Below are 115,343 nucleotides of genomic sequence, written 5' to 3' on the forward strand. Positions count from 1 at the left end.
CCATGGTCGTCCTTGGTGGCATGGGCTCCACCTTCGGTGTGATTCTGGGCGCCGTGGTGCTGAAGCTGTTGCCCCAGGTTCTGGCGGATTTCCAGGAACTCGAAACGGTTATGTTCGGCCTGATCCTGATGTTGACCATGATTTTCATGCCCAAGGGCCTGTTGCCAACCCTGACCGCTGCAGTTTCCAAACGACTACGCAAGAAAACGGGAGGTAAGGCATGACAGCACTGGTTGAAGTAAAAGGGCTGGATAAGGCCTTTGGTGGTGTTCATGCGGTGGAAGGTGTCAGTTTCGCCGTGGAGGCCGGGCAGGTCTATTCTGTCATTGGCCCGAACGGTGCTGGCAAAACCACGTTGTTCAACCTGATTACCGGCCTCTACATCCCCACGAAGGGCGAGATTCTGCTGAATGGCGAGAGTACTGCCAAGCTGGAACCGAACCAGCTTGCGGAACGGGGCATGTGCCGGACCTTTCAGCAGATGCAGATCTGTATGAACATGACCGCCATCGAGAATGTGATGCTCGGTCGACACCTGCAGCTTAAAAGCAGCCTGTTTACCACGTTGTTCCGCTTGCCGGCTTTGCGGCGGGGCGAGGAGGCAGCCTACAAACGTGCCGCTGACCTTATGGAGTATGTGGGTTGTGGTGAGTACGTGGGTGCCGAGGCCTCTGCGATGTCTTACGGTGCACTGAAGCGGCTCGAAGTTGCCCGGGCCCTGGCGGCGGAACCCAAGGTCATTCTGCTGGATGAACCGGCGGCAGGTCTTAACGCAACGGAGACTGCAGCGTTGGAAGACCTGATCCGGAAAATTGCGGATCAGGGTATAACCGTGATGTTGGTTGAGCACGATATGAAACTGGTTATGGGAATTTCCGACCGGTTGCTGGTGCTTAACTATGGGCGCGTTCTGGCCGAGGGTACGCCCGCGGAAATCCGTCAGAACCCGGACGTTATCGCCGCCTATCTCGGTGGCTGAGCAAAGAGACATTTCACATGAGCGAGCAACACACTGAAATGGCGCCTGCCCAGTCACGCAGTGAGCAGGCCGTCCGAATTATTGTTCAGGAACATCAGGCGCTGTGGCGGATCCTGGATCTGCTGGATCAGCTTCTGAGTGATATGAACCTCAACGACCAGCGGCCGGATGAGCGGCTGTTCAAGACGATCTTTGATTACATTCAGCACTTCTCCCAGCGGGTACACAGTACGCCAACGGACATTGAGCTCTACAAACGGCTCAGTGAGAAGTCCCCCGAGACAGCGCCTCTGCTGGAGAAACTGGCCAGGGGCTACGTGATCGGGCATGAAAAGCTGCTGGAGCTGCGCCAGCTGCTGGCGGAGTGTGAGGAAGGCTGGCCGGAAGGTCGTGAGGACTTCAGCCACGCCCTGGCACGTTTCACTGAAGCCTTGCGTAAGCACATCCGCAAGGAAGAGGGTGTGGTTATTCCCCGGGCCCGGAAACTGCTGACCGAGGAAGACTGGCAGCAGATCATCGAAGCGCGGGATGTGGAAAACGACCCTTTGTTTGGTGAGCGGGTGCGGGAAGAATTCCGGGAGTTGCGTCACCAGATTGTCAGTTATACCCCGGAAAAGTTCGGGGGCCTGGGTCTCAAACATTCAGAACGGGTTACCGCGCCTCACGCAAAACAGGAAATGTTGTCCATCAAGGGACTGGTGACGTCCTATGGCCAGATTGAGGTCCTGCATGACGTGGATATCCATATCAACAGTGGTGAGATCGTATCGCTTGTGGGGGCCAATGGTGCCGGTAAATCGACCCTGCTGATGACCATTTCCGGATTACAGCCCACCGATCGCGGCGTCATAACATTCGAGGGCAAGGATCTGGCAAAGGTCAGTGCCGATAAGCGAGTCGCCGATGGCATTGTGCAGGTGCCTGAGGGCCGTCAGGTGTTCAAGGACCTCAGTGTTCATGACAACCTGCTGCTGGGTGCTTACACCCGTGGCAAGACCCCCGAGGTAAAGAACGACCTGGAGCGTATGTACACCAAGTTCCCCATCCTTCGCCAGAAACGCCACAATCTGGCAGGTGAGCTGTCCGGTGGCCAGCAGCAGATGCTTGCCATGGGGCGGGCATTAATGGCCAAGCCAAGACTGCTGCTCATGGATGAACCCAGCATGGGCCTTGCGCCGTTGATTATCGAAGAGATTTTCAACATCGTAAAAGAGCTGAAGGAAGAGGGCATTACCATCTTCCTGGTTGAGCAGAATGCCTCCCAGGCCCTGGCATTGGCTGACCGTGGCTATGTGCTTGAAACCGGGAACGTGGTGATTGAAGGCACCGGCCGTGAACTGCTCAGCAATGAGAAAGTTCGTGAGGCGTACCTGGGCATGTAATGCCCGGAATCGGGTCCTGTGGCAGCGGCTTCAGGGCTTCAAACATGGCTCGCCTCGTTATCGGCCGGTTGGGTGCGGATGAGGGTAGGGCGGCCAGTGTCCAGGGCCTTGATCAGCTGGCTCTGTTTTTCCCGGATGCCTTCTGCCGCCTGTTCGCGAACCGGCCCGTAGCCTCGAACGTCAGCGGGCAGTTCGGCCAGTTGCAGGAAGGTTTCGTAGTTGCTGGCGTCCAGTTCCCGACCCATGCGGGCCACCAGGCTCTGATAGTCCTTCAGCATGGCGCGATCCAGCTTCCGGTCTGCGGAGTAACGGAATGGGTCCACCGGGGTTCCCCGCAGGTTGCGGAACTTCGCCAGCAGCCTGAAGGCCCGGAACATCCAGGGGCCGAACCGGCGTTTTTTCGGGCGCCCCAGGGCATCGGTTGCTTTGCTCAGAAGGGGCGGCGCCAGGTGGAAATGGACCTTGAAGTCACCTTCAAAGGTTGCCTTCACCTCTTTCATGAAGTCGGTTTCCGCGAACAGCCGGGCCACTTCGTACTCGTCCTTGTAGGCCATGACGCGATACAGCTGCTGCGCCACCGCACGGGTCAGGAACAGGTTGGTCTGGCCCAGGGCTGCTTCGGCCTTGCGGACTCCGGCAACACTGTCACGGTACTGGTTGGCCCAGCGCTGGTTCTGATAGTTGACCAGGTGCCCATGACGGGTCGCGATCAGCTCATCCAGAGTCGGCTCGGCCTTAATCTCCGCAACCTTGCCATTGCCAGTGTCCAGCAAGTCCGTGACCGCGTTCAGATCAACCGCCGCCAGACGGCCCCAGCCGAATGCTTCCTTGTTTCGGTCGATCGCCACGCCATTGAGCTCGATGGCTTTCATCAGCGCCGCTTCAGACAGGGGCAGCAGCCCTTTCTGCCAGGCAAAGCCGAGCATCATCACGTTGGAGAACACGGTATCGCCCATCAGCTTCTCGGCGATGCCGTTGGCGTCGAGCTGGTCGAAATGATCCTGGCCGACCGCGTCCCGGAGCAGGCCCAGTCGCTTGTCGGCCTTCATGTCGGCATCGCGGTAGAGCACGTAGTCGGCAGTGGGCAGTTCCGCTTCGTTGGCAACAATCCGGGTGTGGTTCGGTCTGAGCGTACTCAGGGCTTTCTGGGAGGACGCCACTACCAGATCACAGGCGATAACCGCATCCGCCTGACCATTGCTGATTCTTACCTGATGCAGTTTGTCAGGAGACGGCGCCAGGCGCACGTAGCTCAGCACGGTACCGCCCTTCTGGGCGAAGCCCATGAAATCCAGCACCGAGGCTCCCCGGGATTCCAGGTGCGCGGCCATGGTGATCAGCTGGCCCACGGTGACTACACCGGTGCCACCGACGCCGCCAACGAGCAGGTCATAGGAGCCTGTCAGCCCCGGCAGTTCCGGAGCTGCTGTGTTGGCCAGTTTGCCGGTCAGTACCGACCCGGTGTCCATACCCCGGGATTTGCGCAGCTGCCCGCCTTCGATGGTGACAAAGCTGGGGCAGAAGCCGTTGAGGCAGGAATAGTCCTTGTTGCACGAAAATTGGTCGATCTTGCGCTTGCGGCCCAGCTCGGTTTTGCGGGGCACAACCGAAAGACAGTTGGACTGCACCGAGCAATCGCCGCAACCCTCGCAGACATGATGGTTGATAAACGCCCGCTTGGCCGGATCCGGGAACTGATTGCGCTTGCGCCGCCGGCGCTTTTCAGCAGCACAGGTCTGGTCGTAAATCAGCACGGTGCAGCCCGGAATCTCCCGCAATTCCCGTTGAACCGTATCCAGCTCGGAACGGTCGTGGAAGGTCACATCCTTCGGGAACAGGTGCTTTGGGTCGTCGTATTTATCCGGCTCATCGCTGAGCACAACCACCCGGCGAACGCCCTCGGCAGCCATCTGCTGGGCAATCATGGAGACGGTGATCTGGCCATCCACCGGTTGGCCGCCGGTCATGGCGACAGCGTCGTTGAACAGAATCTTGTAGGTAATGTTGATGCCTGCCGCCACCGCCTGGCGGATGGCCATGGAACCGGAGTGGAAATAGGTGCCTTCGCCCAGATTCTGGAAGATATGAGGGTTGCCGATATAACGGCTCTTGCCAATCCAGTTGACCCCTTCACCCCCCATCTGGATCAGAGATTCCGTGTTCCGGCCCATCCAGGAGGCCATGAAGTGGCAGCCAATGCCCGCCAGAGCCTTGCTGCCTTCAGGCACCTTGGTGGAGGTGTTGTGGGGGCAGCCGGAGCAGAAATAGGGCAGGCGCTTGACGCCACCCGGATCCTGAGCCTTGGACATGATGCTGATCTCGGCCATGCGTTCGCTGAAGTCCAGGGAGAAGAACCGGCCAAGCCGGGCCGCCAGGTAGCCGGCAACCAGTTTCGGGCTCAGCTCACCCACGTAGGGGATCAAGGGGCGTCCCAGTTCATCCTGTTTGCCGGTAATCAGCACCTCGCCGGGGCGGTCCGGCTCGGACATGGCTTCCTTGATCTGGCTTTCGATGATGCCCCGCTTCTCTTCAATGACCAGGACTTCTTCCTTGCCATGAACGAAGTTCAGGATGCCGCGGCGCTCCAGAGGCCAGACCATACCGACCTTGTAGATATCCAGCCCCATGGCCCGGGCCTTGTTTTCATCAATGCCCAGCAGGCCCAACCCCTCGAGCAGGTCCAGGTGGCCCTTGCCGGTAGTCACAATGCCGAAGCGGGCTTGTGTGTTGTTGAACAGGCAACGATCAAGGGGATTGGCCCTGGCGAAGGCCTGTACGGCAGCCAGTTTGTGTTCGATACGGGTTTCGAGTTGGGGGCCGGGCAGGTCCGGCCAGCGGTAGTGAAGACCGCTTTCGGGTGCGGTGAAGTCATCGGGCGTTACGAATTCGGGCTGGGGTGGCAGCTCCACCGACGCCGCGCTTTCAACCGTCTCGGAGATGGCCTTGAAACCGACCCAGCAGCCACTGTAACGGGACAGGGCGTAGCCCCAGAGGCCGAACTCCAGATACTCGGCGATGTTGGCCGGGTTGATGGTGGGCATGAAGAAACTCATGAACGCCACATCGGACTGGTGGGGCATGGAGGAGGACACGCAGCCATGATCATCACCGGCGACTACCAGAACACCGCCGTGGGGGGATGAACCGTAAGTGGTGCCGTGTTTGAGGGCATCGCCGGCGCGGTCAACCCCGGGGCCTTTGCCGTACCAGAGGCCGAAAACACCATCGACCTGACGGTCATCGTCGGTTTCCACCTGCTGGGTGCCCAGCATGATGGTGGCAGCAAGGTCCTCGTTAATCGCCGGGACGAAGTCGATGCGGTTGTCATCGAGCAGGGTCTGGGCCTGCCAGAGTGCCTGGTCGTAGGCACCGAGGGGGGAACCCCGGTAGCCACTGACCATGCCGGCGGTGTTCAGTCCCTGTTTGCGATCCAGGGCGGCCTGCATCAAGGGTATGCGGACCAGAGCCTGTGTTCCGGTCAGGAAAACCCGGCCCGATTCCCGCAGGTAGCGGTCTTCCAGTTTGTAATTGTCGAGCTGTGGGGTATCGGCGGGCATGGGGTCTTCCCTTTTGTCTAGTTTATGACCAAAAGTATAGAGGGAAGTTCGCAAAAGGTGCTTGCGTATTAGGTGAGGGCTTTCGGGGTTTGCGAAAGGATATTTGATAAAAGACAATGTTAAGCAAGAACCTTTGATAAAAATCAGGTGTTACCAAATGAAACAGGTTGATCTCGATAAACTGGACCGGCGGATCCTGTCCGTGCTTCAGCAGGACGGGCGTATCAGTAACCAGTTACTGGCGGAACAGGTGGGATTATCGCCGGCGGCTTGCTGGCGGCGGGTACGGACTCTCGAAGAAACCGGCGTGATCCAGGGCTACAGCGCCCGTGTGGATCCGGAACGGGTCGGTCAGGGGCTTTGCGTGTTGGTCAACCTGTCGCTGCAGAGGCACAACATTGACAGCACGGCAGAGATCGAGCAGCAGCTCAGCAGCTACCCGGAGGTACTTCAGTGCTTTGCCGTTACCGGGAGTGCCGATTTCGTGATGCGGGTAGTCGTGCCAGATATGGCCAGTTACGATCGATTCCTGAACAAAAAGATCTTTACCTTGCAGGGCATTGCTCAAGTGAATTCAAACTTTGCATTGCGGGAGATCAAGAATACCGAGACCATCCCGGTGGATGGTCTGGAATGAGGCCTCAGGGGGGTAAACCTGAGCGCCTGTCCGCAGGACCGGGAGAAAGTCCGGCCGCCCGGTGTTACTCGGGCTTTTTGGCAACCAGGGTCAGGATGTCATAGCTCGCAACCAGCTCGTCGTTCTGGTTGTGAACCTGAACATCCCAGACCACCACCCCCTGGGGGTGCCCGTCTGGAGATGTCCGACCCTGATCAATTTTGCGCTTGCAGGTCAGCCGCGCCCGGATGGTGTCTCCCGGGGCAACCGGCTCGATAAAGCGCAGGGTGTCCAGACCGTAGTTCGCCAGCACCGGGCCTTCACCCGGATACACGAACAGGCCGGCTGCTGCGGAAAGCACAAAGTAGCCGTGGGCAATGCGCTTGCCGAACTGGGAGTCCCGCGCAGCAATTTCATCAAAGTGCATATAGAAGTGATCGCCGGACAGGCAGCCGAAGTTGACGATGTCCGCCTCGGTAACCGTGCGCCGGTGCGTCAACAGGGATTCGTTGATCTGCAGCTCTTCAAAATGGCGTCGGAACGGATGCACCTCGGTTTCGATCAGATCGGCACCACGCACGTACTCACGGGTGACCGCAGCCAGCATGGTCGGAGAGCCCTGGATTGCGGTTCTTTGCAGGTAGTGATGAACCGCACGGATACCGCCGAGTTCTTCACCACCACCGGCACGGCCGGGTCCGCCATGCTTGAGCATGGGCAGCGGCGAACCGTGGCCGGTGGATTCCTGTGCGGCTTCGGCATCCAGCAGGTGCAGACGCCCGTGGAAGGCCGCCAGCAGGGGGACAATCTTGCCGGCAATGGCCGGATCTCGGGTGGTCAGGGTGGTGACCAGCGAGCCCCGGCCTTGGGCACACAGAGCGACCGCGTCCTCGATGGTGTCGTAGGGAATCACCGTTGCAACCGGTCCGAAGGCCTCGATGTCGTGGGCGCCACAGCCGTTTTCAGGATTCCGGCACAGCAGCAGATGTGGCTCGATGAACGCGCCTTTCCCGGTGCCTTCGCCGGTCGGCTTGAAATCACCGTTGCCACCGGTGACCAGTTCGCTGGTTTTCAGCAGTTCCTGAATGTTGGCTTTGACATCTTCAAGCTGCTCAATCGAGGCCAGGGCCCCCATGCGAACCCCCTCAACGGAAGGATCGCCGACAGTGATTTTCGACAACCGCTCCTTGAGCTTGTCGCAGATGGCGTTCACCTGGCTTTTTGGTACCAGGACCCGGCGGATCGCGGTACATTTCTGGCCTGCCTTCGCGGTCATCTCGCGGCCCACCTCCCTCACAAAGAGTTCGAATTCTTCGTGTTCGGGGGTTACGTCCGGCGCCAGAATGGCACTGTTCAGGGAATCGGCCTCGGCGTTGAACGGAATCGACCGATTGATGATGTTCGGATGATTCTTGAGTTTGCGAGCGGTTGCAGCCGAGCCGGTGAAGGTAACTACGTCCTGCTCTTCAAGGTGGTCAAACAGATCGCCGGTGCTGCCGATGATCAGCTGCAGGCTGCCTTCGGGCAGGGCGCCGGATTCCTGCATCAGGCGAACGGCCAGTTCGGTGACGTAGCAGGTGGAGGTGGCCGGCTTCACAATGCAGGGCATGCCCGCCAGGAAGGTGGGCGCAAACTTCTCCAGCATGCCCCACACCGGGAAGTTGTAGGCGTCAATGTGTACCGCCACGCCGCCGCGAGGCACCAGGATATGGGTGCCGGCAAAGTGGTTATTCTTGCCCAGCGGCGTTACCGGGCCTTCGTGCACCACGTTGCCGGACGGCAGTTCGCGGCGGCCCATGCTGGCGTAGGCGAACAAGGTGCCGAAGCCGCCGTCGATATCGATGCCGTTGTCGCCTTTGCTGGACCCTGTGTGCATCGACAGTGCGTAGAGTTCTTGCTTGTGTTCTTGCAGGTAAAGGGCCATCGCCTTCAGGGCGAGGGCGCGCTCCTGAAAATCCAGTGCAAGCAGATTCTTGCCGCCAACCGTGCGGCCATATTCCACGGCTTTCTTGAAATCAAGGGTGTCATCGTGGGTACGTGCTACGATTTCGCCATTAATGGCGCTGGGCAGAGCCTTGGCGGCTTTTTCACCGACCCACTGGCCGGCAATGAGACTTTTCAGGACTGACATGGGGAAACTCCATTCGTTTCTGAACTGGCAAGGCAAGTCCCACTTACGCGAGGCTTGCCTTGCTGGTGTCTTGGTTGTTGGCTGGCTGGCAACTACATCTCGTCGTAGTTCAGAACAACCTTGTCGCTGATCGGATAACACTGGCAGGAGAGCACGTAGCCGGCTTCCACTTCGTAATCTTCCAGGGCGAAGTTCTGGTCCATTTCCACTTCGCCTTCCACAACTTTGGCGCGGCAGGTGGAGCAGACACCGGCTTTGCAGGAGAAGGGCAGATCCGCGCCTTCCTCGTTGCCGGCCTCAAGAATACTCTTGGTGTCGCGAATCAATGGGAACGTCAGAGAGCGGCCATCGGCGATGACGGTCACTTCGCTCACCGACTTCGGGTCAACCTTGGACGGAGCCCTGTCCTTACGGGCCTGGGGCGCACCACCGAGCGGCGTAAACAACTCGAAATGGATCTTGTTCTTCTCCATGCCATGGCGAAGCAGCGAGTCCTGCACGTCCTCCGTCATTAACTGGGGGCCGCAGATGAAGGCGGCGGTGAGATCCTTGGCGTTGATCCAGTGATCAAATAGGGCGTCGCACTTGTCGTGGTCAATCCGCCCGTTGTACAGGTCAATGTCCTGCTCTTCACGGGTGAAGATGTAAACTAGGTTCAGGCGGGCCATGTACTCGTTCTTGAGATCCTGGAGCTCGTCCCGGAACATGGTGCTGCTGGTGGCCTTATTGCCATAGAACAGCGTTACTTCGCTCTTGGGTTCGGTTTCCAGCGTGGTTTTGACAATTGACAGGATCGGGGTAATACCACTGCCAGCGGCAACCGCCAGGTAATTGCCTTTCCGCTCGGGATCAAGATCGATGGAGAAATGCCCCTGGGGCGGCATGACTTCCAGCGTTGCACCGGGTCTCAGCTGCTCATTGGCATAGGTCGAGAACCGGCCACCGGACACTTTTTTGACCGCGATGCGCAGTTCCTGGTCTTTGACGCTGCGGCAGATCGAGTAGGAGCGTCGCACTTCCTTGCCATCCAGCCTGGTTCTGACAATCAGGTGCTGGCCCTGCTTGTAGCTGAACTTGTCTGCCAGGTCTTCTGGCAGATCGAATGCTAGTGATACGGCGTTTTTTGTTTCAGGTCTGACCTCTTTGAGGGTCAGTGGATAGAATTTGTTCATGATCGTATCGGCTCTAGATGCATTTGAAGTAGTCGAAGGGCTCGAGGCATTCCTTGCAACGATAAAGGGCTTTGCAGGCGGTGGATCCGAATTCGCTGACCCGCTCGGTGTCCTTGCTGCCGCAATGGGGGCAGGCAATGACTTCCGGTGCGCCGAGCAGGCTCATCTTGCTGGAGCTGCCCTCCGGCGGTGCGATTCCGAAGGCCCGAAGCTTCGCTTTGCCTTCGCCTGTGATCCAGTCGGTGGTCCAGGCAGGGATCAGCACCTGGTTGATTTTCGGATCCCGGAAGCCCGCTGCTCGGAGGGCCTCGGTAATCAGCTCCTCAATCAACTCGGTGGCCGGGCAGCCGGAGTAGGTCGGGGTTACGTCAACGGACAATTCAATTCCGTCCCAGCGTACGGCACGGATAATGCCAAGCTCCACGACACTGACTGCCGGCACTTCAGGATCTTTCACCTCATCGAGCAGTGCCCAGATGTCGACCTCTGTCAGCAGATCGGGGCGGGCGTTGGCCGGCACCCGATCGCTGGCGATCAGGATATCGACGGCTGACCGGCTGTCTGAATCACCAAGTTGTGGCATCGGGATAGGCCCTTTGCAGAAACTGCATTTCCGCCAGAATGAAACCGAGATGTTCGGTGTGCTCGCCGTGCTTGCCGCCCATGTACATCCAGGCGTCGTCTGGACCCGGTGTCAGCGTGGCCTGGGTGAGCACCTCATTGACCATGCCGCGCCAGTCGTTGGCGAGCTGGTCGGGATCCGGGCCAATGCCGGCCTCGGCCAGGACACGATCGGTGTCGTCCGGGGTGATCAGTTCGCCGGTGAAGCGCCAGAGAATATCCACCGCCTCCTGCATGCGTTGGTGGCTCTCTTCCGTGCCATCCCCCAGGCGCTTGACCCACTCGGAGGACCGGCGCAGGTGATAGGTGGCCTCTTTGACCGCCTTGGCGGCGATCCCGGCAATGCGCTCATCGCTGGATTCGGTCAGGCTCTTGAGTGTGAAGTAGTGCCACACGTCAAAGAAGAACTGCCGACCCATGGTGACCGCGTAATCCTCATTGGGCTGCTCGGTGAGCAGCAGGTTGCGGTAATTATGGGCATCCCGGCGGAACGCCAGCTTGTCCGCATCCCGGCCATCATCAATCTGCTCGGCTGCATACTGGTACCAGTTGCGGGCCTGGCCGACCAGGTCGAGGGCAACGTTCATCAGTGCCATTTCTTCCTCAACTGCCGGAGCCTTGCCGCACAATTCGCACAGCCGCTGGCTCAGGATCAGGTCGGAATCTGCCAGGCGCAGCAGGTATTCCTTTAATGCTTCTGTTTGTGTCATGGAGCCGCTCCTTACATGTGTCCGACTTCATCGGGCAGCTCGTAAAAAGAAGCGTGCCGATAAACCTTGTCTTCCGACGGGTCGAAAAGTACTTCTTTCTCGTCGGATGCGGAGGCCGTGATGGTGTCAGAGGGCACAACCCAGATGCTCACGCCCTCGTTACGGCGGGTGTACAGGTCGCGGGCGTTTTCCATGGCCATCTCGGCATCGGCGGCGTGCACGCTGCCCACGTGCTTGTGGTTCAGACCGTGCTTGGACCGCACAAAGACTTCGTAAAGGCGCCATTCAGACATAGTGTATTGCTCCGGTATCAGGCGGCTTGTGCGCGCTGTTTTTGTTTTTTGGCATAGGCGACGGCTGCTTCGCGGACCCATGCACCCTCATCGATTGCTTTCTTGCGAGTGTTGATGCGCTCGCGGTTGCAAGGGCCATTACCCTTGAGTACATCGTAGAATTCCTGCCAGTTGATCTCACCGAAATCGTAATGGCCGGTTTCTTCATTCCATTTCAGGTCCGGATCCGGCACCGTGCATCCGAGGAATTCAAGCTGCGGAATCGTCTGGTCAATGAACATCTGGCGCAGTTCATCGTTGCTCTTGCGCTTGATCTTCCAGGCCATGGACTGCTGTGAGTTCGGGGACTCGTCATCGTGCGGGCCGAACATCATCAGAGCCGGCCACCAGATACGGTTGATGGCGTCCTGCACCATGGCTTTCTGCTCGTCGGTGCCTTCACGCATCATGTCCAGCAGGATCTGGTAACCCTGGCGCTGGTGGAAGCTCTCCTCCTTACAGATGCGGACCATGGCGCGGGAATAGGGACCATAGGAGGTGCGCTGCAGCACAACCTGGTTGACGATGGCGGCGCCATCTACCAGCCAGCCAACGGCACCCATATCGGCCCAGTTCAAGGTCGGGTAGTTAAAGATGCTGGAATATTTGGCTTTGCCCTGATGCAGCTTCTCAATTTCTTCATCGCGGTCTGCGCCAAGGGTTTCCATGGCACTGTAGAGATACAGGCCATGGCCTGCCTCGTCCTGAATCTTGGCCATCAGCTGAAGCTTGCGCTTGAGCGTAGGTGCCCGGGTCACCCAGTTACCTTCCGGCAGCATACCGACCACTTCCGAGTGGGCATGCTGGGAAATCTGGCGAACCAGAGTCTTGCGGTAGCCTTCAGGCATCCAGTTCTTGGGTTCAATTTTGATTTCGGCGTCGACCTTTTCCTGAAACTCGCGCTCTTCAGGCGACATCTCATCTCTGGTCTTCAGGCGCTTGGCGCCGGTTTCAACGAGCTGGGCGTACATAAAATACCTCCGGGTCGGGCTTGTTGTTCTGCTGTCCGTGAACTGTGATGCCCTTGTGAATAACTGAAGGGCCATTAACTTTATATTATATGATACTGAATAAATATCAAGAAATGCCTTTATGTGTCATGTTTATATTTAAAAGGTATTAGAGAGCATTTATAGCTATGATTTATATGGAAAAACATGTGATACGTAATGAAATTCTATTGAGGTTAGCGCCGAGAAAGTAAATTTAAATCGGTGTTCCCGGGAAAAACGTGGTCTGGCAGTCGGGGAGGAAGGCAGGCAGCGGCGAGCCTCCGACCGCGAAGGTGAGCCGGCTCCCCGCCCAACCTGTCAGGAAGCGTCAGGTGTTGCGGCGGTCAAACACGCGCTTGGCCTTGCCTTCGGAGCGGGCAAGGCGGTTGGTTTCCACCACCTCGACACGGGTGCTGATGCCGATGTAGGACTTGACGTGGTGAGCCAGTTCCTTGGCGGTCCTGGCCCGCACGTCATCGCCGGAAATGCCGGGTTTGAATTCAACCCGTATATCCACACAGTCCAGGTTGCCTTCCTTATAAACCTCGATCTCGTAATGCGGAGCCAGCGCCTCACATTTCAGCACCTGTTCTTCGATCTGGCTCGGGAACACGTTCACGCCACGGATAATCAGCATGTCATCACTGCGGCCGGTAATCTTGTCGATCCGGCGCATAGGCCTGGCAGTACCCGGCAGCAGGCGGGTGAGATCCCGGGTGCGATAACGCAGGATCGGCAGGGCAACCTTGGTCAGTGAGGTGAAGACCAGCTCGCCGTATTCCCCGTCAGGCAGCACTTCACCGGTTTCCGGGTTGATGATTTCCGGATAGAAATGGTCTTCCCAGATGGTGGGGCCATCCTTGGTTTCAATGCATTCCATGCCAACGCCTGGGCCCATGACCTCGGACAGGCCGTAGATGTCCAGAGCCTGGATGCCGAGCCGTTCCTCAATTTCAGCGCGCATGGCATTGGTCCAGGGCTCTGCCCCGAAAATACCCAGCCGCAGGGGCAGCTTGTGCGGATCAATGCCCTGGCGATCCATCTCGTCGGCAATGTTCAGCATGTAGGACGGTGTCACCATGATGATGTCGGGCTCGAAATCCTTGATCAGCTGAACCTGTTTCTCGGTCTGGCCGCCGGACATGGGGATGACGGTACAGCCCAGACGCTCGGCGCCGTAGTGCGCGCCCAGGCCACCGGTGAACAGGCCGTAGCCATAGGCAACATGCACCTTGTCACCGGCATGGCCGCCCCCGGCACGAATGGAGCGGGCGACCACGTCTGCCCAGGTGTTGATGTCTCCCTGGGTGTAGCCGACTACCGTCGGTTTGCCAGTTGTTCCACTGGAGGCGTGCACCCGGACAACGTCTGACATCGGCGTGGCAAACATGCCGAACGGGTAGTTATCGCGCAGGTCCGCCTTGGTGGTAAACGGTACCCTGGACAGGTCCTCCAGGGCGTTGATGTCCATCGGTTTGAGACCGACATCATCAAAAGCCTTCCGGTAGAACGGCACATTGGTGTAGGCATGAATCAGGCTCCAGCGCAGGCGCTGAAGCTGCTCATGCCGGAGTTCGTCGATGCTGGCGGACTCCATCCGGTCGAGTTTGCCAATTTTCTGCAGTGGTTGGCTCATATTTCTGTCCTGCGTTGTTCTTGTAAGGTAATGGTCTGAGTTCTGGTTCGGGCGGTGGTGGCGTCAGGCCACCGACTCCGTCCGTTCAATGATGATGGCAATGCCCTGGCCAACGCCGATGCACATGGTGCAGAGGGCGTAACGGGCTTGCTGGCCCGCCGAGTGACGGCGCTCAAGTTCGTAAAGCGCTGTTGTCACCAACCGGGCACCGCTCATGCCGAGCGGGTGTCCAAGGGCTATACCGCCACCGTTCGGGTTCACATGCTCCGCATCGTCCGGCAGGCCGAGATCCCGGGTGACGGCGAGGGCCTGCGCGGCGAAGGCTTCGTTCAGTTCAATCACGTCCATATCGGCCAGCTCAAGGCCCGCTGTTGCCAGCACCTTGCGGGTTGCCGGGGCGGGCCCGAAGCCCATGATCCGCGGCGCAACGCCGGCGGTTGCCATGGCAACTACCCGGGCGCGGGGCTTGAGGTTGTATTGTTTGAGTGCCTCGGCTCCGGCCAACAGCAGGGCGCAGGCGCCGTCGTTGACACCGGAAGCGTTGCCCGCAGTCACGGTGCCGTTTTCGCGGAATGGCGTCGGCAGCTTGGCCAACTGTTCGATGCTGGTTTCCCGGGGATGTTCATCGGTGTCCACCACCAGAGGATCCTGCTTGCGGCGGGGGATGGTTACCGGGGTGATTTCAGCCGCCAGTCGTCCAGCCTTCTGGGCTGCAGCAGTTCGCTGCTGACTGCGCAGGGCAAAAGCGTCCTGGTCTTCCCGGGAAATGCCAAAATCGGCCGCAACGTTCTCTGCGGTCTCGGGCATCGAATCAATCCCGTATTGCTTCTTCAGCACCGGGTTTACAAAACGCCAACCGATGGTGGTGTCGAAGATTTCCGCCTTCCGGCTGAACGCAGAATCCGCCTTGCCCATCACAAACGGGGCCCTGGACATGGATTCCACGCCGCCGGCGATCATCAGTTTGGCCTCACCGGTACGGATGGCTCTTGCGGCGCTGCCGACAGCATCCATACCGGAACCGCACAGGCGGTTGATGGTGCTGCCCGGCACGTCAACCGGCAGGCCTGCCAGCAGCAAGGACATGCGGGCAACATCACGGTTGTCTTCACCGGCCTGGTTGGCGCAGCCATAGAGCACGTCGTCGATCTTTGACCAGTCCAGGTCCGGGTGGCGCTCGGTCAGGGCCTTGATGGGGATGGCACCGAGGTCGTCCGCACGCACTGCCGAAAGGGCACCGCCGTAACGACCGATGGGGGTACGAATGGCATCGACGATGTAGGCGTCTTTGAGAAGATTGTCCGCGCTCATGAATATTCCTCCGAATTGCGTACGGTGCCGCGAACCTCAAAGGAGCGGCCCCGGAACAGGGCAACCGTGCGGTCGTCCTGATTGGTTAATGTGATGTCGTAAACGCCGGTACGACTACCCCGGGACTGCTCCTCAGCGGTGGCGGTCAGCCGGTCACCCTCTTTGGCACCGGACATGAAATCAATGCTGCAGCCGGAGGCGACGGTGGCCCGGTCATAGCTGTTGCAGGCGAAAGCAAAGGCGGAATCGGCCAGAGTGAACAGATAGCCTCCATGGCAGGAGCCGTGGCCCTGAATCATCTCGCCGGTAACGGTCATGGTGAGAACGGCTTTGCCGGGGGCGACGGATTCAATGTTCATGCCCAGGTTCTGGCTGGCCCGGTCCCGGGCAAACATGGCTTTCGCACATTCCTCGGCGAGTGTTTGCGGATCTATCTCGCTCATGAATAAAGTCCCTTTGGTGCGTATGCATTTTCCGTATCCGCGATGGAAGTCTGGGAGTCTGGTACGGGCATGGTTTATTTCCCCTTGAACGCTGGCGTGCGTTTTTCCATGAAGGCGGCGACGCCTTCGCGGTAGTCTTCAGTCTGCCCGGCGGCACGCTGAAGGTCCCTTTCAAGGTCGATCTGTTCTTCAAATGTGTTGTTGGCGCTGGCATGCAGTGCGCGCTTGATCAGGGCCAGACCCTTGGTGGGCTGGGTGGCGAAATGCCGGGCCAGCTTCATGGTTTCTTCCATGAGCTGCTCGTTATCCACGCAGCGCCAGATCATGCCCCAGCTTTCCGCCTGTTCGGCACTGATCTTGTCGCCCAGCAGGGCCATCCCTTTGGCCCGGGCCATGCCGGCCACACGGGGCAAGGTCCAGGTGCCGCCGGAATCGGGCACCAGGCCCAGTTTGCAGAATGCCTGAACGAAGCTGGCGGAACGTGCTGCGAGCGTGATGTCGCAGGCCAGGGCAATGTTGGCGCCGGCGCCGGCTGCCACCCCGTTAACGGCGCAGACAACCGGCATGGGCAGATCCCGCAGGCTCCGCATCAGCGGGTTGTAATAGTTCTCCAGGGAGGCACCCAGGTCTGGCGCTGCCTGATCCGGGGATACGCTGCGGTCAGAAAGATCCTGCCCTGCGCAAAAACCCCGGCCAGAGCCGGTAATGACCAGTACACGGACAGAGTCATCCTTGCGCACAGTGCTGATGGCATCACGGGTGCGTTCGTGCATTTCGACATTGAAACTGTTCAGGCTGTCCGGACGATTCAGGGTTAGCAGAGCCACACCCTGATCGATTTCAAGAAGAATGCTCGGCTGAGTCATGACGGTATTGTCCTGTTGTTTGTATTTGAATATAGCTGAAAGGCGTCTTGGACCCGGTACGGCGTTATCGATTGCGAAAAATGAGTATATCTAACAATTGATACCCGTCAAGGACTGTGGGCGTCATTTTTTGTATCACTTCCATCCCGGGTGCTGGGCTCCGGTTTCTATCTGTCTGAAAATTATTGATAATCTTGTTTGTGTGTTGTCAGAATTCCGAATCTGGCCAGAATTTGGATAGCTTTAACGGCTTTTCGGGCATGATTAATCTTCCTGAATACGATAATGTGATACAGAAAATGGATCACAATAACTTTTCGGATCCCGTGTGTTTAGCCTTGCCAAGGTCCGACCCCGTTCCGGTGCCCGTTTGCTCAGGAGAGCGTTATGCCCAGTTACAGTATAGAAGGCGTTGTCCCCGTTGTTCACCCGTCCGCTTATGTTCATCCGACAGCTGTGCTGATCGGTGATGTCTGGATTGGTGCGGATTGCTATGTGGGGCCAGCAGCTTCCCTGCGTGGTGATTTCGGTCGAATTGTACTTAAGGAGGGCTCCAATATTCAGGATACCTGTGTTATGCATGCCTTCCCGGGCATGGATACGGTGATTGAGAAGAATGGCCATGTAGGGCATGGCGCAATCCTTCACGGTTGTATTATCGGAGAGGACGCTCTGGTGGGCATGAACGCAGTGGTCATGGATGAGGCCGTTATTGCACCCCGTTCCATTGTCGGCGCCGGGGCCTTGGTGAAAGCCGGTTTTAAGTGCGAGCCTGCGTCATTGATTGTGGGTACGCCGGCAAAGGTGCTACGTCCGCTGAACGATACCGAGATAGCATGGAAAGCGAAGGGGACGGAAGAGTACCAGAGACTGACCCGTCGCTCCCTTGCCAGCCTGGAGGAGTGCCAACCGTTGGAGGCGGCGGAGTCTGATCGCCCCAGGGTTGATGCCGGCAGTTACCAGCCCAAGCATCAGAGTGAATAGAGGCAAGAGCCCGGGCCGAGCGTAGTCAAAGACTCTGTCAGGCCGCCGCCTCCGATTTCAGTGCATCGTTGATAATGCGGGCAAAGTCTTCCGGCGAATCCTCTTGCAGGAAGTGCCCGCCCCGCAGAGTGATGTGGGGCTGGCCATGGGCTCCGGGGATGCGTCTTTGCATATAGCGGTCACCCCCGCGGGTAATGGGGTCGCCGCTGCTAAAACAGGTGATGAAGGGTTTTTTCCAGTTTTCCAGTACTTGCCAGGCAGCCCGATTGGCAAGGCTGGCAGGATCATCTGGCGACACCGGTACCAGCTTGGGGAATGCCCGGGCACCCGCTTTGAAATCCGCTGAGGGAAACGGCGCTTCATAGGCGGCCCTTTCAGGCCTGGTCAGGGTTCTGCCGGTACCCAGTTGCACGATCCGGCTGATAGGAAACCAGGGGCTATAGGTAGCGAAGGCTTTCCACAGAGTGAACGCTGCCGGTACCGGGGTTTCGCCCGTAGGCAACATGCCATTAGCGACGATGATGCATTGAAATCGTTCCGGATGTTCGGCGGCCAGCCGCAGGCCAAGTAACGACCCCCAGTTCTGACAAACCAGCGTGATGTTGGTGAGATTGAGCCGTGTCAGCCACTCCGTCAGCCATGTCATGTGGCGTTCATAGCTGTAGTCGCTGACGTCTGCCGGTTTATCGGATTTGCCAAAGCCGACCAGGTCTGGTGCCAGCACCCGATGGCCGGCCTCTGCTACGCGGGGAATCATATGGCGGTAAAGATAAGACCACGATGGCTCCCCGTGAAGCATCATTACGGGATCGCTTTGGGGCGGACCTTCGTCAACATAGTGCATCCGGAGTTCCTGTTGAACTTCCAGGTAATTGGGTTTAAAAGGGTAGTCTGCCAAACCCGCGAAACGGGTGTCTTCGGTTCTCAGAATACGCATGCCATCGACTGTCCTGACTGATCGGTGCGCAGCCACTCGTGGGCTAGATCAGACAGCATAAAGCAGATGGAGAAAAGGTGTGTTTGGTTTCGGTAACAGTGCGTAGGCCTATTGCTTCCAGCAGATTCAGGATGCGTTCCGAGTAGTCGGTCCCGGCCATGGCAGCGTCGTCGACTCATAAAACCTCCGTTATTTTCACTGTACCGGCAGCTTGTGACGGTGGAGGGCCATTGAAACCGCGACGATACGGTACCCGGTGCTTCAGACTCCAGGCGCAGTCAGTCTTCCAGGCCGGGCCGGGGTCGGCGGTTTGAGCGTTTGTCCTCCCAGTCAAGATCCTGCGGGTCGTACCAGCCCAATGCCCGGAAAACATTGGCCCGGGTGGTGCTCGAGAGCGTTTGCCAAAGCGCAGTGAAATCTTCCAGCCCCTGGTCTCGCTGGCGTTGGTGACGACTTTGCAGGCGCGCAATGATCCTGGGCAGCTGAAGTGCTTCCCCGAGCTGCCCCGGAACAATGACTTCCTGGCCCAGAATCTTTTTGCGGTGGGTCCGGCTTGCCAGTATTTTCTTCAATGACAGCGCTGTCTCCAATGCTGTCTCGATCGTAAACGTCTGGATGTCCAATGAGGTTGACCTGTGCTGCTGTTTCAGCGGTCCTGAGCTTTTTCAGGGTACCGTTTCCCACTATACAATGACCGTGGTCAGAGTGGCCACGGGTGTCATGGTAGGGTATAACATGCGCCTTTGGTCATGCGTTGAATGGACGGATCCTGACTATGTACGAAGATCTTGAAAGGCGGTCTTTTCTCGCCATGCTGGTGCTGGTGTCACTGGCCTTTATTTTTCTGATGATGCCTTTTTTCGGTCCCATTTTCTGGGCGGTCGCCATCGCCCTGATTTTCCATCCGGTTCAGCACTGGCTGAAGCGGAAAATCGGGGATCGGCCCAACAGTATTGCGTTATTGACACTGATGATTTGCATGATCATCGTGGTAATTCCCGTGATCGTGCTGGTGTCCTCGCTGATTGCGGAAGGTATGGGGCTTTACCAACAAATCCAGGACGGCGAAATCCGGCCGGGCGAATACATTGACCAGGTTAATAATTCATTCCCTGCGATTGAGGCTTTTCTCGCCCAGTTCAATATAGAGTTTGAAGGCTTGCGGGATCGGGCAGCCAGTGCGTTTGTTGGTGGCAGCCAATTCATGGCAAGGCAGGCGCTGGGTGTGGGCCAGAATGCCTTTCAGTTCTTTCTCGGCTTGGGGCTGATGATTTACCTGGCCTTTTTTCTGCTTCGGGACGGCAACAAACTGGTGGATTTGTTGATTCGTGCGCTGCCGCTGGGGGATGAGCGGGAGCGTCTTCTGTTTGCAAAGTTCGCAGAGGTCACCCGTGCAACTGTTAAAGGCAACCTGCTGATCGCCATAATCCAGGGTGCTTTAGGCGGTTTTATCTTCTGGGTTCTTGGTATCAATGCTGCGCTGCTATGGGGTGTGGTAATGGCTATTGTCTCTCTGCTGCCGGCAATTGGCGCAGCGATTGTCTGGGTCCCGGCTGCGATCTACCTGGCCGCCGTCGGAGATGTGGCTTCTGCTCTGGTACTGACCGCGTTCGGGGTGATTGTGATTGGCCTGGCAGACAACGTCTTGCGGCCGATATTTGTGGGCCGCGACACCAAATTGCCGGATTACATCGTATTGCTGTCAACCCTGGGTGGCATCGTCATGTTCGGGATCAACGGCTTTGTGATGGGGCCGCTGGTGGCTGCCCTGTTCATGGCTTTCTGGGGTATTTTTATTCGAGAGTTCAGTCAAACCGACGTACCGTCTGTTACACCCGACGCTGTTGAGCAACATAAAGACAACAAAGAGGCCTGAGCCCCTTACGCTTCCCTGTAGTATGCTGATGTGTAGCGTGAATGTTCTGGTTTGAATGGCCGCTTCACGACGATAAAAATAACGCTATACAGGAGAGCATTATGATTTCCGGAATCTGGAGAAGCCACAAGCTGGCGATGGTCATGACCGGTATTGTGTTGAGCGCAGGCGCTGCTCATGTCTCAGCCAACGAAACGGTTGCCCTTAAAAACGCGCTTTACGGTGCCGGATATCAGATTAAGAACGTCAATGCGCCCATGGATGCGGCCACGAGATCTGCGCTGGAAGCGTTCCAAAATGATCATCCGGATCTTCAGGCTACTGGTGAGTTGAATGCAGACACCAAGAAAGCCCTGGGTTTGGTGACGGTTAAGTTTGCGGCCTCTCAGGCGCCGGCTACCCGAACCGCCAGTGCGGATGCCGCTCAGGCGCCCCGGGCAAAGTTGGCTGAAACCCAGACAGAAGATGAGATTGAGGAAGACGATGACGGTGGTTGGTCATTTTTTAATTAATTTTCGGTTTTACCGCAGTTTCTCGAGATCCCGAACTGCACCTTCATCGGCGCTGGTCGCCAGCAAAGCATAAGCCTTAAGTGCTGCTGACACCTTGCGCGGACGTGCCTCAAGGGGCTGCCACCACGCCGGCGTCGGGCTGCGCATGATATTCCAGGTCTCCAGGGCCTCTGCCAAGGTGTTGCTATGGACCGTTGGCAGGCTGGTATCGATCAGCCCCGCACGGTCAAGCTCCCCGAGAATGCCCATGATACCGCCGGCCCGGTGAACATCTTCCATGTGATATTTGGGTGAGCGGCTGCCAGCAAATGCAGAATGGTATTGATGGAGCCGCCCATGGCGACATCCAGCGCCATCGCGTTCTCAAAAGAAGTCATGGATGCGATGCTCAGTGGCAATACACTGGCGTCATCCTGTTCGTAATACCGCTTTGCATTCTCCACAATCTGACGGCCGGCCTTCAGGAGCAGTGGTTCGCGATCTGCATGGGTTTGCCAAAAATCTTCTTCCTTCATGCCGGTGGCGCGCCATAGAGAATGGGCTCCGGCCATATTGCGGCCAGCGGTGGAAGTCCGCGAGCGGTATTGAGGCATGGTGGTTACCCCTGTTGTTATCTGGCCAATAAAGCCGTGAGGGTGCCAGATTAATTTATTCGCGAATGGTTGTTTTGACGCACCGCAGTTACACTTGGTTGCATTATACGAAGAACCTGCGCAGCACTGACTCCGGAGTCCTGATTAAGGTGACTGAATCCTTTATGCATGTACCTTTGTTTCCATTGAACTCGATCGTTTTGCCACGGGGACGAATTCCTCTCCAGCTCTTTGAGCCGCGCTATATAGACATGTTGACCCGCTGCCTGAAGGAAGATCGGGGCTTTGTCGTGGTGTTGCTCCGTGAAGGGCTGGAAACCGGCACCATGGCAGCGTTTTACGATATCGGTACCTATGTACGGATTATTGATTTTCAGCAGTTGGATAATGGCTTACTGGGTATTACAGTTGAAGGTCAGTCCAAGGTGTCGGTGATCAAAGCCTGGAAGGCTCCCGATGGTCTCAACCTGGGGGATGTCGAATGTCTGATAGACGAAGCCGAGGTTGATGTTCCCGACGAGTACTCGGAATTACCGGTTGTTCTGCGGGCGTTGTTGAAGCATCCCGTGGTCAATGATCTGGACATGGACGTTATCTTTGATGACGCCCGGGACGTAGGCTGGCGCCTGACCGAGTTGTTGCCTCTGGACAAGCAGGAAAAGCAGCGATTAGTGGAACTCCAGGATCCTATTGAACGCCTGGAACGGCTGCACGCCTTGCTGGAAGCCCTGGAATAATCAGCCTGACCGGTGTGATCAAAGCGATCAGAATGCCGCGGTGTTCAGAGGAGCATATCGCGTGACAGCCTCCGACCACGTGAAGCTGAGGTAGCTGGCAACCCCGATCAGCCAGAGCAAGAAAGCAAAAGCCGCCGATGGGTCCAGCTTCAGGGGAGTGTTGTCGTACCGGCTGTAGCTGGCACGGAGGAATCCGCATAGCGACAACCCCAACAGAATCCCGCCAACCACGTCACTGAACCAGTGTACCCCAAGGTAAAGCCGGCTACCTGCCACCAAGAGCATAGGCAGACTAAAACCAAGATAGATTTGCCAGCGTTTCCTGTTGCTGAATTCCCGAGCGACAAAACTGGCCGCCAGCCCCGAAAACATGGCCATGCTGGTCGCATGGCCGCTGGGAAAAGCCCAGGAATCCGGCGGCGTGGCCACCAGCTCCGGCCGTCCAACAGCAAAGCTCACTTTCAGGCCGGTTACCATCGCGCTGGTAATCAGCAAGCCAACTCCCACGTGCAAAGCCGCCGCATAGTAGCCTCGGAAGGCAAATGCCGCGATTGCAAGCAGCGCCCCCAGAGTCAGGGGAAAAATATCGCCGAGCAACGTCAGGAATAGCGCTGGGGTGTCAAACAAGGGGTTGCGCATGCTGCTGAAAAAGTTGGCAACCTGCTGATCGAAACCGCCAAGCACACCGGTAGAAAGATTGATGGTGGCCCAGATTGCAAACAGCGACCCGGCAGCCAATCCCAGGCTCAGGGACCCCAGCGGAAACTCGCCGCCCTGGGCTGGTCGTGCACTGGAAAACGAACGCCAGAACTGATGGGTGGCGTCATAGCGCATTGTCCATCGCCGCAAACGGTTATAGATGCGACTTTCGTTGTCCAGCCCCCAGCGCAGGCGAAAAAATACCAGATAAATAGCGGCAAGGATTGCGGCGCTCAAGCCAAGGACCGGATAAAGGTGAGGTGGTAGTTTGATGTCCGAGGCCAGCGCGCTGCCAACCAAAAAACCGGGTAAAATATAAACGGGTGCCCAGCCTATAGCCGACAGGATATTGAAGGTGAAGAAGCGTTGCCAGGGCATCCGGAAAGCGCCAGCGACAAGGGGAAGGACTGGCCGGATTGGCCCCACAAACCGCCCGATAACCACACTCTTGCCGCCGTGAAGCAGAAAAAAATGCTCTCCACGCTGCAGCATCTTCGGATAGCGACTGAACGGCCAGACAGTATGCAGGCGACCTTTCAACTGGCGTCCCAGCAGGTAGCTGAGGCCATCGCCGAGTATTGCTCCGGCCCAGGCCCAGGCCAGTGCTTCTCCTAGAGGCATGCCTGTTTTTCCAGCCAGGGCGGCGACGGCAAAAAGGATGGCGACCCCGGGTATCACCAGGCCTGCGATAGCAAGGGATTCCAGAAGCGCAGTTAGAAACAGGCCTGCGGCAAGCCACTGGGGGTTTGTTAAAAACCAGTCAGTCATTGATTCAAACACGCCAGATGTCATGGTTAGTGACGGTCTCCGTGGCTGTACCAGATGTTGTCATGGCCCCGTTGTCGGGCTTGTTGGAGCGCTTTTGCCGCCCGCCCGCGCAAGTTATCGCTATGCGTGTCGCCGTTTATTCGGGTGGTGCAACCAAGACTGACGGTAAGCCGGCCGATAACCGGCCAGCGATATTCCGCCAGGGTCCGGCGAATACGTTCGGCAATTACCCGGACGCCCTCTTCGGGAGTAAAGGGAAGAATCAGGAAAAATTCACCACTACCCAGGGTATAAAGAGTGTCGCCAGCCCGAATCACACCAAACAACTGCTGGGTGACCTCTTTCGACAGGTTTTGCATGGCGGTTTCACCGTGCAGGTCCTTGGCCTCTCCCACGTAGTCAATGCCAATCAAAATGACCGACAATGAGTGACCCGTGACGTTGGATCGGCTGATTTCCTTCTGCAACGTCTCATCCAGGAAGCGAGCATTGTGGGCGCCGGTGATGGGGTCCGTGATGGCAAGATCCTCGGCTGACTGGGCCATGTGATTATAATGCCAGATGTATAAAGAGGCTGCGCCCAGGACCATCAGCATGGCCATGGTGATCAGCAGGGCTTCTGATGTGGGCAAGGAGGCAAACAAATAACCGCTGAGCAGAATGATGGACGCAAGTGACAGGATAAGCCCCTGGCGCAAGGGCAGTATCAGCATGTTCAGCAATAGGGTCGGCAGGCACCAGTAACTGATATCGGTTCGGTCGAGGGTGAAAAGCGCCGCAATAATGGCGGCATTGAGCAATGCCAGGATGACCAGGTGCCCGGGCGCCTTGAGTTGCTGGCGTCGCGAAATCAGGGTGTATATGGCGCCTATGCCGGTCAGTATGGCCAGCGCCGTTGCCAGATAGAAGAGTTCGTAGAACCCGTATCGCAGGTTTTGGGAGGCGAGGGCAATGATAAATAAGGTGGCAAGACCATAACCTGCAAGATGAGTGTAGGTACGAAGTCGGGTCTCAGTCATGCTGGAGACCTCCGATGGCTTTAATCGCGGGACCGGGCCAGGGACTGTAGGACTGTACACGGTTGCCTCCCTGTTGCTGGGCGCGTCGCAGGGCGTTGGCGGCGGAATGCTGCAAGCTGTCTGCATCATCGCCGATGTTGAGCCCGGCTACTCCCGCGCTGATGGTCAGGTCCATCTCCTGTGAAACCAGCAGTGCTCTGAGCCCTTTGCGGATTTGCTCGGCTTTGGCGGCGGATTCTGCGGTAGTGTTGCCTGGCAGTATGATCAGGAACTGGAGGTCGGCGACCCGGTAATAGCTGTCGAAGTCCCGCAGTTGGGAGTGCAAAAATCGCCCGATTCGAGGCAGTATGGCGCGAATGTCAGCATCGAGGTCGGAGTCGTTAAGATGCGTGTCGAGGCCAATCATTGCGATAGCCATGTCGGTACCCTCGCGTTCGCTGCGCTGAATTTCCTTGTGAAGGTCCGCTGACAGGTAGTCCCGGCTGGCGGCCCGGGTTAATTCATCGGTGCGGCGCAGGGGAGCAAGCTGCCGGGTCTTATACTCGCGAAGAAACACCAGCAACCCGGCGATGGCTGTGGTCAGCAACAGGGAACTCACAAGCTGGTGCCTGGCTGGACCGGCCTCTGGCATCAGCGTTGTTATCATGATTGTCGCCATGGCGAGCACTACCAGCAGTACTCCCCAGGCCAGGGGAAATAACCCAAAGGCGATGAGCGGAACCGCGTAAAGCCAATGCGTCAGGCTCGCGGGCCCAAGCCAAAGGCTTGCCAATAACAAGGCGGTCAGGATCAGCGCGATAGTGCGGTTGATGCAGACCCATATAATGCGCTCGTTGCCAGGGTTCATCGCGGGCGTGGTCCAGATCAGTAGGCCACAGAGGAGCGCCGCAGCGGCCGCGAGCCAGATCGAAAGGATGGCCCCGTAAGCCGCCAGTCCGATTAATAGCAGACAGCTTAGCCGGGCTAAACGACTGAGCAGGAATTTGTCGGCCATCTGGGCCATGCTGTTCGTCCTTATGTGTCATCGGTGGTGCCACAGGGTATCTTAAAACCCGCTACGCTGTGATCTGTGCTGCAGCGGTATAATAAACACTTGAGGTGCGTACTTGAATCGGTGAAGGTAAAGTGTGCACTTTATTTTGACGTTGAACGCTTCGGCAAGGGTAACGGAATGGACGTTAAAGCTTATATGGTGGAAGTCGGCCAGCAAGCACGCGCTGCGGCGGCCCAGGTGGCGCGCTCTGCGACGAGCACACGGAATCTGGCGCTGTTGGCAATGGCAGAGGCGCTGGATGTCGCCCGGCAGGAGTTGGCACTGGCGAATTCCAGGGATCTCGAAAAAGCGCGTGAAAACGGTCTCGAACCAGCCATGATGGACCGGCTGGAGCTTACCGCTGCGCGAATTGACGACATGATCGCAGGTTTGCACCAGGTCGCCTCGCTGGCGGACCCGATAGGCGAGATCACCAATATGACCTATCGGCCTTCCGGCATTCAGGTGGGCAAGATGCGGGTTCCGCTCGGCGTAATCGGGATAATTTACGAGTCCCGACCCAATGTGACCATGGAGGCAGCCAGCCTGTGCATAAAATCCGGCAATGCAGCCATTCTCCGGGGGGGCTCTGAGGCGATTCACTCCAATCAGGCGATTGCCCGGTGCATTGCCCGGGGCTTAGCCGAGGCGGGCCTGCCCGACTCGGCGGTCCAGGTTATCAAGACCACGGATCGGTCAGCCGTGGGCGAGTTGATTACCATGCCGGATTATGTCGATGTCATTGTGCCACGGGGTGGTAAAGGCCTGATTGAACGCATCAGTCGTGATGCCCGGGTACCCGTCATCAAACACCTCGATGGCATCTGTCACGTCTATATCGACAGCCATGCTGATCCCGAAAAGGCGATCAGTATTGCGTTGAATGCCAAAACCCATCGTTACGGCACCTGCAACACCATGGAAACGCTGCTGGTGGATGAGGAGATTGCCGAGGATATCCTGCCCCTGCTGGGCCAGGCTTTTGAGGCAAAAGAGGTGGAACTGCGAGGCTGCGAAAAAACCCGGGCGGTGTTACCCCGTGTGATCGCCGCGACCGAAGAAGACTGGCACACCGAGTACCTGGCGCCGATTCTGGCCGTACGGGTGGTGAGCGGACTTGACGGTGCCATTGCCCATATTAACCACTACAGCTCCCGGCATACGGACAGCATTGTCACGGAAAACTACACCCGCGCACGACGGTTTATCACGGAAGTCGATTCCGCGTCGGTCATGGTCAATGCGTCAACCCGATTTGCCGATGGGTTCGAATATGGCCTGGGCGCCGAGATCGGTATTTCGACGGACAAGATCCATGCCCGGGGGCCCGTTGGTCTGGAGGGGCTTACCTCTCAAAAATACGTCGTCTTTGGTGACGGCCATGTGCGGACGTAATTGGCGATGCATCTGATTTTCGGGGGCACGTTTGATCCGGTACACCATGGTCACCTCCGGCTGGCTATCGAGCTCAAAGAACGGCTGGGAGTTGCCCGGGTAGCCCTGGTTCCGTGCCACATTCCCCCTCACCGGGAACAGCCCGGTGCCGACAGTGCAAGGCGTCTTGAGTTACTGAAGCTGGCCATTACCGGAGAGCCGGGGTTGGTCGTTGATGATCGGGAACTGTTCCGAGCGGGTGCGTCATTCACGGCAGACACCCTGCGACAGCTACGCAGGGAACTGGGTGAGCATGAACCTCTGGCAATGGCGGTCGGCACGGATGCGTTTGCGACGTTTGACCACTGGCGGGACTGGCAGTGTATTCCGGAGCTGGCCCATATCATTGTGGTGAACCGCCCGGGTTCTGCTCTGGCACCGGAAGGCGAGCCCGCCAAACTGTTGTCGTCCCGTCGTGCCGACACTGCTGATCAGCTCCACTGCCAACCTGCGGGCCTGGTATTTGGTGTTGAGGTGCCACTTTTGTCAATCTCCGCGACCGGCATCCGGAGCTGCATCGAGCAGGGACAGTCGCCGCGGTATCTTTTGCCAGACAGCGTCTGGGACGCAATTCGTTCAAATGGCCTTTACGGTGCAGGCTCCAGGAAGCGTTGAAAGGAGGTCCCAGCCGTAATTTCTGCGTGCCCTGTTTCGATGTTTTAGTGCTACAATCGGCGCTGAATCTCATTTGTCGGGTGGTGGCCAGAGCTGCCAGCCGCGCTACAGGGTAATTATGCAGGCAGAGCAATTGAAAGAAGTGGTCGTTAACGCACTGGAAAATGTGAAAGCGAAAGATGTGAGTATCATCGACGTGCGTGACCGGACCAGCGTGACCGATTATATGATCGTTGCCTCCGGTACCTCCAACCGACATGTAAAATCCTTGGCAGACTCAGTCGTTTCAGATGCGCAGGAAAATGGCGTTCGCGCGTCCAGCGTCGAGGGCGCAAGCGTCAGCGACTGGATTCTGGTAGATCTGGGTGATGTGGTTGTCCACGTCATGATGCCTGCTACCCGTGAGTTCTATGATCTTGAGCGGCTTTGGCGGGATGCTCCAAGTGTGGGCGCTGCAGGCAGCGAATAGCTGTGCGGTTGCGGCTGATTTGCGTGGGTCAGAAAATGCCCGACTGGGTAACTCAGGGGTTTAATGACTACGCAAAGCGCATGCCTCCCGAGCTTGCTGTCGAACTCTCGGAAATTGCCCTTGCTCACCGCGGAAAAAACGCCGATATAGCTCGCATGGTTCAGCGCGAAGGTGAATTGGTGCTTGCGGCCACGGGCAAGGGTGACCGGCTGATTGCGCTGGAAGTGGGCGGTAAACCCTGGTCCACGGAGCAGCTGGCGAAACAGTTGGAAAGTTGGCAGCAAAACGGTCGGGATGTCAGTTTCATGATCGGCGGGCCGGATGGCCTGTCGGACCAATGTCGGGCGCAGGCTGACCAGATGTGGTCACTGTCACCGCTGACGCTACCGCATCCATTGGTCAGGATCGTGCTGGCCGAGCAGCTCTACCGGGCGTGGTCCATCACCCGAAATCACCCATACCACCGCGCTTAGGACGACAACATGCCTTGGGGTGAGTTCAAAGACACGGTCGCCGAACGACGTATTTTTCAGCACCGGACCCTGGTCGCATTGATGCTGCTGTTTGTAATGATGGGTGTGTTGATGGCCCGCATGTATTACTTGCAGGTTATCCAGCACGATACTTACACCACGCTGTCTGATAAGAATCGTGTCCAGGTTCAATCTGTCGCGCCTACCCGCGGCCTTGTGTATGATCGCAACAACGTATTACTGGCAGAAAACCGGCCTGTATTCAACGTCACCATCGTGCCGGAACGGGTTGCTGATATCTCCCAAACCCTCAGTGAACTCCAGGCCATTCTGAATATTTCCGAAGATGATCTGGACCGTTTTCGTGGCCGGCTTCTGGAACCCCGTCGTCCGTTCCAGGAAATACCCTTGCGCTACGATCTTACCGAACAGGAAATCGCCAGTATGGCGGTCCATCGGCATACCCTTCCGGGCGTGGAAGTGAATGCCGAACTGGTTCGGTACTATCCGTACAGCGAATTGACCTCCCATGCCCTGGGCTATGTTGGCAGGATCAACAGGGATGAACTTCAGCGCATTGACCCGGTCAACTATGCCGGTACCAACTACATCGGCAAGTCAGGTATAGAGCGCTTCTACGAACAGGCTCTGCACGGCAAGGTGGGCTATCAGCATGTCGAGACCAATGCCCGGGGGCGAACATTGAGGGTGCTTGAGCGCGAAAATCCGGTGCCCGGTGAAGATATCCGCTTGCACCTGGATATTCGCCTTCAGAAACTTGCCCACGATCTGCTTGATGGCCGACGTGGGGCTATCGTCGCCATTGAGCCCAAGACCGGAGGCGTGTTGGCGCTGGCGAGTGTGCCGGGTTTCGATGCCAACCTGTTCGTCACCGGCATTGGTGTTGAGGCTTACCGTGAACTCAACGAGTCACTGGACAAACCGCTGTTTAATCGTGCACTGCGAGGGCAATATCCGCCCGGATCAACGATCAAACCCATGCTGGCCATTGCCGCACTGGACAGCGGCTCCACCAACCGAGAACGGACGGTCTGGGACCCGGGCTACTTTCAGTTAAAACCGACTGGCCGTCGCTTTCGTGACTGGAAGCGCGGTGGCCATGGCTGGGTCAATCTGAAGGACGCGGTGGAACAATCCTGCGACATCTATTTTTACGATGTTGGGGTGCGCATGGGTGTTGATGTCATGCATGATTACCTGACCAGATTCGGTTTCGGGGAGGAAACCTCACTGGATATCAGTGGTGCATTGCCCGGGATAGTGCCTTCGCGGGAGTGGAAACGTGCCCACCGGAATGAACCCTGGTATCCCGGTGATTCCGTCAACATGAGCATCGGACAGGGTTTTAATCTGGCGACCCCCCTGCAGCTGGCAACCGGAACGGCGGTGCTGGCGAACCGGGGTGTATGGAACCAGCCGAGGCTGTTGAGCGATGTCCTGGGAGACCACGATTTCGAGGAAGGTCTGTTTGGCGCGGCCCGGGACGATATTATCCTGACTGACCCTGATACCTGGACGTTTGGCATCAAGGCCATGGAGGCGGTCATGCACGGAACCAAAGGTACGGCACGCGCTGCTGCTCGCAAAGCGCCCTACCGGATGGCCGGTAAAACCGGTACTGCCCAGGTTTTCAGTCTCGCCGAAGGCGAGGAGTACGATGAGGAGGAGGTGCGCATTCGGCTACGGGATCACGCGTTGTTTATCGGGTTTGCTCCGGTGGAAGATCCGGTCATCGCGGTCGCAGTGATTGTAGAGAATGGTGGCAGCGGCAGCGGCACGGCGGCGCCGGTGGCTCGGGCGATGTTTGATGCCTGGTTACTGGGTTTTCCGGCTCCGGACGAGCCAGTTCTGGTCAAGTCGGATCCGGGGGCGGGAGAGTAATGGGTTTACGCGATTTTGCCCGCCCGATGTCTCACCATCCGCTGTCCGGGGCCAGAAGTATCTGGACAACTCTGCATGTTGATCCGTTTTTGCTGGTGCTCTTGCTGGCACTGCTCAGTTTCGGTTTGATCATACTGTTCAGTGGTGGTGACGGCCGCATTGCACTGGTCAAGGCGCAAAGCATCCGGATAGGCCTGGCGCTGGTGGTCATGTTTGTATTTGCCCAGCTTGACCCGTCGGTATACCGGCGCTGGGCGCCCTGGCTCTATGGTGTCGGTCTGCTCGCGCTGGTTGCTGTAATACTGTTTGGCGTGGGGGCCAAAGGCGCCCAGCGTTGGTTGGCATTACCGGGCTTGCCGCGGTTCCAGCCCTCGGAATTAATGAAAATTGTGGTGCCGATGACGGTAGCCTGGTATCTCTCGCGGCACTTCCTGCCTCCGAGGCTTTCCCGGGTGGCTATTGCATTGGCGATGGTGTTGGTTCCCATGGCGTTGATTGCCAGGCAGCCAGACCTGGGAACCTCGGTGCTGGTGGCTGCTGCCGGTCTGTTTGTGGTGTTTTTTGCCGGTATTCGCTGGCGCATAATCAGCGCTTTTTTCGTGTTGGTATCGATTGCAGCGCCGTTAATGTGGTTTTTTGGCATGCGTGACTACCAGAAACAACGGGTGCTGACGCTGCTGGACCCGGAAAGTGATCCGCTTGGCGCTGGCTGGAATATCATGCAGTCGAAAACGGCCATTGGCTCTGGCGGCTGGAGTGGCAAGGGTTGGATGCAGGGAACCCAGTCGCACCTGGAGTTCCTGCCGGAAAGTCACACGGACTTCATTGTTGCGGTACTGGCGGAAGAGTTTGGCTTTGTCGGTATTTTTGCTTTGATGTCACTGTACCTGCTTGTCTTGTTGCGCTGCCTCTATATTGCCGTGAATGCACAGGATTCGTTCAGTCGTTTGCTGGCGGGCGCCCTGAGCATGACGTTCTTCATTTATGTGTTCGTGAATGTGGGTATGGTCAGCGGCTTGCTGCCGGTGGTGGGGGTTCCGTTGCCTCTGATCAGTTATGGCGGCACGTCTATTGTCACTCTGATGGCGGCATTCGGTATTCTGATGTCCATACATACCCATAGGCGTATGATCGCCGCCTGATGTTCCGTCTGGCTCATTCGGGTTACCTTTTGGTTAGGTTGGCCCGGTGCCATGGTGAATGCCAAACGGAGCGTGATAATCTCCGGAGCGTTCCCGCGAGCCCTGTGTAAACAGGAAGTTGTCAGCGATGCCCAGAAATGTTTGGTTGGTAAAAAGGGTTTTCATGAATATGCAATCAGTCAGTCGCTCCTTGCTGTGTTCTGCGGGCATTTTTCTGTTCGTCGCGGCAGTACCGGTGTCGGCTGAGGGTGCTTCAGAGGGTACCTATTCGGAAACCCGGGATGGTGTGGCGTTCATTCAGGCGTTATCCGATGAGCACGGATTTGACCGCGCCGAACTGACCGGGTGGCTTGGCGAGGCGGAGCGGCAGGACAGCATTCTGAAGTCCATCAGCACCCCAGCCGAAAAAACCCTTGAATGGTATGAATATCGTCGGATATTCATACGGGACGAGCAGATTGACGGCGGGCTCGCGTTCCTGCGCGAACACCGGGAAGCTTTCGAACGAGCAGAGACGGAATTGGGCGTTTCGAAATATATTATTGCGGCAATCATCGGGGTAGAAACCCGGTACGGTCGCTATTTGGGAAATCACCGGGTGCTGGATGCCCTGGCCACTCTGGCGTTTGATTATCCGCCCCGAAGCGCGTTTTTCCGGCGTGAGTTGGCTGAGTTTTTTTTGATGACCCGTGAACAGGGCTTTGATCCACTCCTGGTCAAAGGCTCCTATGCCGGCGCAATGGGCTACGGCCAGTTTATATCGAGTAGCTATCGTCATTACGCCATTGATTTTGATGGTGATAAGGTTGCCGACATTCTGACCAATCCGGTGGATGCCATCGGCAGTGTGGCGAATTATTTTGCCCGGCATGGCTGGGTCAGTGGTGGCCCGGTGGCGGAGCAGATTGCCGACGCCGACTCGCTGGCCGCGGATTCTGCGCTCCTGACATCGGGGCTGAAGCCATCCAGAACGATTGCAGACTATCGGGCGGCGGGGCTTGAACCGGTTTCTGAACTACCTGACGATGGGCCGGCGCGAGCCATCAGGCTGGAAGGTGAAGAGCAGCCGCAATTATGGCTGACCTACCATAACTTCTATGTCATCACTCGCTACAACCACAGTCATCTCTATGGAATGGCGGTGTTCGAACTGTCCCGGGCATTGCGGAGCCAGCATGACGAATCCTAAGTTACTCTACGCCGTGTTAATCCTGCTGGTGCTCGCCGGTTGCGCTTCTTCTCCCGGCGGGACAGACCCTTCTTCCCGTTACACCATAAGTCAGGACCGGGCTCCGTCTGGCAGTTTTGATGCCAGTGCTCTCGAGGACGCCCGCCCGCGTTATGAAGCCCCGCGCAGGGCCGGTAATAAGTCGCCCTACACGGTTTGGGGCAAGCAATATCAGGTGATGTCTTCGGCTGACGGTTACGTCGATCGGGGTATTGCCAGTTGGTACGGTGAAAAGTTCCATGGCCACAAAACGTCTAACGGCGAAACCTTTGACATGTACACCATGTCGGCGGCTCATAAATCATTGCCGATTCCGGGTTACGCTCGGGTGACCAATCTGGATAATGGTCGATCGGTGGTGGTAAGGGTAAATGATCGCGGTCCCTTCCATGGGGATCGGTTGATTGACCTTTCTTATGCTGCAGCGAAAAAGCTTGGTTACCAGTCAAGGGGAACCGCTCGGGTTGAAGTGGCCTCGATTACGGTTCGCCCGGATGGCAGCATGACCCTGGCTGGCAAACGTTATCCGGAGGCAGCCGCACCCGTAGCGGTGGCAGAACAGACCAGGGAAACCGGTGAAGCACTCTACGTACAGTTAGGCTCGTTCAGTCAGCGCAGTCCTGCGGATGGTTTGCGGGACAAGGTGCGTCAACAGACCGAGCGATCGGTTCGAGTGCGTAAAGTGGAAACCGCCTCCGGTTTGTTTCACCGTGTTCAGGTCGGCCCGTTCGGAAGCGCGGACGAAGCCCGGCGAGCGCAACAAGCACTGGCGAGTCGTGGGTTCGATCAGGCGATTGTCCTGACAGATTCTCGTTAATACCCGGTATCGGGCCGCTCATCCGGTATGATGGGCCGATACTGAAATACATCTAATGATACTGAAAGCACTCATGGCAACTTCTATGTTCAGACACATCATCGCAATTCTACTTCTTTCCTTCATGGCCAGCAGCGTGCTCGGTCAATCGGTCCTGATTCCTTCGCCTCCGTCTATCGGTGCGGGCTCTTTTGTTCTGATGGATCCGTCGAGCGGCAAAATTCTGATTGAAGGCAACAGCCACGAGCGGCTGCCACCTGCAAGCCTGACCAAGATGATGACCGCGTACATCGTCGAGAGAGAGCTGGATGAAGGGCGTATTGCCATGTCGGACATGGTTCCGATCAGCGTCAATGCCTGGCGCACCGGTGGGTCACGCACCTTTGTCAAAGAGGGCACCCAGGTATCGGTGGAAGACCTGCTCAAGGGCGTGATCATCCAGTCGGGAAATGACGCCAGTGTTGCGCTGGCGGAGTTCGTTGCGGGCAGCGAGAGTGCGTTTGCCGACGTGATGAACCAGCAGGCCCAACTGCTGGGCATGCAGGACACCCATTACGTCAATGCCACCGGGCTGCCCTCTCCCGAGCAGTACTCTTCAGCGTATGATCTGGCGCTGCTGGCGAAAGCCATCATCAACGATTACCCGGATAATTATCCGCTTTATGCGGAAAAGAACTTCACTTTCAATAATATTCGCCAGCCGAACCGAAACGCGCTGTTGTGGCGTGATCCGACGGTAGATGGACTCAAAACGGGCCATACCGAAGAGGCAGGCTATTGCCTGGTGGCCTCTGCCAAGCGCGAAGAGACTCGCTTTATAGCAGTAGTGATGAAGACAGACAGTCCTACTGCCCGCGCCCAGGAAGTTCAGAAAATGCTGAATTACGGGTTTCGTTACTACACCAACGAACGCCTTTTCAGTGCAGGTCAGAAATTGCTCGACAGCCAGATTTGGGGTGGCCAGTCAGATCAGATTAAACTAGGTGTTAAAAATAATATTTTTGTTACGATTCCAAGGGGCTCGAAAGCATCACTGGAATCCGTTGTGGATGTGGACAGTGTCATCAAGGCGCCAATCGAGACGGGCCAGGAGCTGGGTCGGGTGACGGTTTCGCTGGATGGCAAAGTTCTCATCGATGAGCCAATTCTTGCCCTTGAAGGTGTACAGGAAGGCGGCTTTTTCAAGCGCATCTGGGATGCGATCAAGCTTTTCTTCATCCAGTTGTTCTGATAGCAGAGCAGGAGTCAGCGGTTGTGAGTGAACCAACACCACCAAAAATCGAGTTTCCCTGTGATTACGTGATCAAGGTAATCGGGGACGCTGCACCGGACTTTACGGAGTTTGTCGTGGCTGTGGTGGAGTGCCATGCTCCGGGTGTCGCAGATGGGGACATCACGGTCAATGACAGTAGCAAGGGTCGTTTTTGCTCCGTAAGTCTGAAAATTGTCGCCACTGGCGAACCCCAGCTTAAAGCTCTGTTTGAAGAGCTCAAAGCCAGTGGGCGTGTTCATATGGTGCTGTGACCACGATGCCCAAGCTGGTTATCCGATCGCTGGGTATTCAGCCTTACCTCGAAACCTGGCAGGCCATGAAAGACCTGACTGCAACCCGGGGCCCGGAAACGCCAGACGAAATCTGGTGCCTGGAGCACCCGCCGGTTTACACCCAGGGCCAGGCTGGCAAACCCGAACATATTCTTGCCCCGGACGACATTCCAGTTGTGCAGGTAGATCGCGGTGGGCAGGTAACCTATCACGGCCCGGGCCAACTGGTGGTTTACCTGATGATCGACCTCAGCCGCTCGAAAATCGGCATCAGGGCGCTGGTGGATCTGATCGAGCAATCACTGGTGAGCGTTCTGGCTAGCCGGGGTATTGAAGCCGCCCCGCGTCTGGAGGCCCCTGGCGTTTACGTCGGTGACTCAAAAATAGCCTCGCTCGGGTTGCGAGTTCGCCGGGGCTGTTCCTTTCACGGGCTGGCCTTGAATGTCGCCATGGATATGGAGCCCTTTGCCCGCATCAACCCTTGCGGCTATGCCGGTATGGTCATGAGCCAGGTTCAGGATTACGCCCCTGGTGCAACGGTGGCCGATTTGGCAACCGTGCTGACCGATGAGCTGGCATCACGCCTCGGCTACGCTGCCACCGACCGCATTGCGTCCTGAGGTAGTTGCGGTTCACCTTATGTGGTTGCAGTACACCTTGCGTGGTTGCGGTGCAACAGTGACACATGCAACGCTGTGGCTTCGTATAATAACGAAAGAGACGAAATTCCCGAACCGGAAAGGTATTGATGGCTTCCAAACGTCCAGGAAATTCCGTAGCCCGTATTAAGACCGGCAGCTTCGAGCGCAGACTGACCCTGACCCGCGCAGGGCTGTTTGCCGGCACCCGTATGGCATCCCATATGGCGACCAACTGGTTTGGCAGCAAGGACCACCGCGACAAGCGTCACCGGAAGATGCTATCGAGCCAGGCCGAATTCCTGGTAGACGAGTTGGGTAAACTCAAAGGCAGTGTGGTCAAGATCGGTCAGGTCATGGCGCTCTATGGCGAACATTTTCTACCGGAAGAAGTGACCGAGGCGCTGCATACCCTGGAAGATCAGACCACGTCACTGGAATGGTCTGCCATTGAACGAGTGCTGAAAGAGGAGCTGGGAGAGCAGCGCTTCGGTGAGCTGGAGGTTGATCCCGAACCCATCGGCGCTGCATCTCTGGGTCAGGTCCACCGCGCCCGGCGACGCAGTGATGATCTCGAGTTGGTGCTCAAAGTGCAGTACCCGGGCGTCGCCGATGCGGTGGACAGCGACCTGGACTCAGTCACTCAACTGTTGCGAATCGCCAGGCTGGTGTCCTTTGGTCCGGAATTCAACGACTGGCTTGAAGAGGTGAGGCAGATGATGCACCGGGAGGTGGATTATCATCTCGAGGCCAAAACCACTGAAAAATTCCGCCAGATGCTGGATGGGGATACCCGTTTTGTGGTGCCAAGGGTGCTGCCAGAATACTCGACGGACCATATCATCGCCTCCACCTATGAACCCGGTCATTCCGTGAGTTCGGTGGCGGTAAAGGAGCTGTCACTCGATCGTCGCAGCGAACTGGGGCGGGCAGCGCTGGAGCTGTTCTTCAAGGAGTTGTTCCAGTGGGGAGAGATGCAGACTGACCCCAACTTTGGTAATTATCGCATTCGTATTGCCGGTGAGCCCGGCAATACGAATGCAAGCGATCAGATCGTTCTGCTCGATTTCGGCGCGGTACAGAGCTACCCCGAGAGCTTTCTTGAGCCGGTGATCCGGATGATCCAGGCCTCCTATGAAGGTGATCTGGACGCCGTCATAGCAGGCGGAGTAGAGCTGCGTTTCATGAGCGCTGAATGGCCGGAGGATGTACTCAAAAGGTTTGGCGAGGTCTGTATGTCCGTGCTTGAACCGCTTGCAGAAGACGTCGATCATTGGCCTCCGAACGCTGTCAATGAACACGGCCAGTATCGCTGGAAGCAGAGTGACTTGCCATCCCGGGTTGCCCGGCAGGCCGCACGCTCCGCAATCAGCCGCTACTTCCGGGTGCCGCCCAAGGAATTTGTGTTCCTGAATCGCAAACTGATCGGGGTTTACACATTTATTGCGGTGTTGAATGCCGAGTTTAATGGTGAGGACCTGCTTCGGCGCTACCTGTACGGTGAACCTGACGCCTGAACCGCCAGAGGTCAAGGCGTCAGTTCATTGAGGCTGATGCCTCGAGTACCAGCCAGAGTACCACGGCGTAACGGGCGCCTTTGCCGATGGCCACCAACACCACAAAGTTGAGCCAGGGCACCTTCATGATCCCGCCGATCAGCGTTAACGCATCGCCGCCGATCGGCAACCAGCCCATCAGCAGAGACCACTGCCCATAGCGATTGAAACGAGCCTGAGCGCTCTCCAGTTGCTTGTCTGTGATCGGAAACCAGCGCTTTTCCTTAAAGCGCTCCACCTGCCTGCCGATAACCCCATTAATAACCGAGCCGAGCGTATTGCCCAGGGTCGCCCAGAACCAGAGCCATGCGATGGTATAGCCCTGGGCAGCCAGCCCTCCGAGTAGTACTTCCGAGTACGCCGGTAATATCGTCGCCGCCGCAAAGGCTGTCAGGAAAAGGCTCAAATACTCCAAATGCAGCTCCGGAAGGTTGTATTCTTTTCAAATCAACAGGTCGCCCCGCTGATGAAAACATTGTCTCTGAAAATAAAACTGTACGCCTTGGTCATTTCCTTACTGCTGCTGATGGGGCTCAGCATGATCATCACTGCCCAGTTGTCGCTCGCAGATCTGGAAAATCGAATGACAACGGATACCCGGGAAATGGTACAGACTATTGTGCTTGAGCGCCTGAAAGCAACGGCGGGACAGTACGGTGAGCTGGTGAGCGGTGTTTTTAATGCAGCCTACAAGGTGCCGGAAATTGTGCGTGGCGTCATTCTCAGGAACATTGAGTCGGGCAGCTCCGGGCGTATCAGTCGCCGGGACTTGCAGCAAACCATCGGCGCTGTGCTGGAAGAGCAGGGGGAGCTGAGTTCAATCTATGCCCAGTTTGAGGCTGACGCCTATGATGGCCAGGATCGCTATTTTACTGGCGGTGTGGAAGACCACAGCAGCGATCAGGGTACGCTGGAAATCTATTACTACCGCTCCCCTGAAGGCGAGGCGTTGTTCAATCGCACGGCAGACCCGGCGGTCAAGTACCTCGATAACCGGAATGAGTTCGGCATCCGCGAGGCAGAGTGGTATCTGTGCTCAATGGATACCCGGTTGCCCTGTATTATGGAACCTTACGAGTACGAGATTGAAGAAGGCTACAGTGAATTGATGACCAGCCTGGTGATGCCGATTCTGGCTGAACAGAACTTCGCCGGCGTTGTGGGGGTCGACATCAACCTGTCGACATTCCAGTCCATCCTGTCGGACGTCAGTGGCGCGCTTTTCAATGGCCAGTCGCGCATTACGCTTCTCAGTGAAAAAGGTTTGATCGCCGGCGCCAGTCACTATCAGGACTATCTGGGGCGACCTCTGGCAGAAGCCATTCCTGACAACGCCGGGGTATTTACCAAGCTTCATCGCGAGCAGGGAACCTATGACACAGGTGAAACCCTGGCGGTTTCCTTCCCGATCGACATCAATCAGCCAGGCGCCCAATGGTCACTGCTGATTGAGCTGCCGAGGTCGGCAGCACTGGCCGAGCTGATCGACCTTACCCAACTGCTGTCTGATCAGGTGTCGGCAACAGCGGCACGGCAGTTGGTGGTCGGCATTGCAGTGCTGGTCATTGCATTGCTCGGGTTGGTGGTGCTCGTACGTTCCGTAACCCGCCCGCTGGATGAGATACGTGACCGGATGCAGAATCTTGCCAGTGCCGAGGGCGACCTTACCAACGAGCTCAATATCGATACCCATGCCGAGCTGATCGCGCTGGCCGGTGGTTTCAATCAATTTCTGGCCCGCCTGCGGGCTATGGTCAACGACCTTAAGGCCGTCAACGGAAAGGTCAGGGGGCAGGCCAGGGGCGTTCGCGCCATTGCCGAAGAAACCGAGCAGAATACCGAACGTCAGAGACAGGAAATTGACAGCGTAGCGACCGCCATGAACGAGATGTCCGCGGCGGCCAGTGAAGTGGCGACATTTGCCGGCGATGCGGCGGGTAACGCCCGGGAAGCCAGTGGTGGTGTTCAGTCTACCCAGGCGATGCTGGCGACGGCCGTTGAGGGTGTGAGTGCATTGGCCAACGATATGGAACAGGCCAGCAAAGCGATTGGCCAGGTGGCGACCCGCAGTGAAGACATCAGTCGGATTCTGGAGGTTATCCGCGGCATCGCCGAACAGACCAATCTGTTGGCGTTGAACGCTGCCATTGAGGCGGCAAGAGCGGGTGAGCAGGGCCGTGGTTTTGCGGTGGTAGCTGATGAGGTCCGATCACTGGCGTCGAAAACACGGGAATCGACCGATGAGATCAGTCAGATGATTAGCGGCCTGCAGCAGGAGGTTGGTCAAACCGTGGGGGTGATCAACACCGGCGTAGACCGTGCGTCCCGGGCCGTAGAGGGCACGAAGGAGGCGGACGACTCATTGGCGGCGGTAGTTGAGCGTATTGCCACTATTGTTGAGCATGTAACGCAGGTAGCAACGGCTGCCGAAGAACAAAGCTCCGTCAGCGAAGAAATCAATCGAAACCTGACCCGTATCGGGGATGCCGCCAGCGATCTTCGAGCATTGGCGGAACGTGTCCGTGATAGCGGTCAGGCCCTGGACGGGCAGGTTGAAGCGCTGGATGGCGAACTCGGCCGCCTGAAAACCTGAACAGGCCCATGTAAATTGCCAGCAGTTCTGATCACTTTTGCCTATAGGAATCATTTGCACAGTGGTGTTTGATTTCTGTAGCAGCTCTGTCACCATTATTGCGCTTTTGGTAGTAATGACGAGAATATCGGATCGCCGTTGCTCACATCGATTGAATCCCGAGGAGTTTTAGTATGGATAATGTAACGATTTTCGGTCGCTCAAGCTGTGGCTTCTGCGTCCGTGCCAAGGAGCTGTGTGAGATCAAAGGCATTTCTTTCCGTTATGTCGATATTATCGCAGAGAACATCAGTAAAGCGGATCTGGAAAAAACCATTGGCAAGCCGGTGGAAACCGTTCCCCAGATCTTCGTAGGAAAGGAACACATTGGCGGGTTCGATCAGTTCTCGAGATACGTCGAGCAGCGTGACGCCACTACGGTGCAGTAACCGTTGTTGAAGGATCAAAAAAGGCGCCTATTCTCTGGAATGGCGCCTTGTTTGTGGACCGGTTAGTGCTTTGTTCAGCCGGTCTCAGACTTCAAAGTCTGTTTTCAGTTTTTTCTCCGCCAGGATGCCTTTTATGTGTGCTACCCGGGGCAGACCGTTGTCAAATGGCGGAAAACTCTCGCCGGCAATCAGTGGCTCGAGATAATCCCGGCAGTCCTGGGTGATGGCAAAACCGTCATCGCTGATGAAGTGGATAGGCATCTTCTTCTCCTGGTTCGCCACCTCACTCAGGGGAGCTTCACCAATTCGCCAGCGGTAGGGCCGGGCCTGTTCACGCACGATGATGGGCATGACCGCCTGCTTGCCGGCCAGGGCCATTTCGACCGCAGCTTTGCCTACAGCATAGGCCTGCTCGACATCCGTCGCAGAGGCAATGTGCCGTGCGGAACGCTGCAGGTAGTCTGCAACCGCCCAATGGTACTTGTAACCCAGGGCCTGCTTGACCATGTTCGCCAGCGCCGGTGCAACACCGCCAAGTTGGGTATGGCCGAAGGCATCCTTGTTGCCGGCATCGGCCAGGAACCGGCCATCTTCGTACTGGGCGCCTTCCGAGGCCACGACCACGCAATAGCCATACTCTGTGACGCAGTGTTCAACGCGCTTGAGGAATGCATCCCGGTCAAACGGAACTTCCGGGAACAGGATGATATGCGGAGGCTCACCTTCGCCCTGTCCGGCCAGGCCGCCAGATGCCGCAATCCAGCCAGCATGACGACCCATGACCTCCATTATGAAAACCTTGGTGGATGACTCGCACATCGAGCGGATGTCCAGGCTGGCTTCGAGAATAGACGTGGCCACGTATTTGGCGACCGAGCCGAATCCGGGGCAGCAGTCAGTGAAGGGCAGGTCGTTATCGACGGTTTTCGGCACCCCGATACAGGTAATCGGGTAGCCCATACGATCAGCGAGTTGGGATACCTTGTAGGCGGTATCCTGGGAGTCGCCGCCGCCGTTGTAAAAGAAATAGCCGATATTGTGGGCCTGGAACACTTCAATAAGGCGCTCGTATTCGCGGCGGTTCTCAGTGAAGTTCTTGAGTTTGTAACGGCAGGAGCCGAACGCGCCACCGGGCGTGTGAATCAACGCGTCGATGGTCTCGTTGGTTTCTTCACTGGTGTCGATCAGTTCTTCCCGGAGCGCGCCAATAATGCCGTTGCGACCCGCGTACACAGTGCCAATTTTATCCGGATGCTTGCGTGCAGTCTGGATAACGCCTGCGGCGCTTGCGTTAATGACGGCGGTTACGCCACCGGATTGGGCATAAAACGCGTTCTTGATGGCCATCTTGGGATGGTGCCTCCTGCTGGTTGAACTGGTGCTGGGCATAATACGCCAATTCCCGGCGTTTTTCATGGCCTCCGGGCAACCAAAATACCCTTGACGCCATGGTCTGTATAGCCGACGCTTGGCACCAATTAACAGGGGACAGAGCAAGAATGCGCATTCACATACTGGGAATCTGTGGCACCTTCATGGGCAGTCTGGCTGTCCTTGCGCGCCAGCTCGGCCATGAAGTGACCGGCTCAGACCAGGGCGTCTATCCACCCATGAGCACCCAGCTGGAATCTCAGGGTATCGAGCTGATGCAGGGGTATGATCCGGCCCATCTCGAACCGGTTCCCGATCTGGTGTTGATCGGCAACGCCATGTCCCGGGGCAATCCCGAAGTCGAGGCGGTGCTCAACCGGAATATCGATTACATGTCCGGCCCGGAATGGCTCGCCCGGGAAGTCCTGCGCAAACGGTGGGTGCTGGCGGTTGCGGGTACCCACGGTAAAACGACCACCACGTCCATGCTGCTCTGGATTCTGGATCAGGCCGGGTTCGACCCCGGTTACCTGGTGGGTGGGGTGCCTTGTGACTTCCCGGTCTCCGCCCGGTTGGGATCCAGTGATTTTTTTGTTATCGAGGCGGACGAATACGACAGTGCTTTTTTCGACAAACGGTCAAAGTTTGTGCATTACCGCCCCCACACGGTCATTCTCAACAACCTCGAATTCGATCATGCCGACATCTTCGACAACGTCGAGGCCATCGAGCGCCAGTTTCACCATCTCGTCAGAACCGTTCCGTCCAATGGTCTGATTGTGCGTCCGGCGCGGGATGTGCATCTGGACCGGGCCCTTGAGCTCGGTTGCTGGAGCCAGGTGCAATCCACATCGATTGGCGGTGAGGTAGAGGCCGCCGATTGGCGCGCCGAGCTGCTCGCAGATGATGGCAGCCAGTTTGTGGTTGTTCATCATGAGCAACCGGTGGCGACCCTGAAATGGACGCAAACCGGGCTTCATAATGTGCGCAATGCACTCGCGGCGATTGCGGCGGCACGTCACGTGGGCGTGACGCCTGACCACGCGGTGGCGGCGCTGTGTCATTTTTCCGGGGTCAAGCGCCGCATGGAGCTGGTGGCGGATATTGGTGGCGTGAAGGTATACGACGATTTCGCCCACCATCCCACCGCGATCGCAACCACACTCGACGGCTTGCGGAACAAGGTCGGCGGTGAAACCATCATTGCGTTGATCGAGCCCCGGTCCAACACCATGCAGCAAGGGGTGCACCAGGACACGTTGCTGCCCAGTACCGATCAGGCAGATCGCGTGATCTGGGCTAACCTGAACAGGATGCCGTGGCTACCCGCCCTGATCGGCCGCCAGACCGGACTGGATAAAGAGCGCCATATTCTTGAATCCAGCGTAGAACGTCTGGTGGCCAGAGTGGTCGACGAGCTGACACAGCCGTGCCATGTGGTCATCATGAGCAACGGCGGGTTCGGCGGTATTCACCAAAAACTGATTTCAGAACTGGAGCGCACCCTTGGCTGAGCATAACGCGGACGATTTCAAGCAGACCGTGAACCTTGCCATCACCGGTGCCTCCGGTGCGCAATACGGCCTTCGCCTGCTTGAGTGTCTGGTGGCGGCTGACTGCCGCGTGCATGTGATGATCAGTCGTGCGGCCCAGGTGGTCATTGCAACAGAAACCGATCTGAAGCTGCCCGGCTCAGCGAAGGCGATGCAGGCTGCTTTCACCGAGCTGTATGGTGCCCGCCCGGGCCAGGTGCTGGTTTTCGGGCGGGAAGACTGGTTCGCTCCCCCGGCCTCTGGCTCCGGGATCAAGGCGCCGATGGTGGTGTGCCCCTGCAGCACAGGCACACTGTCAGCCTTGGCTACCGGTGCCAGTAATAACCTGATCGAACGGGCTGGAGATGTAGCCTTGAAGGAGCGGCGCCCGCTGATCCTGGTACCCCGGGAAGCCCCATACTCCGAGGTACATCTCGATAACATGCTGCGCCTGACCCGTATGGGCGCCACGATCCTTCCGGCCAGTCCCGGGTTTTATCATAAACCGGAGAGTATCGAAGACCTGGTGGACTTTATTGTGGCCCGCCTGCTGGATCATCTGGGCTTCTCCCAGGACCTCATTCCACGCTGGGGGGAGGACCGAGTGGCCCGGAAAATCGCTGACGACCAGCCTCACGCACCAGACTGACCAGGGTGGGTTGGTTTTGGTCACTGCAGATGATGCTTTTCACCATTGAGCAAACCCGGCTACCCGCCGAGACTCTGGGGACGACAACGAAAAAACAGTCACCCGCAGAGGTATATCATGATTCCACGCACACTCTTTGACGCCGACCTGGATGGTTTCCGGGATTCTGTTCGCCGTTTCCTCGAACAGGAAGCGACTCCTCACCACGCCCAATGGGAAAAAGACGGTCAGGTCAGCCGCGAACTCTGGGAAAAGGCAGGCGCGTTGGGGTTCCTCTGTCCCATGTTGCCGGAAGAGTATGGTGGCGTCGGCGCGGATTTTCGTTACAGCGCCGTGATCATGGAAGAAGTCTCCCGAGCGGGCCTGTCTGGTATTGGCTGGACCCTGCACTCCGATATTGTGGCGCCCTATATTCTCAATTACGGCTCGGAAGCGCAGAAAAAGCACTATCTGCCGAGGCTCGCGACCGGCGAAATGATCGGCGCCATTGCCATGACCGAACCCGGTGCCGGGTCAGACCTGCAGGGCGTTAAAAGCAACGCCATCAAGCAGGGTGACCACTACGTTCTGAACGGCTCCAAAACGTTTATTACCAATGGCCAGATGGCTGATCTGGTGATTGTGGTGGCGAAGACCGATCCCAAGGAAGGCGCCAAGGGCACCAGTCTGTTTCTGGTTGAAGCCGCCTGGGAGGGCTTCGAAAAGGGCCAGAACCTGAACAAGGTGGGCATGAAAGCCCAGGATACCTCCGAGCTTTTCTTTCAGGATGTAAGAATTCCTGTAACCCATTTGCTTGGCGGCCGCGAAGGCCAGGGTTTTTTCCAGCTTATGCAGGAATTGCCTGCCGAGCGTTTGCAGGTTGCCTTGACCGCGGTTGCCGCGGCGGAAGCTGCCTGGGGCTGGACCCTGGATTACGTCAAAGACCGCAAGGCCTTCGGCAAGCCGGTCATTGCCTTTCAGAATACCCGGTTCAAGATGGCAGAAATGAAAGCGGAGATAACCGCTGCGCGGGTGTTCACCGACCGCTGTCTGGAGTTGCACCTGGAGCGCAAACTGGACATCCCCACCGCGGCCATGCTGAAGCAGCTGACGACCGACCTGCAGTGCAAGGTGATGGACGAATGTGTCCAGTTACACGGTGGTTACGGCTATATGTGGGAGTATCCCATCGCCCGGGCGTGGGCTGATTCACGGGTGCAGCGCATCTATGCCGGTACCAATGAAATCATGAAGGAGATTGTGGCGCGCTCGTTTTAACGAGTAGCGGCACTTGCGGCCATTGCCCCGCTGCTCAGGGGTGATGGCCTATTACTCAAGTATACAAACTGCCAGGCCTGTCAAGGTTCCTGCCGGCTACATCTCTTTGGGTGTAGCACTTCGGGATGCCTCCACAATTCATCGTGGCAGGTGGCGGAATATTTCGCCATGGTCCGTCATTTTGGGCTAAATTACTTGAAAGGGGGACGCGTTTCAGAGGCGGTATTGCGATCTGAGCGCTTTCATGCGTTTTCCCTGCACCTAGTCATAGATATCACCGTTTTGCTGTCAGTACATAAACGGCGGAGGTGATGCCCATGAGCAATAAATCAGGCACCTCAGAACAGGTCATTTCTCTACCCAACGGGGGTGGCGCTCAAAGTGGCATTGGCGAAACCTTCTCGCCCGACCTGCACACCGGCACCGGCAACTTTACCGTGCCCATCGCTCTCCCACCCGGACGTAATGGTTTTCAACCGGAGCTAAAACTGGTCTACAGCACCGGCAATGGCAACGGGCCCTTCGGGCTGGGCTGGAGTTTGAGCATTCCCGGAGTGAGCCGGGAGACCTCCAAAGGAATTCCCCGATACCAGGATGGAGCTCCGGAGCTGATGGACCGGGATGTCTTTATCCTGTCCGGTGCCGAAGGCCTGGTGCGTGTTTCAGAGCCGGCACCAGGGACGACTCGCTACCAACCCCGTACCGAGGGCCTGTTTGCCCGCATCGAACACCATCAGGATGTGAACAACGACTACTGGCGCGTGCGGAGCAAGGATGGCTTGATCTCGTGGTATGGGACCGAAGCGGCCCGGGAGCACGATCCGGCAACCGTGGCCGATCCCGACACTCCACGCCATGTCTTTAACTGGCGTTTGACCCGTACAGAAGACGCCTTTGGCAATCGTATCGTCTACGACTACGAGCGCGATCGGGATACCGCCGGCCCCCACCATTGGGATCAGCTGTATCTGCATACCCTGCGCTATGCCGATTTTGGCCCGAATGATGCGCAACAGTTCCTTGTCTCCGTTACCTTTATCCATGAAGAGCGGCCCGATCCTTTTTCTGCTTACCGAGCCGGATTCGAGATACGCACCCGCCGCCGCTGCACCAGAATCGAAGTCCGGACTCACGCCCATGAGGATTTGTTGGCGCGCACCTATGACCTGGTCTACCTGGATCAACGGCCGGAATTGGCTCATCTCCTGCCGTTGAACCGTGGCTCTTTGCTTAGCCAGGTGGTGGTGACCGGCCACACGGGGGACGCCGCCGAGCAACTACCATCACTTGAGTTCGGCTACACCCGTTTTGAGCCGGAGAATCGCAATTTCTTCCCGATTCAGGGGCCTGATTTGCCGGCTCGCTCTCTCGCCAGCCCCGACCTGGAAACCGCCGACCTCTTCGGCAACGGCCTGCCCGATGTCTTGCAGATGAACGGCACGGTCCGCTACTGGCGCAACCTGGGCGACGGCCGTTTCGACCTCCCTCGCCAGATGCGCGACGCTCCGGCGGGTCTCTCGCTGGCCGATCCCGGCGTGCAACTCATCGACGCCGACGGAGACGGCCGGATCGACCTGCTCGCTACCGACAACGGGCTGGCCGGATACTTTCCGCTGAACTTCGACGGCACCTGGAACCGACGCTCCTTCCGGCGTTACGATCTCGCTCCCAGCTTCAATCTGCAAGATCCGGAGGTCGCGCTCGTCGACCTTGACGGCGATGGGGTTACCGACGCCGTCCGGTCCGGCAGCCGCCTGGAGTATTATTTCAACGACCCCCAGGAAGGCTGGAACGACACCCGCCGCGTCGCCCGCAGGTCCCTGGAGGCGTTCCCCGACGTCCACTTCGCCGACCCCCGCGTAAAGTGGGCAGACATGACGGGTGACGGCCTGCAAGACCTGCTCCTCGTCCACGACGGCAACGTCGAGTATTGGCCGAACCTGGGCTACGGTGATTGGGGCCGGCGTGTCCACATGCACAACAGCCCCCGCTTGCCCTATGGCTATGACCCGAGGCGCATCCTGATCGGTGATGTGGACGGCGACGGCCTGGCGGATCTGGTTTACGTCGACCACGGCAAGATTCTGCTCTGGATCAACCAGAGCGGCAACGGCTGGAGCGATCCCATCGAGATCGACGGTACGCCAGCCGTTACGGATATGGATGCCGTGCGTCTGGTGGACCTGCTGGGCGCGGGCATCAGCGGGGTGTTGTGGAGCGCGGACGCGCGGGCTCCGGGCCGAGACCACCTGCACTTCCTTGACTTTACGGGCGGCCTCAAGCCTTACCTGCTGGCGGATATGGACAACCACATGGGCGCCGTGACCCGCGTCGAATATGCGCCGTCTACCCGTTTCTACCTGGCCGATCAGCAGAATCCCGACACGCGCTGGCAGACGCCGCTGCCGTTTCCGGTACAGGTCGTCGCCTGCGTGGAAATCATCGATCAGATTTCGAGGGGCAAGCTGACCACAGAATACCTCTATCACCACGGCTATTGGGACGGAGCCGAGCGCGAGTTCCGCGGCTTCGGCATGGTGGAGCAGTTCGACACGGAAACTTTCGAGCACTATAACGCGCCGGGCCTCCACGGTGAGGCCTTTGATTTCTTCGGCGTCGATGAAGTCCATTACGCCCCGCCCATGCTTACGAAGACCTGGTTTCATCAGGGGCCCATCGGTGAGGAGTTCGGAGAATGGAACGAGGCGGATTACCACCACGAGTACTGGGCCGAAGACCCGCCCGTTCTGCAGCGCCCGCAATCGCTGACCGACCTCCTCAGCGGCCTGGAGCAACGACGTGACCGGCGCGATGCCCTGCGTACGCTGCGCGGATCGGTGTTGCGTACCGAGCTGTACGCCCTGGACGGCAGTGAGGATCGCGAAAACCGCCCCTACACGGTGACTGAGGCGCAGTACAGCGTGCGGGAAGAATCCCCGCCCGGGGACGACCAGCTGGACCGCAAGCACATCTTCTTTTCCCATCCGGCGGCCCAGCGCACCACCCAATGGGAGCGAGGCGCTGATCCCATGACGCAACTCAGCTTTACCGACCAGTACGATGGCTACGGCCAGCCGCGCCGCCAGGTCGCCCTGGCCGTCCCGCGAGGGCGAGATTATCGCATGGCGGCCCCGGCCGGCGAGCCCTATCTGGGCGTCGTGACCAACACCAACTATGCCCAGCGCGATGACAATGCCCACTATATGGTCAACCGCGTGGCCCGCACCACGGCCTTCGAGCTGCGTAACGATGGCAGCCCGAGCGCCTTTGCGCTATGGGATGCTGTGAGGGCGGGAACGGCCGACCTGAGCCTGATCGCACAAAGCTTCAGCTTCTATGATGGTGCGGCCTTTGAAGGGCTGCCCTTGGGTCAACTGGGCGATTTTGGCGCCTTGAGCCGCAGCGAAAGCCTGGTGCTGACCGAGGCCATTTTAGAGGATGTTTACCGGGATGATCATGGTGTACTGGCCATCCCGCCCTATCTCGACCCGAACGGGCCACCGCTCTGGACAGCCGAGTATCCCCCGCCTTTTCGGGCCGGCAACCCCACCCTGGCGGGCTACGTCTTCCATGATGGGAGTGACGGCCTGCACCCGCGCGGTTTCTACGCGGGCGCTGGGCAACAGTATGATTTCCAGCTGAACCCGGCCACCGCTCGCGGGTTGCTGGTCGCCGATCGTGACCCGCTGGGGCGAGAGACAGTCATTAGCTATGATCCTTTCGACCTGCTGCCAGTAGCGGTGACCGACCCGGTCGGGCTGACTACCAGCGCCGGGTACGATTACCGGGCGATACAGCCGGAACGGGTGACCGATGCCAACGGCAACCGCATCGCCTTCGCCTATACTCCGCTAGGTCTATTGGCCAGCACGGCCGTTATGGGGAAAGAGGGCGAGACCGTGGGCGATACGCCGGCGGCGCCGGGCAAGCGACTCGAATACGACTTCCTCGCCTTCGAGGCGCGCGGCCAACCCGTCGCGGTGCGCACGATTGCCCGCGAACACCACGCCACCGAAACCAATGTGCCCCTGCCCGAACGGGATGCCACCATTGAGACGGTTGAATATTCCGACGGCTTTGGCCGCCTGCTGCAAAGCCGCACCCAGGCTGAGGAGGTTCTCTTCGGCGACGTTCCCTTTGCCAACACCAACCTGCCGCTCGATCAGACCGCGTCAGGTGGCCCGGTCATGGGCCAGCCGGCCGATCCCGTCAACCCTCGGGTGGTGGTCAGTGGCTGGCAGATTTACAATAACAAAGGGCAGGTGGTGGAGAAGTACGAGCCGTTCTTCGACCAGGGCTGGGCGTTCGAACCGCCGCAGGACGCCAGGTTGGGGCAATCCGTTCGCATGTTCTACGATCCACGGGGCCAGGTTATTCGCACCCTCAACCCGGGCGGCTCGGAGCATCGGGTCATCTACGGGGCGCCACCGGAGCTGACTGATCCCGACCGGTTCGCGCCAACGCCGTGGGAAGCCTACACCTACGACGCCAACGATCTGGCTCCGCTGAGCGAGGGGCCGGGTCCGGACGGCGCCCTCGGCCCGCTCACCGACCGCGCCCCGGTTAGCCACCATTTTACCCCCGGCAGCATCCGCATTGATGCCCTGGGGCGGACGGTGGAAAGCATCCAGCGCAACCGAAGCGAGCCGGCCAACCCGGGCGACCCGCTGCCGCCAATCGAAGCGATTCGCACCCAGTTCCGCTACGACATTCGTGGCAACCTGCTGGTGGTGACCGATGCCCTGGATCGAGAAGCCTTTGTTTACGCCTACGATCTGGCCAATAACGCGCTGCGGGTAAACAGCATCGACGCCGGGCTGACCCGCACTGTGCTGGATGCGGCGGGTCGCCCGCTCGAGCAGCGCGACAGCAAAGGGACGCTGGCATTGAACGGCTCTGATGAATTCAACCGGCCCAACCGCATGTGGGTGCGTGACGGCCCGTCCCAGGCCGTCACGTTGCGCCAACGTCTGGTCTACGGCGACAGCGCCAGCTCCGGGCTGACCGAGGCTGAAGCCCGGGCGCGCAACTTGCTGGGCCAACTCGTTGAGCATTACGACGAAGCCGGGCAAATACAGGTGGCCAGATACGATTTCAAAGGTAATCTATTGGAAAGGACGCGCCGGGTCGTCAGCGACGCCGTTATTATCGCGGTGTTCGACGGCGCCGCTGCCAACCAGTGGCAGGTGCCGGCTTTTCGAATGGACTGGCAGCCGCCCGAAGGTCTCAGCCTCAAGGTCCACGCGGCAACAGTGCTCGATCCCCGCCCTTATACCACGACCATGCGTTACGACGCCCTCAACCGGGCGACCGAGGTCATTTACCCGGAGGATGTGATCGGCCAGCGGTCAGTGTTGGTGCCCGGCTATAACCGGTCCGGGGGGCTGGAGCAAGTGACGCTGAACAGCGAGACCTTTGTCGAGCAGATTGCCTACAACGCCAGAGGCCAGCGTACTTTGATCGCCTACGGTAACGGTGTGATGACCCGCTACGCCTACGACCCGCTGACCTTCCACCTGGGCCGCCTGCGCAGCGAGCACTATACGCAACCTGCAGACCACACGTACCTGCCTGCCGGCGCTCCGCTGCAGGATTTCGGATACGAGCACGATCTGGTGGGTAACATCACCGATATTCATGACCGCACGCCGGCGAGCGGTATCCCCGACACCCTGGTGGGCACGAACGCGCTGGATCGGGCCTTTACCTATGACGCCATCTACCAACTGCGGTCGGCCACGGGGCGGGAACAAGCCCTACCGCCGCCTGTGGCGCCATGGGGTGACTTTCCCAAGAGCCAGGACATGACCCTGGCCCGCGCCTACACCGAGCGCTATCGCTACGATGCGATGGGCAGTATGGAAGAGTTGCGGCACATCACCGACAGCGGCGGTTTTACACGGGATTTTATCCAGGACGCAGGGAGCAACCGGCTGGTACAGATGACCCTCGGTCAGGTGGACTTCGCCTACACTTTCGACCCCAGCGGCAATATGACCGGCGAAACCACCTCGCGCCACTTCGAGTGGAATCACAGCAATCAGATGCGGGTCTACCGCACCCAGACCGCGGGCGCAGAGCCGTCGATTTACGCTCACTACCTTTACGATTCGGCCGGGATACGGGTCAAGAAGCTGGTGCGTCGGCAAGGTGGTGCGGTGAATACGACCGTTTATATCGATGGGATACTTGAACACCACGCCGAAGGCGGCACCGAGAACAACAGCTTGCACGTCATGGACGACCAGCAGCGCATCGCCCTGGTGCGGGTCGGCCCGGCTTTCCCCGACGATGCCACGCCTGCTGTCACATTCCACCTCGGCGATCATCTCGGCAGCAGCAACGTGGTGGTGGATGGAGCCGGCATCTTCGTCAATCGCGAGGAGTACACGCCCTACGGTGAGACCAGCTTCGGCAGCTTCGCGAGGAAGCGGTATCGAATTACCGGCAAGGAGCGGGATGAGGAAAGTGGGTTGAGTTATCACGGGGCGAGATACTACGCGCCGTGGATAGTTATTTGGTTTTCTGCGGATCCTGTGGGTGCTGCCGGAGGGTTCAACCTCTACCGATACGCTGCGAATCGACCGACCCGTTTTATTGATGCCAATGGCCATGCCCCCGGCGATCCGGATGATCTGAGCTCTGAAAATATTCGTGATCCAACCGAAGACGCATACAGCAACGAAGGTTTTTCCGACGAGGAGCAGGAAGAACTCGACCAGGAACAGGGGGAGCAAATCCCGACAACCAATACCGAGATTTGGGAGCGCAAGCATCCTAAGGCCATCGGGATTATCGAAGCAGGAAGCCTCGTAGGATACAAAGAACCCGACCCCGAGACTGGCGGAGACCTGGTCAACATATATACGAACAGAGGGGTCCTGGTGGCACAGGTGGCTCAAGGACTCGAGGATTCCATCTCGCCGCTGGACTTCATTGGACCAGGAACAGTGAGTGTGGCGGGGCGAGGCGTTTACAATGCCGGGCGAGGCGTTGTCGGATTCCTGGCCAGGTTCTTCGGACGCGTAAAGCCAGCACCCAGCAGACCGACTGTTCATGTGGGCGCCGCGCTTGCCACGGCAACCGCTCGACAAGTCGGTGTTAGCACTACGCAAAATGCGCTGTCTCCGACGCAGTTGCTATTACGCTTCCGGAATGAGGCAGTGGCCCATGCCGAACGCACGATTCCCGTGAACCCTCCTCCGGGCGTTCGACAGGCTTACCATTTCAGATTTGGTAACGCTGCCGACGACCATTTTAAGGGTTTGGTCGATGACGCTATCGAGAGCGGACAGCTGCCGAATACCTTCAGAACCACTCCTCGAGGCAGGTACGGAGTAGACGTATACGACACGGCTACGGGCACGGGGTTTGATCTGACGACCGCCACAGTAGAGCAAGTCGCAGGGCATGACCTGCGTTACATTCCTCAAATTCTTGGGGGCGCTGGGTACCGAGGAAGGCCACTCGCCGACGGCACTGTGATTCAGGATGTGATTCCACTGGTGTACCGAAGACCAACACTTTGAGGCCGGGTGGGGGTAGACGGGAGGTAGAGCGACGACACGTCTTTCGGCTGGAACAAGTTGGGACAGGTGAAAATCTGGCTGAATTAAACAAAGGTGGGAATCATGGCAAAAATATTTGGGATCATGAGGACCGAAGACGGCACCCCGGCGCTGGGCACTACCGTCCGCGCCTATGACATCGACCTGCGCAGCGAGCAACTGCTCGGCGAGGCCATTATCGAGGAAACCAGCGGACGCTATGAGATCTCCTACACGGCGGAGCAGTTTCTCCGGGCAGAGAAGCAGAGCGCCGACCTCCTTGTGCGGGCCTTTGTCGACGGCACCCTGAGGGCTGAGTCCGGGATTATCTTCAACGCGGGGGATGAGGAGCGGGTCGATCTCACGCTTGGCCCACTGCCTGAGCAGCCTCGCCGCGATCTCTCCGAACTCGAAGCACTGCAGGAAGCCATCGAGCCGGTACTCGAGGAAGTCGAATACCGGGATTTCACAGACAGGGATCTGGAATTCCTGTCCCACGAAGCCACACGACAGCGGCTACTTCCAATTCTTGAGCGGCTGGAGCGGCGCACGGTGCACCAGCGGCTTCAATTACTGCGCCTGGCCGACCAGTTTGCCAATCAGACCGGCATCCCCGTGGCGGCCTTTTACGGCTGGTTTCGCGTATTTGATAACCGCCTGCTCGAATTGGACGAACTCCTCGAGCTGCCTGTCGCCCGGCAGCGCGCAGCGCTGGAAGCGGCTGTTGCCGAGCACATCATCCCGGATATCACCGCTGACATTGACAATATTCTTGAGCAGATCCGCGACCTGCAGGTTGCTCAAGGCCGTATCACTGTGCGGAGGTTCGTTGGACAACTGATTGACAGCAACTCGGGTGGTCCGCTCGCCGGGTTCAAGGTTACCGCCTCTTTGGTGACTGCTGACGGAGATATTACCCATCTCGGTCACCGGCTGACGGACGGCGGCGGCTTGTTCACCATGAGCTACCGGATATCCACCGCAAATGAAGACGGGGAAAGAGACCCGACAATCCTGCTGCGGGTGCTCGATTCAGACGGGCGGGAAATTCATCAAGAGCGTGTTAAAGCACCTGGAGACCAGACCGTTGCGCATCGGATTCAAGTGCCGGCCCCCGTCCCCGTCGATGAATCGTCGACGCTCGATGAGCTGCGAGTCGCGATAGGAGACGATGTGCCAGTCGAGATAATCGAAACACTGGCTGTACGGGGCATACACACGCTGGACGATGTGCGGCGAAGGGGCGGCGTGACCCGGCTGGAAGACATGCCAGAAACGGTCAGTCGGGAATCCCTGCAGCTGCTGGATGCTTACGCGCGGCTCAGCGCCATCTCACCAGATATGGATGTGAACCGTGAACTCCTCGAGAGAGGCTTCGATCGTCCGCTGACAATTGCCTCAACGTCTAGATTCGCGTTCGTGCGGGCGACTGGCGAGCACATCGGTGATCTACGGGCGGCTCAGTTACATGCAGCCGCGGTGGCGCAAAAACGGTATCTGGACCACGCCCTTACCGCGTACCGTGTCGCTGTTGCTAACTCGGGAGTGGGTTTCCCGGGACAATTCGGCGAACTCGCCGAAGGGATCATCGAGGAAGATACCTGCCAGTGTCGAGACTGCGAAGCCGCAGTCAGTCCCCTGGCTTACCTGGCCGACTTACTCGACTTCGCTACGACGAACGTCAAAGTCGAAGTGACCCCGCCGCCTGGCGCGAGTTACGAAACGATCGATTTGCAATGGCTGGAGGAACAACTGCACCAGCGCTTGCGTGACCTTCCGGCAACCTGTGAAGCCGTCGACCAACGGGTGCGGCAAGTGCGCATTTGCTGTGAGGTTCTCCGCCATCTGCTTGCTCCGGAAGACGCTTCCGACCCAATCGAAGGCGCTGCGCCCACGGGTCCATCAACCGGTGATTATCGTCGCGCCGCCTACAAGCAATTACTGGAGGAAGTCGGCGCATCCTATGCCGAACTGCGTGATGTCATCGCCTTTGGCACGGCAGACCAGCAGGAAAAGGTTGCTGAACGAATCGGTATTTTGGTGCAGCATCTCGAGACTCTGTTCATCGCGGTCGACGACGGCGCAACGCCTCCCAGTGAAACGTGGCTGGAAATGCACTTCGGGCTGCAAAGCACGTCCCGGGATCCTCTTGCCGAAGCATCAACGCCCTTGCTGGCAATCTGGCGTCAGGAGCGGCTGGAAACAATTTGGCGCGCACTGGATTACCCGTCCGATGAGTACACCGACGGCACCCTTCCTATCATTGATCCAGATGTCGTCGGGCCGGACGATTTTCGCTTCCCCGGCGTGGTTGATGAAGCATTCAACTTGTGGCAAGACCGCCGCGCACACGTGGATGGAAGGATAGCCGCCTTAACCGACATCGTCGAAACGCAAGGGCTGAATGCAGCGCTGGTAGAAGTTTATGGCGAACCCGTTCCCGATCTTCTGGCCCTGGCGGACGAGTTGCAGCATGCTTTCGAGGACGAGACCTTTCAAACCACATTGGCCGCGTTGCGGCTGACGTCCGATCGACTGACACGCTTTGCCGAGATCACTGCCAAGCTGAACTCAGGGCAGCAGTTGAGCGAGGACGATACAGGCGATGTGGTGAACATCCTGATTCAGACAGAGAAAGAGGATCTGTTTGAAGCATGGGTCGAGCAGGAGCAGGAGGCTGCGTTGCGGCTTGATCCAAGGATTTTCTGGCAATCGCAACGCGAACCGGCAGAAGGGCTGTGGCCGCCGCAACTGCCGGAAGATCGTCCGCTGATTGATCCCCAGAGCATCGATCTTGACGAACTGGTCGAGCCTGCTGCCGGGGCGGCCGCGCACGCTGCATGGCATACGCGGCTTCAGCAGTTGCAGGAGGATCTCGCAGCGATCCAGCAGGAACGTGAGACGAACGGCTTTGATAGCATGATGGGGCTTGCCCTCGGAGACCCCGACCCGGGGGATCCGCTGCCGCATAACCCTGAACAGCTCTTGGCGGACCTGTCGAGCAACGACGAAACGATTCGCCTGCAGACCGAAACGGCTGTTACCCAGGATTTACACCTGTCCATTGAGGATTTCCAGTTCCTCATGGCAACTCGAGCCAAGAATCAAGATGCCGATCCCGAAGGCCAGCCGGGCGCCAGTGAATGGGAGAAGACTTACGCACTATTGACACGGGCCCACAAAGCAAAGCGGCGTTATCCGGAGTGGATCGACGACGAAGACGAACCGGAATTCGATCGCTACTGGAGGATCCTGAAAGCCCGATTGCCGAAGTGGAGGTCGGCCCCCGAGCAGCGGCAGGCGTGGCAGTCTGCGCTGGACCTGCGCAGTCGCGATGGGCAAATTGACCCGGATCGACTTGGTTTCCTGGACTTCGTGGACCGCTCTGACGAGTCCGCCCCCTTTTCACTCTTCAAGGAGCGAAGGACGTGGGTCCAGGACCGACGGTCTGCGCTGCAAATGCTGCTGGATAGCGCACCGGATGCCTTGAGCGGTCTGGATCTCATGTTCCTCACCGATACCTCGGATGCCCCGTCGTTGGGCACCGGCGTGGACGATCTTCAGTCCCTTGGGGATTCGAAGGAGGCAGGTACTAGCATCTCGCCGCGGCTGAACCAGATGAATTTATCGCAATCTGCTTTCGACTACTTGCTGCAAGTAGTCGAGCGGATTCAGGCTGGAGCAGAGCTTGACGATGCAGAATGGGAAGCCGTTTTCTCCGTCCTGATTCGCGTGGGCAAAAGCCGGCTGGCGGCTGCCTGGAGAGGCGGCGAGCAGGCGGTGCCTGGACTGCATCTGGGGCCGAGCCATTTCGCTCGGAGCGAGGGCCCCAATCTGCGGCGCTGGAGAACAACGCCGCAACAGCGTCGCGACTGGAACGATCGGCTGGAAGCGCGCATCACGCAGGTCGAGACGGTGGTCGCCTCGTTGCGGGAATCGGTTGGCTCGGTTGAAGAAGAAACGCTGCCGATGTTGCGCAGCGCGCTCATCGACGCGACTGACGCGGAAGGGAGCACGCCCCAGGAAAAGGCGAAATGGATCACCGGGCAGTTGCTGATCGATGCCGAAGCGGACGGGTGCCAGATTACGACGCGCGTCAGCCAGGCGATTGAGACGCTCCAGAATCTCATCTGGGGGGTACGCACCGGGCAGGTCCGGGATGCACACCCCGAATGGGTCCTGCCGGAATTGACGAACTTCGACGAGCAGTGGGGTTGGATTGGTTCGTATGCGGCCTGGCGTTCGGCGATGTTCGTATTTCTCTATCCGGAAAACATCGCCATTCCCAGCCTTCGACGCTGGCAAACCCCCGCCTTTACGCAGCTCGTGGAGGCTACCCGTACTCGGCGGCTGTCTCCCCAGGATGCCTGCCGGGCCGCAAGTCAGTACGCCGAGTACTTCCGTGACGTCAATAAGTTATCGCTGGAAGCCTCTTGCCGGGCGCTGACGCAACTTCGCAGCGACGGCGCATGTGGTAAGGCAAGACCGGAAAAACGTCGCCTGTTCTATCTGTTTGCCCGCAGCAAGAGCTCAAAAAAAGTCTATTGGTCACGATACGACTTCCGCATCCATAATGGCTACGCCCAGAGTTTCTGGGATCGGGTGCCTGGGCTGGAGGGCGCCACCAAACTCCTGGGGGCGATTCCGTTCGAAGATTTCATTTTCCTGTTTGCGATTGTACGACCGAAAGCGGGTACCCGGAAAATCGTGTTTACGCGCTATGACTTGCTGGCCAATCGCTGGGACGACTCCCCGCAAGAGCTGGAGTTGCCGGGAGGCCTGACGGGCTTTCGCGCCGTGGTGGTGGTCCAACGCAACGCCAGCGATGAAGCTCCGGAGCTGTTACTGCAAGCCGACCAACGGATTTATCGTCGCCGTGTGACCCTGGCAGACCTGGGCTCGAGTCAGACGAATGACGAAGAGGACGAGGACGAAGGTTCCGATCCATGGGAGGATGTGGGGGAGCGCTTTCGGCAATTCGTTCCTAATCCGCAAGTGGAAAGCTCCAAATTTCACCGCGGGAAAATCGTCGCGGCGATACGTCATAGTCAGGGATATTGTGTCTTTGCCGCCTATTCTGGATTTGTGTTGGCCCACAATTGGGACTTCCAACTGGAGGATCGTAGACATCCACAGAGCAGAGACCGGATCCATCTGGAATTAGGTAAAGGCTGGCGTGGATGCGTTTTGTGGGATGACAGCGATGACACCCGTCGCATCTTTGCCTATACCGATCCGAATTTCGCCGATCCGACGTTGCACGCCCTACGTGTATCTCGAGACGAGGCTTGGAATGGCCACGCCTTTGAAAGCTTTTTCAACCTTGAGCAAGATCGTACGCCCGCGTTCGCGGATGGTCTTCGGTTTGCGATTCACTGTGACGATGAAAAGGTCACAACAGCAGCAATCAAGCCGCTGGCCTATCAGAGCGGAATTCAAGGCTTGGTGCTTGCCATCGCGGAGATTGCCAGCGATGGATCCGGTAACACCACACTAATCGAGGAGCGGCAATTCAAAGTCGCCCCACGAGTCGCGGAAGTCCACGATATTCCGGATCAACTTTCCACGGCAGATCGCCAACTGCGAGTGTTCAGTCTTTGGCTGATCGACTTCATGCACTCCAAAGTCCCGGAATCCGTCCGCACCTATTTGAATGAGGCGTACTATTTCGTGCCGATTCACCTGGCGTTGCAGTTGTGTCGTGCCGGGCACTATTTTGAGGCGTTAGACTGGTTCCAGACCGTGTACGACTACAGCGCGCCAAACAATCCTATAGTGTCGCCGCTGTTGGCCAACAATGCCAAGCAGGCGGATGATGATTTCGAACGGCTCCAGAACTGGCTGCTTGATCCGCTGAATCCCCACGCCACTGCCGTGACGCGAACGGGCGCATACGTCCGCTTCACATTGATTTCAGTCATCCGGTGTCTGCTGGAATACGCGGATGCGGAGTTCACCCGCGACACCGCCGAATCGGTGCCACGCGCGCGAATGCTTTACACAACCGCGCAGGAGCTGCTGAACTCGAAAGAGCTGAAGCAGGCCAGGAACGGGTGCAAGGAGATCATCGGCGAGTTGGACATCGAGGTCGGCCCGGGTGTTCAGCCGGCACTGTTTGCGGTGCTCGGCCAATTGAACGAAATCCGCAGTCTCCGTCGACTCGAGTCGTTGATCCCGCAAATCACAGCGATCGGGGCATCCGAAGCGTTGGATGACGAACAGAAAGTCGTGCAAATAGAAGCGGTCATTCAATCAGAACGCGAGACTCCTCAATCTGTAGACACGATCGGGAATACACTTGCCAAACGGGCCGAGCTTCGCGCCACCGCTTATACGGCACTCCTGACCGATGACCGTGTATCCCGCACCGCCAGACGCGTTGCACGGGATACGGGAACGGCGCTTCGGGCCGTACTGACAGATGGCGATAATGGCCAGAACGATGGCGATTTCTCGTGGCTGAGACAGCCACTTAACACGGCCCTTGTCGCTGAAGGACCGCCGTTGGTGCCGGTCGATGGCGAGCTGACAGCAGCGCTTACCCGGACGGTCGCGATGGCCGACTTTGTGGATCAACCTTATGTCTCGGCGCCTTCTTTCCAGTTCTGCATCCCGCCGAATCCACTTCTGACGTTCTTCCTGCTGCGGGTCGAATCCAACCTTTTCAAGATTCGCCACTGTCGCAATATCGCCGGCCTGGAACGGGAAATCGATCCGTACGCGGCCGCCACAGATACCAGCACAGGCTTGCCTGTCATCGGCGAAGGGGGGCAACTGGTATTGCCAGGGATGGCCACGTTCAAGCCTACCCCGTACCGCTACAAGGTGCTTGTCGAACGAGCCAGAGATTTTGCACAGATGGCCGCACAACTCGAGGCGGCCATGCTGTCGGCCATCGAGAAACGTGATGCCCAGCTCTACGAAGTTTTGCGTGCCCGCCAGGATCTGAAGCTTGCGGGAGCTGGAATTCGGCTACAGAACCTCAGGGTCCGCGAGGCCAAAGGCGGTGTCACGCTTGCCGAGTTGCAAAAAAAACGCGCTGAGATTCAGGTGGACCATTATGAAGGCTTGCTCGCAGAGCCTGTAAGCGAAAAGGAAAGACAGGCGTTGGAACACATGGAGACGTCCATGCACCTTCAACTTGCCGCCTCCATCACCGACTTTGCGGCGGCCGCGTTACAAGTAGTAGCGGCGGGCGTCTACTTCGGTAAGGCAGAGGTCGGTCAAGGTCTTTCTGCGACCGCTTCCGCTATCTCGGCAAGTAGCGGTGGGTTGAGCCACCTTGCCGGCCGTTTCTCCACGCTCGCGTCGATCCTGTCGACTGCGGCCAGTTTCGAGCGCCGAGAACAGGAGTGGGAGTTCCAGAAAACCCTGGCGACGCATGATGTCCGGATCGGACAGCAACAGATTACGATGGCCAACCACCAGGTCGACGTGGTCGAGCAGGAGCGCCAGATAGCGGAACTTCACTCGCAGCACGCCCGGGAAGTTGTTGATTTTCTGGTCAACAAGTTCACCAATGTTGAACTGTATGATTGGATGAGCGACGTGCTGGAGGACGTCTACGGCTTCTTCCTGCACGAAGCCACATCCATGGCGAAGGTTGCAGAGAATCAACTGGCGTTCGAGCGTCAGCAGGCGCCTCCCGCATTCATCAAATCGGATTATTGGGAGGTCCCGGACACGGCTGGAGGTTTCGGTTCCGCTGACAGCAGTACCACTGACCGGCGGGGCCTGACAGGCGCTGAGCGGCTGCAAAAGGATATCTATCAACTGGACCAGTACGCCTTCGAAACGAATCGCCGAAAGCTTCAGCTAAGCAAGACCTTCTCGCTGGCGCGGCTGGCTCCGATCGAATTCCAGCAGTTCCGGCAAAGCGGCGTACTCACGTTCTCCACACCTATGGGACTGTTTGATCGCGACTTTCCAGGCCACTATCTGCGCCTGATCCAACGCGTCCGTACGGCAATCATCGCGCTTATTCCCCCGATCCACGGTGTTAACGCCACATTGACAACCACCGGCACGTCTCGGGTTGTGATCGGCGGTGACATCTTTCAAACCATGATCCTGCATCACGATCCGAAATCAATCGCCTTGAGCGTACCTCAACAAGAGAGTCAGCTATTTGAACTGGACAGCCAGTCGGAAATGTTGCTTCCGTTCGAGGGTATGGGGGTTGATACAACGTGGGAGTTGCGAATGCCCAAAGCGGCCAATGCCTTCGACTTCCGCACACTCGCCGACGTTCTGATTACGATCGAGTATACCGCCCTGGATAGCTTTGATTATCGGCAGCAGGTGTTGCAGGAGCTCGATCCCGCAGTCAGCGCCGACCGTCATTTCAGTTTCCGCCAAGAACTGTCCGACCAGTGGTACGACCTTCACAATCCTGATCAGACGGCTGCCCCGATGACGGTGCGCTTCGAAACCCGGCGCCAGGATTTTTCAGCGAACATCGACCATCTGAAAATTCAGCATGTGGTGCTCTACTTTGTTCGTAAGGATGCTGAGTCCAACGAAATAGAAGTTGCCCACCTCCATTTCACCGAACAAGGCAACGCGGGTACCGTGGGTGGCGCTGCGGCTTCGATTGACGGTATCGTCAGTACGCGTCGGGGCAACGGTTCGAGTTGGTTACCTACCATCGGCAGGGCACCTTTCGGTGAATGGGAGCTGGCACTGCCGAACACCGAGAAGGTAAGAAGCCGCTTCAAAAATGAGGAGATCGACGACATTTTATTCGTTGTCACCTACACGGGTGAAACTCCGCCATGGCCGAGCTAGTGTCCCGTCTGGACATAAAATCGAGTCACGATTGATGATCGGCGTCAGAAAAGCATGGACCGTTGATTTGGGGTGAGCGGGCAGGGCAGAACAGTGCGAATGCTTGAGGCTTGGTGTGGGTGAAACAACAATGCGTGTAACAGCTGGGTCAGGGCTTTCTAACCCTGTCATCTGTGTTTTCGAGCTTTTAACTGCTTGTTTCGACATCACTTGGGGAAAGTGATGGTGCCGAGGAGAGGACTTGAACCTCCACAGGGTTGCCCCTACTAGCACCTGAAGCTAGCGCGTCTACCAATTTCGCCACCTCGGCAGGTGACTAACAGTCTTCATGTGTTTCGATGACCTGTATCAGATCACTGATATTCTGAAGTTTCTGCAGTCGGTTAAGGCAAGCGCCTCAACCAGTGGCGCGTACTTTAATCATTCGGAAAATCGCTGTCAAACGTTTTTTTAGTAGGTGATTGTGCCACCTTGTTAGGTACCTTCGTACTCGGGACGTTATACTCCGACTACATCCATAACGCCGCCCGCACACTCACGTGCCTTGCGGCATAAAGGCATAAGACGGAATGTTTTTCAGAAAAAAGAAGCAAACAAAGGCAGATCAAGATCCCCACGCCAAGCGCGAGGCCCAGAATTACGATAACCCGATTCAAAGCCGCGAGTTCATTCTTGAGCACCTGCGAGAGCGCGGAGCTCCCGCCACTCATGAAACCTTGTGTGAAGAATTGGGGCAGAATACCCCTGAGAGTATAGAAGCTCTGCGCCGGCGCCTGATCGCCATGTGCCGGGATGGCCAGGCGATCTGTAATCGCCGCGGCGCCTACCTTCCCATTGATGAAGCGGATCTGGTGACTGGCCGTGTCGTCGGGCATCGGGACGGCTTCGGGTTTCTGATTCCCGATGGCGAAGGCTCGGACCTGTTTCTGAGCGCCCGCCAGATGAAGCTGGTATTCCACGGTGACAGGGTAGCCGCCCGGGTCGACAGCACCGACGATCGTGGTCGTCGGGAAGGGGTCATTGTAGAAGTCCTCGAACACCGTACCCAGCAAACCGTCGGGCGCCTGTTCAGGGAGAGTGGTATCTCGTTTGTGGTGCCGGAAAATGCCCGCATCAACCATGAAGTCCTGATACCGGAAGATCAGTGTGGCGAGGCCTATCATGGCCAGTACGTGGTGGTGGATATTGTGCGCCAACCAACTGCGCGTACGAAGCCAACCGGAAAGATCGTCGAAGTACTGGGTGACCATATGGCGCCAGGCATGGAAATCGACGTGGCGATACGTTCCTACGATATTCCCCACAGCTGGCCACCAGCGGCCGGTGAGCAGGCAGCTGCCATTCCGGAAGAGGTGACCGAGGCCGACAAGGCCAATCGGGTGGATCTGCGTTCCATGCCGTTGGTGACGATAGATGGCGAGACCGCCAGAGATTTTGATGACGCCATTTTCTGCGAGCGTCGCCCCCGGGGGGGATTCCGGCTGGTAGTCGCCATTGCCGATGTGTCTCATTATGTCCGGCCGGGCACTCCGCTGGATGAAGAAGCCATCAATCGCGCTACCTCGGTGTATTTCCCGGATCACGTGGTACCCATGCTGCCGGAAAAACTGTCCAATGGCCTGTGCTCGCTGAACCCCGGCACTGACCGCCTGTGCGTGGTGGCGGACATGACCATCAGTTCCGCTGGTCGTATCAGCAGCTACACCTTTTATCAGGCTGTCATGCTCAGTCATGCCCGGCTGACCTACAACAAGGTCAGTGACATGCTGGAGCGTCCGGAATCCGAGCCAGGGCAGAAGCTTCGGGAACAATACGCTAACGTAGTGCCGCATCTGGAAGTGCTTTACGACGCCTATAAAGTGTTCCGTAAGGCCCGTACCGAGCGTGGTGCCATTGATTTTGAAACCACGGAAACCCAGATCATCTTCGATGCCACCCGCAAGATTGAAGAAATCGTTCCGGTGTATCGCAACGATGCCCACAAGATTGTCGAAGAATGCATGCTGTGCGCCAACGTCGCGACCGCGCGGTTCCTGAAAAAGCACAAGATTCCCTCGTTGTACCGGGTTCACGATGGCCCCGCAGCGGAACGGCTCAGTGCGCTTCGATTATTCCTCAGTGAGCTTGGCCTGCAGTTGAGCGGCGGGGAAAAACCGACGTCTGCCGATTACCAGAAGCTGCTGTCGAGCATCAAGGAGCGGCCGGATGCCAATGTGATCCAGACCGTGATGCTGCGGTCTCTCAGTCAGGCGGTTTACAGTCCGGAAGAGAGTGGCCACTTTGGCCTCGGCTTCGGCAGTTACGCACATTTTACCTCCCCCATACGTCGTTACCCGGACCTGATTGTGCATCGCGGTATCAAGTCGATCATTCACGGTCGGAAGAAGACCGATACCGTTGTTCGGCCTGACAAGACTGATCCGGAACTGGGTAAATATCCTTACGATCTCGCCGGCATGGTGAAGTTTGGTGAGCACTGCTCTATGGCAGAGCGCCGTGCCGATGATGCCACCCGTGATGTCGAAGCCTGGCTCAAGTGTGAGTACCTCAAAGAGCAAGTGGGTGAGGAATACGACGGTGTTATTGCTGCCGTGGTGCCTTTCGGTTTCTTTGTCGAACTCAGTGGCGTCTATATAGAAGGCCTGGTCCATGTTTCCACCCTCAGCGGGGATTACTTCCATCACGATTCAGGCAAGCACCGCCTGATTGGTGAGCGGACGGCGGTGAGCTTCCGGTTGGGCGATAAGGTTCGCGTGAAGGTTGTTCGGGTTGCCCTGGAGGATCGCAAGATTGATCTGGAACTGGTGAGCGAGCCCCAACGCCGACAGGCGGATCGGGATGCGCTGAAGGTAAAGGACCGTGGTCCCAAAAAGGACAACAGCCGAGGTGGTGATAGCCGCGGTAAGTCCGGCGCTCGCGGAGAGCGGTCCGGAGCCAAAAAAACCGGTGGCCGAGGCGGCAAGCCTGCATCTGCGAAGGAGCGTCTTACCCAGGAAGCCGCGAAAGGAGCTTCAGACGGTGGCGGCAAGTCAGCGCCCGGCGCGAAGCCCAAATCCGGCGGGCGGTCCAGAAGATCCGGTGCTGGCTCAAAAGCACCGAAAGCCGGGAAGTAACCTGTGGCTGATGAATTTGTCTTTGGCTGGCATGCAGTAGAAGCGGTTCTGAAGCGGGAATCCAACCGCCTCCAGCAAGTCTGGATTCAAACCGGGCGCCAGGATCGCAGGGTTCAGCAAATCACCGAAGCCCTGGATGAGCTCGGGGTGCCGTGGCAGGTTGTTCACCGACGGGAACTTGATGCCAGAGTTGCCGGTGTCCACCAGGGTGTTGTGGCCCAGGTTGGTGAAAGCAGGGAGTGGACCGAGGCTGACCTGATGGCGCAATTATCGACGGGCGATAAGCCGCCGTTTTTGCTGGTGCTGGATGGTGTTACGGATCCCCATAATCTGGGGGCTTGCTTGCGCACCGCCGATGCCGTTGGTGTGCAGGCGGTGATTGTGCCGAAGGACAAGTCTGCTGCCCTCACGCCTACCGCCCGTAAGGTCGCCAGCGGTGCCGCTGAAACGGTGCCGCTGGTGCGGGTGACGAACCTCGCCCGCTTCCTGCGTTCACTCCAGGAGGAGGGTGTCTGGCTGATCGGCACGGCAGGGGAGACGACGGCAACGCTGTACCAGGCTGACTTCACCGGCCCGGTGGCGCTTGTCATGGGGGCCGAGGGCAAGGGTCTGCGTCGGCTCACCCGCGAGCACTGTGATCTGTTGATCAATATTCCCATGCAGGGTCACGTCGACAGTCTCAATGTCTCGGTTGCGACAGGAGTGTGTCTCTACGAAGCCCTGCGCCAAAGGCTTGCATAGTCCCTCAGCGACGCTTAGAATGCGGGTCCCCCTTTTTGGGGGTGGCGACTTATTGTCTGGAATTCGTTTCTTGCATCCGACGCCCCTGTTGATAAAAACAGAACAAGCGGTAGTTGCCAGCGAGCACTTACCACCTCCTTGCTTTGTTCGGGCACCACCCGGGGAAGCTGCATAATCCGTAGGGAGAACTCATGCGTCACTACGAAATCGTATTTATGGTACACCCTGATCAGAGCGAGCAAGTGCCCGCGATGATCGAGCGTTATACCGGTGTCATCGGTGAAGATGGCGGCCAGGTACATCGCCTTGAAGATTGGGGCCGTCGTCATCTGGCTTACCCGATCAACAAGATCCACAAGGCTCATTACGTCCTGATGAACGTTGAATGTTCACAGGCGGCGATGGACGAGCTGACTCACAACTTCCGTTTCAACGACGCGATCATCCGTGATCTGATCATTCGTCGTGAAGGTGCGGATACCGGGATGTCTCCCATGAAGGCCTCCGAGTCTCGGGAAGATCGTCGTTCTGGCCCTGAAGAACGCCCACGTCGTCCGGCGGAAGCTGACGATCGTAGCCAGGCGGAAGATGACACCCAGGCGGAAGATGACACCCAGGACGAAGAAGAGTAATCCACCACCGGAGTTGAGGAGTTAATTCATGGCTCGTTTTTTTAGACGTCGCAAGTTTTGCCGCTTCACTGCGGAAGGCGTAAAAGAGATCGATTACAAAGATCTCGAAACGCTGAAAGGCTATGTTACTGAAACTGGCAAAATCGTGCCCAGCCGTATCACCGGCACCAAGGCACGGTACCAGCGCCAATTGTCGTCCGCGATCAAACGCGCTCGCTTCCTGGCACTGCTGCCTTACTCGGATGGCCACGATAACTAAGTAATCAAGTAACAACAGGATTCGGGACCATGCGTGCATTGGCACAGTTTGTAATGCGCGGTCCCATGCAGGCGGCCGGGGTTGCAGCCTTAACAACGGCAGTACCCTTGCTGTTCTGGATTGGCGCCGCAGTCATCGGTCTCGTCATTTTGAGACTGGGGCTCCGTCAGGGTTTGAGTATTGGCCTTTGGGCATTGCTTCCGGCGCTTGGCTGGAGCTGGTTCGGGCACGACCCTACCGCTCTGGCGATACTGCTTGAAGTGGCGCTGATGGCCGCTGTTCTGAGGACCTCCCAGTCCTGGCAAAAAGCGCTGCTGGCGGGAAGCGCCCTGGCGCTGATTATCGGTTTGCTCCTGCCAGTCCTGTATCCGGGGTTGTTGGAGCAGCTGGTTCAAACCGGGGTTTCGTTCTACCAGCAGTACAACGCAGAGGTCGCCCGGGAAATGGGGGACCAGCTGGAGCCGGTGATCCGGCAGACCATGAACGCGAGTATGGCCGGCACCTTTCTGGTCGCCGGGGTTGTGCTCACCATGGTCGCTCGAAGCTGGCAGGCAGGGTTATATAACCCTGGGGGGTTCCGTAAGGAATTCCATGGGCTGCGGTTGTCGGGGCCAGTGGCGACGATGTGTGTCGTCGCTATGTTTGCAGGGCCTGTGCTGGGGTTGAACTCGGTGCTCGTGGCCTGGGTTGCCGGTTTACCGCTGATCATTGCGGCGGTGGCGCTGGTGCACGGAATTGTCGGACGCAAGGGGTTGAGCAAGCAGTGGCTGGGTATGTTCTACGTAGCGATGCTGTTGCTCGGGCCGAGTCTGTTGTTGCTGTTGCTTGTTGTGGCATTTGTGGATAGCTGGCTGGATATCCGGGGGCGAATGAAGCCCTCGAAACCGGCCGAATAAAGCATGAAGAGGTTAACGAGATGGAAGTTATTCTGCTCGAAAAAGTAGCAAACCTGGGTACTCTGGGTGACAAGGTCAAGGTCAAGGCCGGTTACGGTCGTAATTATCTGGTGCCTTACGGTATCGCCGTACCGGCAACAGAGACCAACCTGAAGGCGTTTGAAGAGCGTCGTGTGGAGCTTGAAAAAGCAGCAGCAGACAAGATGGTCTCTGCCAAGGCACGCGCTGAAGCACTTGAAGGCACATCCTATACCATCAGCTCCAAAGCTGGTGATGAAGGCAAGCTGTTCGGTTCTATCGGTGTTCGTGACATTGCTGATGCAGTCAGCACCAGTGGCACGGTAGTCGAGAAGAGCGAAGTGCGTCTGCCGGAAGGCCCGCTACGTGTCGTGGGTGAATACGACATTGAGCTTCAGCTGCATTCCGACGTTATTGTCGAGATCAAGCTGTCGGTCGTTGCCGAGTAAACTGAAAAACGTGCGGTGATGCTCGTGGCTCTGGAATCCACGGTTTCATCGGCTTGAGTTATCACCCGCACTGAGTGAACAACGGTTTGCGAACTGGCGACAGTCCGTATTCCGATGTCACTGACAAGCCCGGACCGCGAGAGCGGCTTCCGGGCTTGTTGCTTTCTGATATGCTTACATCCTCACGCGATCGTCCCGGCCAAAACCGGCTGCACGATCAGGCACGGCAGACATCACTGAAGAAGTATTTCATGGCAACGACCAACCTGAAGCCGTCATCGATGGACAATGAAACCAGCAGAATCAAAGTGCCGCCGCATTCGCTTGAGGCGGAGCAGGCGGTTCTGGGTGGCCTGATGCTGGATAATCGCCGCTTCGATGAAGTCTCTGAAATCATCACCTCGTCGGATTTTTATCGACAGGATCACCGGCTTATTTTCGGCGCTGCCGAGCGGCTGGCCGGTGCGGGTGAGCCACTGGATGTGGTTACCCTGGCGGAATTCCTGGAGCGCGCGGGGGATATCGAGGATTCAGGTGGTTTGTCTTATCTGGCGGAACTGGCGGAAAAGACGCCGGGTGCCACCAACATCAAAGCTTACTCACAGATTGTCCGGGAGCGCTCGGTACTGCGTCAGCTGATCGAGGTATCGGGGGGCATTTCCGATTCCGCTTTCAATCCGTTGGGGCGTACCAGCGATGAAATTCTGGATGAAGCCGAGCGCAATGTCTTCCGGATTGCGGAATCGCGCACGCAAACGGGCTCGGGCCCCCAGGCCATTAACCCGATCCTGACCAAGGCATTGACCCGGATTGAGGAGTTGTTCGAGTCGGGGGAGACGATCACCGGTCTCACCAGTGGTTTCAAGGATCTCGATGACTGGACTTCCGGTATGCAGCCGTCAGATCTGATCATCGTTGCCGGGCGGCCCTCCATGGGTAAAACGACCTTTGCGATGAACATGGTCGAGAACGCACTGATCAGTACCAGCCAGCCAATCCTCGTGTTCAGTATGGAAATGCCTGCGGATGCCCTGGTTATGCGTATGCTGTCGTCCCTGGGCCGCATAGACCAGTCCCGGATGCGCAGCGGCCGGCTGGAAGAGGAAGACTGGCCCCGGCTGACCTCGGCGGTCAGCCTGCTCAAAGACAAGCCGCTGTATATTGATGACACTCCGGCCCTGAGTCCGACCGAAATGCGTTCCCGGGCGCGACGGGTGGCCCGGGACAACAACGGCAAGTTGGCCATGATCATGGTGGATTACCTCCAGCTTATGCGGGTGCCGGGAAGCAATGAAGGCCGGACGGCTGAGATATCCGAGATATCGCGCTCCCTGAAAGGCCTCGCCAAGGAGCTGAACTGCCCGGTAGTGGCGCTGTCCCAGCTTAACCGAAGCCTTGAGCAACGACCCAACAAGCGGCCCGTCAACTCGGACTTGCGAGAGTCCGGTGCCATTGAGCAGGATGCTGACATCATCATGTTTGTCTATCGGGACGAAGTGTATAACGAAGATACCCAGGACAAAGGCATTGCAGAAATTATCATCGGTAAACAGCGTAATGGACCTATCGGCACCGTGCGTCTTGCCTTTATTGGCAAATTTACCAAATTTGAGGATCTTGCCCACGGCGATTACGGTGGAGATTACTGATGCCCCGGAACACCATAGCCCATATTGACCTGGATGCCCTGCGATTCAATTTTAGCCTGGCCGCTGCCAATGCCGGCAGTGCCCGGCCAATGGCAGTGGTCAAGGCCGATGGCTATGGTCACGGCATCCGGGCGGTGGCCCGCGCCCTGGCAACGGACACGGAATGCTATGCGGTTGCCTGCCTTGAAGAAGCACTGGCCATTCGGGCTGAGGGCTTGACCCATCCGGTGGTGCTGCTGGAAGGTGTTCACGCGCAGGCAGACCTGAAGATCTGCCTGAAAGAAGGCTTTGAGCCGGTATTGCACAACAAGGTGCAGATAGACTGGCTAACCTCAGAACCGGTTCGACCGGTTATCTGGCTGAAGCTGAATACCGGTATGAATCGTCTCGGATTTGGTCCACAAGAGCTGGCGGAGGTGGTGGATCGGCTCGCACCCGATGAGGGGCTGATTCGCGGTCTGATGACGCATTTTGCCTGTGCTGACGATCTCGCCAGCCCCGAAACCGCCGCGCAAACGGAAGTGTTTGCCAATTTTGCCGAGGCCCATCCGGACCTTCAGCGTAGCGTGGGCAATTCCGCGGCTCATTTTCGTCCTGGCCAGGCGCTTTATGAATGGACTCGTCCGGGTATCATGCTTTATGGGGCCACGCCATTGATAGGCCAGACCGGGCCTGAACTGGGGCTGCGCCCGGTTATGTCGCTGGAATCCGAACTGATCAGTGTACGAACGCTCGCGGCGGGCGATCAGGTCGGTTATGGCGGCACCTGGACCGCTGAAAAACCTACACCCATGGGTATTGTCGCCGTGGGTTACGGCGATGGCTATCCCCGTCACGCAGGTACCGGAACCCCAGCCTGGATTAATGGCCGTCGCGTGAACCTGATAGGGCGGGTTTCCATGGACATGCTGGCGCTCGACCTGTCGGACGCCCCGGATGCCCGTATTGGTGACAAAGTGGAGCTATGGGGCGCCCATGTTGCAGTGGATGAGGTGGCCCGCCATGCCGGCACCATTGCCTACGAGCTGTTGACCGGCGTCACTGCCCGGGTTCCCAGGCAATACAGTGAGTAGGCGGGGTGCCAAAATCCCTGCCGCCATTGGCTCGAATGCGTATGCGCGGCTGTCAGATTAATGATACTAATAGAGTTGTACACGTAGTAAATCGAACAGTAACCCGATCCTGATATTGAGTGGTGTACACCCTGTGAATGTTGTCGTAGTGCATGATTATGGTCCTCTGGGACAGATTCTGTTGGAGCGGTTAAAAAAGACCTCGCTGCACATCAGTCCACTATTGATCAGTGAACCGGACAAGGCTGACCTCTCGGCTCTTGCCCAATGGGTGCCGGATGATACCGACCTGATCGTGAATGCCTTGTGGCTGACGGATCCGGAAGCAGCAGAGCAGGATCCGGAAGCCACGCGGCAGGCCGCGTTCAGTATTCCCGCGGCGCTGGCAGAACACGCCCGCCAATACAACCAGGCGGTGTTTCAGCTTTCAAGCAGCTACGTATTTGACGGACGCAAGCAGAGCGCTTATATCACCTCCAATCCTGGCCAGCCCTTCAGTCAACTGGGTAACTGGCAGTGGGAGTGTGAGCAGGCATTGCGAACGCTGGTGCCCCGTCACATTATCCTGCGCACGGGCTGGAGTCTTGGGCGCTTTATCCGCAAAGTGCAGGGCAGTGCCTCTGCCCACCAAACCATTGAACTTTCCAGCCGACATCAGGGGCAACCCGTGTCTTACCGGGATCTTGCCCGGGTGATGGTGGCGATTATTCAACAACTGGATTGCGGAGCCGATGTTTGGGGCACGTATCAGTACGCCGGCGCGGAAGCGGTTTCCCAGTATGACCTGGGTCTTGCACTGGTAGGGCTGCCTGGTACACCGGGGGACGTCAGAGTAGTCGATAAAGTGCCCGCCTGGGCCTCATTGGAGCTTGAGAACGCGACGCTGGGCTGCACCAAGATCCGCAATACGTTTGGCATCAAGCAACGGCCCTGGCGCTCGTGCCTGACGGACGAACTTGAAGTCATGGAAATCACCCACGATTCCCCGATTCGGGAAACCGTGGATTGAGTTCCGCAGCTATTCACGCTAAAGCGGCTAACACGCTCAGACAGGTCTAAAGCTTTCTGAACACCAGTGAAGCATTGGTGCCGCCAAAGCCGAAGCTGTTGGACATTACAGTCTCCAGATGGGCCTCTTTGGCTTCCGGCCCGACAATAGGCATCCCGGTAATTTTTGCGTCCGTGGACTTCAGGTTGGCAGTACCGCTGATGAAACCGTTCTGAAGCATCAGGAGTGTGTAGATAGCCTCATGCGCACCGGATGCGCCCAGTGAGTGACCCGACAAAGACTTGGTGGATGAAATCGCCGGTATGTGCTCCCCGAAGACTTCTTTCACCGCCCCCATTTCTGCCACGTCGCCCACAGGTGTACTGGTGCCATGGGCGTTGATGTAGTCGATGGGTGCGTTCACTGTGGCGAGTGCCTGGCGCATACAGCGCCTTGCTCCTTCGCCGGAGGGCGCAACCATGTCGTAGCCATCGGACGTAGCGCCATAGCCGACAATCTCAGCGAGTATGTTGGCACCGCGTTTCTTGGCATGCTCGAGTTCCTCGACTACCACCATACCGCCGCCACCGGCAATAACGAAGCCATCACGGCCACTGTCGAATGGTCGGGAGGCAGTTTCCGGTGCGTCATTGTACTTGGTAGACAGAGCGCCCATCGCATCAAACAGCATGGTCAGGCTCCAGTCCTCTTCCTCGCCACCGCCGGCGAAGACAATGTCCTGTTTGTCCATCTGAATCTGCTCCATGGCGTGGCCGATACAGTGCGCGCTGGTGGCGCAAGCTGACGCCATGGAATAGTTCACACCACGAATTTTAAAGGCCGTGGCGAGACAGGCGGACACCGTGCTGGTCATGATGCGGGGCACCATGTAGGGGCCGATGCGTTTGACACCCTTGCTGCGCATCAAGTCAATGGCCTCCACCTGGCTGGCACAGGAAGCGCCGCCGGAACCGGCAATCAGGCCGGTGCGATCGTTGGAGATCATCGCTTCGGTCAGTCCTGAAGCGTCAACCGCCTGCTGCATCGACAGATAGCTATACATCGCTGACTGCCCCATAAATCGCTTCAGTTTGCGGTCAATGGTGGAGGTATCGACATCCACCGAGCCCGATACCTGGCTGCGAAAACCCTTGTCGCGATAGGCTTCGTTGAAGCGAATGCCGGATTTCCCGGTTCTGAGGCTGTTCAGCACCTCTTCAGTAGAATTCCCGAGGCACGACACTATGCCCATGCCTGTGATTACAACCCGTCTCATAAAACCTCCTGTCCCGACCTGCCCGCGGTAGCGCAATGCAGGTTCGGTCGTTAAACCTGTATTGCTACCAGTGTAGGTGGTTTCGGCGCTGACCGGTATTTGACCTTTGAAGGGGGCTACCTTTTAGCGTCCCTGTCGCGGGAACTCGCCTGCTGTTCCGACTGCAGCAGTTCCGCCGCCTCGGCCGCTACCATATCAGGCGTCTCGAGACTGATCGGCCCGAGTTTGCCTGCGCGCAATTCGTTGAGCAGGACTTCCGAGACTTTATGGAGGTCCGGAACCCCGCCCCGGGAAAAGAAATTACGCTGTACTGCAATGGCGTCCATCAATGCAAGGCCGTCGACCGGCAGGGCCTTAAGCTTATAGCGCTCCATCAGGGCAGTCGGGTAAGCCTTTAGCAGATAGTCGGAAGCAAACAGCGCGACATCGTCAAACTCGATCACAGCGCTGCGAATGGCGCCTGTTACAGCGAGCCGGTAGCCGCAGGCTGCTGGCGACAGTTTGGGCCACAAAAACCCCGGAGTGTCATACAGCAGAATGTTGTCCGGCAGCTTGATCACCTGTTGGGCCCGGGTGACTGCGGGCTCATTGCCGGTTTTGGCGGCTGAGCGACCGGCAAGCGTATTGATCAGGGTCGATTTGCCCACATTGGGGATACCCAGGATCATTACCCGCAGGGCACTGCGCTCACGATTTTTGTGGCTGGTCATATCCTGAGCCACCTTCAGGATACCAAGGGCTTCGGAGCGCTGGTTATGGGTCAGGGTAATAGCCCGGAGCCTGTCCTGCTGCTCCAGATGTTGCTGCCACTGCAGGGTGATCGCCGGGTCCGCCAGATCCCTTTTGTTGAGCACCTTGATCACTGGAGTGTCCCCACGAAGGGCCGGGACAAGCGGATTTTCGCTGCTGAAAGGAATGCGGGCATCAAGCACCTCGATAATGAGGTCCATTTGCGGCATTATTTTTTTGATCTCCTTGCGGGCCTTGTGCATATGCCCGGGAAACCAGTTGATAGCCATGCGTGAAACTCCGTCGATAAGTCGAATTGGCGTCATTATGGACGGGAATGAATAATTTTTCACACTAAAGCCTGCGCCGCCTGTGGAGCGGTGTATAGGCTTTTACGGTGGGACGTATGTACAAATTAACGAGGGGTCGGGGTGAACATTTACCGATTTTTGTTTTAGGGTGTATGACCTTGAACAGTTAAAACAAACCCTTGAATGTCGGAGAGCACTATGAAATTTGTCAAAATGTTCGGAATTATGCTGATTACATTGGGTTTTGGCTCCACTGCACTGGCGCAGCAGGCCGCACCCGGTGATCAGCCGGATCAGGTAGATCAGCTCGCCGAACTGGTCGGGCTCGATGAGACCCAGCAAAAAGAAATTCGCAGCATTTTTGAAGACATGCAGGGTGAGATCAGTGAGCTCCAGGCTGAAGCCCGGACACTCCAACAAGAGCTGCAAGCGCAGATCAAACCGGATTTTGACGAAGACCAGATCCGTGAAGATGCCGAGAAGCTTGGCGATCTGACCGGTGAGATGGCGGCGTTGTCTACTCTGATGCAGGCGAAGGTGGACAAGGTCTTTACCGAAGAACAACGCGCTACGCTGCAGCAGCGCATGCAACAGATGCAGCAGCAAATGCAGCAGCGCCAGATGCAACAACAAATGCAGTAAGTCTACTCCCGAGAATCTGAAGTAAAAAAAGCCGCTCCGGTTTCCGGATGCGGCTTTTTTTTTAATCAGGGCGATGTCAGGCGGATTCTGGTCCGAGTGGCTTGATCAACACGATCAGCTTGGGCAGCAGGGTAAGTGCGCCGAGCAGCGCCATCAGCATGGCGAACCCGGTCAGTAGGCCGAAGTAGATGGTCGGTAGGAAGTTCGACAGCACCAGTATCGAAAATCCGATGATGATGGTCAGTGATGTATAGAACATGGCGCGGCCGATACTCTGGTGACAACGGTGCATGGTGTTGTGGTAATCATGGTCCTTTGCGAATTCGACCTTGAAACGGTGGATGTAGTGAATGGTATCGTCCACCGCAATACCCACGGTAATGGCCGCCACGGTAATGGTCATCAGGTCCAGTGGCAGCCCCAGCCAGCCCATCAGTCCCAGTACACTGCCAGCGGCCAGCACGTTGGGTGCAAGGCCGATCAGAGCGAGCTTGAGTGACCGGAACAGGATCAGGAACATCAGCCCGATGGCGAGGAAAACGATACCAAGGGTCTTGATTTGAGAGTCGAACAGGCTTTGCAGCATGTTGTTGTACATTACCGTCATACCGGTGAAGGTAACCTGGTCTTCTTCGAAGCCGAGTTCGACCGTCAGGTGTTGATGAATCTGGTCCAGCAATTGCTGGCGCCTCAGATCCGGTGACGAGTCAATCAGGCGCATGGAAAAGCGGGCCTGATCGTGTTTTTCGGAGATGTAGGGTGTCAACAGAATTTCTTTAAGGTCATCCGGCAAGGCGGCGGGCACAAACGCCAGCTCCAGCGCGTTGAGCGGCTGGCCCTGGTTCACCTGGGCCAGCAACTCAAGGGTGGAGGTGATGGAGAGGGTCTTGCCGGTTTCCGGTAAGCCATCCAGGTAACGGTGAACCTCTTCGAGGCGCTGCATTTTCTGGTACGTGAACCAGGTATCACGGTAGGCCTCATCCTCGCCACAGTCATCAATGAAAGGATCGCAGTCGCTGGCAAAGGCATCGTTGGTGAAGGAATCGCTGGTAAAAGCGTCCTCACCGCTGGCGGATTCCGGAGGCGCCTCATCGGTAATAATCACATCCAGCGGCGAGGTGCCCCCGAGTTCATTATCGATGGTCACCATGCCGCGATAGATTTCGGTGTTTTCCTTGAAGTAGTCGATAAAGCTGTTTTCCACCGTCAAACGGCTAATACCGACCACGGACAATACTGCGAGCAAGCCACTGGTAACCAGTACGGTGCCACCGAACCGGTCGGTGAAGGTGGCGAAACGTCGGGTGAAGGCGCGACCTTCGTCGGCGGGCTGGTTGCTGACCTTTGGCGGCAGCAGGGTTAGCAGTGCCGGAAAGATCAGGAAGGTGATAATAAAGGCCAGTGCAAGGCCAAGGATCATCATCCAGCCAAAATCAATAACCGGCCGGATACCGCTGAAGGTCAGCGATCCGAATGCGACAATGGTGGTGATGGCCATGAAAAAACAGGGGTTGGCCATGGTGCGCACGGTATTGAGCATGTGGTCATTGGGGTCGGCTTCGGGCGCATCGTGCTGGAATTCCCGGTAGCGGACAATCAGGTGAATCGTCATGGACAGGGTCATGATCAGCAACAGCAAGACGAAATTCGAGGATATAACCGTCACCGGCTGTTGTATCCAGCTCAGGTAGCCCGCCACCAGCCAGACCGTGAACAGACAGCACAGCAGCGGCACCGCTACCCACCGCCACTGCCGGAAGATAACCGCCAGGGTCAGTATCAGAAACAGCAGGACGCCAATGCCGAAGGTCGCCAGGTCGCTCTTGATGAAACTGATCATGTCCGCAACGATCATCGGCACGCCACCCAGATGCAATTCTGCGTCAGTCCGATACTTGTCGAGCACCTCCCGAACCTCGGCAATGGTTTTTGCGTGCTGATCGCTGACGGTTTCGGACAGCGCGGTGAACTCGTCGCTTACCGCGTCCAGGCGCTTCTGATCAGAGCCAGACAGCTCGCCTTCCCGGGCCTTGTCACGGAGCGAATTGCGCTCCTCCAGCAATGCAAAATAGGTCTCAGGGGTGGGCAGGTTGACCTGGATGGCGGTGGTTCTGGCGTCCTCGCTTATCAGCAGGTTGGGATACAGCGGATTGCTCAGCAGCGCCTCGCGGGCGGTATCCATGGGTACGTCGTTGTCATCGAGGGTGCGGATTTCGGAATCCACGGTGTCCAGCGTGAGCTGTGGGCTGTGAAGCAACGGAATATTGAGGATGCTGTTGGTTGAGGCAACACCCGCCAGACCGGCCAGCTCATCCCGTAACGCCCTGAGGGTCACGATACCCTGGTCGGAGAACAGTTCCGCCTCGGGGCGATAGGTCACCAACAGAAAGTCGTCGGAGCCGGTAAACCGCTGGGTCATGGTACGGTATTGCTCAAGAGCCTGGTCGTTCTCCAGGACCAGCGATTCTGCTGAAGCCTCGAGCCGGAACTGGTCAAGCCGGAGGCTGGCGACCACCAGAATCAGGGCAAATCCAATAAGAATGAGGGCAGGGTGGGCAAGTACAATTCGACTATACAGCGACGTGGCAGCGTTCATAGACATCCATGGGAATCCGATTTCAGGTCAGGATGCAGTCTGCCACAGATCGCGCCCTGATGGGCCTCAATCCAGTACTTTGACCGGGATCTGGTTTACAGCTGTCTGATTGGCGCTCGGAGTAGGGATGGCAGGCACTGCCAGTCCGAGATTGTTTTTCTCGAACACCCGGTCCGCCCGGTAACTGGAACGCACCATCGGGCCGGATGGCACTTCGAGGAAGCCTTTCTCGAGGCCGATTTCCCGGTAGCGGTTGAATTCCTCCGGGCTGACGTAACGCTCGACCGGTAAGTGATTCGGGGTCGGGCGCAGGTACTGGCCCAGCGTGAGGATGTCGACGCCGATCGCGAGCAGGTCATCCATGGTCTGAAAAACTTCTTCTTCGGTCTCGCCGAGGCCGAGCATCAGGCTGGTCTTGGTCAGGACATCCGGGCGGTATTGCTTGGCGTGGGCCAGCACATCCAAAGTTTTCTGGTAGCCTGCCCGGGGGTCACGTACCCGGTTCGTCAGGCGCTTGACGGTTTCGACATTCTGGGCGAAGACATCCAGGCCGGAATCCACCACCTTCTCAACATGCTCCATAACCGCATCGAAGTCCGGTGTTAACGCTTCAACTGCCACCTCGGGCGTGCGCTGTTTGATTGCGGCAACGCAGGCCGCGTAGTGGGCCGCCCCGCCATCGTCAAGGTCATCCCGGTCGACGGAGGTCAGTACAATGTAGCGAAGCCCCATCAGCTCGACGGATTTGGCGGTATTGTCCGGCTCGTCGTGATCCAGCCACCCTTTCGGGTTACCGGTATCCACCGCACAAAAACGACAGGCACGAGTGCAGACGGATCCCATCACCATGATGGTGGCGGTACCGTTGTTCCAGCATTCGCCGATGTTGGGGCAATGAGATTCCTGGCATACGGTGCTGAGTTTGTGATCCTTCACGTTCTGCCGTACTGCCTCGAAGCGCTCTCCCCCCGGCATACGGGCACGCAGCCACTTGGGTTTCGGTCCGGACGGCATGTCATCGTGGGCAGTTCTCTTGATGCCATCCTTGATGGCAGAGAAGCCATGCTCGTTGCGGAATTTGGAACCACTTGCGATACGGGGTTTTGCGCTGTCGCTCATGACAACCGGGCTCTTGGATTGCGAAGAATTAGGCCTTAAGGGTAAGGATTACGGTGGTTTGATACAAGACAAATAGGGGAAAACACGGGTCCAGGCCGGGGGACATTGGTCGTACGGGACTGATCTGCGGGGAAAGGCGACGGCAACCCGGGTGTTCGTTGCCGTCGCGCTCTCAGGGTTTGCTATGCGGTTGCGGCGTCCAGTGCCTGGGTGATGTCCGCAATAATGTCATCGACGTGCTCGATGCCGATGGACAGCCGGACCAGGTCCTCACTCACGCCAGCGGCTTTCAGTTCCTCCGGATTCAGCTGCCGGTGGGTGGTGGTCGCCGGATGACAGGCCAGGGACTTGGCGTCACCGATATTCACCAGGCGGTAGATGAGCTGCAGGGCATCGATAAAGCGGGCGCCTGCTTCCAGCCCGCCGGTGATTCCGAAGCTCAGGATGCCAGAGGCCTTGCCGCCGCAGATCTTGTCACAGGTGGCCTTGTAGGGGCTGTTGGCCAGTGCGGCGTAGTTTACCCATGCTACCGATGGGTGGTTTTGCAGAAAGTTTGCGACCTTCTCGGCATTCTCGCAATGGCGTTCCATCCGCAAGGCAAGCGTCTCAAGGCCCTGCATAATCAGGAACGCATTGAACGGCGCCAGAGCTGCGCCGGTATTTCGAAGGGGTACCACCCGGCAGCGGCCGATAAACGCAGCGGCGCCCAAGGCCTCGGTATAGACAACGCCATGATAGGACGGGTCGGGCTCGTTCAGCATCGGAAACCTGGTTGCATTGGCTTTCCAGTCAAACGTGCCGGAGTCCACCACAACCCCCGCCACCGTAGTACCATGCCCGCCAATGTACTTGGTGAGCGAGTGAACCACGATGTCGGCCCCGTGCTCGAATGGCCGGCAGAGAAAAGGGGTGGCAACCGTATTGTCCACGATCAGCGGAATGCCGTGCTTGTGGGCGATTTCAGCCCAGCGCTGGATGTCCACGACGTTGCCGGCGGGGTTGCCGATAGACTCGCAGAACAGGGCTCGGGTGTGGTCATCAATCGCCTTCTCCACCGCCTCGAAATCGTCATGGCGCACCATGCGGCAGGCAATGCCCTGATTCGGCAGCGAGTGGGCAAACAGATTGTAGGTGCCACCGTAGAGCTGGCTGGTGCTGACAATGTTGTTGCCTACCTTGCAGATGGTCTGCAGGGCATAGGTGATAGCGGCCATGCCAGATGCGACCGCCAGTGCGCCCACGCCGCCTTCCAGTTGCGCCATGCGTTCTTCCAGCACCGCGTTGGTGGGGTTCATGATGCGGGTATAAATATTACCCTGGACTTTCAGGTCAAACAGATCCGCCCCGTGCTGGGTGTCGTCGAAGGTGTAAGAGGTGGTCTGATAGATGGGCACTGCGGCCGCGTGGGTCGTCGGATCGCCATTAAAGCCTGCGTGCAGGGCGAGAGTCTCCGGTTTCATGGTGTGGCTTCCCTTTCAGTTATTGTTGGGGGTGAACGAGTGAGCGAGTATGGCACAGAGGTGCCGAAAATCGCAGAAGGGCAGGGCAACGCCTGGCTGAAGCGGATTTCAGCCATAAAAAAACCCGACTCTTTCGAGCCGGGTTTTTCGAATACTGGTAGCAAGGGGCGGAGTTGAACCGCCGACCCCAGCATTATGAGTGCTGTGCTCTAACCAACTGAGCTACCTTGCCAACACCGTCTGGAGCCACATCGGCTCTGAACGAGGCGCGTATTCTCTGGATTTTGCCGGAAAGTGTCAACCCCTTTTGTATTGAAATGGCTAGCGATGACGGCAAACCCGGAGCTGGAGTGGGAGTTGCCGGTTAAGTTGGACCGTATTGAATGGGTCCTGGTCCTGGTTGGCGAGGTTGAAGCCGGCACCGGTGAGCGAGATTTCTGACGATCAGCAGGTTTGGTCGACAGCCACCGGCACCAGGCTCAACAGGCGGCCATCCTGTTCGTGGTGCCAGGCGGTGAGCTGTTGGCCTGCGCGCCAGTCCCGGGAAAGATCCGTCAGCAGGCGCACGGTTGCGTAGCCGCCTTCGGTCCACTCAAGCAGTTCTGCGTCCTCGAAATAGAAGCGCTTCCGGGTCAGCGGGTAGAGCGCCTTGAACAGGCTTTCCTTGACCGAGAAGGCAAGGGTTATCAGCTCACCTGGTCGCGCAGAAAGTTCCGACCGGAAGCGTTGGCGTTCCGGTTTCGTGAGGATTTTCTGCGCCAGCTTTGTGGCCCGACTGTCTGACAGCAGGGCTTCCGCATCCAGACCCAGGCTCAGATAATGGTGGCGGTGGGCAACAATGGCAGCGGCCCAGCCATGACTGTGAGTGACTGAGCCGGCCGTACCTGTCGGCCAGCTGGGTGCTCGGTCAGCCCCCAGTGCAGGTACTGCGGCGTGTCCGGTAATGTATTTTACCGCTGCTCGGGCGCAAATCCGGCCAGCGAGGTATTCCGTTTTGCGTTTGTCAGCCGCATCTGTGAGCTCGGGCGGCAGGAGTATCTGACAATCAGGGAAGGCATCGGCCGTAAATGCCCGGGGGTCATAACGTGTGCTAACCAGCCGTGTACCCGCGAGTTCTTGCGCCCAGGGCCAGTGGTCGTCCAGTGGGCTACAGCAGAGCGGCAGACGGGTCATAACCAGAAGTCAGGGCACGCGGGAATGTCCGGGAGGCCATTCCCGCGTGCCGTCTGCAGGGGTTGTTTAAACGTTAAAGCGGAAGTGAACAACATCGCCGTCCTGGACGATGTATTCCTTGCCTTCCAGCCGCCATTTGCCCGCATCTTTGGCTCCTGCCTCACCGTTGTATTTAACAAAGTCATCATAGGCAACGACTTCGGCCCGGATAAAGCCACGTTCGAAGTCAGTATGGATGACGCCAGCGGCCTGAGGCGCGGTAGCGCCAACCTTGACGGTCCAGGCACGGACTTCCTTGACCCCTGCCGTGAAGTAGGTTTGCAGGTCGAGCAGGCTGTAGCCGCCACGGATGACACGGTCAAGTCCTGGCTCATCCATACCCATCTCTTCCAGGAAGACCAGTTTCTCGTCATCTTCCAGTTCGGCAATTTCTGCTTCCAGCTTGTTGCAGATCGGCACCACTACAGCATTTTCAGCCTCGGCAATGGCCCGGACGGTGTCCAGGTAGGGGTTGTTCTCGAAGCCGCTCTCGTCAACATTGGCGATGTACATGGTGGGTTTGCTGGTCAGCAGGCACAGTTCCCGGATCAGGCCACGCTGATCACTGCTCAGGTCCATACTGCGAACGGGTTTGCCTTCATTCAACACGGGCAGCAAGGTCTGGAAAATCTCCAGTTGGGCTTTGGCGTGTTTGTCGCCGCTTTTGGCAACGCGTTCAACCCGCCGGATGGCCTTTTCGACGGTATCCATGTCTGCCAGGGCCAGCTCGGTATTGATCACCTCAATGTCCGCCGCCGGGTCGATTTTGTTAGACACGTGAATTACGTTGCTGTCATCGAAGCACCGCACCACATGGGCGATGGCATCGGTTTGACGGATGTTGGCGAGAAACTGGTTGCCCAGGCCTTCACCTTTGGAAGCGCCGGCGACGAGGCCTGCGATGTCCACAAACTCCATGGTTGTTGGCACCACCCGCTGGGGTTTGACGATCTCGGCGAGTTTCGTCAGACGGGGGTCTGGCATGCCAACCACTCCGGCATTGGGTTCGATGGTGCAGAAGGGGAAATTCTCGGCGCCAATGCCCGCTTTGGTCAGAGCGTTGAACAGGGTGGATTTGCCGACATTGGGAAGGCCGACGATGCCGCAATTAAATCCCATGGAGTGCCTCTAAGTAGTACTGGAAATGTGGCCGGATTATACCGGTGTCTGATAAACGGTGCGAGCAACCGGCGGACTAACGTACCGGTCAGGGTGCTGGTTTGAAGCTGTGAAGGCGGTTCATGGCCACTGGCAGTTTGCCGCTTGCGGCGTCAGGCAGCACGCGTATTGCTTCTTCAATGACCAGCTCAAGCTCAGAGCTTTCTTGCTTGCCAAGCCTGCCAAGCACATAGTTGGTCACCTGGCGACTGTCGCCGGGATGTCCAATGCCGAGCCTCAGACGAAGGAATTCGTTGCTGCTCAGATGGGTAATGATGTCCCTGAGGCCGTTATGGCCACCGTGGCCGCCGCCTTTCTTGAGTTTGGCGGTACCGGGGAACAGGTCGAGATCATCGTGGGCAACCAGTATCTGGTCAGGTTGAATCTTGAAAAAATCCGCCAGGGATTTCACGGCTATGCCGCTGCGATTCATGAAGGTGGAGGGGTTCAGTAAGTGCAGATCCAGGCCGTGGAGATGGGCCCTGGTGTAGTTTCCGTGATATTTCCGGTCTGGACGAAGGCTCTGACCCGCTGCGCGGGCCAGAGCTTCAACAAACAGGGCTCCGGCGTTATGGCGCGTATTTTCATAGTCGGGGCCGGGGTTTCCCAGCCCAACCACCATGACAATTTGCTGCGCCATGAACCATTACCCCCGGAGTTGTTACTCCTTGTCTTTGCCTTTCTCTTTCGGCTTAACTTCTTCTTCGCCTTCTTCTTCTTCGGCGTCTTCAGCTTCGTCCGCTTTGGTGCCGCGTGGCAGGTGGACCGAAACAACCGGCAGGTCGTGGTCTTCACCCTGGATCAGGGCAGCAACACGAACACCTTTTGGCAACTGCAGATCGCTCAGGTGGATAACCTGATCCATCTCGATGTCCTGCATGTCCACTTCAATATACTCTGGCAGGTTCTGCGGCAAACAGATGACTTCCACTTCGTTCATCTGGTGCGTTGGTACGCCACCATGAAGCTTGACAGTCGGTGCTGTTGCTTCGTTGATGAAGTGCAGCGGAACGTTGACGTGAATCTCGTGGTCCTTGTCAACGCGCAGGAAGTCGGCGTGGGTCAACAGCGGCTTGTACGGATGACGCTGCAGATCCTTGAGGATAACGCTTTCTTTCTTGCCGTCGAGCTCAACTGTCAAGATGTGAGAGTAGAAAGCTTCGTTCTCGAGAGCCTTTTTCAGCTCGTTGTGCCAAATGGAAATCGATACGGCGTCTTTCTGGCCACCGTAAACGATTGCCGGGATTTTACGCTCTTCGCGACGCAGGCGGCGGCTCGCACCTCTCCCCTTAACGTCACGCGAGAAAGCTTCAATGATAAATTCCTGGGCCATGATACATACCTCAATAAGCACCTCCAGGACTCGCGACCAAGTACACTGCAGATGTTTTTCTGATGTTCCCGGAAATAAAAATTATACTTTCCGGGGAGTTAAGCAAACCGGGAGCCTTGAGCGGCTCCCGGTTTGAATGTGTTCGGAAGGTGGTGCTTACTCAAACAGAGCGCTGATGGATTCTTCGTTGCTGACGCGACGAATAGATTCAGCCAGCAGGCCTGCCATTCCGAGGGGGCGGATTCTATCACATTCCCGAGCTTTGTCACCCAGTGGAATGGTATCGCAGACAACCAGCTCATCCAGTTCGGAGGCGTTAATGTTGTCAACCGCAGGCCCCGAAAGTACCGGGTGGGTAATATAAGCGACAACCCGGGAGGCGCCATGCTCTTTCAGAGCCTTGGCGGCCTTGCACAAGGTGCCGGCGGTATCAACGATGTCGTCCACCAGAATGCAGGTTTTATCTCGGACGTCCCCGATAATATGCATGACCTGGGATACGTTGGCTTTCGGGCGTCGCTTGTCGATAATGGCGAGGTCGGCATCGTCCAGACGTTTGGCGACCGCACGTGCGCGGACTACGCCACCTACGTCCGGGGATACCACGATAAAGTTTTCAAAGCGTTGTTTTTCAATATCTTCCAGCAGCACAGGTGTGGCGTAGATGTTGTCTACCGGAATATCAAAGAAGCCCTGAATCTGGTCGGCGTGCAGATCGACGGTCAATACCCTGTCGATGCCGATGCTGGTAATCATGTCGGCTACCACTTTGGCGCTGATGGAAACGCGGGTAGAGCGAACGCGGCGATCCTGGCGGGCATAGCCATAATAAGGGATTACCGCAGTAATACGGGTGGCGGAAGCGCGGCGAAGGGCATCTGCCATAACGATCAGTTCCATCAGGTTATCGTTGGTCGGATAACAGGTGGGCTGGATGATGAACACATCGTGGCCGCGAACATTCTCGTTGATTTCAACTGTGGTTTCGCCATCGCTGAACTTGCCAACAGTGGCTTCGCCCATGGGGATGTGCAGTTTTTGGGCAATGCTTCTAGCCAGTTCCGGATGGGCATTGCCCGCGAAAATCATCAGCTTGGACACGATGGAATCCTTCTCGGTATCAGAAGTCATATTAAGGAATTCAGGAGGGAATTGGCTGGGGTGGCAGGATTCGAACCTGCGCATGACGGGATCAAAACCCGTTGCCTTACCACTTGGCGACACCCCAATAACTTGCTTGTGCTTGGCATCATCTCAGCTCCGTCAGCTTTCGGTGCAGTGGTGATTGGTTCACCCCTTTAGCTACGAACCCGGTAATGCCGGAAGGTTTGCTTGCCCAGACTTTTTGGGCTTTGGATTCTGTTGGGAAACGTCCAAATATGCAAGCCCCGGTTCCGGTTAATCTTGCAGGTCCGAATTTTGACAGCCATTCCAGGCTCTTCTCAACCTCTGGATACAGTCTGCAAACTACATCCTCGCAGTCATTCCGGTACCTCGAGGCGTCTCCCTCAAAAGCGGGCGCTATTGTGATTCTAGGGGTGTCCCTTGTCAACCCTTGCTGGGAAAAAATCAGTCCTGTGTTGATGTTGCATGGGGGTTTCAACACCACAAACCAGTCTTCCGGTGGCTGGGCCGCTGTCAGCTTTTCCCCGATACCCTCTCCAAAAGCCGCAGACCCCCGGACAAATACCGGTACATCGGCACCCAGTGCAAGCCCCAGTTCGGCCAGTTCATCAAGGGAGTAGTTCAAGGCCCAGAAGTGATTCAGCCCGAGCAGGGCAGTGGCGGCATCGGAACTGCCACCACCGAGGCCGCCTCCCATCGGCAACCGCTTGATCAGGGTCATGCTGACGCCGGGTAGCGGGCGGTTTGCTCTGGCTTTCAGCAACCGGGCAGCACGGATGATCAGGTTGTCTGCCGCAGGCACATCGGGTAGGGCCGGCTCAAGTACGATTTGGCCGTCTTGCCTCGGTGAAAAGGTCAGCTCATCACCAAAGTCCAGAAACTGAAACAGCGTTTGCAGTTCATGGTAGCCGTCTTCACGGCGCCCGTTAATGTGAAGGAACAGGTTCAGTTTGGCGGGCGCAGGCAAAGTGAACGTCATGGCTGCTCAGGTGTATTTTGCCAGTCGGTGACAACCACGCGAACCCGCTTGTCCTCTTTCAATGCCGTGATTCTGGCGGGCAGCGACGGTTGCTCGTCGATAAAAGATTGCCAGCGTTCAAAACGGATTTCCCAACCCTGTTGGCGGATCACCGCGAGTTCACCGGCCTTGTTGAACAGCAGCCGAAAGTCGCTGGCCGGATCCGGCAGGCCCTTGATCCACCACATCAGGCTGCCAATAGGCAACTGCCAGCCGGTGGCTGCTTCAACCAGGGCCTCGGGATCATTGGAACGATAGGTCTCTCCGTCGGGCAGGGTCAGTTCAAGGAAGCCGGGGACCCCGTCAAGCTCTGTTCTGCCCAGGCCGAGGAACGCTGACGACAGCGAGAGCTGGTAGCGCTCGTTATTCTGTACCCAGCGGTTGATGTTGGCCGTACCGCTGTCTGAAGGCTGCCGTACCGCGAGCTTGCCCTGTAGCTGCCAGTGCTGGAAAGCGTTGAGTGTGCTCTGGCGCTGGCTCCAGCTGGCTGGGGGTTGCTCCGTCAGGCCTTCGGGCAGGGGTTCCGTAGGCGTCGTTGCGCAAGCGCTCAGCCAAAGTGATATGCAAACGATAGCAGTTGCTCTGAAACCCATTACTGGCTCTGCTCCACGCCGAGGCGTTCAAGAGTTTCCAGAATCAGCTCATCGGTCGGGTCTTGCTCCAGGCCTTCACGCCAGATCATCCGGGCCTGGTCCTGCTGGCCGTTTTGCCACAGGGCCTCACCCAGATGAGCAGCAACTTCCGGGTCCGGAAAGGCTTCGTAGGCTGCCTGCAAATAATTGAGGGCCTTTGCGGTTTCGCCCTGTCTGAATAGAACCCAGCCCATGCTGTCGAGAATTGCCGGGTTTTCAGGATCAAGGCTAAGTGCCCGCTCGATCAATACTTGCGCCTCGTCATATCGCCCGGAGCGCGTTGTCAGGATATAACCCAGTGCATTCAGGGCAACCGCGTTGTCCGGTTCCTGCTCGAGAATGGCGCGCAGGTCCTGTTCCGCCCCATCAAATTGCCCTTTGCTGTCATGCAGCATGGCGCGGGCATAGCGAATGCGCACGCTCTCCGGGTAAGCGGCAAGCGCTTCATTGGCAACCTCCATGGCCTGATCATTGTTCTCCAGGTCAAGCAAAAGGTTGATTTCCAGCAGCCAGAGATTCTCGGCGTTCTCGGGATTCGTTCCTCGCAGGTTTCTGAGGTTGGCAAGTGCTTTGTCCGCCTCACCGGATTGCGCTCTCAGGGCACTGGCGCGCGCCAGTGCGGCCAGATAATGGTTGCTGTCCCTGACGCGGTCGTAGTAGCCGATCGCGCTCTCAATGTCGCCCTCTTCATCAGCAATTCGGCCAAGGTAATAATGCGCTTCGTTGCTATGGTGGCCCTGTTCTATCAGACCTGTCAGTTCTTTCCTGGCAAGCTCGGTTTCGCCATTCTCAAGCGCTACGAGAGCGTGGGAAAGCCGAAGGCCCGGCACATTGGGAAACTGGTCAATCAACCGTTTGAACTCATCCTGAGCGGCCTGAAGTTGCCCCTCGCCGATCAACATACGCCCGAACAGCATGCCCATCTGGCGGTTCTCAGGGTAGCGGCGGGTGTTATAGAGCAAGTGATCCAGAGCTTGCTGCTTTTGGTCGGTCTGATAGAGCAAGTCACCCTTGAGGACCAGCGCAGGTTGAAACTCCGGCTCGCTTTCGAGTAATTGCTGCAATTGTGTGAGGGCGGATTCGTTGTCACCGATGACTTTCAGCAGCAAGGCTATGCTGTAACGAATTTCGTGATTATCCGGGTGGCGCTCTGCCAGATCCTCGTAAAGCCGCAGGAGTTCAAGCTGACTGGCAGGCGGAAGGCCGGTTGCCATGGCGGCGAGATTGTCAAAGTCCGCGTCGCCCCCAAGGTCCATGATCTGCTCCATGTGATACAGCGCTTTCTCGAGATCATTGCGCTTTACGCTCTGGATCGCTGCAACCCTGTGGGCCTGAATGTTGTCGGGGTCGGTTTCCAGCCATAACTCCGCCAGCTGGCGTTGCGCATTATCCGCGTTCAGAGATTGGGAGATGCGCATGGCGCGTTCGATAACTGCCCGATCCTGGGACTGCTTGGCCGCTTCAACATAGTTCATCAGGGTGATGTCATACCGGCCCCGCTGGGCAGCAATTTCTGCTGACATAAGCAGGTAGAGAATATCCGGTTCGAAATCCGCGTATTTGATCTTTGCTTCTTCGCTTGCGGTGTTGGCAGTGGGCGCGCCTGTTTCTGGCTCTGGTGGCGATGCACTTTCACCATTCATCAGGTTAGCGCAGCCGGAAAGCCCGATCAGGCAGGTGGCTAGCAGAAAGGCCGATTTTTGCATGTGACTTCCCGTCTCTGTTTACGATATGCATGAGTCGGAATGACCTCATTTGCCGGCTTCTATGATGGCATAAGCATTTGAGGTTGCCCAATCTGTCGATCACCGGAATTCTGGCCACTCATGGTCGCCCGCCAGCTCGCTTCATCGGCATTTACCGAAGCATTTTGGGTTTAGGTGGCACCCAGGCGGGCAGACCGTTAAAATGGCTCCCATTAATCTCCTATACTGGCAGTGTTTTCAGAGTCACTTTGGCCCTGGTACTTTCGATAAAACTGGCAAAAGGTAGCCTCAATCATCCTATGGCATTGCTAACGCTGGGAATCAATCACCGAACTGCTCCTCTGGAGCTGCGCGAGCGCGTTGCCTTTACGCCCGAGCGAATGGCGGAAGCGTTTGCCGAGTTGCGGGCGACAACCGGTGCCAGTGAGGCGGCCATCCTGTCGACCTGCAATCGGACCGAGCTGTACCTGGCCGGGGATGACGACTGTGCCCAAGCGGTGCTGCGGTGGCTTTCAGGCTTTCACGGCCTTGAAATCGCAGAGCTTGAGAACGCATTTTATATTCACCGGGATTCCGAAGCCGTGCGCCATATGATGCGGGTGGCGTCAGGCCTGGATTCGATGGTGCTGGGCGAGCCCCAGATACTGGGCCAGCTCAAGGACTCTTATGCCCTGGCTCGTGAGCACGGTGCCAGTGGTGTGTTTTTGTCGCGGTTGTTCGAGCAGAGTTTTACCGTTGCCAAGCGGGTTCGAACAGAAACTGCTATCGGGGAAAATCCGGTTTCGGTCGCCTATGCCGCCGTAAGCATGGCCAGCCATATTTTTGCCGACATGTCTCATAACACGGCGCTGCTGATTGGCGCTGGCCAGACCATCGAGCTGGTGGCGCGACACTTGGCTGAGGCGGGGGTCAGGAAATTCCTGGTCGCCAACCGCACCCTGGAGCGTGCCCAAACCCTGGCGGAGGCCCGGGGTGGGCGAGGCATTACGCTGTCAGAAATTCCTGGCGTGCTCGCGAATGTCGATATTATTATCTCATCCACAGCCAGTCCGCTGCCCATTCTTGGCAAGGGCGCGGTCGAGCGGGCTCTGCGCAAACGCAAACACCGGCCCTATTTTATGGTCGATATTGCCGTTCCCCGGGACATAGAACCTGAAGTAGGTTCTCTGGCGGATGTCTATCTGTACACCGTGGACGATCTGCACAGCGTGATTGAAGAAAATGTCCGTTCCCGTGAGGGCGCCGCGCGGGAAGCGGAAAATCTCATCACGGCGGGGACCCAGAGCTTCCTGTCGCAACTGCGGGCGCTGGATGCGGTTGCAACCCTCAAGCAATTCCGCCAACGTGCGGAGATCCTGCGGGATATCGAAATCGAGAAAGCCCTGCGCTCCCTGCGCAACGGCAGTGATCCCGAGACCGTTCTGCGCGGCCTGGGGCGCGGCATTACCAACAAACTGCTACACGAGCCCTCGGTGCAGGTCCGCAAGGCAACCGCCGAAGGCCGGGTGGAAGTGACCAGCTGGCTGCGCGAGTTGCACCAGCTTGAAGTCCAGGAAGATGACGTTTCCCCCACCCCGGAAAAATTATGAAAGCATCGATACAAAACAGACTCGAACGGTTGAATGACCGCTTCGATGAGGTCAGTGGTCTTTTGAGTGACCAGGGGGTTATTGGCGATCAGAATCGTTTTCGCGACCTGTCCCGCGAATTTGCGGAAATAGAACCTGTAGTGAACTGCTTCAGGGCCTGGCAACAGACCCGTACCGAGGTGGCTGAGGCCCTTGAGCTGGCCCGGGACGCGGATGCGGACATGCGCGCCATGGCCGAAGAAGAAATGGCCAGCGCCGAAGCCAGGAGCGAAGCGCTGGCGGAAGAGCTCCAGCAGCTGATGCTGCCCAAGGACCCCAACGACACCAAGAACGTGTTCCTGGAAATCCGCGCCGGTACCGGCGGTGATGAAGCCGCTATTTTTGCCGGCGATCTGTTCAAAATGTACCTGCGTTACGCTGAGCACAGACGCTGGCAGGTTGAAGTGATCAGCGAGAGCGCGGGCGAGCACGGGGGCTATAAGGAAATCATTAGCCGGGTATCCGGGACCGGTGTTTATGGTGCATTGAAGTTCGAGTCGGGAGCCCACCGGGTGCAGCGGGTGCCGGAAACCGAATCCCAGGGCCGTATTCATACCTCAGCCTGTACCGTCGCGGTAATGCCCGAGCCCGATGAGGCGGAAGCGATCGAGATCAATAAATCGGATTTGCGGGTGGATACCTTCAGGGCCTCCGGTGCTGGCGGCCAGCACGTGAACAAAACCGATTCGGCGATACGCCTGACGCACTTACCTACGGGTATTGTGGTGGAGTGCCAGGATGAGCGTTCCCAGCACAAGAACCGCGCCAGGGCCTTGAGTTTGCTGCAGGCCCGCCTGCAGAACGCAGAAAACGAGCGTAATCAAATGAGCCAGGCCGCAACTCGCAAAAGCCTGGTGGGCAGTGGTGACCGCTCCGAACGCATCCGCACCTATAACTTCCCCCAGGGTCGGGTGACGGACCATCGTATCAATCTGACACTGTACCGGCTCGACGAAGTCATCGGTGGTGACCTCAGCTCGGTGATTGAACCGCTGCGGCAGGAGCATCAGGCCGAGTTGCTGGCCAGTCTGGCGGATGAGTAAGTCGTTGCTGAGTTCCGAAACGTTGCTTCAGCAGGCGGCGAGCGAGATTGACAGTGACACCCCGAGGCTGGATGCAGAGCTGCTGCTGACCCACGTTACAACCTGGTCCCGTACCTCGCTGCGGGCCTGGCCGGAGCGCCTGTTGACCGATGATCAGCAACAAAAGTTTACCTGCTTGCTGGCTCGCCGCGTGGCCGGGGAGCCCATTGCTCACATTGTGGAGCAGCAAGCCTTCTGGTCGCTTTCGCTCAAGGTCAGCAGCGCCACTCTGATTCCCCGGCCAGATACCGAATGCCTGGTGGAAACCGCTCTTGAGCTGACACTGCCGCCCGGTGCCCGGGTGCTTGATCTGGGCACCGGCACCGGTGCCATTGCGTTGGCCCTGTGCTCGGAAAGACCCGGCTGGCAGGTAACGGCAACCGATGTGGTGCCGGAAGCGGTCGCCCTTGCCCGTTTCAATGCCGAGCAATTGGGGCTGTCTGTCGATTTGGTACAGAGCCACTGGTTCACCAGTCTGCCTCAGGACCGGTTTGATTTGATTGTGTCCAATCCGCCTTACATCGTGGCCGACGATCATCATCTGAGCGAAGGCGATGTCAGGTTCGAGCCCCGGTCAGCCCTGACGGCAGGTGCCGACGGCCTGGAGGACCTGCGCCTGATAATCTCCCAGGCCCCGGGATGGCTGGAGCCAGGTGGCTGGTTGTTGGTGGAGCATGGCTATGATCAGGCCGGTGCGGTTCAGCAACTGTTCGCCGCGTCGGGGTTCGAGGCCGTGACCACACGCAAGGATTACGGCCACCAGGATCGCCTGACGCTGGGGCAGAAGCCAGCCAGGAAAGCCCAGAACCACACTCTTTAACCGCTGGAGCCAACCGGATGTTGAATGACGACGAGTTGATGCGTTACAGCCGCCAGATTCTGCTGCCTTCTTTTGATGTTGCCGGGCAGGCCCGCTTGAAATCGGCGCGGGTATTGGTGGTGGGTGCGGGCGGGCTGGGTTGTCCGGTGGCTCTGTATCTGGCCGCGGCCGGGGTAGGGCACTTAACCCTGGCAGATGATGACGTCATTGAGTTGGCCAATCTGCAGCGGCAAATCGCTTTCGAGAATACCCAGTTGGGGGAGCCGAAGGCACAGGCTCTTGCGGAGCGGGTGCAGCGTATCAACCCGCTGGTAACTGTGGAGGCGGTCACCGGGCGCCTTGAGGGCGAGGTATTGCTGCAACACGTGGCAGCCTGCGATCTGGTGCTCGATTGCACCGACAACTTCTCCACCCGTTTTGCCATCAACAAGGCCTGTGTTGCCAGCAAGGTACCGTTGATCTCCGGTGCGGCCATCCGGGCTGAAGGCCAGTTGGTCGTTTTTGATTCCCGCCAGGCGGATAGCCCCTGTTATCACTGTCTTTATCCGGATCAGGGCGACGAGGAGCTTAACTGCTCCGAAGCCGGAGTGATCGGGCCGCTGGTAGGCATCATCGGTGCCTGTCAGGCGATGGAAGCCATCAAAGTCCTGGCGAACGTTGGTGTGCCGTTGACCGGGCGTCTGCTGATTCTTGACGCCTGGCGCATGGAGTGGCGGGAAATGAAGCTGGCGCGAGACCCTGAGTGTCCAGTGTGCTCTGGGTAACCATGGGTTGGCAGGGTAGGGGCAGGTTTGCCCAAAACACGCCGTAAATACATCCGTGTAGGCTCCGCTCCGCCATCCCTGGCTCCGCAGGGTTTTGGGCAAACCTGCCCCCGCCCTGCTGCAGATTCCCCAGTTAATTCTTTAACATTTGAAACTTGGCTATTGCTTCCTTCCTGCTTTGCTTCAGGTCTACTATCGGCCTGGGATACCCTTTCGGAATAACGTTGCCTTTCGCTCCCGGTTCGTGAATGCCCTTGCTGTCCAGCTTTGCCAGTTCCGGAACCCATTGGCGGATAAACTCCCCTTTGGCGTCGAAACGCTCACTCTGGGTAACCGGGTTGAACACCCGGAAGTAGGGCGCTGAATCGGTTCCGGTCGAGGCACTCCACTGCCAGCCGCCGTTGTTCGAGGCCAGAAAGCCGTCCACCAGTCGGGACATGAAGTAGGCCTCGCCCAGCCGCCAGTCCACAAAGAGATTCTTGGTCAGGAACATGGCGGTGATCATCCGCAGGCGGTTGTGCATCCAGCCGGTCTGATTCAGTTGTCGCATGGCCGCATCCACAATGGGTACCCCTGTCCGGCCGTCTTTCCAGGCCTCGAAATTATCGCCTGGAGCGTTCCAGTTCAGAGCTTCGGTCTCCGGCTTGAACGCCCGGTGCATACTGACTCTGGGGTAGTGATACAGAATGTTGATATAGAAATCCCGCCAGGCAATCTCGGTCACCCAGGTGAATAAACCCTCGTTCTCGCCCTCGGACGCCAGCGCCTGATGACCTGCCAGCCAGCATTGGCGGCCGGAAAGCACGCCATTGGCCAGATACGGGGAGAGCAGGCTGGTGCCGTCAACGGCAGGAAAATCCCGTTCTTTCTTATAGCTTTTGGCCCGATGTTCTATAAAATCGACCAACTGCTTGTGCGCTGCATCTTCCCCCACGGGCACCAGAGGATCGGGCGCGTCCTGATAGCCTGCCAGGTCGGTGGAGAGATAGGTCGGGGCCACCGGGTCGCTCACTTTATCCGGCGCGGGAAACGGGCTGGGCATGGTGTCTTCGGCCCACTGGCGCCAGCGGCGGGAAAACGGGGTAAAAACGGAATAGGGTTCTTCCTGTTGGGTAAGGATGGTGCCAACGGGGGCAACCGTCTGGTCGCGGTATTTATTGACCTTGATGTCGGCGCTGGTAAAACGCTGATGGACCGCCTTGTCACGACGACGTTCGTTGACGCCGTATTCTTCGTTGAAGTGAAGATGCCGGATGCCCTCGGCCCGGCAATGGGACATCAGCGTGTCTACGCTGTCCCCGAATTTGCGGGCTTCAAGAACATCGAGGGTAATACCGAGCCGCGACAAGGCGTCGGACAGCGCATTGACGTGGTCAACCACAAAGCGAATTCGGGCCGGCGACCAGTCATGTTCCTGCCATTGCTCCGGAGTCACCAGAAAACAGGCCCGCACAGCGCCACCCTGCTTACAGGCGGCGGTTAAAGCGGGGTTGTCGGAGACGCGCAAATCATTCCGGAACCAGACCAGTTGTGTCATTCGTATCCCCGTTTGGCAAATCAATAAAAATCACAGACTTGTGTATTCGCTGGGGCTTGGCAATTGGATTATAGTGAAGGCCGATGGGTAACTTGCCCAGTGTTAACCGCTGAAATAAAGGAAAGCGTCATGCCAACTCAGACGGCTGAGATCCATGCCGAGAATATTGCCTCCTCGACCAATCTGGTACCACTGGGCTGGCGTGAGTGGGTGGCCCTGCCGGAACTGGATATTCTGCGCATCAAGGCTAAGGTAGATACGGGCGCTCGCACCTCGTGCCTGCATACGTTCCGCATGGAGCCCTACACGGATGAGGCAGGCAACCCGCGAGTGAAATTCTGGGTGCACCCAATCCAGCATGACTTACACCAGGTGGTTGAGTGCGATGCCGCCGTGATCGATGAGCGCATGGTGTCGGATTCCGGCGGCCACCGAGAGCAACGCCTGGTGATACAGACAACTTTGCTGGTGGGTGAGTCCCACTGGCCGATTGAAATGACATTAACCAATCGGGACTCCATGCGTTTTCGCATGCTGATTGGCAGAACCGCGATGGCAGGTAATAGCGTCGTACTGCCTGAATCATCCTATCTAGCCGGGGAACCGGTGTTAAGGACAATTAAATGAAGATTGCCGTCCTGTCCCGTAATAAATCACTTTATTCCACACGACGCCTGGTTGAAGAAGGGCTGAACCGTGGTCATGAAATGCGGGTCATTGATTGTTTGCATTGTTACATGAACATCACCTCCGCCAAGCCGCAGATCCATTATCGCGGTGAAACCCTGGATGATTATGACGTCGTTATCCCGCGTATTGGCGCCTCGGTGACCTTCTACGGAACGGCGGTATTGCGCCAGTTCGAGATGATGGGCGTGTTCCCGGTTAACGAATCCGTGGCCATCACCCGGGCCCGGGACAAGTTGCGCTCCTTGCAGCTTCTGGCCCGCAAAGGGTTGGGTATGCCCGTCACCGGGTTCGCCAACAAGCCGGATAACGTGCCGGATCTGATCAAGATGGTGGGCAGTACACCGGTGGTCATCAAGCTGCTGCAAGGCACTCAGGGCATTGGTGTGGTGCTGGCGGAAACCCGCAAGGCCGCAGAAAGCGTGGTTGAAGCTTTCATGGGATTGAAAGCGGACATCCTGGTACAGGAATACATCAAGGAAGCGGGCGGGGCCGATATCCGCTGCTTCGTGATCGGGGACAAGGTCATTGCCGCGATGAAGCGCCAGGCCGCCGACGGCGAGTTCCGTTCCAACCTGCACCGCGGTGGCACGGCTTCGCTGGTACGCATCACACCGGAGGAGCGGCGCACCGCCATTGCCTCTGCCAAGGCCATGGGTCTGAATGTGGCCGGTGTAGACCTGCTGCGCTCAAGCCGCGGCCCACTGGTGATGGAGGTGAATTCATCACCGGGCCTGGAAGGCATCGAAAATGCCACCGGCAAGAATGTAGCCGGCATGGTGATCGACTGGACCGAGAAGAACCAGGCGCCCTGGAAGACCCGTACCAAAGGGAGAGGCTAAGTTGGCGAGAGCACCTTTCACGATTGCCGGTGTCGAAATCAAGGCCGGCACTCGGCAGACAGTAGAAGTTCCGGTCGCCAAGCTGTATACCCACACCCCGCTGCACATCCCTGTAGAGGTGGTGCATGGTCGTCGTGACGGGCCAGTGATGCTGGTCTGTGCGGCGATCCACGGTGACGAAATCAACGGCGTCGAGATTATCCGTCGGGTGCTGCGAAACGCCTCCTTGCGGCATCTTCGGGGTACCCTGGTGGCGGTGCCTATCGTCAACATTTTCGGGTTCGTCCAGCGTACCCGGTATCTGCCGGACCGCCGTGATCTGAATCGCTGTTTCCCGGGCACTGAAAGCGGCTCTCTGGGTGGGCGTATTGCCTATCTGTTCCGCACCCTGATCATGGAAAACGTAACGCACATTATCGACCTGCACACCGGCGCCATCCACCGCTTCAACCTGCCGCAAATCCGGGCCGAGCTGAAAAACCCGGAAACCGCACGAATCGCCGAGGCTTTCGGTGCCCCGGTTATCCTGAATGCCAGTCTGCGGGAAGGCACACTGCGGGAATACGCGGATTCCCTGGATATTCCCGTCATCACCTTTGAGGGTGGCGAGGCCCTGCGCTTTGATGACGTGGTGATTACGAGCGGCGTGCGGGGTGTAATCCGGGTGATGCGGGCGCTGGAGATGTTGCCTGTCAAAGCCGTGCGGAGTAAACCGAGGAAGCGTTCGGAGGTTGCCGTAACCTCCACTTGGGTGCGGGCGGACATTGACGGCATCATGCGCCCGATCGTGCGACTGGGTCAGCGGGTACGAAAAGGCCAGAAGCTGGCGGTAGTCGCTGATCCGTTCGGTGAAACGGAGACCGCCATTATCACGCCGGTATCGGGCATCGTCGTGGGTATGAACAATCTGCCGCTGGTGAACGAAGGCGAGGCGATCTATAACATTGCCCGCTTCGATGAACTGGACGAAGCAGAAAAGGCCATGGATTACTTCCGGTCCCGATTCGACCCGGAAGTAACCGAAGCCGTCATGCCGATGCACCCATGGGACGATCAGCAGAAATAGAGCACATCAGCCACAGGAGCCAGCACCATGATCTGGGATCAGGCCATTATCGAACTGGCACCCTATCCGCGGGGGTTTCACCTCATCACGGATATCGTGGCTGCCCAGGGGCCGTCCCTCAGAAACTGCGAGGTCGGCCTGCTTCACCTGTTCCTCCAGCACACCTCCGCCTCCCTGGCCATCAGCGAAAACGCCGACCCGGATGTGCGGGGTGATATGGAGCGACATTTCAGCGTCATGGTGCCCCAGAACGCATCGCACTATGAACACACCACCGAGGGCCCGGATGACATGCCCGCCCATATAAAGAGCGTGCTCATCGGCCCCTCCGTCACCATTCCCATCAGCAATGGCCATATGGCTCTCGGTACCTGGCAGGGCATTTATCTCTGTGAGCACCGCGACAGGGCCGACGGGCGCCGCATGGTGGCGACGTTGCAGGGGCGTTGGTGATTTGTGCGGGTAGCTGGAAGTCCATCCCTTATTGATGAAAAGTGATCTTTTGATTGTGCCCCCATTGCTCGCTTTCTCCGGTTTTGCTCTGGTCAGCGAACAGGCAATACGGGCTCCGGTTTCAGAAACGGTGCCGGATCAACCGGGCCGCCTGAGTAAATCCCGAAGTGGAGATGGGGTGGCGTGGTGCTGGCGTTACCGGTGTTGCCCACGTATCCGAGTATCTCGCCTTGTTTAACCCTGGCGCCGGATTCGATCACGAATGAATCCAGGTGGGCGTAGTAGTAGCGGGCACCCCCGAGCCCCAGCATGCCGCCCGATAGCCACACGTGGTTGCCGCCAATGCCACCTGTGCCGGTTCGGACATGGCCATTAATGACTGCTCTGACCGGGGTTCCCCTTTTTGCAAAGATATCCACACCGTGATGCTCGCGTGCGCCGCCATCGCGAAGGGCGCCGAAGCTGCTGCCTATATCGCGTTGCGATGCTGCTTCGACCGGAAATGGCAATGAGCCGCCATTGGCGATGGCCAGCGAGTACTCCACCCTGGCAAACAACTCCGGTTGGAGGACGATGCGGTAGTCGCCAGAGAGGGACGCAACCCGGCTCCTGGTTGCGCCGTCGGCGTTCAGTTCCGTGACGGTTGACCAGCCTTCGCCATCGCTTTCGTGCCGCTCCAGACTGGCGTAAAGCCGGCTATCTGAGGTATCCAGACGATAGAGTTGCCATGTCAGCTTTTGTCCCCGCTCAAGCGCCATATGATAGACATGCGCCTCAACCTGATCATCTGCAAAGGCTTCAGAGGTGTGGTACTGATCGCCAACTCGCAAAGGCTGGTTATTCGCCCGCTCAACTGCCCCGGCCCATTGCTGACCCAGTGGGCTGTCCGCCAGCCCTGCCAGGCGCAAACGCCAGACAAAGACATCCCTCGGTGACCAGCCCAACCTATCGAAGGCGAGGTACCGGGCTGCCTTTTCGCTGCTTTCAGCCGCGTTCTGTCGCAGGTCATCCCGAACAGTGAGAAGAACGACCAGCAGAGCTAGCAGGCTGAAGAGTAGCCAAGGCCGAATGACGCGCTTGCCTGGCTTCATCTGGGGCCGGTCAGCGTTGTTGGTGTCTGTGCGAGCAATGCCAGACATCGACGTTTGCTCGTTATCGGATGTTTTGAATGGGTCACTCATACCAACACTCACCGCATTGTCATCGTGGGTCGTTAGTCATGGCGAAGTCTACAATGGAATCGACGGGTTGGAGCAGTATGTACAGCAGGCTTTTGCTCGTGCAGGAGCAGCGGTGAAATATTTACCGATCCGTTCTATCGGGATCCATCGAACAAAAGTACACAAATCTCCTGCCTGATGTGACTTCCATGGTCTGAATTGTGCCTCACACTGTTGCCGGTAAGGCTTTGTTCTCCAAACAGGTGAAGTATGAATCAGCATTTTTTCAGGGCACTGTTTACCAGTCGTTTGTTGTTACCGTTTTTTGTGGTGTTGGTGGTGGCCAGTGCCTTGCAGTTGCTGGTCAGCCAGTGGTTGATCAGCAGTGAGGTCAGTGCATTGACTCAATCGGTTGAGGCTTCTTTGCAGGCCGGGCGTGAGCGGGTCGGCACCGGGTTTTCGGAGGCTAATGGGGATGTTGAACAGCGCCTGGGGGCGATGCGGGAGCAGACTGCCTCGGAGCTGACGGGGCAGCTGCAGGTGCAGCTTGATGAGCGTCAGCAACAGATTTCCGACAATCTGAAGAAGGCGGTGATGTCCGAGGCTCAGGGGCTGGCGGATGCGCTGGCGGCGGTGGCCGCGCCGTTGATCTGGGACCGGGATGTGCCCAAACTTACCGACCTGGTGGAGCTGATCGATGCCCGCCAGGCGGTTCTGTTTGCGGCGTACTTCGACCAGTACGGTGAGCGCCTGACCCGTTATGTCGACCGCACTGATGAGCGCGTCAAGACGCTGATGGATCAGGGTGACGGCCGGGGCGCCATTGGCAAGGTTCTGGACGCCGCCGTTAATGCCGATGATGTGGTGATTATCACCGCGGACATTGCACCTCAGGGGGCGGTTATCGGACAACTCAAGCTCGGGTTATCCACCCGGGCCATCGCAGACGATATGCAGCAACTGGATGAGCAGTTCGGTGCCACGGTGAAGGCGAGCGCCGAGGCGGTCAGCAGCATCCTGTTGCGGGAAACGGGACAAGTCAGCCAGCGTTTGCAGCAGCAGCTGGCTGCCATCGAGGCCATGACGCAGCAGGAAATACAGGCCACCGTCGACACTATTAATTCCAAGGCCGCCGGGTTGTCGGGCAATCTCTCCGTGTTCTCCATTGTGTCGAGCCTTGCGCTGCTGGTGTTGATTGCGCTGGTGCTGGGGGCCGGGGTGCTGGTTAAGGTCAATCGGTTGAATGGGGCGATCTGGGGTATTGCGGATGGCGAGGCGGATCTTCGCCAGCGGGTCGATTTGAAGGGCAACAACGAGCTGACCCATATGGCCGGTGGCATCAACCAGTTTATCAGCCGCATCCAGACCATGGTCAGCCAGGTCAATGTGGCCGCCAATACGGCAGCAGGGCAGGCCGGTGAGCAAGGCAAGGCAAGCCGTGAGGCGGTGACGGTGGTGAATAATCAGCAGCAGGAAATCGACCGGGTGTCCTCAACGGTGAGCGATATGTCCGGCAGTATTCAGGAGGTCGCCGAGAACATTCAGCAAGTGGCGGACTCGGTCCGGGGTATAAACTCGGAGAGCGAGGCCACGGCCGATATTTCCCGTCAGGCACGGGCTGAGCTGGACCGAATGGTTGCCGATGTGGCCGAGGCCGTTGAGGTGGTGACCGAGCTCAATAATCAGAGCAAGGAAATTGGCTCGGTGCTGTCGGTGATCGGTGCCATTGCCGATCAGACTAACCTGCTGGCCCTGAACGCTGCCATTGAGGCGGCCCGGGCAGGGGAGAGTGGGCGTGGTTTTGCGGTGGTGGCGGACGAAGTGCGAACGCTGGCCAGTAAAACCCAGCACTCCACCACGGAAATACAGGCCATCATTGATCGTTTGCAGAGCGGCAGCCAGAAAGCGGCCAGCTCTATCAACAAGGCTTCCGAGCGCGTGGCAGCCTCCGCCGGCCAGTTCCGTTCTGCCGATGAGCACTTTGAAAAAATCAATAATCTGCTGACGCAGCTCCAGGACCGGGCGCTGGTGATCTCGGCCGCCGCCGAGGAGCAATGCACCCAGGCCCGGGAAATCACTGGCAACGTTCATGAGATGGCGTTATCAGCCGAAGCCACGGTGGTGGCCATCCGCCGCTCCGACGGCGCTAGCCAGGCGATTGAAACCGTTATCCGGGAGCTTCAGCACGCGGCGAAACAGTTCAGGGTTTAGGGCTTGGCCGGGCCGTTGCTTCAGCCCTACAAATTAGCCTCGGCGTATTCCGCCAGTGCGGACCGAGGTACACCCTGCAGGTGGATGTGACCACCGTGGCGGAAGCCTTTGAAGCGCTCGGTCATGTAGGTGAGCCCCGAGCTCAGCGGACTGAGATAGGGGGTGTCTATCTGGGCCAGGTTGCCCAGGCAGATCACCTTGGAACCATTGCCGGCTCGGGTGATGATGGTCTTGATCTGATGGGGGGTCAGGTTCTGGGTCTCATCGATTATGATCAGACTGTGCTGGAAGCTGCGGCCCCGGATGTAGTTCAGTGATTTGAAGTGCAGGGGCACTTTGCTGAGAATGTAGTCGACGCTGGCGGTCATGTTCTCGTCGTCTTCATGGAGTGCTTCCAGGTTGTCGACAATGGCGCCCAGCCAGGGTTCCATTTTCTCCGCTTCGGTGCCTGGTAAAAAGCCGATGTCCTCATCCAGGCCCTGGGTGCTTCTGGTAGCTATGATGCGTTTGTACTGTTTACTGGCGACGGTCATTTCGATACAGGCCGCAAGGGCCAGGATGGTTTTACCCGAGCCGGCCGAACCGGTCAGGTTAACCAGATGTACATCCGGGTCGAGCAGCAGGTTGAGTGCCATGGACTGGTAGATATCCCTCGGCACCAGGCCCCAGACTTCTTCACTCATCAAGTCGTGCTGATGCAGGTCCTGCAGTACCAGACGGTCGCCGTCGATATCGACGACCTTGCCTATGAAGCCTTGCTCATCCACCACGAACTCGTTGATATGCAAGTTCGCCAGCTCACCTTCTTTTTTCAGCAGGTGTTCGGTAACACCTTCCCGTTGCACGGTTTCCACCTTGGCGATGTTGTCCCAGAACGAGTTCGGGAACTCCTTGTAGCCCCGGGGCAGGAGCTCTATGTCATCCACCAGCTGATCGGTATGGTAGTCCTGGGCATCAACCCCGAAGCCCCGGGCCTTGAGTCGCATGTTGATGTCTTTGCTGACCAGGATGATGTCCCGGGATTTATGCCGGGCTTGCAGCGCTGCCAGGTTGTTGATGATTTTATTGTCGTTCAGGTGCTCCGGCAGCGCGTGGTTGCCGGCGTGTTCCGTGCTCATAAGGATGCAAAGGGTGCCCAGAGGTTCCGCCTTTTTGGCCCGGATGATTGGTACGCCGCGTTCAATGTCCTTGGGTGATGCATCGCCCAGTAATTTGTCGATGTTGCGAATCGCCTGACGGCAATCCGCTGCAACCGATTGCTTGCCGGTTTTCAGGCCGTCCAGCTCTTCCAGGACAGTCATCGGGATAATGACATCGTGTTCTTCAAAATTCAGGAGGGCGTTGGGATCGTGGATCAGGACGTTGGTGTCGAGGACGTACATTTTTTTCCGAGCTTGCGGTGCTCTTGGCATAAGGCTCGATACCTCTCAGGCGTAAGGACCGGTTGGGCCGGTCTGGGTCGTTCGGGCGCTGGTCAGACTGCGTCAGTTGCCACTGGCACAGCGCTGGGTCAGTGCCTCGTCGGATATCAGTTTAAGCATGTCGTAAGTGGTAATAATACCGGTAATTTTCTTGTTTTGTGTGACGAAAATCCGATGCAGGTGCTCTTTCATCATCACGTTGGCGATTTCCCGCACCGGTGTCAGTTCGTCAACACACAACAGGCTTGGGGTCATGATGTCGCGGACTTCTACCGGCACCTTGCCCATTTCTTCGAAGATGATCATGCGCAGTCGCTTTGCCTCTTGCTCATCTTCCGGTGTCAGGTTGGCGTCTGCCTGATCGGACCGGCTCGAGGACCAGCGGAATTCAGTAATGTCCTTGAGGGTGGCAATGCCGACAATCTCGCCGTCGTCATCGATAACGGGGCTGCCGGTGATTTCATTTTCGGTCAGAAAACGGGCCAGTCGGTCCATGGTCCAGGATTGGGGAACGGCTTTGACGTTGGGGGTCATGATCTCATGGGCGAGAACAGTCATGCTTTATGGTCCTGCTGCTAATGCTCCTTTGAACTCTGAGCTTAGCTGTTCCGCCGGGCTTAGCAAACCTCCGCATCGACTTATTCCGCCTCGTCGCCCGGGAGGCACCCCTGGGGTGCGTCGGATTGTAGGAGCGGTTTCAACCGCAATCAGGGCCGCGCCTTGGCACCGGTTCGCGACTGAAGTCGCTCCTACAACAACGCGTCGTTTGCGGTTATGAGTGCTCGGGCAGGGTTACGTTGAGTTCGAGCACAGAGCAGTTTTCATTGCGGTCCAACTCCACCTGCACCATGTCGTCGTCGATCTGCACGTATTTGCGAATCACTGCCAGGATTTCCTGCTGCAGGGCAGGCAGGTAGTCCGGCTGGTCCCTCTGGCCACGCTCATGGGCGACAATGATCTGCAGGCGCTCCTTGGCGACGCTGGCGGAGGGGTTTTTCTTGGTCTTGAAGTAATCGAAGAAACTCATCCGTTTTTACCCCTTGAACATCCGTGAAAAGAATCCCTTTTTCTGGGATGTCATAAACCTGTGCTCACGTTCTTCACCAAGTAGCCGGGCGACGGCATCCTCGTAGGCCTGGCCAGCATCACTCTCATCTTCGAGAATGACCGGCATGCCCTGGTTGGAAGAGTTAAGCACGACCTGGGATTCCGGAATCACGCCCAGCAGGGGGATGGCCAGAATTTCCTCCACGTCGGCGACGGAGAGCATCTCACCCTTTTCCACCCGAACCGGGTTATAGCGCGTCAGCAGCAGGTGCTCCTTGACCGGGTCCTGGCCAAGCTCGGCACGGCGTGACTTGCTCTGGAGAATGCCCAGAATGCGGTCGGAATCCCGTACTGAAGAGACCTCCGGATTGGTCACGACAATGGCTTCGTCAGCGTAATACAGCGCCATCAGGGCACCGTGCTCAATGCCGGCCGGTGAGTCACAGACGATGTAATCGAATGTGCGGGACAGTTCGTTGATGATCTTTTCAACGCCTTCCCGGGTAAGGGCTTCTTTTTCGCGGGTCTGGGAGGCGGGCAGGATATAGAGCGTATCCACCCGTTTGTCGCGAATCAGCGCCTGGTTAAGGCTGGCTTCGCCCTGGATGACGTTGACAAAGTCATACACCACCCGGCGTTCGCAGTTCATGATGAGGTCGAGATTACGCAGACCGACGTCGAAATCAATGACCACGGTTTTGTGGCCCCGGCGGGCGAGGCCGGTACTGATCGACGCGCTGGTTGTAGTTTTGCCAACGCCACCCTTTCCTGAGGTAACGACAATAATTTTAGCCAAGGTAGCCGTCCTGTCTGCAGTGTTGAGGGGTATCCACCCGGGATACGCTCATTGAATTTGGATAAATCAGGCTTTTTCCAGCGGCGTTACCACCAGCAAATCGTCCCTGAGCTGAATCTGAACCGCGGTTTTCCAACCATGGTCCTGAAGATCTTCCGAGATTTTATAGTGTCCAGCGATAGAGACAAGCTCCGCTTCCAGCGACTGGCAAAAAACCCGGGCTGATTCCTGCCCGTGAACCCCTGCCAGGGCTCGTCCCCGAAGAGGGCCGTAAACGTGTATATTGCCCGCCGCCAGTACTTCTGCGCCTGCCTGTACCGGTGCCAGAATGACCAGGTCACCCTCGGGGGCATAGACCTGTTGCCCGGACCTTACAGTTTGGTTAATTATCTTTGCGGCCACCGGCCCGCTGGTGACGGTGGCCTCGGTTTCAGCGACAGCTGCTGGCTCTTCAGGGGTATCGGCTGCAACCGGCTGTTCGCGCTGGGTGGTGGCAGGCAGCAACGCCAGCGAGGCATTACGTGCAAGTCGGCGCTGGTCTTCGTTGCCGCCCCGGATGGCCACTACGTGAATGCTGTGGCGCCGGCAGATGCCGATGATCTGGAAAAAGTCGAGTTCTGTCGTCAAACCCTCGTACTTTTCGAGCGCCAGGATAAGGGGGATATCCCGGAAAAACCCCGGCGCCTGGCGAATCTTGTCACGCAAGGTGTCTTCGAACGCCTCGGTATCGAAAAAATGCAGCTCCAGGGCAGTCATCGCGACATTGGCACCCTTAAGCTGGAAACAGTGGTGGGTGCCGGTGGTGGCGGAATCTGTCATGACGTCACGTCTTCCTCAAAATTGTCGGCCACGCCCTCGGAACGGGGGCGTAACGGCGATGACTCAAAATGGATCCCGGACCAGCCGGTGCCAATAAACTGGCGAATATTGCCATGGCTGGACCCTGTGGGTTCATCAAGTACGTTTTGATAGTGGCGGCCGAAACATTGCAGCGTCTCGGCCTCGGTCAGGCTGACGTATTGCGCCAACCCAAACAGTTTGCAGGAGCCTTCGTTCTCCCCCGGTGCATTGAACAGGGGCCCGTTATGAAACCCGCAGGGCGTGTAATGAAAGTAGCGCTCTACCAGTGCCAGGGTATCTTCAAAATCCCCGTGGCCTGCGCTCAGGGCGGCGAGGTGAATTCGCACCGCGCGGGTGACATTCACGACTGTTCTGGCCCCTTGTGAGGCTGCTTTTCACCGGTCTGGTAGCGCGCCTTCCAGTCGTCATAGGGCATGCCATAAATGCGCTCCCGAGCTTCGGGGTCGCTGATGTCAAAACCCCGTTCGGCAGCTTCGGCGCGGTACCATTTGGATAAGCAGTTGCGGCAGAATCCGGCCAGATTCATGAGGTCAAGGTTCTGTACCTCGGTGTGGTCACGCAAGTGGCTGACCAGGCGCCGGAAGGCAGCTGCTTCGATGTCGGTCTGGGTCTGTTCGGGAATCTGCTGAGTCATGGGGTCTCACATATGCTGATGAACAATCCTGACATTCTCGGCATGTTACAGTAAGATACAAGGCTGTATGAATGTACAGGAGATGGACACATCTGGATGCAACGGTTCAGAGGCCACCAGCGATCATGACACAGCGCAAGATAATTCACATTGACTGCGACTGCTTTTATGCAGCCGTCGAGATGCGCGACGACCCGTCATTGCGGGGCGTTCCTCTTGCGGTGGGCGGTGAGGGCGGCCGGGGTGTGGTGACCACCTGTAATTACCGCGCCCGTGAATTCGGGGTGCGTTCCGCCATGCCTGGAGCCGAAGCCAGGCGCCGCTGTCCGGATCTGGTCACCGTGCCGCCCGACATGGCCCGCTATCGGGCGGTTTCACAGCAGGTGATGGCTATTTTCAGGGAGCTGACGGACCAGGTCGAGCCGTTGTCGCTGGATGAAGCCTTCCTCGATGTCAGTGAGGTGGATGCACATCATGGCAGTGCGACCCTGATGGCGGAATTTCTGCGCCAAAGAGTGCGGGATGAGGTCGGCATTACCGTCTCGGCTGGCGTGGCCCCCAACAAGTTTCTCGCCAAGATTGCCAGTGACTGGAACAAACCGGACGGCCTGTTTGTATTGCGACCGGATCAGGTTGACGAATTTGTGCGGTTATTGCCGGTGGAGAAACTGTTCGGCGTGGGCAAGGTGACTGCGGGCAAGCTTCACGGGCTGAATATCCGGACCTGTGGTGATCTGGCTCAGCTTAAACCCGAGCTGCTGGTGGACCGGTTCGGTCGCCAGGGCCTTCGGCTTTTCCAGATGGCCCAGGGTCTGGACGACCGGCCGGTGGTGGTTACCCGGAACGCCAAATCGGTCAGCGTCGAGCGCACCTTCTCCAAGGACCTCCCCGACAAAGCCGCCTGCGAGACTGTGATGACCGCTCTGGTGGATGACCTGGCCAAACGCCTGGCCCGGAAAGGCGGTCGCAAACCCATCCACAAGCTGTTTGTGAAAATCCGCTATAGCGACTTCTCCACCCACACCCTGGAGCGGGTAAGAGAACAGGTTCAGATACCGGAAACCGGCGATTACGCGCCGCTGCTGGATGAGCTGATCACCAATACCGAGCGCCCGGTGCGTTTGTTGGGACTGGGCGTCCGCTTTCGCAACGACGAAGCGCCGGTGATGCAGTTGCGGTTATTTGATTGAAACCAGGCGTGCCCCCAAACTTAAGGTCTCCGCTGTGTTGTAGGAGCGACTTCAGTCGCGAATCGGTGCGATGCCACGAACACTGATCGCGGTTGAAACCGCTCCTACCAACCAACGCACCTCAGGGATGCCCTGGTAGGAGCGACTTCAGTCGCAAATGAGGCGATCGCCAGACGCTGGGATCGCGGTTAAAACCGCTCCTACAAGGGCTTAGCGGAGCCAGTGGGGCCGTTTTGTTTCTCCATAGCGTTCAAACAAACCAATGAAGAAACTCGGTCCCCAGTCCGTAGGTCGCGCCCAGGCCCAGACTTGCGCCAATGAATGCCCCAACCGCTACATCGCTGGGGTAGTGAAGCCCCAGAACCACCCGTGAGGCCGCAACGCTGAGTGTGAAGGGCAGCAGCACCAGCGCCATTGTCGGAGCCATCGTCGCCAATAGGGTATTGAAGCAGACCGCATGTAGGGTGTGACCGGAGGGGAAGCTGTAGCGGTCCAGGGGCGGGGTGCCGCAATTAATGGAGGGGAAGGAGATAAACGGTCGTTCGCGAATCAGTATCTGCTTCAGCAATTTGTAGGTGACGGTGCAGACCAGGCCGGTGGCGGTCATCAGTAATGCGATGGCCAGGCCGTCTTCGGGTCGGATTACGGGCAGGGCGAGGATGATGGCGTACCACAGCCAGCCATCACCGAGCCGGCTGATGAGCTGGAAATAGCCATGGACCGGGCGGAACCGCAGCGACCGGTTGATGGCCTGACACAAGGCAAACTCGCGCTGGTCGACCCGGCTAAAGAAGCGAGAAGCTTTGGTTGACGGCATGGTATTTGGCCTTTTGTGGAGCGTTGAGCACAAGCTGCTCGAATTGTTCAATTTGCAGGTGCCAGTTCAGGTCGAGGGCATCCAGTCTTGCCTGTGCCCGTATCCGATTTAACAGCGTTGGTTGGTCGGCCAGTTTCAGAGCGTTGTCGATGAATCCGCTGTCGTCATCCAGCGCGGCCTTCATGCCGTTTTCTTCCTGCCGGATATGCTCACTCGCCGCGGCGTCATCATACGCGACCACTGCAAGGCCGCTGGCCATGGCCTCGGTTACCACGTTGCCGAAGGTGTCTGTTTTGCTGGGGAACAGGAATAAGTCACCGGATGCATAGTGTCTGGCCAACGCTTCCCCCTGCTGGATTCCGCAGAATATATAATCGCTGTGCCTTTCTGCGAGTCGCTTTCTGAGAGGACCATCACCGACCAGGACAAATTTCGACCGGGTATGCAGTGCCCTGAGTCGCTCAAAGCAAGCCACCGCCATCTGCAGGTTTTTTTCCGAGGCGAGCCGTCCGACATACAGAACCGCGCGATCCTGCGGCGCCAGCCCCCAGGCTTCCCTGAGCGTAGCACTCCGCTTGTGAGGCGCGAACCGGTTGCAATCAACGCCCCGACTCCAGACTCCGGTGGGGGCGATGCCCATGGTGTGGAGGGTTTGGGCCATCTTTCGGGTCGGTACCAGGGTAATGGCTGTCCGGTTATGAAACCAACGGCCGTAGCCGCAGATCAGTTTTTCCAGAAAGCCGACGCGATAGTATTTGCTGTAGCTCTGGAAATTGGTGTGGAAGCCGGAAATGACCGGGATACCGAGTTTTTGTGCGGCGTTGACAGCGGCGATACCGAGAGGCCCCTGGGTTGCAACGTAGATAGCATCAGGACGGTGATGGCGCCAGAGCTTTCGAAGCGTGGCGGTACGTGTGACGCCAAGGCGTAGATCCGGATAACCTGGCAATGGGAAACCGGTGACAACAAATTCATCTGAAAATAGGGCAGCGCCAGCACCTGCAACCGGGCCGCGGGCCTCCTTTTGCTGGCGGGGACGGACCACGGATACCCGGTGGCCCCGTTGCATCAGGCCACGGCACAAGTGCTGCAAAGTATTCGCCACGCCGTTAATTTCGGGCGTAAAAGTTTCGGTGGCGATGACGATGTGCTTCATGTCGGAGGATGCCTGATTGCCTGTTCTCATGGGTCTTCCCGTGCTGGATGAATCCGGCGTATGGGGTTACTCTCGCCTGTCCACTACTATGGGAAGCCACTGTGACAGTCAGAAGTCAGTCAGGTGACAATCCTTTTAAGAAGTTACCTACTTTGTCGCGCCACTAATTGAATATCACCATTCGGAGGATACATGCAGACACGTAAGCTTGGCCGGACGAATATCGATGTCAGCCTCATTGGCCTGGGTACCATGACGTGGGGTGAGCAGAACACGGAGCAGGAGGCGTTCGGTCAGCTGGATCTGGCCACTGCCGAGGGCATCAACTTCATCGATGCGGCTGAAATGTACCCAGTGCCTCCACGTGCCGAAACCCAGGGCCTGACAGAAACCTATCTCGGTAACTGGCTGGCTCGTCGTGGTCGCCGGGAGGATCTGGTCATTGCCTCCAAAGTTGCCGGCCCGGGAAACGGGCTGACTTACCTCCGTGACGGGCCTCGCCTGACCGCAAAGCAGATTCGCGAGGCCTGCGAGCACAGCCTTCGGCGCCTGCAAACAGATTATATTGACCTCTATCAGGTGCACTGGCCTGACCGCAGTACCAATTTCTTCGGCCAATTGGGCTACCGCCACAACGAAGATGAAACGGCTACCCCCATCGAAGAGACCCTTGAAGCGCTGCACCGTCTGGTTGAGGAAGGCAAGATTCGCCAGATTGGCCTCTCCAATGAAACCCCATGGGGCATGATGCAGTATTTGCGGTTATCTGAATTGAAAGGCTGGCCCCGTATCGCAAGCATTCAGAACCCTTACAACCTTCTTAACCGGTCCTTCGAAGTAGGACTGGCGGAAATGGCGCACCGGGAACAGGTCGGTCTGTTGGCCTATTCACCCCTGGCCTTCGGGGTGCTTTCGGGTAAATACCTCGGTGGGCGGCGCCCTGAAGGCGCCCGTATGACCCTGTATGAGCGCTTTAGCCGGTATGCCGGAGAGCGAGGGGAAGAGGCCACCAAAGCCTACGCAGACCTGGCAAAAGCACACGGATTGTCGCCAGCCCAGCTCGCGCTCGCCTATGTAAACAGTCGCGGCTTTGTGACCAGCAATATCATCGGCGCAACCAGTCTTGAGCAGCTACGCGAGAACATCGGTTCGGCGTCCGTTGAGTTGAATGACGAAGTGCTGAAGGCGATTGAAAAGCTGCACGGGGTATTCACCTATCCTTGCCCCTGAACCCCCGTACAACTCAGTTGATGGGAAGATGAGTGTGGGCTCGAGAGCGCCGTCTCGAGCCGGCATTACATGGTGTTACGTACGTTGCTCGAAAATTGACAATTCCCAACTGATTCAGTGACAAAAAAGACGCCTAAATGTGTGCTGAATCACAGTCATAAACCCGTTTCGTATTAGACTTTAGCTTGAGACACTATTAGACTTCACAACTTAATTTCGGGCTTGGCAACTCATGATAATTCGCATCTTTCTGGTTCTTCTCGCGCTCAATCTGGTGGCTTTCGTGGTTCGCGCCGAAGCGAATGAGCGGGCGGTGATTGTGGAAGAAATTTATCCGGAAGATGTTTACACCCTACAGGACCGCATGTCTGGCAATTTTGGCAACCGGGATGAAGATGTGCTGACCGATCTGGGTGCCCGGCTCCTGAGCTGGCGTTTCAGCAGTGGCCGTGGTGACATGCGCAAGTATGCATCCGATGCAGCGATCCCGGATCACGGCGTAGCGTTGGTCAACGAGGGCGCCTGCCTCAACCTGAAATGGAAGTTTTGATTGTCTGCTCCAACCCGATTCTGCCGTTTGCTGACTTTTACCTGCTTTCTCCCCCCGCTGTAACGAAAAACCCATAAGCGCATTGTCTGCTAACGAATCCCATGTGATCATCTCCCCAATTATGGCGTAACGCCGGAGAAGTAAACCGGAATCAGGGAGAGAAAGTGACTATGGCCAGGACTGCGTTAATGCTGACCGATGCTGATGCCTGTGTGGAGGCGTTGATTCAGAAAGTAGGTAAGAACATCACCCTGGGGTTACCGCTGGGGCTCGGCAAGCCGATTCGGCTGGCCAATGCGTTGTATCGGCGCGCTTGTCAGGATAAAACCCTGAAACTCCATATTGTTACTGCTATCTCCATGCTGGCTCCGTCGGGTAGCTCGTCATTGGAGCGTCGGTTCATGAAGCCGTTTTCTGAGCGGCTTTACGGCAACATCCCCGAACTTGCCTATGCCGTCGATGTGATGAAGGGCCAGCTTCCGGACAACGTTCAGGTCTCCGAATTCTTTTTCAAAGCGGGCAGCTTTCTTCACCATCGTGGCCAGCAACAGAACTACGTTTGCAGCAACTACACCCATGCGATGAGAGACCTGATGGCTCAGGGGGTGAATGTGGTCGCGCAGATGGTATCGCCGCCAGAAGAGACCGGCAGCGATTTCTTCAGTCTGAGCTGCAACCCGGATCTGACACTGGACCTGATTCCCGAGCTCAAGGCGATGGAACACCAGGGTCATGCCATTGCACTGATTGCCGAGACTAACCGGAATCTTCCGTATTTCGGGCGTGATGCGGAAATTCCTGCGGATGCGTTTGATGTGGTTCTGGACCAGCCGAAGCAGGATTATCCCCTGTTCTCAGTGCCGCAAATGGCCATCAGTCCCACTGACCACCTGATCGGCTTCTATGCCAGCGCCTTACTGCGAGACGGCGGCACACTTCAGGTGGGCATAGGTTCCCTGGGCGCTGCCCTGGTACACAGCACCATTATGCGACACCGGAACAACGACGCCTGGCATAAGACGTTCAAGACTCTGAACATAGATCAGCGCTTTCCTGTAGCGGCTCGTTGCGGCGGCACCGGGGTGTTTGAAGAAGGGCTCTACGGCTGCAGTGAGATGATGGTTGATGGTTTCATTCATCTGATGAAGGCCGGCGTTCTGAAGCGCGAAGTATATGACCACGTGGGCTTGCAGCGGCTTCTCAATCGGGGCCGGATACGTCCTGCAATCACTCTTGAAATGCTGGATGTGCTGCGCCAGGAGGAGTTGATTGACTCTCCGTTGAGAGCCAGGGACGTCCGCTGGCTAATGCGGTATGGCATTCTGAATGATCAGGTCGTCTTCAAGGGCGGCCGGTTGACGGTGGGCGATCAGTCCCTGGAGCCGGACCTTGATGATCCTGAGGCTCGCGAGCGCTTGGCTACCCTCGCATTAGGCTCTCATCTGACCGGAGGAGTGGTGCTTCACGGTGGCTTCTATCTGGGGCCGGAGAATTTCTATCAAGCCCTGAGAGAGCTGACGCCGGCCCAGAAAGACCAAATCTGTATGACCAGTGTGAACTTCATCAATCACCTCTACGACCATCGGTTTGGTGACCAGAAGCTCAAGGTAGCGCAACGCAAGGACAGCCGGTTCATCAACTCCGCGATGATGCAGACGCTCAGTGGTACCGCTGTTTCGGACGGCCTGGAGGATGGCCGGGTAGTGAGTGGTGTCGGTGGTCAGTACAACTTTGTCGCAATGGCTCACGAATTGCCGGGCGCGCACTCGATTCTCGCGTTGCGCAGCACGCGTCAATCCGGTGGCCAGGCAGTATCAAATATTGTCTTCAGTTACGGCCATTGCACGATTCCCCGCCACCTGAGAGACATAGTCGTGACCGAATACGGCATAGCGGATCTTCGGAGCAAGGCGGACCAGGAAGTCTATCTGGCGTTGATTCGTATCGCCGACGCCCGCTTTCAGCCAGACCTGCTGCGCCAGGCCCAGAAAGCTGGCAAGGTGGCGGCCAGTTTCCGGCTACCGGCAGAATGGGGCCAGAATACCCCGGCGTTCGTCCAGGATGCCCTGCAAGCGGCCGGGGAAAATGCCTTCCCGGCATTCCCGTTTGGCTGTGATTTTACCGAGGAAGAGCTGATTCTCGGTAAAGCCCTACGTGGCCTGAAAGCCGCAACCGCGACCCGTCGTGGTAAAATGGCGACCCTTTGGCGGGCGTTGAGAACCGGCCCTGGCGATGAAGCCATGGCGCCATTGCTGGAGCGCATGGCGCTGACGTCGCCGTCTGGCTTCAAGGCCCGGATAGACAGACGCCTGCTGGTTCACGGGCTGCGACAGGCGGACCATTTCAAACTATCTGAGGATAATGCTGACTAATGCAACGACCGGCTGTTTATACCGTTCACTACCGCTTGAAGAATCGTACCGGTGAAGTCATCGATACGTCGGAAGGTGGCGAGCCGCTAACTTTCATGCTGGGTTCCGGCAGCGTCATCAAGGGTATCCAGGAAGCCGTGAAGGGCCGTGGGCCAGGCGACTGCCTGGAAGTCACTGTGCCGCCGGAACTGGCTTATGGTGAGCACAACCCCGAGCTGGTGCGCCGGGTGCCCCGCTCCATGTTTGAATCCGTGGATGACTTGCAAATAGGGATGAAATTTCAGACCAACACCGGCGATGAGGCTCAGGTGATCAAAGTGGTTGGTATCGATGGCAACCTGGTTCATGTTGATGCCAACCACCCGCTGGCGGGATTCACGCTGTATTTTGATCTCGAAATTGTTCAGGTCAGAGAGGCCAGTGACGATGAGCTGGCGTCAGACCCACCCCGGTGAATGTCTGCCAGTCCGGCGGCGGTGCCACAGTACCGATAGTTGTGGCCCCCTGAGGAACTACCGGCACTGATTGTCCGGCGCCCAAGGCGTCGGTGATGTCCGTGCAGCTCCGGTTCGCCCCGCCCCCTGGCGCCCAGTCGCAGGTAAGCCTTCAAACGAACCTAAGATGACGAGCCCATGACAACTGACCGTAAGCCAGCTACCTTTAGGGCGTGTCACGGGGTGTAACAAAAAGCCTGTTCCCTGTATATTTCTGAACAGCGTGTATGATTGCTGTTACCGGGCGTTGTCTGTATCGTCGCCCGGATGCGCTGCATGTGCAGACGTTTTGATGTGTGCAAGCGGTTTCAGTGTGATACCGGGTATTGAAGTACGGGGCTTGATAAGCGCCGGTTGGCTCGGAAAAGGGCCGGGTCCATCGCGAGGGTGGTGGCCTGCAACGGGAAATCAAGAACAGAGATGGACGCGTGGAACAGACAAATAACGAAGGTTGGCGAATTCTCATCGTCGAGGACGATGAGCGACTGGCAGATTTGACGCGGGAGTATCTTGAGAGCAATGGCCTCTCAGTGACACTTGAGAGCCACGGTGGCCAGGCAGTTGAGCGAATCAAGAACGAGCAGCCCGACCTTGTCGTGCTTGACCTGATGTTACCTGGCGAAGACGGGCTATCCATTTGTCGCCGGGTTCGGCCATTTTTCCAGGGGCCGATTATCATGTTGACGGCTCGTACCGATGACCTTGATCAGGTCCTTGGTCTTGAAATGGGCGCTGACGACTACGTAGGCAAGCCGGTCAAGCCCAGGGTCCTGCTGGCCCGTATCCGGGCGTTGTTGCGTCGGGTGAGTGAGAACGCGGCGGCGGCGAAAGCGCCTGAAAGCGCCGATGAGCCCGTCAGACTTCAGTTCAATGACCTGGTTGTTGACCGGGCGATGCGCGAAGCCTGGCTGAATGACGTCAGTATCGACCTCACCAGTGCCGAATTTGACTTGCTCTGGCTGCTGGCCAGCAGCGCCGGCAGGGTGCTCAGCCGTGAAGAGATCTTCACGGCTCTGAGGGGTATCGAATACGATGGTCAGGACCGCTCTATCGATGTACGAGTCTCCCGCATAAGACCAAAGATCGGGGATGACCCTGTTCATCCGCGGCGAATCAAGACTGTTCGTAGCAAGGGCTACCTTTTTGTAAAAGAAGCCTGACAGCGATCTCCGGGCCCCGGCCGCAAGGATCGGGCCCGCCTTCATTACCACGGTAGGGTCCGATGCCCCTGAAGTTTTTCTTGAAACTCTATACGTGCCTGATAGTCCTCACCGCACTGGTCCTTATTCTCTGTCTCGTTTTGTTCTGGGGCGTGAACTCGGTTCGCAGCCAGTCATGGCAGGAGCGCTTTCCCGAACCGATGATGCGTTGGCTGGCGTCTGTTCCGGCCCCTGCAGCGCATTACCCATGGCTGGGATCCTTTTACGATTTCCGGGTGATCCGTCCGGACGCACTGGCACCAGTGGTTCAGGAAAGGCTCGCCTATGGCCAGGTGGTGGCATTGGCAAGCACCTTGGGTCCCGAGATTCTGGTTCAGAATACTGACGATACCGTCCTCAAGTTACGGTTCCGTGAGGTCTACAGGGATGTTGCCGAGGCCACTGCACTTATTGTGCGAGGCCATCTCAGCGCTTTGCTACCGCAAGAACGTGATGCCGCTATCGAGCGGCTCTCAAACGCATTTTCAGTGCAGTTGGCTTTGCTTTCCGAAGCTGAGTCGCTGCCGGAAAGTGACGTGCTCGAACGGGTTTCCGAGCGCGGGCTATCCTACTATCAGGCCAGTCAAGACAGCGCTGCGAAAGTGCTGATACGCCTCGACGACGGTGCGCTTGCCCGATTGCAAATGCCCCCACCGTTCAACCCCCGGGCCTGGCCGGTCATGCTGTTGCTTGTCCTGGTGGCAGGCGGTGCTCTGGCTGGCGCCCTGCTGCTGTTGTTGCGGGGCGTGGATCATAATCTGCGAGCGGTCGAGTCGGTTGCGGTCCGAATTGCCCGGGGTGAAATGGACGCGCGAGTAGAGACCGGTGAGAGCCAGTTGGTCTCGCGTCTGGCGGCAACGTTCAACAGTATGGCCGAGCACATTCAGCGTCTTGTAGGGGTGCAGCGTGAGATGATCCACGCGGTGTCCCACGAGCTGCGCACACCGGTTGCCCGGATACGCTTCGGTGTACAGATGATAGAGGACTGTGACAATGCAGCCGATCTCCAGAAGCAGCTGGATGGAATAGACGGAGATATTCAGGAGCTGGACGAGCTGATTGATGAAATTCTCACCTACGCGAGACTGGAGCAGGGAGGGCCTGTTTTTGCGCTTCATGAGTCATCGGTTATCGATATTGTTCGCCAGGTGGTAAGCGAACAGCGACTGATCCATACCAAGGTTGCCATTGACGCCGTGGTACCGGCAGAGGCGGAGACCTGGGCGTTATCTGATGTCGAGCCACGCTATCTTCACCGGGCAATCCAGAACCTGGTGGGAAATGCTGCCCGCTATGCCAATG

The 115,343-nt window shown here is 57.7% G+C and carries 96 protein-coding genes, 3 tRNA genes and 2 pseudogenes (2 of these 101 running past the window's edge); 55 read left to right on the forward strand and 46 right to left on the reverse strand.

The window, feature by feature from the left end; translation table 11 throughout:
* The 4 genes and pseudogenes from F6Y09_RS06110 to F6Y09_RS20485 all read left to right on the forward strand — a co-directional run.
* A protein-coding gene (locus F6Y09_RS06110; protein ID WP_152206056.1) for a branched-chain amino acid ABC transporter permease crosses the window boundary here: on the forward strand, window positions 1-224 show its final stretch. It extends 784 nt beyond the left edge of the window; 224 of the gene's 1,008 nt are visible here — the last part of the coding sequence; its start codon lies beyond the left edge, outside the window; the stop codon is at window positions 222-224.
* On the forward strand, window positions 221-979 hold the full coding sequence (locus F6Y09_RS06115) for an ABC transporter ATP-binding protein (protein ID WP_152206057.1): 759 nt from the start codon (window positions 221-223) through the stop codon (window positions 977-979). Before F6Y09_RS06110 ends, F6Y09_RS06115 begins: the two co-directional genes overlap by 4 nt.
* A 38-nt stretch (window positions 980-1,017) precedes the next feature.
* Window positions 1,018-1,446 (forward strand): annotated as a pseudogene (locus F6Y09_RS20480) (hemerythrin domain-containing protein); the annotation flags it as partial.
* A 210-nt stretch (window positions 1,447-1,656) separates the two neighbouring features.
* A complete protein-coding gene (locus tag F6Y09_RS20485) occupies window positions 1,657-2,361 on the forward strand; it encodes an ABC transporter ATP-binding protein (RefSeq protein ID WP_246180417.1) in 705 nt (234 codons plus the stop codon).
* Window positions 2,362-2,399: 38 nt separating this feature from the next.
* On the opposite strand, the gene F6Y09_RS06125 is transcribed toward F6Y09_RS20485, so the two are convergent.
* Entirely contained in the window at window positions 2,400-5,918 is a 3,519-nt protein-coding gene (locus F6Y09_RS06125; protein WP_152206059.1) for an indolepyruvate ferredoxin oxidoreductase family protein, read from the reverse strand.
* Window positions 5,919-6,075: 157 nt separating this feature from the next.
* On the opposite strand from F6Y09_RS06125, the gene F6Y09_RS06130 reads away from it, so the two are divergent.
* Window positions 6,076-6,555, forward strand: a complete 480-nt coding sequence (locus F6Y09_RS06130; RefSeq protein ID WP_152206060.1) for an Lrp/AsnC family transcriptional regulator — start codon at window positions 6,076-6,078, stop codon at window positions 6,553-6,555.
* 64 nt (window positions 6,556-6,619) lie between these two features.
* Here the strand turns inward: F6Y09_RS06130 and paaZ are convergent, their stop codons facing one another.
* The 10 genes from paaZ to paaG all read right to left on the reverse strand — a co-directional run bounded on the left by paaZ (window position 6,620) and on the right by paaG (window position 16,748).
* On the reverse strand, window positions 6,620-8,665 hold the full coding sequence (gene paaZ, locus F6Y09_RS06135) for a phenylacetic acid degradation bifunctional protein PaaZ (protein ID WP_152206061.1): 2,046 nt from the start codon (window positions 8,663-8,665) through the stop codon (window positions 6,620-6,622).
* A 92-nt stretch (window positions 8,666-8,757) separates the two neighbouring features.
* The gene (gene paaE / locus F6Y09_RS06140; RefSeq protein ID WP_152206062.1) at window positions 8,758-9,837 is read right to left on the reverse strand and encodes a 1,2-phenylacetyl-CoA epoxidase subunit PaaE; all 1,080 of its coding nucleotides are present in this window, start codon (window positions 9,835-9,837) and stop codon (window positions 8,758-8,760) included.
* A 13-nt stretch (window positions 9,838-9,850) separates the two neighbouring features.
* Window positions 9,851-10,420 (reverse strand): 1,2-phenylacetyl-CoA epoxidase subunit PaaD, encoded by a 570-nt coding sequence (paaD, locus tag F6Y09_RS06145; RefSeq protein WP_152206063.1) that lies wholly within the window; start codon window positions 10,418-10,420, stop codon window positions 9,851-9,853.
* Entirely contained in the window at window positions 10,404-11,168 is a 765-nt protein-coding gene (gene paaC, locus F6Y09_RS06150; RefSeq protein WP_152206064.1) for a 1,2-phenylacetyl-CoA epoxidase subunit PaaC, read from the reverse strand. The genes paaD and paaC overlap by 17 nt, the downstream gene beginning before the upstream one ends.
* An 11-nt stretch (window positions 11,169-11,179) precedes the next feature.
* Window positions 11,180-11,461, reverse strand: coding sequence for a 1,2-phenylacetyl-CoA epoxidase subunit PaaB (gene paaB / locus F6Y09_RS06155; RefSeq protein ID WP_152206065.1), 282 nt, complete (start codon window positions 11,459-11,461; stop codon window positions 11,180-11,182).
* Between the two features lie 17 nt (window positions 11,462-11,478).
* Window positions 11,479-12,471 carry a 1,2-phenylacetyl-CoA epoxidase subunit PaaA gene (gene paaA / locus F6Y09_RS06160; protein ID WP_152206066.1) on the reverse strand — a complete coding sequence of 331 codons (993 nt, stop codon included), beginning with the start codon at window positions 12,469-12,471 and terminating at the stop codon, window positions 11,479-11,481.
* Between the two features lie 349 nt (window positions 12,472-12,820).
* Window positions 12,821-14,128 (reverse strand): phenylacetate--CoA ligase PaaK, encoded by a 1,308-nt coding sequence (paaK, locus tag F6Y09_RS06165; RefSeq protein ID WP_152206067.1) that lies wholly within the window; start codon window positions 14,126-14,128, stop codon window positions 12,821-12,823.
* Between the two features lie 63 nt (window positions 14,129-14,191).
* Window positions 14,192-15,439, reverse strand: coding sequence for a 3-oxoadipyl-CoA thiolase (gene pcaF, locus F6Y09_RS06170; RefSeq protein WP_152206068.1), 1,248 nt, complete (start codon window positions 15,437-15,439; stop codon window positions 14,192-14,194).
* Window positions 15,436-15,882 (reverse strand): hydroxyphenylacetyl-CoA thioesterase PaaI, encoded by a 447-nt coding sequence (gene paaI / locus F6Y09_RS06175; protein WP_152206069.1) that lies wholly within the window; start codon window positions 15,880-15,882, stop codon window positions 15,436-15,438. Before paaI ends, pcaF begins: the two co-directional genes overlap by 4 nt.
* Window positions 15,883-15,956: 74 nt before the next feature.
* A complete protein-coding gene (gene paaG, locus F6Y09_RS06180) occupies window positions 15,957-16,748 on the reverse strand; it encodes a 2-(1,2-epoxy-1,2-dihydrophenyl)acetyl-CoA isomerase PaaG (protein WP_152206070.1) in 792 nt (263 codons plus the stop codon).
* Between the two features lie 387 nt (window positions 16,749-17,135).
* On the opposite strand from paaG, the gene F6Y09_RS06185 reads away from it, so the two are divergent.
* Window positions 17,136-17,732 carry a phenylacetic acid degradation protein PaaY gene (locus tag F6Y09_RS06185; RefSeq protein ID WP_152206071.1) on the forward strand — a complete coding sequence of 199 codons (597 nt, stop codon included), beginning with the start codon at window positions 17,136-17,138 and terminating at the stop codon, window positions 17,730-17,732.
* Window positions 17,733-17,769: 37 nt separating this feature from the next.
* Here F6Y09_RS06185 and F6Y09_RS06190 read toward each other — a convergent pair whose 3' ends face one another.
* Window positions 17,770-18,669 carry a haloalkane dehalogenase gene (locus tag F6Y09_RS06190; RefSeq protein WP_152206072.1) on the reverse strand — a complete coding sequence of 300 codons (900 nt, stop codon included), beginning with the start codon at window positions 18,667-18,669 and terminating at the stop codon, window positions 17,770-17,772.
* 278 nt (window positions 18,670-18,947) lie between these two features.
* Complete coding sequence (locus F6Y09_RS06195) at window positions 18,948-19,292, reverse strand: hypothetical protein (protein WP_152206073.1); 345 nt, start codon at window positions 19,290-19,292, stop codon at window positions 18,948-18,950.
* 152 nt (window positions 19,293-19,444) lie between these two features.
* On the opposite strand from F6Y09_RS06195, the gene F6Y09_RS06200 reads away from it, so the two are divergent.
* The gene (locus tag F6Y09_RS06200) at window positions 19,445-20,545 is read left to right on the forward strand and encodes an AI-2E family transporter (protein WP_152206074.1); all 1,101 of its coding nucleotides are present in this window, start codon (window positions 19,445-19,447) and stop codon (window positions 20,543-20,545) included.
* A gap of 101 nt (window positions 20,546-20,646) precedes the next feature.
* The gene (locus F6Y09_RS06205; protein WP_179959357.1) at window positions 20,647-21,057 is read left to right on the forward strand and encodes a peptidoglycan-binding domain-containing protein; all 411 of its coding nucleotides are present in this window, start codon (window positions 20,647-20,649) and stop codon (window positions 21,055-21,057) included.
* Window positions 21,058-21,183: 126 nt separating this feature from the next.
* On the opposite strand, the pseudogene F6Y09_RS06210 reads toward F6Y09_RS06205, so the two are convergent.
* A pseudogene (locus F6Y09_RS06210) lies at window positions 21,184-21,548 on the reverse strand (dihydroxy-acid dehydratase domain-containing protein); the annotation flags it as partial.
* Between the two features lie 266 nt (window positions 21,549-21,814).
* On the opposite strand from F6Y09_RS06210, the gene F6Y09_RS06215 reads away from it, so the two are divergent.
* Entirely contained in the window at window positions 21,815-22,387 is a 573-nt protein-coding gene (locus F6Y09_RS06215; protein ID WP_152206513.1) for an LON peptidase substrate-binding domain-containing protein, read from the forward strand.
* Window positions 22,388-22,414: 27 nt separating this feature from the next.
* On the opposite strand, the gene F6Y09_RS06220 is transcribed toward F6Y09_RS06215, so the two are convergent.
* Genes F6Y09_RS06220 through F6Y09_RS06230 form a run of 3 tightly spaced genes read right to left on the reverse strand, consistent with a single transcriptional unit; the run spans window position 22,415 to window position 25,876 of the window.
* On the reverse strand, window positions 22,415-23,854 hold the full coding sequence (locus tag F6Y09_RS06220) for a bifunctional DedA family/phosphatase PAP2 family protein (RefSeq protein ID WP_246180363.1): 1,440 nt from the start codon (window positions 23,852-23,854) through the stop codon (window positions 22,415-22,417).
* 26 nt (window positions 23,855-23,880) lie between these two features.
* The gene (locus F6Y09_RS06225) at window positions 23,881-24,873 is read right to left on the reverse strand and encodes a GGDEF domain-containing protein (protein WP_152206076.1); all 993 of its coding nucleotides are present in this window, start codon (window positions 24,871-24,873) and stop codon (window positions 23,881-23,883) included.
* Window positions 24,866-25,876, reverse strand: coding sequence for a GGDEF domain-containing protein (locus F6Y09_RS06230; protein WP_152206077.1), 1,011 nt, complete (start codon window positions 25,874-25,876; stop codon window positions 24,866-24,868). Before F6Y09_RS06230 ends, F6Y09_RS06225 begins: the two co-directional genes overlap by 8 nt.
* 168 nt (window positions 25,877-26,044) lie before the next feature.
* Here F6Y09_RS06230 and F6Y09_RS06235 point away from each other — a divergent pair, with 168 nt between their 5' ends.
* The 12 genes from F6Y09_RS06235 to F6Y09_RS06290 all read left to right on the forward strand — a co-directional run bounded on the left by F6Y09_RS06235 (window position 26,045) and on the right by F6Y09_RS06290 (window position 37,686).
* Entirely contained in the window at window positions 26,045-27,301 is a 1,257-nt protein-coding gene (locus F6Y09_RS06235; protein ID WP_152206078.1) for a glutamate-5-semialdehyde dehydrogenase, read from the forward strand.
* A gap of 6 nt (window positions 27,302-27,307) precedes the next feature.
* Complete coding sequence (gene nadD / locus F6Y09_RS06240) at window positions 27,308-27,955, forward strand: nicotinate-nucleotide adenylyltransferase (RefSeq protein ID WP_152206079.1); 648 nt, start codon at window positions 27,308-27,310, stop codon at window positions 27,953-27,955.
* Window positions 27,956-28,073: 118 nt separating this feature from the next.
* Window positions 28,074-28,424 carry a ribosome silencing factor gene (gene rsfS, locus F6Y09_RS06245; RefSeq protein ID WP_152206080.1) on the forward strand — a complete coding sequence of 117 codons (351 nt, stop codon included), beginning with the start codon at window positions 28,074-28,076 and terminating at the stop codon, window positions 28,422-28,424.
* A gap of 2 nt (window positions 28,425-28,426) precedes the next feature.
* Entirely contained in the window at window positions 28,427-28,897 is a 471-nt protein-coding gene (rlmH, locus tag F6Y09_RS06250) for a 23S rRNA (pseudouridine(1915)-N(3))-methyltransferase RlmH (RefSeq protein ID WP_152206081.1), read from the forward strand.
* Between the two features lie 9 nt (window positions 28,898-28,906).
* A complete protein-coding gene (mrdA, locus tag F6Y09_RS06255; protein ID WP_152206082.1) occupies window positions 28,907-30,799 on the forward strand; it encodes a penicillin-binding protein 2 in 1,893 nt (630 codons plus the stop codon).
* A 26-nt stretch (window positions 30,800-30,825) separates the two neighbouring features.
* Window positions 30,826-31,941: a rod shape-determining protein RodA gene (gene rodA / locus F6Y09_RS06260; protein ID WP_246180418.1), complete on the forward strand. Its 1,116-nt coding sequence runs from the start codon at window positions 30,826-30,828 to the stop codon at window positions 31,939-31,941.
* Window positions 31,942-32,104: 163 nt separating this feature from the next.
* Window positions 32,105-33,130: a lytic murein transglycosylase B gene (gene mltB, locus F6Y09_RS06265; RefSeq protein ID WP_246180365.1), complete on the forward strand. Its 1,026-nt coding sequence runs from the start codon at window positions 32,105-32,107 to the stop codon at window positions 33,128-33,130.
* Window positions 33,117-33,986 carry a septal ring lytic transglycosylase RlpA family protein gene (locus F6Y09_RS06270; protein ID WP_152206084.1) on the forward strand — a complete coding sequence of 290 codons (870 nt, stop codon included), beginning with the start codon at window positions 33,117-33,119 and terminating at the stop codon, window positions 33,984-33,986. Before mltB ends, F6Y09_RS06270 begins: the two co-directional genes overlap by 14 nt.
* Window positions 33,987-34,071: 85 nt before the next feature.
* On the forward strand, window positions 34,072-35,217 hold the full coding sequence (locus F6Y09_RS06275) for a D-alanyl-D-alanine carboxypeptidase family protein (RefSeq protein WP_246180368.1): 1,146 nt from the start codon (window positions 34,072-34,074) through the stop codon (window positions 35,215-35,217).
* A gap of 23 nt (window positions 35,218-35,240) precedes the next feature.
* Window positions 35,241-35,510 carry an HP0495 family protein gene (locus F6Y09_RS06280; protein WP_152206086.1) on the forward strand — a complete coding sequence of 90 codons (270 nt, stop codon included), beginning with the start codon at window positions 35,241-35,243 and terminating at the stop codon, window positions 35,508-35,510.
* 5 nt (window positions 35,511-35,515) lie between these two features.
* On the forward strand, window positions 35,516-36,151 hold the full coding sequence (gene lipB / locus F6Y09_RS06285) for a lipoyl(octanoyl) transferase LipB (protein ID WP_152206087.1): 636 nt from the start codon (window positions 35,516-35,518) through the stop codon (window positions 36,149-36,151).
* 128 nt (window positions 36,152-36,279) lie between these two features.
* Entirely contained in the window at window positions 36,280-37,686 is a 1,407-nt protein-coding gene (locus F6Y09_RS06290) for an ABC1 kinase family protein (protein WP_152206088.1), read from the forward strand.
* A gap of 19 nt (window positions 37,687-37,705) precedes the next feature.
* On the opposite strand, the gene F6Y09_RS06295 is transcribed toward F6Y09_RS06290, so the two are convergent.
* Window positions 37,706-38,140, reverse strand: coding sequence for a YqaA family protein (locus F6Y09_RS06295; protein WP_152206089.1), 435 nt, complete (start codon window positions 38,138-38,140; stop codon window positions 37,706-37,708).
* Between the two features lie 51 nt (window positions 38,141-38,191).
* Between F6Y09_RS06295 and F6Y09_RS06300 the strand changes: the two genes are divergently transcribed.
* Together F6Y09_RS06300 and F6Y09_RS06305 are read left to right on the forward strand one after the other, a co-directional pair.
* A complete protein-coding gene (locus F6Y09_RS06300) occupies window positions 38,192-40,318 on the forward strand; it encodes a methyl-accepting chemotaxis protein (protein WP_152206090.1) in 2,127 nt (708 codons plus the stop codon).
* A 173-nt stretch (window positions 40,319-40,491) separates the two neighbouring features.
* Window positions 40,492-40,746, forward strand: coding sequence for a GrxA family glutaredoxin (locus F6Y09_RS06305; protein WP_152206091.1), 255 nt, complete (start codon window positions 40,492-40,494; stop codon window positions 40,744-40,746).
* Between the two features lie 84 nt (window positions 40,747-40,830).
* Here the strand turns inward: F6Y09_RS06305 and F6Y09_RS06310 are convergent, their stop codons facing one another.
* Window positions 40,831-42,093 carry a 6-phosphofructokinase gene (locus tag F6Y09_RS06310; protein ID WP_152206092.1) on the reverse strand — a complete coding sequence of 421 codons (1,263 nt, stop codon included), beginning with the start codon at window positions 42,091-42,093 and terminating at the stop codon, window positions 40,831-40,833.
* A gap of 152 nt (window positions 42,094-42,245) precedes the next feature.
* On the opposite strand from F6Y09_RS06310, the gene mpl reads away from it, so the two are divergent.
* The 5 genes from mpl (at window position 42,246) to F6Y09_RS06335 (ending at window position 61,889) form a co-directional block, all read left to right on the forward strand.
* Complete coding sequence (gene mpl / locus F6Y09_RS06315; RefSeq protein ID WP_152206093.1) at window positions 42,246-43,631, forward strand: UDP-N-acetylmuramate:L-alanyl-gamma-D-glutamyl-meso-diaminopimelate ligase; 1,386 nt, start codon at window positions 42,246-42,248, stop codon at window positions 43,629-43,631.
* Window positions 43,624-44,298, forward strand: coding sequence for a flavin prenyltransferase UbiX (locus F6Y09_RS06320; protein ID WP_152206094.1), 675 nt, complete (start codon window positions 43,624-43,626; stop codon window positions 44,296-44,298). Before mpl ends, F6Y09_RS06320 begins: the two co-directional genes overlap by 8 nt.
* A gap of 117 nt (window positions 44,299-44,415) precedes the next feature.
* Window positions 44,416-45,555: an acyl-CoA dehydrogenase family protein gene (locus tag F6Y09_RS06325; RefSeq protein ID WP_152206095.1), complete on the forward strand. Its 1,140-nt coding sequence runs from the start codon at window positions 44,416-44,418 to the stop codon at window positions 45,553-45,555.
* Between the two features lie 317 nt (window positions 45,556-45,872).
* Window positions 45,873-53,084 carry a SpvB/TcaC N-terminal domain-containing protein gene (locus tag F6Y09_RS06330; protein ID WP_179959358.1) on the forward strand — a complete coding sequence of 2,404 codons (7,212 nt, stop codon included), beginning with the start codon at window positions 45,873-45,875 and terminating at the stop codon, window positions 53,082-53,084.
* Between the two features lie 102 nt (window positions 53,085-53,186).
* Complete coding sequence (locus F6Y09_RS06335; RefSeq protein ID WP_152206097.1) at window positions 53,187-61,889, forward strand: Tc toxin subunit A-related protein; 8,703 nt, start codon at window positions 53,187-53,189, stop codon at window positions 61,887-61,889.
* Between the two features lie 223 nt (window positions 61,890-62,112).
* On the opposite strand, the gene F6Y09_RS06340 is transcribed toward F6Y09_RS06335, so the two are convergent.
* Window positions 62,113-62,199 (reverse strand) — tRNA-Leu (locus tag F6Y09_RS06340).
* Between the two features lie 259 nt (window positions 62,200-62,458).
* Between F6Y09_RS06340 and rnr the strand changes: the two genes are divergently transcribed.
* From rnr to F6Y09_RS06385, 9 genes are all read left to right on the forward strand, one after another.
* Window positions 62,459-65,002: a ribonuclease R gene (rnr, locus tag F6Y09_RS06345; protein ID WP_152206098.1), complete on the forward strand. Its 2,544-nt coding sequence runs from the start codon at window positions 62,459-62,461 to the stop codon at window positions 65,000-65,002.
* Between the two features lie 3 nt (window positions 65,003-65,005).
* On the forward strand, window positions 65,006-65,743 hold the full coding sequence (gene rlmB, locus F6Y09_RS06350) for a 23S rRNA (guanosine(2251)-2'-O)-methyltransferase RlmB (RefSeq protein ID WP_152206099.1): 738 nt from the start codon (window positions 65,006-65,008) through the stop codon (window positions 65,741-65,743).
* Between the two features lie 191 nt (window positions 65,744-65,934).
* A complete protein-coding gene (rpsF, locus tag F6Y09_RS06355; RefSeq protein ID WP_152206100.1) occupies window positions 65,935-66,375 on the forward strand; it encodes a 30S ribosomal protein S6 in 441 nt (146 codons plus the stop codon).
* A 28-nt stretch (window positions 66,376-66,403) separates the two neighbouring features.
* Window positions 66,404-66,634 carry a 30S ribosomal protein S18 gene (rpsR, locus tag F6Y09_RS06360; RefSeq protein WP_152206101.1) on the forward strand — a complete coding sequence of 77 codons (231 nt, stop codon included), beginning with the start codon at window positions 66,404-66,406 and terminating at the stop codon, window positions 66,632-66,634.
* A gap of 29 nt (window positions 66,635-66,663) precedes the next feature.
* Window positions 66,664-67,530, forward strand: coding sequence for a hypothetical protein (locus F6Y09_RS06365; RefSeq protein WP_152206102.1), 867 nt, complete (start codon window positions 66,664-66,666; stop codon window positions 67,528-67,530).
* Window positions 67,531-67,550: 20 nt separating this feature from the next.
* A complete protein-coding gene (gene rplI, locus F6Y09_RS06370; protein ID WP_152206103.1) occupies window positions 67,551-67,997 on the forward strand; it encodes a 50S ribosomal protein L9 in 447 nt (148 codons plus the stop codon).
* Window positions 67,998-68,248: 251 nt separating this feature from the next.
* Window positions 68,249-69,646, forward strand: a complete 1,398-nt coding sequence (gene dnaB / locus F6Y09_RS06375) for a replicative DNA helicase (protein WP_152206104.1) — start codon at window positions 68,249-68,251, stop codon at window positions 69,644-69,646.
* The gene (gene alr / locus F6Y09_RS06380; RefSeq protein ID WP_152206105.1) at window positions 69,646-70,719 is read left to right on the forward strand and encodes an alanine racemase; all 1,074 of its coding nucleotides are present in this window, start codon (window positions 69,646-69,648) and stop codon (window positions 70,717-70,719) included. Before dnaB ends, alr begins: the two co-directional genes overlap by 1 nt.
* Before the next feature lie 133 nt (window positions 70,720-70,852).
* Window positions 70,853-71,728: a sugar nucleotide-binding protein gene (locus F6Y09_RS06385; protein ID WP_152206106.1), complete on the forward strand. Its 876-nt coding sequence runs from the start codon at window positions 70,853-70,855 to the stop codon at window positions 71,726-71,728.
* A 46-nt stretch (window positions 71,729-71,774) separates the two neighbouring features.
* Here the strand turns inward: F6Y09_RS06385 and fabB are convergent, their stop codons facing one another.
* Window positions 71,775-72,983 carry a beta-ketoacyl-ACP synthase I gene (fabB, locus tag F6Y09_RS06390; RefSeq protein WP_152206107.1) on the reverse strand — a complete coding sequence of 403 codons (1,209 nt, stop codon included), beginning with the start codon at window positions 72,981-72,983 and terminating at the stop codon, window positions 71,775-71,777.
* 116 nt (window positions 72,984-73,099) lie between these two features.
* A complete protein-coding gene (gene ylqF, locus F6Y09_RS06395; protein ID WP_152206108.1) occupies window positions 73,100-74,002 on the reverse strand; it encodes a ribosome biogenesis GTPase YlqF in 903 nt (300 codons plus the stop codon).
* Between the two features lie 219 nt (window positions 74,003-74,221).
* Here ylqF and F6Y09_RS06400 point away from each other — a divergent pair, with 219 nt between their 5' ends.
* On the forward strand, window positions 74,222-74,665 hold the full coding sequence (locus F6Y09_RS06400) for a Spy/CpxP family protein refolding chaperone (protein ID WP_152206109.1): 444 nt from the start codon (window positions 74,222-74,224) through the stop codon (window positions 74,663-74,665).
* A 76-nt stretch (window positions 74,666-74,741) separates the two neighbouring features.
* On the opposite strand, the gene F6Y09_RS06405 is transcribed toward F6Y09_RS06400, so the two are convergent.
* From F6Y09_RS06405 to F6Y09_RS06420, 4 genes are all read right to left on the reverse strand, one after another.
* Entirely contained in the window at window positions 74,742-77,267 is a 2,526-nt protein-coding gene (locus tag F6Y09_RS06405; RefSeq protein ID WP_246180370.1) for an efflux RND transporter permease subunit, read from the reverse strand.
* Between the two features lie 60 nt (window positions 77,268-77,327).
* On the reverse strand, window positions 77,328-78,380 hold the full coding sequence (gene lipA / locus F6Y09_RS06410) for a lipoyl synthase (RefSeq protein ID WP_152206110.1): 1,053 nt from the start codon (window positions 78,378-78,380) through the stop codon (window positions 77,328-77,330).
* Window positions 78,381-78,562: 182 nt separating this feature from the next.
* The gene (locus F6Y09_RS06415; protein WP_152206111.1) at window positions 78,563-79,840 is read right to left on the reverse strand and encodes an O-acetylhomoserine aminocarboxypropyltransferase/cysteine synthase family protein; all 1,278 of its coding nucleotides are present in this window, start codon (window positions 79,838-79,840) and stop codon (window positions 78,563-78,565) included.
* 155 nt (window positions 79,841-79,995) lie between these two features.
* Window positions 79,996-80,072: transfer RNA gene (locus tag F6Y09_RS06420), tRNA-Met, on the reverse strand.
* A gap of 62 nt (window positions 80,073-80,134) precedes the next feature.
* Here F6Y09_RS06420 and F6Y09_RS20095 point away from each other — a divergent pair.
* Window positions 80,135-80,281 (forward strand): hypothetical protein, encoded by a 147-nt coding sequence (locus tag F6Y09_RS20095; protein ID WP_179959359.1) that lies wholly within the window; start codon window positions 80,135-80,137, stop codon window positions 80,279-80,281.
* Window positions 80,282-80,284: 3 nt separating this feature from the next.
* On the opposite strand, the gene F6Y09_RS06425 is transcribed toward F6Y09_RS20095, so the two are convergent.
* From F6Y09_RS06425 to F6Y09_RS06465, 9 genes are all read right to left on the reverse strand, one after another.
* Window positions 80,285-81,013, reverse strand: a complete 729-nt coding sequence (locus tag F6Y09_RS06425; RefSeq protein WP_152206112.1) for a 4'-phosphopantetheinyl transferase family protein — start codon at window positions 81,011-81,013, stop codon at window positions 80,285-80,287.
* Window positions 81,014-81,079: 66 nt separating this feature from the next.
* Window positions 81,080-82,171 carry a redox-regulated ATPase YchF gene (ychF, locus tag F6Y09_RS06430; RefSeq protein WP_152206113.1) on the reverse strand — a complete coding sequence of 364 codons (1,092 nt, stop codon included), beginning with the start codon at window positions 82,169-82,171 and terminating at the stop codon, window positions 81,080-81,082.
* A gap of 88 nt (window positions 82,172-82,259) precedes the next feature.
* Window positions 82,260-82,850, reverse strand: coding sequence for an aminoacyl-tRNA hydrolase (gene pth, locus F6Y09_RS06435; RefSeq protein WP_152206114.1), 591 nt, complete (start codon window positions 82,848-82,850; stop codon window positions 82,260-82,262).
* A 21-nt stretch (window positions 82,851-82,871) separates the two neighbouring features.
* Window positions 82,872-83,543, reverse strand: coding sequence for a 50S ribosomal protein L25/general stress protein Ctc (locus F6Y09_RS06440; RefSeq protein ID WP_152206115.1), 672 nt, complete (start codon window positions 83,541-83,543; stop codon window positions 82,872-82,874).
* A gap of 156 nt (window positions 83,544-83,699) precedes the next feature.
* Complete coding sequence (locus F6Y09_RS06445; RefSeq protein WP_152206516.1) at window positions 83,700-84,644, reverse strand: ribose-phosphate diphosphokinase; 945 nt, start codon at window positions 84,642-84,644, stop codon at window positions 83,700-83,702.
* Between the two features lie 52 nt (window positions 84,645-84,696).
* A tRNA-Gln gene (locus F6Y09_RS06450) sits at window positions 84,697-84,771 on the reverse strand.
* A gap of 21 nt (window positions 84,772-84,792) precedes the next feature.
* Window positions 84,793-85,647, reverse strand: a complete 855-nt coding sequence (gene ispE / locus F6Y09_RS06455; RefSeq protein WP_152206116.1) for a 4-(cytidine 5'-diphospho)-2-C-methyl-D-erythritol kinase — start codon at window positions 85,645-85,647, stop codon at window positions 84,793-84,795.
* A complete protein-coding gene (gene lolB / locus F6Y09_RS06460; RefSeq protein WP_152206117.1) occupies window positions 85,644-86,279 on the reverse strand; it encodes a lipoprotein insertase outer membrane protein LolB in 636 nt (211 codons plus the stop codon). Before lolB ends, ispE begins: the two co-directional genes overlap by 4 nt.
* Window positions 86,279-88,024 (reverse strand): tetratricopeptide repeat protein, encoded by a 1,746-nt coding sequence (locus tag F6Y09_RS06465; RefSeq protein WP_152206118.1) that lies wholly within the window; start codon window positions 88,022-88,024, stop codon window positions 86,279-86,281. The genes lolB and F6Y09_RS06465 overlap by 1 nt, the downstream gene beginning before the upstream one ends.
* 299 nt (window positions 88,025-88,323) lie before the next feature.
* Between F6Y09_RS06465 and hemA the strand changes: the two genes are divergently transcribed.
* Genes hemA through F6Y09_RS06485 form a run of 4 tightly spaced genes read left to right on the forward strand, consistent with a single transcriptional unit; the run spans window position 88,324 to window position 92,318 of the window.
* Window positions 88,324-89,613: a glutamyl-tRNA reductase gene (gene hemA, locus F6Y09_RS06470; RefSeq protein ID WP_152206517.1), complete on the forward strand. Its 1,290-nt coding sequence runs from the start codon at window positions 88,324-88,326 to the stop codon at window positions 89,611-89,613.
* Window positions 89,610-90,695, forward strand: a complete 1,086-nt coding sequence (prfA, locus tag F6Y09_RS06475) for a peptide chain release factor 1 (RefSeq protein WP_152206119.1) — start codon at window positions 89,610-89,612, stop codon at window positions 90,693-90,695. The genes hemA and prfA overlap by 4 nt, the downstream gene beginning before the upstream one ends.
* Complete coding sequence (prmC, locus tag F6Y09_RS06480) at window positions 90,688-91,554, forward strand: peptide chain release factor N(5)-glutamine methyltransferase (protein ID WP_152206120.1); 867 nt, start codon at window positions 90,688-90,690, stop codon at window positions 91,552-91,554. Before prfA ends, prmC begins: the two co-directional genes overlap by 8 nt.
* A 17-nt stretch (window positions 91,555-91,571) precedes the next feature.
* On the forward strand, window positions 91,572-92,318 hold the full coding sequence (locus tag F6Y09_RS06485) for a HesA/MoeB/ThiF family protein (protein ID WP_152206121.1): 747 nt from the start codon (window positions 91,572-91,574) through the stop codon (window positions 92,316-92,318).
* 133 nt (window positions 92,319-92,451) lie between these two features.
* On the opposite strand, the gene phrB is transcribed toward F6Y09_RS06485, so the two are convergent.
* Window positions 92,452-93,855, reverse strand: a complete 1,404-nt coding sequence (gene phrB / locus F6Y09_RS06490; RefSeq protein WP_152206122.1) for a deoxyribodipyrimidine photo-lyase — start codon at window positions 93,853-93,855, stop codon at window positions 92,452-92,454.
* 129 nt (window positions 93,856-93,984) lie between these two features.
* Between phrB and F6Y09_RS06495 the strand changes: the two genes are divergently transcribed.
* The 4 genes from F6Y09_RS06495 to F6Y09_RS06510 are packed head-to-tail and all read left to right on the forward strand — an operon-like array spanning window position 93,985 to window position 96,903.
* Window positions 93,985-94,482 carry an ATP-dependent zinc protease family protein gene (locus F6Y09_RS06495; protein ID WP_152206123.1) on the forward strand — a complete coding sequence of 166 codons (498 nt, stop codon included), beginning with the start codon at window positions 93,985-93,987 and terminating at the stop codon, window positions 94,480-94,482.
* On the forward strand, window positions 94,479-95,384 hold the full coding sequence (gene rimK, locus F6Y09_RS06500; protein WP_152206124.1) for a 30S ribosomal protein S6--L-glutamate ligase: 906 nt from the start codon (window positions 94,479-94,481) through the stop codon (window positions 95,382-95,384). Before F6Y09_RS06495 ends, rimK begins: the two co-directional genes overlap by 4 nt.
* Window position 95,385: 1 nt before the next feature.
* Complete coding sequence (locus F6Y09_RS06505; protein ID WP_152206125.1) at window positions 95,386-96,450, forward strand: succinylglutamate desuccinylase/aspartoacylase family protein; 1,065 nt, start codon at window positions 95,386-95,388, stop codon at window positions 96,448-96,450.
* A 27-nt stretch (window positions 96,451-96,477) separates the two neighbouring features.
* Window positions 96,478-96,903 carry a secondary thiamine-phosphate synthase enzyme YjbQ gene (locus F6Y09_RS06510; RefSeq protein WP_152206126.1) on the forward strand — a complete coding sequence of 142 codons (426 nt, stop codon included), beginning with the start codon at window positions 96,478-96,480 and terminating at the stop codon, window positions 96,901-96,903.
* A 92-nt stretch (window positions 96,904-96,995) separates the two neighbouring features.
* Here the strand turns inward: F6Y09_RS06510 and F6Y09_RS06515 are convergent, their stop codons facing one another.
* A complete protein-coding gene (locus tag F6Y09_RS06515; RefSeq protein ID WP_152206127.1) occupies window positions 96,996-98,084 on the reverse strand; it encodes a M23 family metallopeptidase in 1,089 nt (362 codons plus the stop codon).
* Window positions 98,085-98,333: 249 nt separating this feature from the next.
* Between F6Y09_RS06515 and F6Y09_RS06520 the strand changes: the two genes are divergently transcribed.
* The gene (locus F6Y09_RS06520) at window positions 98,334-100,274 is read left to right on the forward strand and encodes a methyl-accepting chemotaxis protein (RefSeq protein ID WP_152206128.1); all 1,941 of its coding nucleotides are present in this window, start codon (window positions 98,334-98,336) and stop codon (window positions 100,272-100,274) included.
* A gap of 26 nt (window positions 100,275-100,300) precedes the next feature.
* On the opposite strand, the gene F6Y09_RS06525 is transcribed toward F6Y09_RS06520, so the two are convergent.
* The 7 genes from F6Y09_RS06525 to F6Y09_RS06555 form a co-directional block, all read right to left on the reverse strand.
* Window positions 100,301-101,686: a PhoH family protein gene (locus F6Y09_RS06525; RefSeq protein WP_425481815.1), complete on the reverse strand. Its 1,386-nt coding sequence runs from the start codon at window positions 101,684-101,686 to the stop codon at window positions 100,301-100,303.
* 72 nt (window positions 101,687-101,758) lie between these two features.
* On the reverse strand, window positions 101,759-102,253 hold the full coding sequence (locus F6Y09_RS06530) for a CBS domain-containing protein (RefSeq protein ID WP_152206130.1): 495 nt from the start codon (window positions 102,251-102,253) through the stop codon (window positions 101,759-101,761).
* A 214-nt stretch (window positions 102,254-102,467) separates the two neighbouring features.
* A complete protein-coding gene (minE, locus tag F6Y09_RS06535; RefSeq protein WP_152206131.1) occupies window positions 102,468-102,722 on the reverse strand; it encodes a cell division topological specificity factor MinE in 255 nt (84 codons plus the stop codon).
* Window positions 102,723-102,728: 6 nt separating this feature from the next.
* Window positions 102,729-103,538, reverse strand: coding sequence for a septum site-determining protein MinD (gene minD, locus F6Y09_RS06540; protein ID WP_152206132.1), 810 nt, complete (start codon window positions 103,536-103,538; stop codon window positions 102,729-102,731).
* Between the two features lie 66 nt (window positions 103,539-103,604).
* Complete coding sequence (minC, locus tag F6Y09_RS06545) at window positions 103,605-104,357, reverse strand: septum site-determining protein MinC (protein ID WP_152206133.1); 753 nt, start codon at window positions 104,355-104,357, stop codon at window positions 103,605-103,607.
* On the reverse strand, window positions 104,354-104,743 hold the full coding sequence (locus F6Y09_RS06550; protein WP_152206134.1) for a HopJ type III effector protein: 390 nt from the start codon (window positions 104,741-104,743) through the stop codon (window positions 104,354-104,356). Before F6Y09_RS06550 ends, minC begins: the two co-directional genes overlap by 4 nt.
* Entirely contained in the window at window positions 104,740-105,033 is a 294-nt protein-coding gene (locus F6Y09_RS06555; RefSeq protein WP_152206135.1) for a DUF1244 domain-containing protein, read from the reverse strand. The genes F6Y09_RS06550 and F6Y09_RS06555 overlap by 4 nt, the downstream gene beginning before the upstream one ends.
* A gap of 125 nt (window positions 105,034-105,158) precedes the next feature.
* Here F6Y09_RS06555 and dinB point away from each other — a divergent pair, with 125 nt between their 5' ends.
* Window positions 105,159-106,223: a DNA polymerase IV gene (gene dinB / locus F6Y09_RS06560; protein ID WP_152206136.1), complete on the forward strand. Its 1,065-nt coding sequence runs from the start codon at window positions 105,159-105,161 to the stop codon at window positions 106,221-106,223.
* Between the two features lie 250 nt (window positions 106,224-106,473).
* Here the strand turns inward: dinB and F6Y09_RS06565 are convergent, their stop codons facing one another.
* On the reverse strand, window positions 106,474-107,040 hold the full coding sequence (locus F6Y09_RS06565) for a phosphatase PAP2 family protein (protein WP_152206137.1): 567 nt from the start codon (window positions 107,038-107,040) through the stop codon (window positions 106,474-106,476).
* Window positions 107,009-108,226, reverse strand: a complete 1,218-nt coding sequence (locus tag F6Y09_RS06570) for a glycosyltransferase family 4 protein (RefSeq protein ID WP_152206138.1) — start codon at window positions 108,224-108,226, stop codon at window positions 107,009-107,011. The genes F6Y09_RS06565 and F6Y09_RS06570 overlap by 32 nt, the downstream gene beginning before the upstream one ends.
* 162 nt (window positions 108,227-108,388) lie before the next feature.
* Between F6Y09_RS06570 and F6Y09_RS06575 the strand changes: the two genes are divergently transcribed.
* The 6 genes from F6Y09_RS06575 to F6Y09_RS06600 all read left to right on the forward strand — a co-directional run.
* Window positions 108,389-109,426, forward strand: a complete 1,038-nt coding sequence (locus tag F6Y09_RS06575; RefSeq protein ID WP_152206139.1) for an NADP(H)-dependent aldo-keto reductase — start codon at window positions 108,389-108,391, stop codon at window positions 109,424-109,426.
* Between the two features lie 232 nt (window positions 109,427-109,658).
* Window positions 109,659-109,976 (forward strand): hypothetical protein, encoded by a 318-nt coding sequence (locus F6Y09_RS06580; protein WP_152206140.1) that lies wholly within the window; start codon window positions 109,659-109,661, stop codon window positions 109,974-109,976.
* Between the two features lie 188 nt (window positions 109,977-110,164).
* The gene (locus F6Y09_RS06585; protein ID WP_246180372.1) at window positions 110,165-112,348 is read left to right on the forward strand and encodes an acetyl-CoA hydrolase/transferase C-terminal domain-containing protein; all 2,184 of its coding nucleotides are present in this window, start codon (window positions 110,165-110,167) and stop codon (window positions 112,346-112,348) included.
* Window positions 112,348-112,803, forward strand: a complete 456-nt coding sequence (locus F6Y09_RS06590) for an FKBP-type peptidyl-prolyl cis-trans isomerase (RefSeq protein ID WP_152206142.1) — start codon at window positions 112,348-112,350, stop codon at window positions 112,801-112,803. The genes F6Y09_RS06585 and F6Y09_RS06590 overlap by 1 nt, the downstream gene beginning before the upstream one ends.
* A gap of 467 nt (window positions 112,804-113,270) precedes the next feature.
* Window positions 113,271-114,002 (forward strand): response regulator, encoded by a 732-nt coding sequence (locus F6Y09_RS06595; RefSeq protein WP_152206143.1) that lies wholly within the window; start codon window positions 113,271-113,273, stop codon window positions 114,000-114,002.
* Window positions 114,003-114,082: 80 nt separating this feature from the next.
* Window positions 114,083-115,343, forward strand: partial view of an ATP-binding protein gene (locus F6Y09_RS06600; RefSeq protein WP_343031073.1) — the 5' portion only. The gene runs 302 nt beyond the window's last position; 1,261 of the gene's 1,563 nt are visible here — the first part of the coding sequence; the start codon lies at window positions 114,083-114,085; its stop codon lies off the right edge, out of view.

Source organism: Marinobacter changyiensis, assembly GCF_009193265.1.
Classification (GTDB): Bacteria; Pseudomonadota; Gammaproteobacteria; order Pseudomonadales; family Oleiphilaceae; genus Marinobacter; species Marinobacter changyiensis.

Bases quoted from the DNA above. Each gene is read 5' to 3' on its own strand.
- F6Y09_RS06115 (WP_152206057.1), top strand. From the start codon at position 221: ATGACAGCACTGGTTGAAGTAAAAGGGCTGGATAAGGCCTTTGGTGGT.
- F6Y09_RS20485 (WP_246180417.1), top strand. From the start codon at position 1,657: ATGTTGTCCATCAAGGGACTGGTGACGTCCTATGGCCAGATTGAGGTC.
- F6Y09_RS06125 (WP_152206059.1), bottom strand. From the start codon at position 5,918: ATGCCCGCCGATACCCCACAGCTCGACAATTACAAACTGGAAGACCGC.
- F6Y09_RS06130 (WP_152206060.1), top strand. From the start codon at position 6,076: ATGAAACAGGTTGATCTCGATAAACTGGACCGGCGGATCCTGTCCGTG.
- paaZ (WP_152206061.1), bottom strand. From the start codon at position 8,665: ATGTCAGTCCTGAAAAGTCTCATTGCCGGCCAGTGGGTCGGTGAAAAA.
- paaE (WP_152206062.1), bottom strand. From the start codon at position 9,837: ATGAACAAATTCTATCCACTGACCCTCAAAGAGGTCAGACCTGAAACA.
- paaD (WP_152206063.1), bottom strand. From the start codon at position 10,420: ATGCCACAACTTGGTGATTCAGACAGCCGGTCAGCCGTCGATATCCTG.
- paaC (WP_152206064.1), bottom strand. From the start codon at position 11,168: ATGACACAAACAGAAGCATTAAAGGAATACCTGCTGCGCCTGGCAGAT.
- paaB (WP_152206065.1), bottom strand. From the start codon at position 11,461: ATGTCTGAATGGCGCCTTTACGAAGTCTTTGTGCGGTCCAAGCACGGT.
- paaA (WP_152206066.1), bottom strand. From the start codon at position 12,471: ATGTACGCCCAGCTCGTTGAAACCGGCGCCAAGCGCCTGAAGACCAGA.
- paaK (WP_152206067.1), bottom strand. From the start codon at position 14,128: ATGAGCCAACCACTGCAGAAAATTGGCAAACTCGACCGGATGGAGTCC.
- pcaF (WP_152206068.1), bottom strand. From the start codon at position 15,439: ATGAGCGCGGACAATCTTCTCAAAGACGCCTACATCGTCGATGCCATT.
- paaI (WP_152206069.1), bottom strand. From the start codon at position 15,882: ATGAGCGAGATAGATCCGCAAACACTCGCCGAGGAATGTGCGAAAGCC.
- paaG (WP_152206070.1), bottom strand. From the start codon at position 16,748: ATGACTCAGCCGAGCATTCTTCTTGAAATCGATCAGGGTGTGGCTCTG.
- F6Y09_RS06185 (WP_152206071.1), top strand. From the start codon at position 17,136: ATGCCCAGTTACAGTATAGAAGGCGTTGTCCCCGTTGTTCACCCGTCC.
- F6Y09_RS06190 (WP_152206072.1), bottom strand. From the start codon at position 18,669: ATGCGTATTCTGAGAACCGAAGACACCCGTTTCGCGGGTTTGGCAGAC.
- F6Y09_RS06200 (WP_152206074.1), top strand. From the start codon at position 19,445: ATGTACGAAGATCTTGAAAGGCGGTCTTTTCTCGCCATGCTGGTGCTG.
- F6Y09_RS06205 (WP_179959357.1), top strand. From the start codon at position 20,647: ATGATTTCCGGAATCTGGAGAAGCCACAAGCTGGCGATGGTCATGACC.
- F6Y09_RS06215 (WP_152206513.1), top strand. From the start codon at position 21,815: ATGCATGTACCTTTGTTTCCATTGAACTCGATCGTTTTGCCACGGGGA.
- F6Y09_RS06220 (WP_246180363.1), bottom strand. From the start codon at position 23,854: ATGACTGACTGGTTTTTAACAAACCCCCAGTGGCTTGCCGCAGGCCTG.
- F6Y09_RS06225 (WP_152206076.1), bottom strand. From the start codon at position 24,873: ATGACTGAGACCCGACTTCGTACCTACACTCATCTTGCAGGTTATGGT.
- F6Y09_RS06230 (WP_152206077.1), bottom strand. From the start codon at position 25,876: ATGGCCCAGATGGCCGACAAATTCCTGCTCAGTCGTTTAGCCCGGCTA.
- F6Y09_RS06235 (WP_152206078.1), top strand. From the start codon at position 26,045: ATGGACGTTAAAGCTTATATGGTGGAAGTCGGCCAGCAAGCACGCGCT.
- nadD (WP_152206079.1), top strand. From the start codon at position 27,308: ATGCATCTGATTTTCGGGGGCACGTTTGATCCGGTACACCATGGTCAC.
- rsfS (WP_152206080.1), top strand. From the start codon at position 28,074: ATGCAGGCAGAGCAATTGAAAGAAGTGGTCGTTAACGCACTGGAAAAT.
- mrdA (WP_152206082.1), top strand. From the start codon at position 28,907: ATGCCTTGGGGTGAGTTCAAAGACACGGTCGCCGAACGACGTATTTTT.
- rodA (WP_246180418.1), top strand. From the start codon at position 30,826: ATGTCTCACCATCCGCTGTCCGGGGCCAGAAGTATCTGGACAACTCTG.
- mltB (WP_246180365.1), top strand. From the start codon at position 32,105: ATGAATATGCAATCAGTCAGTCGCTCCTTGCTGTGTTCTGCGGGCATT.
- F6Y09_RS06270 (WP_152206084.1), top strand. From the start codon at position 33,117: ATGACGAATCCTAAGTTACTCTACGCCGTGTTAATCCTGCTGGTGCTC.
- F6Y09_RS06275 (WP_246180368.1), top strand. From the start codon at position 34,072: ATGTTCAGACACATCATCGCAATTCTACTTCTTTCCTTCATGGCCAGC.
- lipB (WP_152206087.1), top strand. From the start codon at position 35,516: ATGCCCAAGCTGGTTATCCGATCGCTGGGTATTCAGCCTTACCTCGAA.
- F6Y09_RS06290 (WP_152206088.1), top strand. From the start codon at position 36,280: ATGGCTTCCAAACGTCCAGGAAATTCCGTAGCCCGTATTAAGACCGGC.
- F6Y09_RS06300 (WP_152206090.1), top strand. From the start codon at position 38,192: ATGAAAACATTGTCTCTGAAAATAAAACTGTACGCCTTGGTCATTTCC.
- F6Y09_RS06305 (WP_152206091.1), top strand. From the start codon at position 40,492: ATGGATAATGTAACGATTTTCGGTCGCTCAAGCTGTGGCTTCTGCGTC.
- F6Y09_RS06310 (WP_152206092.1), bottom strand. From the start codon at position 42,093: ATGGCCATCAAGAACGCGTTTTATGCCCAATCCGGTGGCGTAACCGCC.
- mpl (WP_152206093.1), top strand. From the start codon at position 42,246: ATGCGCATTCACATACTGGGAATCTGTGGCACCTTCATGGGCAGTCTG.
- F6Y09_RS06325 (WP_152206095.1), top strand. From the start codon at position 44,416: ATGATTCCACGCACACTCTTTGACGCCGACCTGGATGGTTTCCGGGAT.
- F6Y09_RS06330 (WP_179959358.1), top strand. From the start codon at position 45,873: ATGAGCAATAAATCAGGCACCTCAGAACAGGTCATTTCTCTACCCAAC.
- F6Y09_RS06335 (WP_152206097.1), top strand. From the start codon at position 53,187: ATGGCAAAAATATTTGGGATCATGAGGACCGAAGACGGCACCCCGGCG.
- rnr (WP_152206098.1), top strand. From the start codon at position 62,459: ATGTTTTTCAGAAAAAAGAAGCAAACAAAGGCAGATCAAGATCCCCAC.
- rpsF (WP_152206100.1), top strand. From the start codon at position 65,935: ATGCGTCACTACGAAATCGTATTTATGGTACACCCTGATCAGAGCGAG.
- rpsR (WP_152206101.1), top strand. From the start codon at position 66,404: ATGGCTCGTTTTTTTAGACGTCGCAAGTTTTGCCGCTTCACTGCGGAA.
- F6Y09_RS06365 (WP_152206102.1), top strand. From the start codon at position 66,664: ATGCGTGCATTGGCACAGTTTGTAATGCGCGGTCCCATGCAGGCGGCC.
- rplI (WP_152206103.1), top strand. From the start codon at position 67,551: ATGGAAGTTATTCTGCTCGAAAAAGTAGCAAACCTGGGTACTCTGGGT.
- dnaB (WP_152206104.1), top strand. From the start codon at position 68,249: ATGGCAACGACCAACCTGAAGCCGTCATCGATGGACAATGAAACCAGC.
- alr (WP_152206105.1), top strand. From the start codon at position 69,646: ATGCCCCGGAACACCATAGCCCATATTGACCTGGATGCCCTGCGATTC.
- fabB (WP_152206107.1), bottom strand. From the start codon at position 72,983: ATGAGACGGGTTGTAATCACAGGCATGGGCATAGTGTCGTGCCTCGGG.
- ylqF (WP_152206108.1), bottom strand. From the start codon at position 74,002: ATGGCTATCAACTGGTTTCCCGGGCATATGCACAAGGCCCGCAAGGAG.
- F6Y09_RS06400 (WP_152206109.1), top strand. From the start codon at position 74,222: ATGAAATTTGTCAAAATGTTCGGAATTATGCTGATTACATTGGGTTTT.
- F6Y09_RS06405 (WP_246180370.1), bottom strand. From the start codon at position 77,267: ATGTCTATGAACGCTGCCACGTCGCTGTATAGTCGAATTGTACTTGCC.
- lipA (WP_152206110.1), bottom strand. From the start codon at position 78,380: ATGAGCGACAGCGCAAAACCCCGTATCGCAAGTGGTTCCAAATTCCGC.
- F6Y09_RS06415 (WP_152206111.1), bottom strand. From the start codon at position 79,840: ATGAAACCGGAGACTCTCGCCCTGCACGCAGGCTTTAATGGCGATCCG.
- F6Y09_RS06425 (WP_152206112.1), bottom strand. From the start codon at position 81,013: ATGACCCGTCTGCCGCTCTGCTGTAGCCCACTGGACGACCACTGGCCC.
- ychF (WP_152206113.1), bottom strand. From the start codon at position 82,171: ATGGGATTTAATTGCGGCATCGTCGGCCTTCCCAATGTCGGCAAATCC.
- pth (WP_152206114.1), bottom strand. From the start codon at position 82,850: ATGGCGCAGCAAATTGTCATGGTGGTTGGGCTGGGAAACCCCGGCCCC.
- F6Y09_RS06440 (WP_152206115.1), bottom strand. From the start codon at position 83,543: ATGGCCCAGGAATTTATCATTGAAGCTTTCTCGCGTGACGTTAAGGGG.
- ispE (WP_152206116.1), bottom strand. From the start codon at position 85,647: ATGACGTTCACTTTGCCTGCGCCCGCCAAACTGAACCTGTTCCTTCAC.
- lolB (WP_152206117.1), bottom strand. From the start codon at position 86,279: ATGGGTTTCAGAGCAACTGCTATCGTTTGCATATCACTTTGGCTGAGC.
- F6Y09_RS06465 (WP_152206118.1), bottom strand. From the start codon at position 88,024: ATGCAAAAATCGGCCTTTCTGCTAGCCACCTGCCTGATCGGGCTTTCC.
- hemA (WP_152206517.1), top strand. From the start codon at position 88,324: ATGGCATTGCTAACGCTGGGAATCAATCACCGAACTGCTCCTCTGGAG.
- prfA (WP_152206119.1), top strand. From the start codon at position 89,610: ATGAAAGCATCGATACAAAACAGACTCGAACGGTTGAATGACCGCTTC.
- prmC (WP_152206120.1), top strand. From the start codon at position 90,688: ATGAGTAAGTCGTTGCTGAGTTCCGAAACGTTGCTTCAGCAGGCGGCG.
- F6Y09_RS06485 (WP_152206121.1), top strand. From the start codon at position 91,572: ATGTTGAATGACGACGAGTTGATGCGTTACAGCCGCCAGATTCTGCTG.
- phrB (WP_152206122.1), bottom strand. From the start codon at position 93,855: ATGACACAACTGGTCTGGTTCCGGAATGATTTGCGCGTCTCCGACAAC.
- F6Y09_RS06495 (WP_152206123.1), top strand. From the start codon at position 93,985: ATGCCAACTCAGACGGCTGAGATCCATGCCGAGAATATTGCCTCCTCG.
- rimK (WP_152206124.1), top strand. From the start codon at position 94,479: ATGAAGATTGCCGTCCTGTCCCGTAATAAATCACTTTATTCCACACGA.
- F6Y09_RS06510 (WP_152206126.1), top strand. From the start codon at position 96,478: ATGATCTGGGATCAGGCCATTATCGAACTGGCACCCTATCCGCGGGGG.
- F6Y09_RS06515 (WP_152206127.1), bottom strand. From the start codon at position 98,084: ATGAGTGACCCATTCAAAACATCCGATAACGAGCAAACGTCGATGTCT.
- F6Y09_RS06520 (WP_152206128.1), top strand. From the start codon at position 98,334: ATGAATCAGCATTTTTTCAGGGCACTGTTTACCAGTCGTTTGTTGTTA.
- F6Y09_RS06525 (WP_425481815.1), bottom strand. From the start codon at position 101,686: ATGCCAAGAGCACCGCAAGCTCGGAAAAAAATGTACGTCCTCGACACC.
- F6Y09_RS06530 (WP_152206130.1), bottom strand. From the start codon at position 102,253: ATGACTGTTCTCGCCCATGAGATCATGACCCCCAACGTCAAAGCCGTT.
- minE (WP_152206131.1), bottom strand. From the start codon at position 102,722: ATGAGTTTCTTCGATTACTTCAAGACCAAGAAAAACCCCTCCGCCAGC.
- minC (WP_152206133.1), bottom strand. From the start codon at position 104,357: ATGACAGATTCCGCCACCACCGGCACCCACCACTGTTTCCAGCTTAAG.
- F6Y09_RS06555 (WP_152206135.1), bottom strand. From the start codon at position 105,033: ATGACTCAGCAGATTCCCGAACAGACCCAGACCGACATCGAAGCAGCT.
- dinB (WP_152206136.1), top strand. From the start codon at position 105,159: ATGACACAGCGCAAGATAATTCACATTGACTGCGACTGCTTTTATGCA.
- F6Y09_RS06565 (WP_152206137.1), bottom strand. From the start codon at position 107,040: ATGCCGTCAACCAAAGCTTCTCGCTTCTTTAGCCGGGTCGACCAGCGC.
- F6Y09_RS06570 (WP_152206138.1), bottom strand. From the start codon at position 108,226: ATGAGAACAGGCAATCAGGCATCCTCCGACATGAAGCACATCGTCATC.
- F6Y09_RS06575 (WP_152206139.1), top strand. From the start codon at position 108,389: ATGCAGACACGTAAGCTTGGCCGGACGAATATCGATGTCAGCCTCATT.
- F6Y09_RS06580 (WP_152206140.1), top strand. From the start codon at position 109,659: ATGATAATTCGCATCTTTCTGGTTCTTCTCGCGCTCAATCTGGTGGCT.
- F6Y09_RS06585 (WP_246180372.1), top strand. From the start codon at position 110,165: ATGCTGACCGATGCTGATGCCTGTGTGGAGGCGTTGATTCAGAAAGTA.
- F6Y09_RS06590 (WP_152206142.1), top strand. From the start codon at position 112,348: ATGCAACGACCGGCTGTTTATACCGTTCACTACCGCTTGAAGAATCGT.